This is a genomic window from Rhizobium sp. LARHSG275 (assembly GCF_052871115.1).
Genome location: NZ_JBIXJN010000007.1, coordinates 224,513 through 331,760, shown reverse-complemented (window position 1 = coordinate 331,760; position 107,248 = coordinate 224,513). Strand labels below are relative to the sequence as shown.

Below are 107,248 nucleotides of genomic sequence, written 5' to 3'. Positions count from 1 at the left end.
GCAAACCGTCTCGCGCAGCACAATGCGACGGAGCAGCACCGCCCCCCTTTATCGAGACGACGATCTCCAAACCGGCCCAACGAAAAATCATGCCCTACATCCATCGGCGACGCTCCCAAATCAAAACGTCGCCAAAACAATCATACGGCCCGCAGTAAAGGAATCCGACCCCCGCAAACCGAGTCAATCCGTCGCACCGACTTATGTATATGCCCTAGCCGGCGCCGGGGGATGGATAGGAGGTCGCTGCCGCACATATCTTCTCACAGCAGGAGAGGCGCTGGCAGGCGAAGGGGTGAGCAGTGGAACTGCGAACGCTCGGAGCGTAAGCGAAGGGCAATGAAGGGCGTGCTGTGTGGCCGCTCATCCGACCCTCCACCGACAGGGAGGCTCGACCCGCCCCACGGGACTCCCGGAGAAGAAGCGAGCAAGCCTCCGCCTCCGACAATTGCCGCCACCACGCACACAATCGCGATCGAGGACTGTCGGAAACGCGTTCGAGGTCGCGGTTTTGCTGCCGTTGGTCATTCTGGCGGCATGAACACGACGTCAGAACATGATCGAGACCTGGCCGCCAAGCTCAGATCACTTTCGATCGAGCCTGCGCCCTTCAAGACAGAGCCGCCGGAGCCCCGTGTCCGGCGGCGTGTGATCCCCGGAGCAATGCTGGCCCTTGCCGCGACCGCATCGCTGGCGGTGGTTCTTTTCTATCGACCCGATACGCTGGAGCGCATCGAGACTGTGCTGGCGGGTTTCATAGGCAAGGACGAGGCCGCAATGTCGGTCGATGGAACCGACGTGCCCGCCGCCGATCCGATCCGGGCTCTGCCCTCCAATAACCCATCGGACAGGGCATTGCCGTCCCGGGAAGTCACCGGCTCCGGCTACGTCGTGGCACCCGATATCGCGACCGTCTTCTCCAAATATGAAGGTCGGATCGTTGCCGTCGAGATCGAGGCAGGCGACAGGATCGTCGCGGGCCAGGTGCTGGTGCGGCTCGATGATGCCGGTGCCCGCTTTGCGCTTCAGGGCGCCGAGATCGCCCGGCAATCGGCGGAGCTGGCGCTGACGGCGAAGACTATTGAATTGGCGCAGGCGCGGTCTTCCCTGACGCGCACAGAGCGGCTGGCCGGGCGCGATACGATGTCGGCGCAGACGCTGGAGGAGGCGAAGACGGCGTTCGACACTGCCGAAAATGCCGCCCTGCAGGCACGGCAGGACGTGGCCAAGGCCGATCTCGATATCGACAGGGCGCGCGAGCAGGTGGAAGCGCTGACCGTCCGGGCGCCGATATCAGGCACCGTCACGCGGCTGACCGCGCACGTCGGCGACACCGTGCTGTCGCGCGAGGACAGCGTGCGGGAGAATGAAAGCCTGCTTGCGATTGCCGACATGACCACCATGGTCATCGATGCCGATGTGGCCGAGGCGAATATCGCGTTGATGCGGCCAGGCTTGCGTGGCGAGGCGGTGCTCGACGGCTTTCCCGACCGGCCCTTTGCGGTGGAAGTATCGAAGATCGCGCCGATGATTTCGCGGGAAAAGGGGACGGTGACGCTTCGCCTGTCGCTCTCCTCGCCGCCGCCAGACGTGCGCCCCGCCATGGCCGCGCGCATCCGCCTTGTGGTGGGTAAGGCCGAGGATACCACAGACCATCAGCAAGGAGCAGAGCGATGACCGACACTCAAGAACCCTATATCGCGCTTCGCGGCGTCAGGAAGGCATTCAAGATCGGCACGGAGACGATCCCGATCTTTTCCGGACTCGACCTTTCGATAGCACGCGGCGATTTCGTCGCCGTCATGGGCCCTTCAGGCTCGGGGAAATCGACACTGCTCAACATGCTCGGCGGCATCGATAGCCCCGACGGAGGGGAGATCAGGATCGGCCGCAGCCATATCGAGCAGATGGGCGAAGGTGCCAGAGCCGCTTGGCGGGCACACAGCATGGGCATTATCTTCCAGTTCTACAATTTGCTGCCGATGCTGAATGCGGGCGAGAATATCGAGCTGCCGCTGCTGTTGAAGCCGCTCAAGCGGAAGGAGCGGCGGGCGCGAGTCGAGACAGTCATGGATCTGGTCGGACTCTCCGGGCGGCAGCGGCAGTTTCCATCCAGCATGTCCGGCGGGCAGCGGCAGCGCGTCGGTATAGCCCGCGCCATCGTCGGCGATCCCGAGCTTCTGCTCTGCGACGAACCGACCGGCGATCTCGACCGGAAATCCGCCAATGATATCCTCGAGATGCTGGGCTTTCTCAATCGCGAGCTTCAGAAGACCATCATCATGGTCACGCATGATCCCTAGGCTGCCTCCTTCGCCCGGCGCACGCTGCATCTCAACAAGGGCGAATTCGTCGAGCAGGAAAGGTTGGCCCAATGACCTTCTTCCGGCTGATGCGCCGCAATGCATGGCGCAAGCCGCTCAGGGCCACGCTTCTGATGTTCTCGGTCGGCGTCGCCTTCCTGATCTATGGCTTGACGGCGAGCTTCGTCAGCGGCAGCCAGGGGGCGGCCGGCGCCAGCGACAGTCTGCTCGGCGTCTTCAATAGATCGGGCCGGGGGCTGCCGCTGCCGCTTGCCTATCTCAACCGGATTGCCGCCGATAGCGATGTTGCCGCCGTCGCCTATATGACGCGCATGCGGGGCTTCGTCGATGTCGAGAAGAATGTCGTGATGACAAGCGCGGTCGATCCACGATTGATCGCCGCAGCCAATGGCGACGAGCTCGGGCTGACGCCGCAACTGATATCAGTGCTGGAAGAGGGCCGTGACCGGGTGCTGGTCGGCCGGGCGCTGGCGGAGGCGCAGGGCTGGTCGGTCGGCCAGCGCATCGGCGTCACCAGCCACCTGACAAGGGAAGACGGCAGCCGCAGCTGGAGTTTTGAGATCGCCGGCATCTTCGAAGGGGCCGACGCCAGCACCGACACCTATTTCATGATCGCCCGCTATGATGCCGTCAATGCGGCCCGCGCCCGCGGCAAGGATACAGTCGATGGCTTCGTGGTGCGACCGCGACCGGGCGTTTCATCCGGCGTGCTGGCGGCAAGGATCGACGCGCTGTTTGCCAATTCGGCGGCACCGACGCGCATTCAATCGGAAAAGCAGTTCCTCGAGGCTTTCTTGCGGCAGTTCGCCGATATCGGCCTGATCGTCAGCCTCGTCGTCGGCGCCGCCTTCGTGACCATCCTGATGATCGTGGTCAACACCATGCTCTTTGCCGTGAGGGAGCGCAGCTTCAAGATCGGCCTCATGAAGGTGCTCGGCTTTTCCAGGGGGCGGATCATTGCGTTGATCCTCGGCGAGACACTGTTCGTCTTCGCCGTCGGCGGGGCGGGCGGGCTCGTTCTCGCCAAGCTCGCGACGCTGTTCGTCGGGCCGGAATTCGGCCTCGCCTTCACTACGTCCGTGCTGCTAAAATCCGTCGCCATCATCGCCGGCCTCGGGCTCGCGACCGGGCTGCTTCCTGCCGCCAATGCCATGCGCCTGCCCATCGTCAACGCCTTCAGATCGAGATAGTCCAATGTCATCAGCGCTCAAGCAGATCTTTCTCATGATCAGAGTCAATCTCGGCAGCCTGCCGCGGCGGCTGTGGATCTCGCTGTCGATGGTGTTGTCGGTGGCCCTGGTGGTGGCGGTGCTTGCGGGTTTTCTCGCGATGGCCAGGGGCTTTGAAGCAGCCCTTTGGGGCACGGGGTCGCCAGGCATCGCCGTCATTCTCGGCGGCGGCACCAACCAGGAGACCGGCTCGGATGTGCCGGCCGAAGCGATCCGCAGCCTGACCGCCGCAATCGGCGAGATCGGCGTGGCGCGGGATGCCGCCGGCTTGGCGCCTGCCGGCGAACTGGCGCTGTCGCGCGAGATCGTCGTTCCCGTCGATGTCGTCAGAGCCAGCGACGGCGCTGAGCAGACACTGTCGCTGCGGGGCATGGATCTGGCCGGCCCCGGCTTGCGCGACCGCGCCACGCTCTCCCAAGGGCGGCTGTTTTCGCCGGGCGCGCGCGAAATCGTCGTCGGCGGCCGCATCGCCGATGAATTCTCCGGCTTCGCCGTCGGCGACAAGGTGCGACTCGGCGCAGTCGACTGGACGGTCGTCGGGCATTTCACGTCAGGCGGCAGCGCCTTCGAATCCGAGATCTGGGCGGATCTGGAGGCGGTGCAATCGGCCTTCGACCGGCAGGGACAGGTGCAGAGCCTGCGCGTACGGCTTGCGGGGGCAGGCGGATTGCCGGTGCTGCAGGAGCATATCTCCGCAATTCCCGGCGCGCCGCTCACCGCCGTCTCCGAGGCCGATCTCTATGCCGCGCAATCCGAGCGCACCGCGAGCCTCATCCGCCTGTTCGGCTGGCCGCTGGCGCTTTTGATGGCGGTCGGCGCCACCGCTGGCGCGCTGAATACGATGATGAGCTCGGTCTCCGACCGCACCGTCGAAATCTCAACGCTGCGCCTGCTCGGCTTCGGCCGCCTGTCGGCCTTTACTGCCACCTGGGTCGAGGCCGTGGCTCTCTCGGTCGTGGGGGCCGCCCTCGGCATCCTTGCCTCGTGGCTCGCCTTCAACGGCTGGCAGGCCAGCACGATGGGCGCCAACAACACCAAGATGGCCTTCCAGCTCGACGTCACCGCCGACGTCGCGCTCACCGCCGGGCTGCTGGGGCTTGCCATCGGCATCATCGGCGGAGCGTTGCCGGCGCTTGCCGCGACAAGGTTGCCGCTGACCTCGGCATTGCGGGCGAGGGGATAGAGGCTGGTTGTCTAAACCTTCCGGGCGGGTCACGTCATCGCGGCGACCGCCCTGATCGGCCCGAGGGAGACATCCGCTACAGGCGGAGCGCCGCCGCCTCATCTGTGCAGCCCGCGGAAACTATGGCATAACTAGGCCATGGCAATGAATGTCTTGGCGGTCCATCGCGACACGGTTGGGACGGAACAGGCGGCAGACAATTCGCTTGCTGCCGGCTATTCCGTGGGCATTCTCTGTTGGCTGCTGTCGGCCGGCGTCTATATCGCCGCGAAATGGGTTTCTTCGGAGATGCCGCCTTGGGCGCTCTGCTTCTGGCGCGTGCTGATCGCCTTCGCGATCCTGATGCCGATCGTGCGCCGGCATTTCGCCGACATGGTCGCGCTGGTGCGGGCTCGCGCCCTCGAACTGCTTGCGATTGGCGGCGTGGGACTGGCGATCTGCCAGGGCATGATTTTTGTCGGCCTCGAACATGCCGATGCCACCACTGCCGGCATCATCATTGCCCTGATCCCGATCATCACCATGATCCTTGCCCGCTTGATGTTGGCCGAGCCGATGGGACGCTGGCAGGTGATCGGATCGATCTTGGCCTTTCTCGGAATCGTGGTCATCATCATCAAGGGTAGTCCGGACGCGCTGATGCGGCTCGACTTCAACCCGGGTGAACTGTGGATCGTCGCCGGCGCGTTCTGTTTCAGTCTCTATACTGTCCTGCTCCGCCGCGCGAAATTCGATATGAATCGCCTTGCGCTCCTGGTGCTGCTGCTCGGTGCGGCGGTGCTGACGGCGCTGCCCTTCTACCTGTCCGAGCTATTCTCAGACGAACGCTCGACGCTCAACGGCAGCGGGCTTATCGCGCTCGCCTATGTTGCGATCCCTGGCGGGGCGGTCATGTACTACCTCTTCAATCGTAGCATCGAGACGCTGGGGGCGGCTCGGGCTGGCGTCCTCCTCTACATTCAGACCATCTTCATCGCTGTGCTCGCCTATCTGATCCTTGGCGAGCAGTTGCAGCGCTATCACCTCGAAGGCGCGGCACTCATCATCGCCGGCTTGCTTCTCATCAGCCTGCTGAAGCCGAAGATCAAGGCCGAAGCGGCTACTGCATAATTCCTTAAATCGGGATCGATTTAAGGATAAAATTATGCAGCAATTCAAAGTGCTACAGCGTCCTTTGCGCGTCTGAAAAGACGCGCGGCGCTGTAGGGCCTGAGGTCTCCCCATCGCTGCGACATGGTTCCCGCTGACCTCGGCTTTGAGGGCAGGGGGTAGGGTTTCACCTTGGAGTGCGCCTTCGCTTGCGCTCATGGCGTTCGTCGCTGGCGCTCCTCCCCCTGAGCGCAAGCGAAGGCACGAATCACATGACGCGCAGACAGAAGGCGACGTACACCCCGCGCAAACACGCAGCGATTTATTCATCTCTAAGTCGCCGATTTCTCGGCCAAAGTTGTAACGTTCGTCACACCAGGCCATTGCCTGTGGAATAAGGTCCGAGAGGCGCGCATTGCCCCATTGACAACATCTTATCGCCTTTTTGCCGTGGCCGGTTGCCCCCGCCGCATGCGATCGGCCGATCCTGGGCGGTCCCGGCGGCGACATTAGCGATCCGACGAACAGGGCAACATGGCGATATGACAGTCTACTATGTGAACTCAGCGACTGGTTCCGACCGCAACGGTGGAGCGGGCCAGAACTCGGCTTTTGCGACTTTGTCCAAAGTGGAATCCTTGAAACTGAAACCCGGCGACAGCGTGCTTCTTGCCAAGGGAAGCGTGTTCAACGAGCAGTTCGATATCAAATATTCCGGCAGCGAGAATGCGCCGATCAAGATCGGCAGTTACGGGACGGGCGCTGCGCCCGTCATCCACAGCAGCGGCGACGGCATCCACAGTCTCTATGCCTCAAACATCGTCATCGAGAACCTGAAGATATCGAATACAGCAGGTGCTGGCATCTATGGCGGCAGTGTCACGAACTGGACGGTCCGCGACGTCGAGATCGCCAAGACTGGATTGTCGGAAAACGCCGGTGCCGTGACCTTTCGGAGCAGCAAAAACATCACGGTCGAAGACAGCAAGATTTCGGACGTCAGAGGTGACGGCTTCTGGATCGAAAAGGTCAACGGCATCAAGCTTCTCAACAATACCGTGACCAACGCCCATGGGACGACGGCCGATGCCGTGCAGATGAACGACAGCAGCGACATTCTGATCAAGGGCAATCATCTCGACCAGACGCATGCCGATAGCCCGAAGGGCGTTATCGCTCTCGTCAGGCCGGTGAATGCCGTGGTCGAGGATAATGTGCTTACCGGCGGCGGCTTCGGCATCAGCGCGCAGGCTGGCAAGAATGTTGCCATCCGCGACAACGACATATCGGGTTTTCACGGCTACAGCTGGTCCTTTGCCGTCGGTCTCGGCGACAAGGGCGATACGAGAGACTACGATATCGCGGGCAACCACATCCATGACGGCGCCCGGGGCGTGGTCATCTCCGCTGCCGGCAGCCCGAGCTATGACCGCACGAATATCAAGGTCCACGACAATGTCTTCGACGACCTCTCACAGGCGGCGTTGAATGTCGACAGGCCCGCATCCGGCTCCTTTTCCAACAATACCATCGAGAGCGGCGTCAAGGCCACCAGCATATCGCCTGATATCGTCGGCGCGCACACCTTCTCCGTCAGCAACAACCATACGGTCGCCAATGTCGAGACGGCGCTGGCGAGCCCGGTTGCCAAGACCGCTGCAGCGACGGAGTCGGCTGCGGATCCGGCAGTCGTCGCTGTCCATGACAATTTGAAGATCCTGACCGATACGGGCGCTGCCCATCATGGCAATCTCCTCGAAAACGACAGCTCGGACAATGACACCCTGGTGCTTCGGCGCTTCGGGGACGAAACCGTCGGCAAGCACGGCCTGACGCTGACCGGGGAATACGGCGACATCCATGTGGACCGGGAAGGCAACTACGCCTACATGCTCGATGAAACGAAACTCCCTGACCATAGCGGACATGTAAGCGAGTCCTTCACCTATGGGATCAACGATGGAAGCTCGCATCATAGCGACGGGGATACGTTGACCGTCTTCATCCACCTGGATGGCTTGCTGAGCTGAGGTGAGCGTGCCGGGAGCGGCGCTACGCCCGGAGACCTTCCTTCCGGGGAGGCGTTGCTCTCGCCACCAAATGGCTTCGCAGCGTCCCTCATCCGGCTGTCGCCGGGTGAGGGTAAGGGGCTGCAAGCGGCCTCAACCTTTCCGGCTGGCGACTGACCTGAAACAGAACGTCTACACTCCTGCGACCATACGTCGCCAAGGAGGACGATTACCGTTTATTCACCTTTAGGTCGCTTTTTGGTAGATTTTTTCCGTATAAGTTGTCATTTTTAGGATACCGCCTCCGCCAGGCGTTCTCGGGACCAAGGCAGGCCCACAGGGTCTGCCGACCGTCGTGAAGGCAACTCGAAGGCCACGGCCTTTAGCCCCGACCGCATCCGATCCACGTGTCGCAGCCGATCCAGACGGCTGCGCGGCAATTCGAGAACAAGGCGATATGACGATCTATTATGTGAATCCGGCGATAGGCTCCAACGGCAACAGCGGAACGAGCGAGGACACGCCGTTTTCGTCGTTCTCGGCGGTGGAAAGCTTGAAGCTGCAGCCGGGCGACAGCGTGCTGCTTGCCGCCGGAAGCGTGTTCAATGACCAGCTCGATCTGAAATATTCCGGCACAGTGAGTGCCCCGATCACCATCGGCAGCTACGGGGTCGGCGATGCGCCAGTCATTCATAGCCCCGGCGATGGTATTCACAGCCTTTATGCATCGAACATCGTAATCGAGAATATCAAGATATCGGACACAGGCGGGGCAGCCATCTATGGCGGATATGTTTCGAACTGGACCGTGCGCAACGTCGAGGTCGATCATACCGGTTTGGCGGGCAAGTCAGGTTCCGTCACGTTCAGGACCGGCTCGAACATCACCATCGAAAACAGCACGATCAACGACGTCAACGGCGACGGCGTCTGGATCGAGAAGATCAACGGCGTCAATTTTCTCAACAACACCGTCACCAACGCTCACGGCACCGCCGCAGATGCCGTGCAGATGAACGACAGCAGCAACATCGTGATCAGCGGCAATTACCTCGACCAGACGGGTGCTGCGACGCCGAAAGGCGTCATCGCGCTCGTTCGGCCTGTCAATGTCCTAGTCGAGGACAACGCGATTATCGGTGGCGGCTTCGGGATCGGCGCACAAGCCGGCACCAACGTCGCTGTTCACGACAACGATATTTCAGGTTATGGCGGCTACAGCTGGTCCTACGCCATCGGCCTCGGCGACCAGGGCGACACGCGGGATTACGATATCTCGGGCAATTACATCCATGACGGCGTATGGGGCGTGGCGATCAGCGCTGTCGGCACCCCCACTTACGTTCGCGAAGATATCAATATCTACGGCAACGTTTTCGATGACCTGTCCTCAGCGGCGCTGAAGGTCGACAGGCCGGCATCCGGCTCGTTCCACGACAATGTCATCGCCAGCGATGTCACGCCCTACAGCATCTCCCCCACCATCATCGCAGCGAACACTTTTCCCGTCAGCAACAACACGACGCTCGACGAGGCCCAGGCGACGATGCTTGCGAGCAGCGATAGTCTCGCGGTCGGCGATGTGACGCACACGGACACGGCGCCTGCGCTTGTCGCAACCCATGACAGCCTGAAAATCGCCTCCGATCTGGACGCCGCCCATTACGGCAATCTCCTCGAAAACGACAGCTCGGCCAACGGAACCCTGCTGCTTCGCCGCTTCGAGGGCGAATTCGTCGACAAGGACGGCGTGACGCTGACCGGCAAATACGGCACCATTCATGTCGATAGTGACGGCGATTACACCTATACGGCCGACGCGGCGAAACTCGCCGGGCTCAGCGGAGACGTGAGCGACACCTTCCACTACAAGATCTCCGATGGGACTTCGCTGCATTTTGACACGGATACGCTGAGCGTCTCCATCCATGTGAATGACTTGCTGAGCTGATAGGGATTGCCGACAGCAAATGGCGTTGCATCATCGCGGCGGCAGTCCGCCCAGCACTTGCGAAGTCTCATTGATCGCCGAGCAGGATCCTGATGACGTCGACTTCGATTTCCGCGCAGATGATCTCGTATTCGGTGATGATTGCGGGATCGGCCGATCTATCCCGGCGCATGCGATCGAGGACGGCGCAGGCTTCGCCGTAGGCGCCGCATAATTCGTAAAAATGGGGCTGGCTCGCCGCGGCTGTTCTGATCGTCGCCCGCGTCGCAGGCAGCCTCATCATCAGCCTGGCCAGCCCCTGTTCCGCGACTTGCCGGGTGATATGGGCTACGCCTTCTTTCCTGACCATGCCGTCATCCCTCGCTGCCTGTCTTTTCCCATTCAGGGGGTACGCAAGACCCATCCCCTGAGTAGTACGCAGGAATGTTGCATCTGGTTTCATGCCGGATGAAGGATTAGCGTCTCAGTGCTGGGCGTCTTCGACCGAACTCGGCATTGCGGGACAATCGGCACAGCAATCCTACGGCCGGTGCTACCAGCGCAGGAGGCGAGGCCCAAAGAGGGCGCCGATTGCACCGGTCAAGAGGATGCCGAGCGAATACCAGAGGGTGACGAAGGGCAGGCCGTTTTCCGTACAAAACCAGGAATAGACCCAGGCGCCGGATGCGCCGGCGGCAATGCCGGCGATGAAGCCTGTAATGCCGAGGTTGCTCGGCGCGCCGCCACGGAGAACCCAGGTATTTGCAATCAGGATCGGCATGGCAAAGGCAAAGATCAGCAGCGGGCAATGCAGGGCGGAGGAGCCGAGCACCAGCACGGGGTAACTTGCGGCCGGGGACAAAGCGAGCTGGATGACCGCCATGACCGCGAGAGCGAGCATGATGGCCGCGGCAATTCCGAAAAAGCGGCCTTCCGAGCCATCCGGCCGGGACAGGCGGTAAACGGCCGCGAAGGCGGCGATTGCGAGCAGGGCATTGTAGGCGGACTTGATCCAAAAGACCGGCAGCATCAGAGCCTGAGCCACATCGGTGCGAAGGCCGACGACCATCAGCATCAGCAGCAGCGAGACTGCTAAGGCCGGCAGGATGGCGAGCGCGAAGCGGCGTTCGAGCGCATGTCTCGGTACCGGCTTCAGATCCCGGACAAGGCTGTCGATCACGTCCTCAGTTTCTCTCACATTCCACCTCGCAATCTTGCCGCCAGCGCCTTGATGCCCCTGTGAACGCCGACCTTGACCGCCGATTCCGACTGTCCGGTGCGGCTTGCCGTGTCGGCCACCGACTGCCCCTCGAGCTTGATCTGCCGGATCAACTCCTGCTGGTGCTGCGGCAGGCCGCTCAACAGCCGTTCGACATCCATGCGCGCTGCAATCGCATCCTCCCTGAAGTCGTCTTCGATCTCTTCGTCCAGTTCTATTTCCGCCTTGTACCGGCCGCCATGCTTTCGGTGGTGGTCGATCAGCTTGTAGCGGGCGATCGAGAAGAACCACGCGGTGAACGGCCGCTCCCTGTCATAGGTCGCCCGGCGCGAATGCAGCGCCAGCAATGTCTCCTGCACGAGATCTTCCGTGTCGGACTTCGCGGAAGTGCCGATCCGCCCGCCGTAATAACCGACGAGCAGGGTTCGCAATGTCACGAGCAGACGCCGATAGGCTATCTCGTCCCCATCGAGGGAAAGAAGCATCAGCATCTTCAGTGCTTGTTCCGAATGGGTGCTCGTCATGTCGTCTGCAATATCATTCGGGTGGATGACGTTTTGGTTACAGGCGGTTCAAAATCTTCCGGCGGCAATTCAAAGTGTACAGCGTCCTTTGCGCGTCTCCAAAAGACGCGCGGCGCTGTAGCGCTATCACATAAGCGTGAGGCTGTAACCGTCTTCGCAAGGAGATCGAATTCAGGACTGTGAGTCGTCGGCGGGTGCCGGCGGACATGTCAATCGATCCGAGGAGACCCTCATGACCAAGATCCTTTCCAGCCTTGCCGCCTGCAGCTTCGTCATCGGCTTGTCGCTTGCCGGCGCCGCCAGCGCCCAGAGCAGCGATGCCATGAAGAAAGACAGCATGAAGACCGACGCGATGTCGAAGGACGCCATGTCCAAGGATGCAATGTCGAAGGACGCAATGGCGACCGGCAGCACCAAGGCCGACTGCATGCACAATGCCGGCATGGAGAAGGACATGATGAAGAAGGACACGATGATGAAGGCCTGCGACGCGATGAAGTAAGTTTAGCCGCGGCCGCTGAAACTTTTTCGCCGGCGGCCGCGTCTTCTTTTGTCAGGCCTTTCATGTCGATTTGGAGGAACTATAATGGCCACGACCGATGCCGGCACGGCGAGCGGATCTACGCTCTTCTACCGCCATGGCCTGCTGGTGCGCCTGTCGCATTGGGTGAACGTGCTGTGCATGACGGTGCTGCTGTTCAGCGGCCTGCAGATATTCAATGCCCACCCGGCGCTCTATTGGGGGCAGTACGGCGCTGATGACGATCCATCCTTCATTTCCATGGAGGCGGAGCAGGAAGGCGATGCGCTGAAGGGGGTGACGCGCGTGGGTGGATTGAGCTTCGACACGACGGGCGTTCTCGGGGTTTCGAATGTCGACGGCGAGGCTGCAGTGCGCGGTTTTCCGAACTGGCTGACCTTGCCGAGCTATCAGGATCTGGCATCGGGCCGGCGCTGGCATTTCTTCTTTGCCTGGCTGTTCGTCATCAACGGCTTCATCTATCTTGCCTACGGTTTTGTCAGCCGGCATTTCCGACGCGATCTGCTGCCGGCGGTCGAAGAACTGAAGCCTTCGCATCTCGGCCATGAGATCGTCAGTCATGCCCGGCTGCGCTTTCCCAAGGGGGCCGAGGCACGCCATTATAATACGCTGCAGAAACTCGCCTATGTTGCCGTGATCTTCGTGCTGCTGCCACTGATGATCGGGACAGGCCTTACCATGTCGCCGGGCTTCAATGCGGTCGCGCCCTGGCTGCTCGATCTGTTCGGCGGCCGGCAATCGGCCCGCACGCTGCATTTCCTGACCGCTTTCTCGCTCGTCGCCTTCGTCGCAGTGCATGTGGCGATGGTGCTGGTCTCGGGCGTGTTCAACAATCTGCGTTCGATGTTCACAGGCTATTACGACATCGGCCAGGGAGGAAAGTCATGAGCCGCATCATTACAAGGCGTCGCTTCCTGATCGGCGCAACGATGACGGCATCGGCGCTGGGGCTTGCCGGCTGCGATGCCCTCGTCGAAAACGATCGAACGAAATCGGTGCTCAAGATCGCCGAAGGCTTCAGCATGAAGACGCAGCGCTTCCTGCTTGGCGACGACGCGCTCGCCCGCGAATTCACCGAAGCCAATATCTCGCCGACCTTCCGCGCCAATGGCACGAGCATGCCTGATAATGCCCGGTATATCGACTGGATGAACCAGCGGTTTTCGAGCTGGAAGCTCGAGGTTGGCGGGCTGGTCGACAGGCCGATGCAGCTGTCGCTGGCGGAGCTGAAAGCCCTGCCGGCCCGCACGCAGATCACCAGGCATGACTGCGTCGAGGGCTGGAGCGCGATCGGCAAATGGACCGGCGTGCCGCTCGGCGCGCTGCTGCAGGCGGCGGGCCTGAAACCCGAAGCCCGCTACATCGTCTTCCACTGCGCCGACGAATACGAAAAGACGCTCGACGGCAGCGGCTGGTATTACGAAAGCATCGATCTCGTCGATGCGTTCCACCCTCAAACGATCCTTGCCCACAGCATGAACGGCCGCGATCTCGAAGTCGCCCACGGCGCGCCGCTCAGGCTCCGGGTCGAGCGTCAGCTCGGCTACAAGCAGGCAAAATACCTGACCGGCATCGAAGCCGTCGCCGATCTCGGCCAGCTCTACGGCGGCAATGGCGGCTTCTGGGAGGATCGCGGTTACGAATGGTATGCGGGCATATAGTCCCCGACCGACATGCCGACCTTGACGCCTTCCGCATGTCGGGTTCCACCGCCGAAGAGGTAGTCGTGGTCGAGGGTGCGGGGCTCAGGCAGAGAGACCGATGGTGATGGTGGCGGACAGCACGCCGCCATCGAGCTTCTCGAAATCGAAGATGTGATCGGCGGCGTCTTCGGGGATGATGCCGTCTTCGTCGTTGCGCGTATCGCGGGCAGGGCGCCCGAGATAGTCAGGATGCTCGCCATAGATGATGTCGCTCAGCGCATCGTCGAAATAGATCTGACTGACGAGAAGCTCCTTGCCTTCGGCGAAGATACGGCAATGAACATGCGGCGTGCGGCCCTTGTACCATCCGGGATAGGCCGTCAAAAAGCTTGCCTGCCCCTTGGCATCCGTCAGCTGGCGGCCGCGGAAGGCGAGCCCGCTGATTGCCTCGACATCGCCGAAAGTGCACATCTCCGCAGCCTCACGGCCGGAATAGATGCCGCGGTGATCGGTATGCCAGATTTCGATATCCGCATTTTCGATCGGCCGGCAATCGGCGGCATGGACGATGCGGACGGCGAGCCGCAAAGGCAGCCCGGTCTTTCCTTCCGAGACGTCCTGTCGGGCCGGGATATTGTTGACATGGCAGGGGCCAAGGGTCTGGGCGACGGTGACGACGCAATTCGGACGGCTACGGAAGAGCGGCTCGGGCAGCTTTTCCAAGGTAACCGATTTCGTGCCGCCGCTTACGAAATCGGTTCCCTTCCAGTCGAATGTCTTGGCGGCAACAACGAGATGCCGCCGTGGCCAGATCGCCACCGCAGCCACGGATGATGCGACAATGGCCGCACCGCCAAGCACAAGGGTCCGCCTTTTCATCTGTCTTCCTTTGCCTCAAGACGCAGGATTTAAGGAGGATGCGCAGCAAACTCCAATTAAATCCAGGCAATGATCGATGGCAACGCGATCATCGGCGTCAGATGTCTGCCGAGACAGTAGGGCTGCGGTCCAGAAGCGGAGATTCCGTCCCGCGCATTGACGAGAAGGCGTATTCTTCCCATGCTGGCACACGGAAGAGTTGCTCTAAGCTGTGCACTGGGGTTCGTCGCGAAAATGCAGGGTAACGCTTTGAATTGTTATATAATTCTTTGAAACGACTCCAGATTTGAATTATGCAGAAGGTATCCGAAATTCGTTGCTGAGCCGGGGCAGGGGCACATGGAACCAACCCACTTATTCGAGCTCGTCATCGCGATGTTTCTGGCGATCATCGCGCTGCACTATGTTGCCCACCGGCTCGGACTGCCGCCGTCCGTCGCGCTGCTGACTGGGGGCGCCTTGCTGGCCTTTGTACCGGGGTTGCCGGCGATATCAGTCGATCCGGAGCTGGTGCTCGTCATCTTCCTGCCGCCGTTGTTGATGGACGGCGCCTGGTCCATTGCGGCGGCGCGGTTGCGGCGGCATGTGATCGGCATCGCCTCGCTTGCCGTCGGCGCGGTGTTCTTCACCTGCGCGGTCATCGCCGTCGTCGCCCATCTCATCTTTCCATCGATTCCCTGGGCAGCTTGCGCAGCCCTCGGCGCGATCGTTGCGCCGCCGGATGCAGTTGCGGCGCGTGCCGTGCTGCAGCGCGTCAGGCTGCCGCGGCGGCTTCAGATTCTGCTGGAAGGCGAGAGCCTGCTCAATGATGCGAGCGGCCTGGTGCTCTTCCGTTTTGCCGTTGCCGCTGCCGCAACCGGAGCCTTCAGCGCGACTGAGGCGGCCGGCAGTTTCCTCGTGCTGGCGCTCGGCGGCGCCGTCATCGGCATCGTGGTGGGAACGGCGTGGTTCAAGCTCGTCCGGCGTCTCGGCGACGAATATCTCGTCATCGCGGCCTCGGTGCTGCTTTGCTGGATTGCCTATCTCGCCGGAGAACAGCTGCATGTTTCCGGCGTCATCGCCACCGTGACCGCGGGCCTCATCATGAGCTGGCACCAGCACACCGTGCTATCAGCCGCAATGCGCGTGCGCGGCGTCTCGTTCTGGACGGTGATGATCTTCCTGATGGAAGCGGCGGTCTTCATCCTGATCGGGCTGTCGCTTCGCGATGTCGTCGAACGCGGCGGCGGCCTTACCACCGTCATCGCGACGATGGGGCTACCGATGCTGGCGATCCTCGTCGCACTCGTTCTGGCGCGGTTTGCCTGGGTCTTTGCCTGCGATTTCGTCGTCAGGTTCTGTGCTTCCCTGGGCTTCGCACGGGCCCAACCGCTTGGCTTTGGCGGCGCTGTCGTGCTCAGTTGGGCGGGCGTGCGCGGCGTGGTGACGCTCGCTTTGGCGCTGAGCTTGCCCGAGGAGTTCCCGGGCCGCGACTTCATCCTCGCCACCTCCTTCGCGGTCATTCTCGGCACCGTGCTCATCCAGGGTACGACATTGGGGCGGGTGATTGCCTGGGCGCGGCTGGTGGAGCCGGAGTCGGAACATGCGCGCCTGACGATGAGCCAGGCCGAAGCCGCCATGGCGCAGGCGCAGTTCGGCATCGTCCAGAGCCTGGCCTATGACGCGGAAGGAAAACTCATCCACCCGCAATTGCTGGAGCGCTACCAGCGCCGCGCCACGTCGATCATCGACTACGCCGAGAAAACCGAGCAATACATACCGGCGCTGCATGCGCATTTCGACGTCGTTCTCGAAGCGGTTGCCATCGGGCGTCGGGAACTCATACGCCTCCATCGCGCCGGCGAGATCGACGATGAGACGCTGCTGGAGCTGGAACGGGATCTCGATCTCGAGGAGCTGAGTGCGATCTCGGCCAAGGCGTGAGGTTCAGCGCCTCGCGCCTTCGAGATCATTTTCAACGCATTGCGATATCGAGGCTGACACGAGCGCGGTCCGGACGACGAGGCCGCGCGGCGTCCTGCCCTAAATGACGATCTGTTCGCCGAGTTCGACGACGCGGTTGGACGGCAGGTTGAAGTAATCGGAGGGATCGATCGCCAAGCCCTCCAGCGCCATGAATATGCGCTCCTGCCAGCCGGGCAGCCCGGTGTTCGGCGTCCTGACGAGGTTCCGGCGGCCGAGATAAAAAGAGGTTCTCATGATCTCGAACTTGAAGCCGCCCTCGCGGCAGAGAGCCAATGCCCTGGTGACATCGGGGTCGTCCATGAAGCCAAAGGTGATGTCGAGGCGCACAAAGCGCGGCGAGAGCTGGCTGATCTTGATGCGGCGGCTGTCGGAAACATAAGGTTCGTCCTCGGTCCAGACGGTCAGAATAACATTCTGTTCGTGGAGCACGTGGTTGTGCTTGAGATTGTGGAGCAGAACATTTGGCGTCCGGTCCGGAACGCTGGTCAGGAAGACAGCCGTTCCCGGAACGGTGACCGGCGAATGGTCCGACCTTCGCTCGATCGACCTGATGAAGGAATCGAGCGGGATCTCATTGTTGGCCCGCAGTCTCTTCAGATAGGCTTGGCCTCGGGTCCATGTCCACATCAGGATCATGATTGCCAGGGCAAGGGCGACCGGAACCCAGCCGCCATCGTGAATTTTCAACAGATTGGCCGCCAGGAATACCACTTCGATGACGAATAGCGGCAGCAGTGCGACTGCGGCAAGGACAAGGGAGTATCCCCAGGCGGCCCGAAGAAACTGGAAGGCCAGCATGGTCGTGATCACCATGGCGCCGGTCACCGAGATACCGTAGGCCGTCGCCAGCGACTCGGAATCGCCGAAGGAAAAGATCAGCATCAGCACGCCGATCAGAAGGAGAAGATTGACGCTCGGCACATAGATCTGGCCGGTGTTGGTCTCCGAGGTGAACTTGATCCTGAGCCTCGGCAGGAAGCCGAGGTGAACGGCCTGGCGGGCCAGCGAAAATGCGCCTGTTATCACAGCCTGGCTGGCGATCATCGTTGCGATCGTCGCCAGGAGAACTATCGGCAGCAAGGCCCAGTCAGGATACATCAGAAAGAACGGATTGATGGCGGCGTCCGGATGGGCGAGAACCAGTGCGCCCTGGCCGAGATAGTTCAAGAGCAGTGCCGGAAAGACCAGAACGAACCATGCCATCTGGATCGGGCGGCGCCCGAAGTGCCCGAGATCGGCATAGAGCGCCTCCGCACCCGTCACCGTCAGAAAGACGGCGCCGAGCACGATGAGGCCGACAAGGCCGGCATGAGTGAGGAACAGGAATGCATTGACCGGATTGAGCGCGCCCAGAATCCGCCAATCGTCACCGATATGGAGCAGGCCGCCCGCCGCCATGGCCAGAAACCACAACACCGTTATCGGCCCGAAAAACATTGAGACGGCGGCCGTTCCCCTCGATTGGACGGCAAAGAGAACGATCATGATCGCCGCCGACAGAGGCGGGACGTATCCGGCAAAGGCGGGCGTGATCAATTTCAGGCCTTCGAGCGCCGACATGACCGATAAAGCAGGCGTGATCATCGCATCGCCGATGAAGAGGGCGGCGCCGATCAGGCCGGCGAAGAAGAGCAGCGGCAGGTTTCGTCCCATTTTCTTCATCAGGAGGGCGAGAAGTGAAAGCGTGCCGCCTTCGCCGTCATTGTCTGCCCTGAGAAGGAAGAGCACATATTTGAAGGTCACGATGATCGTCAGCGTCCAGACCATCAGCGAAATCAGGCCGATGACCTCTGCCTCATGCACGCCATCGGCGGCAAAGGGCCTCAGCGCCTCGCGGAAGGCATAGAGCGGGCTGGTGCCGATATCGCCATAGACAACGCCGACCGCGCCGATGACCAGCCCGACAAAGCCCTTCCGGCCGACGCCATCCCCCGTCTTATCCATATGCGTCGACGTCATCGTACCCCGCTCATGCGACTTGCCTATGAGCACAAACATATGCCGCATTGCAGAACGGCAAGCAAATTGATGCGGGTTCGATTTTTTTGTGAGGGGCGGATGCGGGGATCGGAGGGCGTCGTTGCGATCCGTTCAGCGTCGTCAATTCATATCCCTTGTGATTGCGCTGTCGCATGGTAAATATGGATGCATGACCTGCACCCTGAACCTATCGAGCTTCTATTACACGCTGCTCCCATAGAGCGGCGCAAGGTCATATTCCTGACACTCGAGACGCCGCACGGTCGGCGGCACGTGTGTCAACGGATGGTCTCCGGCCTCATCGGCTCAAATGGAGACCCTCGTGACACCATCCTCTCAGCCCACCGGACCCCGATCCGACTTTCTTCGCACTCTGAGCGAGCGCGGCTTCCTGCATCAGTGCACAGCTTGGAAGCACTGGACAGCTGGCTTTGTTCAGGAGCCGGCACGGCCTATAACGGCTTCGATCTCACTGCCGACAGCTTGCATGTCGGCCATCTCATTCCAATCATGATGCTGCGGTGGTTCCAGAAGACTGGTAACAAGCCCATCGCTTTGCTCGGCGGTGCGACAAGCCGGCTGGGTGATCCGAGTTTCCGCGACACGTCGCGTCCTTTTCTCAGCCAAGGGCAGATCATGAAAAACTTGATCGGCATCCGGAAGGTCTTCGAGCGCTTCCTCGCGTTCGGGGACGGCCCGACCGATGCTGTCATGGTCAATAATGCCGACTGGTTGGGCGGGCTCAACTATCTCGATTTCCTGCGCGATATCGGACCGCATTTTTCAGTCAATCGGATGCTCACATCGGAGAGCGTGCGCCAACGGTTGGAACGAGAGCAATCGCTGTCATTGCTGGAATTCAACTACATGGTCATGCAGGCTTACGACTTCCATGTCCTCGCGGAAAGCCGCGGCTGCCTGCTTCAACTGGGTGGCTCCGACCAGTGGGGCAATATCGTCAGCGGCGTCGAATTTGGACGGCGGATTGGCGGGCGAGCGCTGTTTGGATTGACTGCCCCGCTGCTGACGACGTCGTCGGGTGCGAAGATGGGCAAGAGCGTTTCGGGCGCGGTTTGGCTGAACGCCGATCGGTTGTCGCCTTATGAGTTCTGGCAATTCTGGAGAAATGCGGCAGATGTCGACGTGGGTCGTTTTCTCAGGCTGTTCACTGAGTTGCCCTTAAGTGAAATTGCACGCCTCGAAGTGCTTCGGGATTCCGAGATCAACGAAGGGAAAAAGATCCTTGCCGACCAGATCACGAGCCTGTGCCACGGGGCAGATGCGGCAGCGCAAGCTTCCGAAACCTCCCGGCGCAGCTTCGAAGCAGGCGAGGTGCCGACGGGTCTTCCGACAATCAATCTCCCGGATAGCCTTCGCGGTGATTTTCCGTTGGTCGACGCTATGGTCGTTGCCGGGCTCGCCAGGTCGAAAAGCGAAGCACGTCGATTGATCGTCGGCGGCGGTGTGCGGGTGAACGGCGGCAGCGTGAAAGACGAGACAACGCGGCTTGGCGACTCCGACGTCCAGGACGGCGTGATCCGGCTCTCGGTCGGCAAGAAGCGACACATCCTCCTTCAGCCGGCCTAGCGTGGCGTGTTCAATTCGGGGAGCGGGCAAATTCGACCACCTGTCGCGCTCCCCATCGATACAAGTTTGATGTGGCAGCGTGTGCGGCAGCGCCCTCTTTCACCCGAACGACCACGAGCCGCCTGTTCAAGTCGCTCCAGGCCGTCTTGCCACTTCGTAGCGAGCCCGGCTCAGGCTGACCAGGCTCGCTATTGCCGCGCAGCCGCCTGCAGTGACGATCGCAAATTCGAGCGCGCTCGACAACGGCAATGTTGCGAAGATGATCGACATGCAGATCCCACCCAGGGTTTGGCCGAGAAGCCGCGCGGTGCCTTGCATGGCGCCGGCGGCGCCGCTTCTGGCTTTCGGCGCCGACAGAAGGAGAATTCGATTGTTCGGCGTTTGGAACAGTCCGAAACCGAGGCCGGCGATCACAGTGCCGACGAGAAACGCGATACCTCTCGGGTCGGGCGGGGTGAATCCGACCACCAGGAGGCCCAGGGCGAGCAGCGCGCCGCCGATGGCGCAAAGCCATGCCGTCTTGACGCGGTTTGCCAAACGTCCCGAAATGGGCGCGATGACCGCGGTCGCGGCAGGCCAGGGCATCATGTATAGACCGGCCAGAACCGGCGTCATGCGCAGCGTGTGTTGAAGGTAAAAGGGTAGCGCGATGTAGCTCAGCATCTGGCCGCAGAAGCAGGATACCGAGGCGATGACCGCCACGCGGAATGCCGGTTCCGCCAGCAGGTCCGTGGGAACGATTGGTGCGTCACTGTCCCGTTCAAGGCGCAGCAGGACGAAAAGGCAGGCCAGCGAGGCGGTAATGAGGACAGCACCGCTTATCGGCGCGATCGCTATCCGGTCGGCGCCGCAGAAGAAAAGGATGAACATCAGCGTGTTGGCCAGCATCGCCTTGGCGTTCAGCTTTCGCTTCGCGCCCTGAATTTGCCCGAGCAGACCGCCGCCGAGCAGAACGATGGCGCCGAGTGGTATATTGACTGCAAACAGCCAAGGCCAGGTGGTGACGGAAAGAATGGCGCCGGCAATGCCGGGGCCGGCAGCGGAAGAAATGGCGATGACCATGGCATTGATGCCGATGATCGGACCGAGCATATGTTGCGGCACGGCCGAGCGCAGGTTCATCATGGCAAGCGCCATGATCGCGCCACCTCCCAAGCCCTGCGCGAAACGAGCAAGGATCAGCAAGGGAAGGTCGCCCGCAAAGGCGCAGGCCGCGGAAGCCGCGGTGAACAGCGCGACGCCGATCAGGAAGACCCGCCGCGCGCCGTAGATTTCACCCAGCGCACCACATGGAAGAATGGCGATGAGCACGGCCAGCTGATAGGCCGAGACGACCCATACGGTGCTACCCGCCTTCGCCTGCAGCGAGACCGCGATCGAAGGTAAGGCGACATTGGCAATGGCTCCGTCCAAAACGACAAGAACAAGCGTAAGAAGCAACATGGCAATAGCCAGGTACCGTCGAGGCGACGTCAGGCCATCTTGAGAAACTGGTGCGGCGTAGGTGAGGGACATGAGAACTCCTCGCTGGTTGGTGGATGGTCGACTAGTTAGGCTTTGCTGATTGCCCGCGCCAGACGCAACAAAATCAATCGACTGTTGCGTACTGCGCCATACCTGAATAGAATTCAGCCATGTCTGATCTCGATCTCAATCTCTTGGTGGCACTGGATGCGCTGCTGCGCGAGCAAAGCGTATCGGCCGCCGCTCGTCGGCTTGGCCTCAGCACGTCCGCCATGAGCCGGACGCTGTCACGGTTGAGGACTGCGCTGGGTGATCCGATCCTTGTTCCGGCCGGGCGCGGCATGGTTGCGACGCCCCATGCCCTGGCGATTGGCGCCGAGGTACATTTGTTGAAAGAAGCTGTGCAAGCCGTGCTTAGTCCGCCGTCGACCGTGGAGATCCGGGAGGTGCGCCGCCATTTCACCATCCGTGCCAATGAGGCATTCGTGCTTCTCTACGCCGCGGGTCTCAGCGCCGCCGTGACGAGCGCTGCGCCGGGGATAAGGCTTCGCTTTGCGCCGAGATCGGACAAGGATGTTCAGGCATTGAGGGACGCAGCCATAGATTTGGACATCGGTGTCCTCCCGCGAGATAGCGGGGAGCTGCGTTGCCAAACCCTTTTCGAGGATCGGTATGTCGGTCTCGCAAGGCTAGGGCACCCGATCTTCGATGCAGATCGGATAACGGCGGAGCGTTATGCTGCCTGGGGCCACGTGCTCTTCTCGACGCAAGCGGATTTTGCCGGTCCGATCGACAGGGCGCTCGCCGAATTGGGCCATGTCCGTGATGTCAGACTGATCGTGCCAAGCTTTCCCGCGGTGATAGCCGTTGCGGCGGCATCCGATTTGATCGGCTCGATTCCGAAGTCTTATTGCAAGTCCGCCGCGATAAGCCATATCGAAACCTTTGACCTGCCCGTGCCCGTGTCGGGTTTCAACATCGTGCAGGCGTGGCACCCCCGCATGGACGCAGATCCCGTGCATCGCTGGCTGAGGGCGCTGATTTTTGAAACTTTCCACTCAATGAACTGAGTGTGTGGCGCGCCAAAACAAGCGCTTCGTTCCCATTCCGCAGATGTGTGATCAGCGATGTTGTTTCGCGCTCTCAGGCTTCGGCCTGATGGGTCTGCTCTTCGGTCTATCCGCTGGCCATCTCGGCTGCGGCCCGGCGCACAGATCGCCCCGCACCGGTTAATGTAGCGGCGCTGGCGCACACCACGTTTCTCGTGTTTTTCGCAGGGCCGCCGCTGCTCGGCCTTGTTGCCGAACATTTCGGCATCCGCTTTTCGTACTGGATGGTTGTCCCGGTTATCGGTGCCGCACTCCTGGTCACCAAGGCGCTTGCCGCTGCTTCCGCGCCGGTCACAGGGCATCCCGAACCGGTGCAACCGCAGGGTTGAGACGCTTGCGCCGCCCGTCGGCGATCCAAGGTCGTGCATGTTCGAAACCGGCAGAGCGCGACCACCGGCCTTTGCTGGTGAATGGAGCGAGGCGCAATGTATTTCCCATCGCGTCGAAGTATTACAAATGATCTCCTGAAATATAGCTCATATAGGTGACGAGCCAAGGTCATGCCCAACCGTCGACTCTGGACGAATGGTCTTGTCGTTCAAGTACTTGCGGGCGCGGTCGATCTCCTCGGAATGAAACTGGTTCGGATGGTGAAGTTCCAGCCTTTCGTGCTTGCAAAACATATGTTTGCGGGTTTTTCGATCGTCGCCTTCTGCCGCAAGGTGAGGCTCACAGGCGGCGTTCCTGCGCCTCGCTTCGGACAAATTTCTGCCGCCAAAATGCCAGTATCAGTTGTTTCTAATTCACGCCATAATTCGCATTTACGTTGCTCCGCCTGTTTTATTCTTCGCCACATTTCGGATTTTCAACATTATACAAACAATGGTGGGTAACTATGAAGGTTATTCTCGTCATCGTCCTCACGGCGCTTGCCGTGCCCTGTGAGGCGGACATGCTCGGCACGGCATCCCGATACAAAAGCATGCATGAACGCTCCATCTCCTTCCTTGGCATCAATCCGCGCCGGGTATCGTGGTGCGGCGCATTTCTAGCCTTTGTCGCCAAGCGATCTTCGCGACAGCCGCCACCCAACCCCAACATGGCGGCGTCCTGGAGGAAGTTCGGCCAACCGGTCGGCGTCCGCTCCGCCAGACGAGGGGATGTCGTCGTGATCCGCACCGGCAGGCGCTTTCATGTGAGCCTGTTCGATCACATCGACCCGGGCCGGCAGTACATCTACTTGTTCGGCGGCAACCAATCCAACCGGGTCCAGCTGTCCAGATACCGCGCCAGTTCGGTCGTCGCGGTGCGACGATGATGCCGTAAGGAACGTGAGCAGGCATCGCTTCCGAAAAAGGCGAAGTATCACTCCTTGAAAACCTCTTGTCAGAATCGTTGGCTGAGAGGTTTTAAAGGGGTAACTTTTATAAAAGAGGCAGGCAGTTTTTGCAGCTGATGTTTCGGGCTTTCCCGGACCAGTGGGTTTTCAGGCCTTGCGCGCCCTGACGTGGAGGAAGATCGGCGCGATGCGGGTATCGGCAACCATTGGCTCGGCGAGCGCCACCTCGACTGACGCCATGGGCTCGCCGAAAGCTTCGATCGTCAGTCCCGCTTCGACGATCATCGACACCCAGGTCGACAGCGTCCGGTGAAAACGCGGAATGGCAAACGGCGTCAGCGTCGCCCGTTCCGCTTGCGGTATGGAGGAGAAAATCCAGCGCTCAATCCGGCCGTCGCGCTCGTCGAAATAATCGGCGATCTCAACCGCGACAGGCTGGCCGGCTTCATTGTGAATATTGCGGCGCGTCGGCGGCACGAAACAGGGATGCAGGATCGAAAACTGCAGGAAGCCGCCCGGCTTCAGGACGCGGTGGATGCCCTTCAGCACTTGGCGCTGGTCGGCCATGTCCATCATCGACATGAAGGCGGTGACGAAGTCGAAGCTCGCTTCCGGGAAATCGATGCTCTGGCCGTCGCCGAGCACGTAGTCGATGCCGAGCGGCGCTTGCGTCTCGGTCTCGCGGGCATAGCGAATGAAGGTCGGGGCGATGTCGAGACCGGTCATGCGGGCGCCGAGGCGGGCGACGGCACGGGTATTGGAACCTTCGCCGCAACCAAGGTCGAGCCCAGCAAGGTCCGCCACCGGCGGCAGCATGTCAAGAAAGGCCGGGGTGTTCAGCGCGTCGCGATATTTGTCATAGCCGGCGCGGCTATAGATCGTCCAGGTCTCGGCATTACTCTCCCAATGGGCGGCGACATCATTGGCGTTCATGGCTTTCCTCCTTGCTCGATCGGGATGGGCGGGGAGCTATAACCGCAGCCTGTGGCAATGGGAAGACGGGCGAAAAGGAGGCAGGCAATGCTGCCTGCCTGGACATTCGGGAACGCTAATCGCCCGGTATAGAACATCGGATTGAGCATCCATTGCCGCGTCCGCGTCAAGGACGGAAGCGAGGCCTTTACACTTCGGAGCGCTCACGGCCGGCGAAGGCGGTGATGCGCCTCGACATAGCTCTTTTCCCAGGCGCGGAGTAATGCAAGTTTGAGCCACGTGGAGAAATGGAGGAAAGGATTGTGACTGCTCTTTCACATGAACAGCAGAGCGAATTGAAAGCTTTATGGCACAGTCGAGACTTCCGAGCCTGGTTCGCCCGGCTGCAAGAAATCGCGCCCGAAGAAGTGGAGAAACTGCCAAGTTTTATGCGCGACGCGTTTCTCAAGCTCAACGACAATCAAGACAACTGCTTCGCAATATATGTGCCGCCCGAATGCGCACCAGAAAAATTGGCCCATTATGAGGTTGCGCCCGACGAAGAACTTTTGGTCGATCTCCCGTATCGCGACAAAGCGTCCGGTGAAACGCGCTTTGAACAGGGAACTGCCGCGATGTTGCGGCAATTGGTTGAACTGGCAGAGCGTGATCCTAAGATCGTTTATCTTGTCATGGAATATTGGGAGGCACTTCAGAAAGGTGAAGAGCTGAAGCAAGAGGTGGGTAGTGACGAATTGTGGCTCTCTCTACTGGAAGCTTATGATCATTTACTTGCAGATGTATTTGGTCATGGCAATGGGCGGGGACGCGTCGGGGTGAAATTGCTGAATATCTCGATTCACATGATCAGAAGCCACGTTCTCTCTAATCGCGAGGCATGAGAAATCGATGATAAAGGGACGGGCTGTTTGATGAAGGCAGTCGGCACCACCTCAAAGCAGTGGTTTGCGGTAGTCGAAGTGGACGATTCGACCGACAATAGGTGCTCTGATGACTTTCTTCAGGGCATTTTGGCATCGCGTTCGGTTCCTGCCTTTCTGCCGGCATCTGCCGCTGATGGCAGAAATATAAGGTCATGGGCAGCGTAAACGGAAGGTTCGTTGCCGAAATTGGGAAGGACGTCGCCAAGATGACCCGGGATCGAGACCGTCGAACCTAGAGATGCCGAGGTACCTTCGCCTTCAACAGCCGAACGAGCGAAGGATCCATGAAATCGTAGTCATCAGGAATATGAAGGCAGATCAACCGCTTGTCCTTGAGAGCTGACCTGTACTTGCCCTGGACTTTCGCACGGTGTGCCTTCTCCATGACGAAGACGATATCAGCCCATTCGATCAGTTCTGTCGACAGCGGGTTTTCGCCATCCTTGTTGGTGCCTGCCGAGGAGACTTCGATATCAGGCCAGCTCGCGAAGACCTGTTCGGCCGTCGGACTGCGAAGCTTGTTCTGACTGCAGACGAACAGGACGTTTTTCACGTTTCGATCTCTCTTGGACCGGCGACGGAATCGAGCGCCCCCAGGAATGCCGTCGGGTCGATCCGGCCCAACACGTCGGTGGGCAGGCGCAGCACGCGATCATGCCCGAGGCCAACGAACTGAAGCGCGGAGAAGACGGTGGTGGGCGTCGTCGCCGATGAGCACGGTAATCTCAGGCGCACCGAACAGGCCCTTTGCATCGGCATCCCAGCCCACCTGGCGCAGCACCTCGCCGCGTGCGGCGGCAAGGCAGGTGAAGTTCGCCACCGTCGCTCCCGTGACGAAGCCGACCGACCTTTCCGCCGGCAGCTTCAGGAGATCGAGAAGCCATCTCGCCGCGACGGTCTCGACGGCGGCCGCGGCCGGGGCGACGACATGGTTTCCGGCATTCTGGCCCCAGGCGCTGGTGAGGAAATCGGCGGCGACGCCGACCGGATGGGAGCCGCCGATGACCCAGCGGAAAAAGCGCGGCCCTGTGGTTGCATGCAGCCCAGGTTCTGCGCCATCCGAGAGGCGCCTGATGACATCAAGCATTCGGAACCGGCCGCCGGCAGCGGCTCGTCGAAACAGGCAAGCGAGGCTGCGTAGTCATGGGTGGGCATATGGCGGGCGGGCGCTGCCTGCCGGAACGCGGCGGCAAGGCGGGCGGCTTCCTGAAACAGAGATGCGATTGCCGACATGCGAATCCCCCTGCCGCCGCCGATCCTAAAGGACCGCCCTCAAAAAGCAGGCTGCTGGCGCCATGCTAGCCCATATCGCCGACGCTGTCTTTGCCCCTGGCTGTTCCTCGTCCTTGCCCAGACCCTCAAGACAATTTGAGCATCGGGGAGAGGCTTGCTAACTATATACAATAATTACCTTATTCAGTGCTGTCCATTTTTCAAAATTTGGGGCCCTTGTTGAAAAATGATTGCCTTCGTCGCAAGTATCGTTCAATAATGCGGAAATATCATTTGCACCATTGTCAAGTTGGTGCTGCCAAACAGCGAGGGATATGCACTGAAATATTTCCTTCTCTACGCGCTGACATGCACGTTGGTCGGGATAGTTCTTGTCTTCACCATCGGCGAAGTTGTGCGGTTCAAGATCGACAAGCCGACCGATCAATCGGTGGCCGAACCAACTGATGAGCCAGTTGCCGCCGTCCAACCAGTCGATCCCTTGGTCGTCCGATCCACTGGCCAACCGGTCGACGGGCCAGCCCGTGAACCGGTGGTCGGGCCAACCGGCGAACCGGCTGCGAGGCCGACCGATCAATCGGTGGTCGGCCCGAGCAATGAACCGGTCGTCCGGAAGGGCGGCCGGCTCGGCAGTCCGGCGCAGTGATCGGCGCTTGAGATGATGGATTTCTATTCGATCTCATAACTCTAAGCATAGGCCGAAGGACGAGACTTGCTGACACCGGTTGACGGCTGCGGCCATCTGTATTGAGAGTACCTCTCATCTTGCAGGAGGTCCCGATGGATGGAAGCGGCACCACGATCAGACATATCCAGGCAGACGAAGTGGAGGCCTTCCGGCGTATCCGCCTGGAAGCGCTTCGCGCCGAACCGTCCCTCTTTGCAAGCCGCTACGAAGACTGGGCGGCTCTTTCTCTCGAGGAGTGGCGCAATCGCTTGACTGAGCCGGTTTTCATCGCCTTTCAGGATGGCGAACCCGTTGGCATAACGGGCCTGCTTCGGCAACGATCGAACAAAATGGCCCATCGCGCGACGATCATCATGGTTTACGTCAGAAGGAGCCTGCGCGGAACGGGCCTTGCGGGCAAGCTACTCAGCGCGGTGGCCGTTCATGCGCGCGATCTCGGCATCCTGCAGCTCGAACTCTTCGTCAGCGCGGAGAACCCGGCGGCAATACGCTTCTATCAGCGGCAAGGCTTCTCAGAGATCGGCCGGATTCCCGGCGGGGTTCTGGAAGAGGGCAGGGAGATCGACGACGTCATGATGGCTCGCCGTCTAGTCGGTTAACTCCCACCGAATATCAGCCCGTATCCGTTCGTCTGACCTATTGACCTCAAGCGGGGTTGGGATTGCAGCATGCCGGCATGGGCTGGAGGTTTGGCCGTGACGAAAATTCTGAAAGACGAGGATCTGGTCGGCAGCACGCTGATGGCGGTCGCGATCGATGCGCTCGAGACCGCTTTTCTCGCGAGAGCCGGCGATCGACTGATCTCTCCGCCCCGGCACCATGTCTCGTTTCCCGATCGAGGTGATCTCGTCTTCACCGTCGGCGGCATCCTCGGCGACAAACCGCTCGCGGGCTTCCGGGTCTATGAAACATTCGACGGGGCGGAGCATTCGCAGATCGTCGCGGTGTGGTCGGCCGACGACGCCAGGCTCAAGGGCATTATTCTCGGAGAGCGTCTCGGCAACCTCAGAACCGGCGCGATCGGCGGTCTCGCCATCCGGCATCTCAGCGCGCCTGATGCCAGGATCGTCGGGATCCTCGGAAGCGGAGCGCAAGCGCGAACCCAGCTTGCCGCAGCGGCCGCCGTTCGAAAACTGAACCGCGCCCGCGTCTATAGCCGCGACGAGAGGAATCGCGCCGCCTTTGCAACGGAGATGCAGCACGCGTTGGGTATTGAAGTGGAGCCTGCCGGCAGCGCCCCTGAAGCCGTCGATGATGCCGACATTGTCATCTGTGCGACGACGAGCCGAATGCCCGTCATTCATGCCAGGGATTTGAAGCCCGGCGTGCACGTCAGCACCGTCGGCCCGAAAACGCGTGAGGGATACGAACTCGGCCTGGATGTCGCCGATGTCGCAGCCGTGATCGCAACGGACTCTCCCGAACAGACGCGCGCGTATGCTTCGCCCTTTTTCCTGGCCGGCTCCGGCAATGAGCACCGCATGGCCGACCTTGCCGATATCATGGCCGGGAAAGCGGCGGGGCGAGGATCGCCTGGCGATACGACCTTGTTTTGCTCCGTCGGCCTAGCTGGAACCGAAGTCGTCGTCGCCTCGGCAATCCTCGATATGCTGTGAGCCTGTTTTCCTTATTCACGCCAGACCCAGCACGTCCCCCATGGCGTATTCGCCGGGCGCGCGCCCGGCGATCCAGCGGGCGGCGGCAAGCGCGCCGCGGGCGAACATGCCGCGATCGAGAGCCGAATGGGAGAGCGTCACGACCTCCTCGGCGGCGGCAAACAGGACGCTGTGTTCTCCGACCAGCCCGCCGGCCCGCAACACGGCAAAGCCGATTTCGCCGGGCGGCCGCTCGCCGGTGATGCCGTCACGCCCGCGCCGCTCGACGGATGCGAGCGAAACGCCGCGGCCCGCGGCGGCGGCTTCACCGAACATCAACGCCGTGCCGGACGGCGCGTCAATTTTCCTGTTGTGATGGGCTTCGAGGATCTCGATATCCCAGCCATGCGCGGGAAGGGCGCGCGCTGCCTGGGCGACGAGGCCGACCAGCATGTTGACGCCGATGGAGAAATTGCCGGAGCGCAGGATCGGAATTCTGCGGGCGGCCTCTGCGATCCGTTGGAGCTCATCCGGCTCGAAACCCGTCGCCCCGATCACCAGGGCCGGTCCGCCGGCCGAAGCGCACAAGCCGGCAAGTTCAGCGGCAGCACGTCCCGTCGTGAAATCCAGGATCACGTCGGCCACCTCAATCGCGGCCGAACGGTCGATCAGCCCGGCGTCAGTGGAGCCCTCACGGCCGATGCCTCCGACGAACGCGGAATCCGGATCGGCCGCCAGCAGCGGCAAGATGGCGCGCCCCATGCGGCCGTTCGCGCCGGCGATGGCTATTTTGATTGGTGAGGTCACGGACTTTCCTAACTCAGGAGGGCGAATGCGGCGCGAGGGAGGTTTGTCGCGTTAGACGCAGATAAAGCAGAATGACAGCATAAACGACGAGTACGATCGGTGTTTCTCCCAAGATTGGAAGCAGGATCATCCCGTCGCCAGGCCCAGCCTCTTCTCCTGGCGCCATCGTCGGCGTTGTCAATATGGCAAGCGTGAATGGCGAGAGGAACACCCATAGAAATGCGAATGTGTGTGGCAGCCATCTCCGTCGCTGGAGCATTCGGGGCAATGAAGATGGCCGAAACGGGTATCAGGATGTTCAAAACGAAGACAAGCGGAAGCGCGATCAGGTCAGGCAGAATTGTCGGGTAATCATATTCCATCAGGTTTTCTCAGAGGCTGCTATCGATGGGATGTCGGCCAGTCCCAGCGGCCACCTGAGGCTCACCAGTTACCGGGATCGGCGGTGTGATCGATGGTGGCGAATTTGTCGGCCTTTTCCCGGTCCAGCTTCACCTCTGTGGCAGCGTTCGTCTCGTCGACGACCCAGTAGCGGTCGGGGGGCGGTTCCGTTGATAGTTCCTGGTACATGAGCAAGGCGGCCTCCTCGGCGGTATCGGCCTCGATCTCTCGGGTGATTGATACGGTGAATTTGTGCATAGCTTCGGCCTTCTCGATCGGCGCACCGGCGTGTGTGCAGCTTGCACAGTCTGCCACGAGTTTTGTGTCGATGACACTAAAACTGCTCGCTTAGAATTTTAATCACTCGACGGCTTCAGGTCTTTGTTTTTATGAATGTCGTGGTGCCAAGCCGCCACGCCGTTTGGGCGAACTCAGCCGAGGAGATAGATCATGCGCCTGAACCAAGTAACCGTGACGATGCCTGACCTCGATGCGGGCTGGAAGTTCTACTGCGCTCTCGGTCTCAAGCCCGTCGTCGACGCCCGTCCTCGCTATGCGCGTTTCGTCTGCCCGAATGGGGACAGTACCTTCTCCCTGCATCAGGGCGAAGGCGGCGGTGGCGGAACTACGGTGTATTTCGAGTGCGAGAAGCTGGACGAGACGGTTGGCAGTCTCGGCGAAGCCGGTCTTTGTTTCGTCACCGGACCGGAGGACAAGAGTTGGCTTTGGCGCGAGGCCGAGCTGTTCGACCCCGGCGGCAACCGCATCATTCTTTATTTCGCCGGTTCGAACCGCCTCGATCCGCCGTGGCGGGTGGATCAAGGTCAGCCCGCTTGAAGTAGGTGCTCGGCAGCCGATCCCGGTCATTCCCCGAATTGACGAATCGCGGTCGCCTCGGCATCTTTGTGTCGGCGTGGCCTAGCGCCGAACCTCCCAGGACCTTCCCCAGCAGGGTCTTCAACCGGAGGCAAAGGGACTTTCGTCTCGGGTCGTGATCCTTGGTCCTGATGTTTCGGGCCTGTTGCTGGGGAACGATGTCCGGAACGTGAGAGGCCCTGAAATGACTGAGAATGGAAATTTCAAACGGCGGGTGCGTGCGCGCGCCGCCAAGACGGGTGAATCCTACACTGCCGCCCGCATGCATGTTCTTCCCAGGTCGGCGAACGATGCACTGCCTGAGGCAAGACGCTTGCGTCTCGCCGTGGCCCAGACCACCCATGCAGACGATCCACGCGATGCCGACAAGCTTCGCCAGAGCGGACAGGAGATGCGCCTGCTGATGCGGCGGGCGCGAGAGGCGGGGGCACGGCTCATCCACTTTCCCGAAGGGACGACATCATCGCCGAACAAGCGCATCATGTCGGAAATCGGGCCGAGGGAGATCGGGCCCTCCGATTGGCGGCGGTTCGAATGGGCCGTGTTGCGTGAGGAGCTGGATGCAACGCGCAAGCTGGCGCGCGAACTCGGCCTCTGGACGATCATCGGCTCGGTGCATCCGCTGACGGCGCCGCACCGGCCGCACAACAGCCTGTATGTCGTCTCAGATCGCGGCGAACTGGTGACGCGTTACGATGAGCGCCTGCTGTCGAACACCAAGATCTCCTTCATGTACACGCCGGGTTCGATCCCCGTGACCTTCGAGGTCGACGGCATCCGTTTCGGCTGTGCGCTTGGCATGGAATGCCACTATCCGGAGATTTTCAGCGAATATGAGCGGCTCGACGTCCACTGTGTGCTGTTCTCGACGACAGGCGGCTCGCCGGCCAACGAGCCGTCCTTTGCTGCCGAGGCACAAGGGCATGCGGCAAGCAACAGCTACTGGGTCAGCTTCTCGATCCTTGCCCATCCCGGTCAGGCTGATCCGGCGTCTTCCGGGATCGTCGCGCCCGGCGGCCGATGGGCAGCGCAATGCCCTGCGGATGGAACGGCGGCGATATCGATTGCCGATATCGACGACAATCCCGGCGATCTTTCTCGGCGGTGGCGGCGCAAGGCGCGGAGCGGCCTCTACGAACCGCATCGGGTTGACGGCGACCCTCGCAGCGACGGGCGGGATAGGTTTTAGAGCTGCGTAGCGTTCGCGGTATGCCCTGCAAAGTGAATGCAGGTGACGCTATATGCACTTGCGGAACCGCACCAGCGGTTCCGCAATCGCCTCATACGCGCTTGTCCCGAAGTCCACGCATTGAATCCGAACAGTGGCAAAGGTCACCCCGGGACCCCGATCATTTAGCAGCGCTCGACAATCGTCCGCGTGAAATCGCTTCCATGGGCTGGAGAAAGACGGTTTGCTTCTTATTTCACCGGGAAATGCGAAACGAAGTGCGAAAGGACCGCGCAATGGCAAAGAACACGATCTGCGTATGGTACGACAAAGACGCTGAGGCCGCCGCCCGCTTCTATGCCTCGACTTTTCCCGACAGCGCCGTGCGTGCTGTCATTCGTGCACCGGGAGATTATCCTGAGGGCAAGCAGGGAGACGTCCTGGTTGTTGAATTCACCGTTGCGGGTATTCCCTGCATCGGCCTGAACGGCGGTCCCGCGATCAAACATAACGAAGCCTTCTCCTTTCAGATCGCAACGGACACTCAGGAGGAAACCGATCGCTATTGGAACGCGATCGTCGGCAATGGTGGCCAGGAAAGCGAGTGCGGCTGGTGCAAGGACAAGTGGGGCGTGTCCTGGCAGATTACGCCGCGCGTCCTCTCCGAAGCCCTTTCGGCAGGCGGTGGCCAGGCAAAGCGTGCTTTTGACGCGATGATGACCATGAGGAAGATCGACATTGCGGCGATCGAGGCGGCCCGGCGCGGCTGAGGTGGCCTTGCGCAGAACGTTCTTTTAACAGACTCCCATCTGGCCCCGGGGCGTTATTCGCAATCGGCTCAGAACCAGAGATCGCGCACGCAGCGCCCCTTGGACGGAAGGTCTTCAAACGTGTCCAGGCCGTCGAAATGATCGATAGGCAGGTCCTGAACGAGATCCGGCGGCGCAAGCCGCATGTTGACGGCCATGGCCGGCGGCCATCCTTTCCAAGCCGCAGGCCGCGCCAGCTCAAGACACAGGCGCAGGATGGGCAGAACAAGATTTCGAGAGACGGTTCGCCTTTGTCGGCGCGGGTGTAAGAGGCGGTCTCACCGGCGAGTGCGATGCGCTCTCCTTCGTAGTCATAAGCCCACAGCGTGCCGTAGCGGCGGCAAAGCGTGCAGTTGCAGGCGGTGATCGAGCCCGGATCACCTTCGAATGTCCAGCTTGCCTTGCCGCAATGACATGAGCCCGTCAGCATGAGCGTCGATTCAATCCTGTTCCCCCTTCAAGTCCGGCATCCTGCCCCACTCGCGCGATGACCGCAATTGGCGCTTTCCGGCTCCGCTTGCTTCTCTGGCTTCCTAACCGGCGTTCGCGATACGTCAGGCTTGTAAGGCTTTTTGAAATTTCTAATTGAGATTGCGGCGTGAAGATGGTTTTCTGCGACCCAGCGTAGCTGAGTCCGCGCCTCCTCCCGATTTTGATCCGAGTGGCCCATGTCGATTTCAGATGCGATTTACCGTCCCTTCGAAACCTTGATCCGGCCGCTCGACATCCCCTACCGGCCGATGCCCACCAAGGGACCTGTCGCGGTTCTTTTGCACTTCATCGCGATGTTTCGGGGCGTCATCATTACCATGGCGCTGACCTCGATGGCCATCGAAGTCATCAACCTTACGATCATCTGGGGTCTTTCGGTGATTGTCGACGGAGTGACGACACAAGGCGTGGAGCTCTTCGTCGACAGTAAATTCCGGCTGCTGGCAGTCCTCGCCTTTCTGCTTTTTCCCGTGATGCCCGTTCTTTTCTACATCACCAATATTCTCAACTCGCATACGATCGGCATCAGCCTGCCCGTTGCGATTCAATGGCAGGGGCACAAGGCGGTCGAGCGGCAGGACCTCGCCTTCTTCCATGATCTTTTCGCCGGCCAGGTCGCATCCCGGCTCGGCCAGGTCGCCAGTGCCGTTCAGCAACAGATCCTGATCGCGTTCCAGACGGCACCCGCTTCCTGCTTCAGATCATCGGCTCCATTGTTCTTCTGCTCGCGCTCTCCTGGCAGCTTGCGCTGCCGGTCATCGTCTGGGTTGCCTTCAACGTGCTCTTTACGATCAAGGTCGTTCCTGATTTCACCGAGCGTGCCCGCCGCTCGGCAAAGCAGAACAGCCTCATCTCCGGTGCCCTGACGGACATCTACGGCAACATCCAGATGGTCAAGCAGTTCGCCGCAGAAGATAGCGAGGCGGGTGCGCTGAGAAAGATCATGTCCAAGGGGGTCGATACGCTTCATCACGAGCAGCGGATCTACCGGACAACCGAACTCGTCGTCATCAGCCTCAACATGGTGCTCTGGCTCGTCATGCTCGGCATTAGCTTCTGGGGGCTGTTTGACCGATTCCTGACCGTGGGCGATTTCGCCGCAACCGTTTACATCCTTCAACGCCTCTCGGCAGGGTCCTTCACATTCCTGCAGATGGGACAGCAGGTCTTCCGCGCGCTCGGGACGATCAAGGATGCGATGCCGGTCATGACAACGCCGCCTAGCATCACAGACCGGCCGGATGCTACTGAACTGACGGTCAGCCGCGGGGAGATCCGTTTCGAGAACCTCCGCTTCGCCTACAAGTCGGGCAAGCCTGTCATCGATGACCTGTCGCTGACCGTTCGGCCCGGCGAAAAGGTGGGGCTCGTCGGCCTCTCCGGTGCCGGCAAGACGACGCTGGTGAGTCTGCTGCTGCGTTTTTACGACATAGAGGATGGTGCGATCCTGATCGATGGGCAGGACATCCGCGAGATCACGCAGGCAAGTCTTCGCCGCGCCATTGGGGTCATCGCGCAGGACGTCGCGCTGCTGCACCGTTCGGTCGGCGATAATATCCGCTACGGCCGGCCGGAAGCGACGAAGGACGAGATCGAAGCGGTAGCGAAGATGGCAAGCGCCGATGCCTTCATCGCCGATCTTTCCGACGGCGAAGGCCGCAGGGGCTATGACGCCTTCGTCGGCGACCGCGGCATCAAGCTCTCCGGCGGCCAGCGTCAGCGCGTGGCCATTGCCCGCGTTCTCCTGAAGGACGCGCCGATCCTGGTGCTCGACGAAGCGACCTCCGCCCTCGACAGCGAATCCGAAGCCGCCATCCAGGAAAGGCTGAACCTCGTCATGGAGGGAAAGACGGTGATCGCCATTGCACATCGCCTGTCGACCATCGCCAGGATGGACCGGATCGTCGTACTCGATCGCGGGCGCATCGTGGAAGAGGGCAGGCCGGATGAGCTGGTCGAACGCGACGGCTTGTTCGCGCGCTTGTGGAAACGCCAGACCGGCGGTTTCATTCCCGAAGACATCGATGAGCCCTTGCCGGCCTCGCCGGCGACCTGACCATCTGACTGAAAGAATGTGTCGGTGATGTCGGAACGCGGGTCGTTCGTCCGTCCTTTTTCCGTGAAACAAAAAATGGAGATGCCGGATGGGCGACCTTACCCTCACCACCTTCGACTGGGTCCCCGAGCCTCCCAGGGGTTATGTGCGTGACCTGCGTGTGCGTTGGGCGCTGGAAGAGAGCGGCCTGCCTTATCGTGTCGAGAGCGTGCCGTTTCGCGGTCGCAAGCCCGAGCATTTCGCGCACCAGCCCTTCGGCCAGGTGCCGTGGTTGACCGATGGCGACATCTCGATTTTCGAGGGCGGCGCCATCCTGCTCCATCTCGGCAATCGCAGCGACGCGCTGATGCCCGCCGATCCGCGCGGTCGCGCCGAAGTTTTGGAATGGCTGTTTGCGGCGCTGAATTCCGTCGAGGCGGCAAGCCTGCCCTGGTCGATACTGATCTTCTCCGGCATCACGGGTGATGCGCCGGCATATGGGCTCATGGACTCGTTTCTCAAGGACCACCGGCTGAAGCACATGGAGCCGGTCCTGGCAGGGCGCGAATGGCTGGCGGGCACCTTCTCCGTCGCCGATATCCTCATGGCCGATGTGCTGCGGCTCATCAACCGGTTCGACGGGTTGGCGGAATATCCCGCCTGCCGTGATTATGTCGCGCGCGCCACGGCCCGCCCATCTTTCGCAAAGGCGCATGCCGACCAGATCGCCCATTTTGCAGCGGCAGACTGAGCAGGCCGGCGCCCAAAGCGTAGGAGACCGGGACCTTCTCCGTCGCCGCACCCCTTGACGGCCACGGCGGCCGTCCTGCCTATTGCCCGCAAGGGAACCGGGGCAGGGTAGTCATGATCAATTCGTCGAGCAGGTCGGGTGGGCGCGACCCCGATGTCACCATCCGTCGCATTCTGAAGGTCAACCATGCAGGCGAGTTCGGCGCTATCAGGATCTATGGCGCCCAGATCCTGGTGGCCCGGCGGCTGTTTCCCGACATCGTGCCGACGCTTGAAGAGATGCGTCGGGACGAGATCGACCATTGCCGCCTGTTTCGCGAGGCGATGCCTGCAAGGAGCGCCAAACCCTGCCGTGTCATAGCATTCTGGAGCCTCGGCGGTTCTGTGCTCGGCTTCCTGACGGCGCTTGCCGGGCGCAACATGATCTGGATTTGCACCGAGGCAGTCGAAAGCACGGTCCATTGCCATCTCGAAGACCAGTTGGCTTTCCTTGCAAAGCGCGATCCCGAGCTTCACGCCCTCATCGCGTCGATCCAGGAACAGGAACTGGCGCATCTCAGGACGGCCGAAAGCAGCCAGAAAGGGCGGGGCCTCAGCCACGCCCTGCTCCTGCCCGTCGTCGGCGCCCTGACCGACCTGATGATCTGGCTCTCCACCTGGGGAGATTCGAGTTGGATGCGCGCCGAAATGGCGCGTGCGGGGAGGGGCTAGTCTTGCTGTGAAGACGACGGCTTGCCGCTGTCGGGGGCAGCCCTTGGATGTAGCGCTTTGAATTGCTGGATAATTTTATCCTTCAATCGATTCCGATTTCAAGAATTATGCAGTGGAGGGAACATATGCGCCTTCCGCTGCTTTGACTCGCATTCCAAGTGAGCAGGTCCAAAGCCATGCACGTGCGGGTGATCACGTTCAAATGTCTGGAATGTCGAGGGCGACAGCCGGCGGCATCGGATTATCAATCAGGAGCTTCGCCGTCTGAAGCCCGATCTTCTGGCATTGCAGGAGGTCATTCAAACGCGCGAGAAGGCGAGCCTCGATACCATCGTCGACGGGCTCGAGATGCACATTACGCACCAACAGGACGTGCAGGCTTTCCAGCCGGCTTATTCCGACAGATATGGCGGCACGGCGATCGCGACCCGCTGGCCGCATAGGGTTGTCGAGGTGCTCGATCCAAGAATGCCACAGGCGCCTGATGTGCCCTGGGCGACCCTTGCCGCTGTCGTGAATCTTGGGGATGTTGGCAGCCTGCTCTTCATTGCGACGACTGCGGCCTGGCGCCCGGCTGCCGAGGTTGCGCGCGAGCGTCATGCAGTTGCGATCAGCGATCTCGACGCTAGGCATCGGCAGGTCCTGCCGACCTTGATTGCCGGCGACCTCAATGCAGAACCGGATGCCGCATCTATACGGTTCCTGACCGGGCGACAGTCACTCGAGGGAAGAAGCGTCTGCTATTACGATGCCTGGGAAATAGCCGGTATCGGGACCGGCAAGACCTGGACCGGCGTCAACCCGAACGCCATGGCTGGCGCCGAACGGATCATCGGACAGAGAAACTATCATCGACGATTTGACTACGTGCTGGTCGGATCGTGGGATGCGCATCCCAAGGGTCGGGCAGAGATCCAGTCGGCCGAATGCGTCCTCGATCGGCCGGTGGATGGAATATGGCCAAGCGATCACTACGGGGTCATGGTCGATATCGACGTCCGGCCAAATGCAAAGGCCGGCTGACGGGATCGTGGGCACCTGCCCCGGTGCGCTACTCGACAAGCCCGAAAATGGGGCCGTAGCCGCCGTGCCAGGATCGGTCGTTGCGGCCTATTGCCGGATTGTAAAGTCCGACACCGCGTCCGCCATCGAGAAACAAGGCATCGGGGCATTTCAGGTGGTCGCGGAAGAGCCGTGCGAAATCGTGGAAATTCACGCCGTCTTCGCTGATCGCGAAACGAACCGTGCCATTCTCGCAGACGCCGACACCGCTGCGGCGGGTTCGGTCCGTCGAGCCGACGATGAAGATCGGGTTCAGCTTGTTGGCGATGACAAGCATCGGGCCGGATTGCGTGGCGAACCGCACCTTGGGCCGACGCTTCAGAAATTCATCGCTCGGGAGTATCCCGGCACCTGCCTCACCCAGAAAGAACACGCCGTTCGGCTTCTTGTAGAAATTCGGCACCTGACCGGCGGAGCTTTCGGCCTTTGTCGTATTGGCGGGCTGCAATTCCCTGCCGTTCTCGACATAAAGTCCCATCGGCGAAAAATCGGCCCGGTACATCCCGGCGTTGACGGCCAAGGCCAGCGTTCGCCCCTCGGCGCGAACGGCTTGGGCAAGGCTTGAAAAAGTGCGGTACGGCGCGCCTTCGGCGTTTTTCCAGAACAATCGTAGGTCGGCTTTGCCCGGCTCCAACGTGCAGACGACGTATTTCGCTTCTTCGAAGCCTTCCTGCTCGCATGGTTGCGCATGCGCCTGATGCAGGGATGTCATCGTTGCTGCCAGCATGATGGCCGCGGCGAATATGCCGTGTTTGAGATGGATCATGGTGTCACGTCCTCGAGCTGCCTACCATGTGCCTGACAAAGCCGTGCAGGCGAGCAACACCCCGCTCAGGATATTCGCCAGGAACAGGCGATAGTTCACCTCCGGGCGGGCAAGATCGATCCGCCAGGTCTGCCAGGCAAGATGGACGGCGATCACCAGCATTCCGATCGTATAAGGCGGCGACATTTCCAACAGCCAGCCTCCGAGCGACCACGCGCCGACCGCCGAGAGAGAAGATCGCCAATGCGTGAGTCCGGGAGACCGTGCGATGCCTGGATCAGGGCGGCGCAGCACGGGAAGAGCGTCAGCCCTATTCCGACCGGGCGATCCAGCCGCGCCAATCGCGCATATGGCCGCCATGCGATGGGCAGCCGGCGATCCACCCAGTCGCCACGGTGGATGTCGCTGAAATCGGGGCGGCTCAGAGTCGTCATGATGTGATCCAAATTTCCTCTCGCAAATAGCCATGAAGCCTCAGGTTTTTGTCGCCAGCGGCGCTGCCCAGAATAGGAATTTTTGCAGACACGGCAATAACCGTCCGTTGCGATTGGTCGCTGACCTTCTGCGGAAAATGCGGCCAACTGTTCTTGTTGCGTTCGCATGCTTGCGGTATGAATTCTTCCGATCTTGGAGCAGCAAAAGGGAAGATCATGAGCGTCTACGCAACCGTCGGTGCACTCGATTCTGTCAAATCGAATGGTTTTTATGATGCGACCCTGGCAACGATCGGTTGGAGCAAACATCGGGAATTTCCCGGATGGAGCGCCTATTCCGAAGGCGGGAAGGGTGACGGTTTCGTTCTATGGGTTTGCGAACCGTTCAACGGCGAACCGGCGAGCGCCGGAAATGGCTCGATGGTCGCATTCATGGCCAAGTCCCGCGCCGAGGTGGATGCGTTTTACGATGCTGCCATGACGAACGGCGGAACGGACGAGGGCGCACCTGGTTTACGTCCGCACTACGGGCCGAACTGGTATTCCGCCTACGTGCGCGACCCCACCGGAAACAAGATTGCTGTCGTCTACGATAGCTGAGGCCAGCTCGATTGCCGCAACTCGACGTCTCGGGGATTTCCCTATGTGCCGGCGAATATGACGTGGGGACCGGCGCCGCGATCCGGCGTATCCCGGGGCAGGCCGAAGAAGCGTCTTGCCATTTCGGTCGGGCCGATATCCTCCAGGGACGTGAAGCTCAGGCTCAGCAATCGGTTCGCAAGATCCTCGGGATCGAAGTGCGTCAGCCACGGCTCGCCGGCTGCGGCTGTGCGCGCGCCCATTTCCGCGGCGCGGGCGCGGCGTTCGGGCGAATAGTTTTCGAGGGGTTCGCTGTAGTCGAAGACGATGGATGTGCTCGGCAGGCCGGCGACGAAGCGTAGCAAGGCAAAGACCGACGCCTCCGTGAGATATGGCACGACGCCAAGCCAGATGAAGAAGGACGGGGTCTCCGGCTCGAAGCCGGAATCGACGAGACGCGTTTTCAAATCCTCATGTTCGAAATCGACAGGAACGAATGTCGGCAGGCTTTGCGTCAGTCCGGTCTCGCTGAGCCGCATCTGCTTCCAGCTTTGCGTGGCGGGATGATCGACTTCGAAGACTTTCAGGCCGGCATGGGGATTGCGCAGTGCAAAGGTGTCGAGCCCGGCGCCGAGGATGACGGCTTGCCTGACGCCCCTTGCGACGGAGAGGCCAAGGCAGTCTTCGGCATATCGGCTTCGCGCCGCCATGAACAGGCGAAAGGATCGCGTGGCGGGGTCCTGGGCTTTCAAATCTGCCTCGGCGCAGCCCGCCTCGCCGAGGATGCGGCGGGCATAGGGGTCCAAGAAGATGGCGCCGCCATCCGCGCTCTGATGTGCTGCTCGGTAGGCTGCCGCACCCATCGCGGTGCGGCTTGGTTCGGATGCTCGCATGAAGGCCTCTTTCTCTGTAAATCTGCTGCTGGCGCCGGCGGGAAGCTTGCCGGCACCCGAACCGCGGCGGATACCTTGTCATTACGGGAAGACTAGAGCATGATTTTAACACTGTAAAGATTAGATCGAGATATGGCCACACACGACGGATCGCCCCGCTATCATCACGGCAATTTGCGCCCCACACTGCTGTCCGTGGCGAGGGCGCTGCTGGAGGAGCGAGGCCCGGCGGCGCTGAGCATGCGGGAGATCGGCCGCCGCGCCGGCGTCTCGGCTCCGGCGGCATACCATTATTTCAACAGCTTGGACGCCATCGCGGCGGCACTCGCCGAACAAGGGTTTGCCGAGCTGAGCGAAGGCATCGATGCGGCGCTAGCCGGTCCTCGGCGTCATCTGCTCGCCGGCGGCATCGCCTATGTCGCCTTTGCTCGCGCCAATCCCGGTCTCTACCGGCTGATGTTCGGAGAGGGCTTTCAGGCCTATTCCAAAGGAAACGAGGCGATACGCGCCCTGCGGATCCAGGTCTATCGGCAGATGAAGGACGACCTCGAAAAGCGGCTGACGCCAGAGGAGGTGCCGAACGCCGCGCTCTTTCTCTGGTCGCTGACGCATGGCCTTGCCTTGCTGATGATCGACGGTCAGGTCGAACTCGGTGCCGACCCCGACGCGAAGGTCGAGGATATCCTGAAGCTCGTGGGCATGGGGCTGCCTGCCGCGAGATAACACGCGCCGGCTTTATCCATCTCGCATAGGCGATCCAGCCAGGATCACTTGGATCCTATTGTGGACGGCGATGCCGGGACGTTCAATTCCTACCAGGCGGTACGGGCGGTGCCGAGTGCGGTCGTATGAGAAGATGAGACCTGGGCAACGTGCGCCTTGAGCGACACGACGCAGTTTCCCGGAACGCTGAGATTGTGCGACGTCAAGTGTTTCAGCAATGTCTCGGCGTCGCGCTTCTCGGTTAGCGGAAATGTCACAGTCATGCGAGTTCTCCAACGAATAAACTGAGCATCCGCACAAATTAATGTCTAAATTCTTTTGCGCTGCAACAAGAAAAATTTAACGATAAAATTAAAATCGATTAGCTTTCGGAGCGGCTATTTTAAAATCGTTTGAAATTGGATCCGGGGCGTCTCCGTGGATGCCTTGACCGCTTCGGCCCGCGTAGCGGGGCATGATCCCTATCCGAGAGAAGAGGCGCTCCGGCTCCTTGCCAGCCAGACGAGGCCAGTGACGAGGAGCAGGATCATCACGGCATGGGTGATGTAATCGAGCGTGGTTTGCGGGCCGACGCCGACGGCGATGGTGAAGGCGCCGATGAGAGTGCCGAGGAGGGCGAAGGACTGGGCCGAGATCGCAGCCGTTCGGCTCCACGATCGGTCAAGGCCCAGCGAGATCAGGCCGAGAAGGAGGGCAGCTGCTATCAGCGCTTCGGCAATCATCGCCTGCCGGTGTTCGTGGCCTTCGAGGACGAACCCGGCATGGGTGAGCGAGGCAATGGCATAAAGACAGGTTTCGATTAGGAAGAGGATCGCGACGGCTGAACGCATGGCATGGCTCCTTGGCAAGGTGGACGCCCAATGGGCCTTCCGGGGGAAATCGCCAATAAGGTTTGATCGATACGATAATTTGAGTAATAAAACTATTTTTCAAGTGTGTTGCGAGGATATTTGATGCCTTCTGCCTCCGACCGCCATGCCAAAGCCGCCGCCTCGGCGTGGCGGATGATGTTCGATCTCTTGATGAAATCGGCGCCACAGCGGCTGGAAAGCCTTCAGGCGAGGGGGCTGACGCCAAACGATTCCAGGGCTCTGTTCACCTTGCACGACGAGGGGGAGCCGATCAGCGCGCTCGCCCGTCAATGGGGATGCGACGCCTCGACTGCGACGTGGCTGGTCGATCGGCTGGAGCGAGCGGGCCTTGCCGAACGCGTGACGCCGGAACACGACCGCCGCGTCAAGCTGGTACAACTGACCGGCAAGGGCGCAGCCACCAAGGATGAGCTTTTGGCGGAGCATTATCGCCCGCCGGTGGAACTCCGGCACCTTTCGGCCGGAGAGCTCGAAGAACTGGCCAGGCTGCTTGCCAAGACCGAAGGCGGGCACTGACGGGCGAGGGATCGTATCGTCGTCGCGGAGGCTAGATCATTCCTAGTTTCTCCGTGGCACGGAGGTGGTCTAACTTTTTGTTTTTGCGCGATTGCGGACGCGCTGTGTCAGACGATTCCGTATTCTTTCAAGAGCGCTTGCTCGTCGCCAGAAACCCAACCAAATATCTTCGGCTCTCCATTCAGCTTTTGAACGAGATAATGGACATCGAAATCTATCGAGATATCCGGCGCATCCCGTCGAGCGTAGATCCCCGTCCAGGCAACGTGAGCCACGCAATGGCACTCATCGATCGGGGAGAGCCTGAGATCGCGTATCCGCATCTCTTTCGTTCCTGTCGCTCGGTACCGCTCATAGCCCTGCTCCATGAGCCGTCCGAGTTGATCGTCGTTTTTTCCGGCCATGACCCCGGCGGGCGAGGCTGCGATGAACGCGGAAGCGTAGAACGACGCGCTCGCATCCAAGTCCACATCACCATTCAGCGCGCGATTGAAGAACCGCTGATATCGCGCGAACAGGTTCCTGACCGCAGTCTCCATCGATCACCCTCACTTTCAATGGGGCATCCCGGGTAGCAGTATGCTTGTGCGTCTTGCAATTGCCAATGCCAGCCAAGAGTTCAAAGAGACTAAAGCGCGCCGCGCTTTAGTCTCTCTGTGATGCATATCGCGATCCCAAAACCGCCGCACACTTTGGGCGAGATGCATTAGCCGGCATAGGCTGTCAGGGATGTCGATCCGAAGAGCGGCCTGACCTTCGACTCTGCTAGCTTCGCCTCGAATCCGCAGTACAGGGAGAAGGCGTGGTTTTGGGGCGCACGATGCTGGTCGCCGCCGCGCGCGATCCGCCAACGCAAGGTGAAGGCATTTCGCGATTGGCTCCTTGCCGAAATCAGTCATTCTTGAGATCTAGGGTGCCACAGCGCCTCGGCCGAATGGAGTCCACGATGAAAAGGATAAAGCTTGACCAGCTGTTTGGCCGCGAAGCGTTTGGCGATGATCCTGCCAATTATCACCGCGCGCGACCGGCTTATCCGCAAGCGACCTGGACGGCCCTGCGCGAGCGCGCCGGTCTCAGGGCCGGCATCGATATATTGGAGATCGGCGCCGGTTCGGGGCTGGCGACGATGGCGCTGCTCGGTCACCGGCCGCGCAGCCTCGTTGCCGTCGAGCCCGATGGCCGGCTTGCGGATTACCTTCGCGTCTCGATCGACAATCCCTGTCTCGATATCGTGGAGGCTGCCTTCGAGGCCGTTGATCTCAAGCCGGCCTCCTTCGATCTGGTCGCTGCCGCGACGATGTTTCACTGGCTTGACGCGACAGCTTCGCTAGAGAAGATCCATGGTCTGCTTCGGCCGGGCGGAGCCGTCGCCCTGTGGTGGAACGTCTTCGGCGATGCGGGCCGGCCGGATGCCTTCCACGACGAAACGGTGCATCTGTTCGCGAGTCATCCGTCGAGCCTGTCGAGCGGCGATGCGGAGCGATTGCCTCACGGGCTGGACGCTAACGCGCGTGTCGGGGAACTGGCCGCCACCGGCTTCATTGCCGACGAGCCGCAATTTCTCTCGTGGACGCTGACGCTCGATCCGGCAGCCGTCCGCCGGCTCTACGCAACCTATTCCAACGTGACCATACTGCCGCCGTCCGACCGCTTCGCGCTGCTCGATGCCCTGGAAGCCATTGCCGCATCCCGTTTTCGCGGACGCGTCGAACGCAACATGACGACGGCGATCTATATCGCACGGCGACGCTCCTTAGAGGCAGACCATTAGTCGACCTGGATGTGAATATGGTCGTCGTGGCGGGCGGCGCGGCAGCCTTGAAAGCGGATATGGCTGTCGGTGATGCCGAGCGCGTTCTTCAGATGCGGCTCGATGAAGATCTTCTGCAGGCCGAAGCGCGTCACACCTTCGCTCGTCAGCCAGCCGATTGCCGCCGATGTGCGCTGTTCCTCGATCCGATAGGCCGGAAACAGAGGCTGCAGCGCATCGAAGTTCCAGCGGGTGGTGAGCCAGTCATTGCGCCCTTCGCATGGCAGTTCGTCGCCGCGGGCGGGTTGCTCAAAGGCGAAATAGCCGACGGGGGAGCGGGTGGCGCCATTCAGGAAGGCACCGTCCACATCCTTGTAATAGTAGGCGAAGTCGAGCTTCTTCCCATCCGCATGCGACAGATGAGGGAGCAGCGGAAAGCCGTTCACGAAGGGGAAATTCGCATCCAGCGCGACGGTGACGGTTCCGGGGAATTCCCTGTCCATGTGGACGGCAAGCGCCTTTGCCAGATCGTGCACTTCTGGGGTGACGTAGTTGCGGTTTAGCAGGCAATAGATCGGGGAGCGGACCACGAGACGGTCCGTCGCGCCGGCGATGCAGGAAAGGGGAACTCGCCCGAAGATCGGCGCGGCGAAGCTCGCCGCAAAAGTGGCGCTGGCATAACAAAGCAGGAAGATCGCAAGCTTTGCCAGAAGCCGCCGCAAGCCCCAGGCGTGGGAGGCGGCCAGCGCCACGACATAGGCAATGCCGCCGATCTGCGTCAGCAGCGTCAGGATGAGGGCGATCAGGAGGTGAAGGGTAAAACGGAACACGGGAAGGCCTTGCGGACGTTGTCGTTCCCATAGGCGAGGCGATGGTGGCGCGCAAGGCGGATGGCGGGGTGCGCGGCTCATTTGCGCGTCCTCTGGAGTGCTTTGAATTGACAGGATCAATTATCTGACTAAAGTCAGACAATATGACCTACGATCCTGTCTCTCGTGTCCGACTCTTCAACCGTGCCGTCACCTCCGAAGTCGGCGCTCTCGATACGTCTTTCCTCGGACGCGGCCGTCCGCTGGGCGCTGCCCGTGTCCTCAATTCGATCGGCCGGGGACAAACGGATGTTGCGGTGATCCGCGATTCTCTCGGTCTCGACTCCGGCTTGATGAGCCGTCTGCTGCGCAGTCTGGAAGAGGAAGGTCTCATCGAGACGCTACCGAACCCTCAGGACGCGCGCCGCCGCGTTGCCCGATTGACCGAAACCGGCCATTGCGAGTTTCAGGCCTATGAAGAGCTTTCCGATGCGCAGGCGAAATCGTTTCTGGCGCGCCATCGCCGCCCGGACGAACTGCTGCGCGCCATGGATATCGTCGCTTCTTCGCTGAGGCGTGAGCAGATCGTGCTCGAGGAGAAAGACCCACGGCACGAGGACGCCAGCTATTGTCTGCGCGAATACTACGGCGAACTTGCACGCCGCTTCGAGAAGGGTTTCGATGTATCGCTTTCTCGCGATCCCGACGCCAAAGATATGGTCCGCCCGCGCGGTGCGTTCCTGGTGGCCATGTCGGATGGCCTGCCGATCGGCTGTGTCGGGCTGAAGGGCAATGGCGGCGAGGTCGCGGAGATCAAAAGGCTCTGGGTCGCCCCGTCTGCGCGTGGCCTTGGGCTCGCAACGCGCCTTATGACGGCCGCCGAGAACATCGCCCGCGAGCTATCCATCAAGCTTCTGCGCCTGGATACGAATAGCGCGCTGCCCGAGGCGACGCAGCTTTATCGCGGGACCGGCTGGCGTGAGATCGAGCGTTTCAATGACGACCCGTACCCGGACACGTTTTTTGAAAAGCGCCTTTAAGTGACGCTCGCTTTTGAGCTGCTCACCTCTCCTCCGTCATTCCTGTGCCCGTCACAGGAATCCAGCCACGGCGCGTCGGCGCCGTGAATGACTCTCAGAAGGAGTTGCTCTCCCGCGCCCAAAGACTTGGGCGCACTGGATTCCTGTGACAAACACAGGAACGAGGGAGGGCGAGGCGCCGCTGTCCGGCCCTTCGCATCGCTCAGGGCGTTCGTCCCTGCGATCGATTCACTGGATCGATCGCTCCTGCTTTTGCAGGACCGGGCCTCACCCCCTGCCGGTCAGGCGGCGAAGCGCTCCGCTATCGGGCGGCGGCGCAGGTTCGGCTGCATTACCGCAGGCGGATTATAGGCCGCCTCCAACGGGCCGGTGTCGGTGCCGGGCGGGACGATCGCGTCGATCCGGTCGAGGATTTCGTCCGTCAAGCTCACCCCGGCGCCGGCAAGCAGATCGTCGAAGTGCTCCATCGTGCGTGGGCCGATGATCGCCGAGGTAACAGCCGGATGGGCGATTGTGAAGGCCATCGCCATGTGCGCCAGCGAGAGCCCTGCCTGCTGGGCGAGCGGGATGAGCCGTTCGACCGCGTCCAGCCGGCGCTCGTCATTCATCTGCCTGGGGAAGCGTTTGGCGCGGGCGCTGTCGGGTTGCGGCTCGCCCTTGCGGTATTTGCCGGTGAGCATGCCCATCGCCAGCGGGCTCCAAACCATCGCGCCCATTCCGTAACGCTCGCAGGCGGGCAGAACCTCGCGTTCGATACTGCGATTGAGGATCGAATAGGGCGGCTGCTCGGCGCGGAAACGTGCCAGCCCGCGGCGCTCGGAAACCCATTGCGCCTCGATAATTTCCGATACGGGGAAGGTCGACGATCCCACGGCACGCACCTTGCCCGCCCGTATCAGGTCGGTGAGGGCCGATAGTGTTTCCTCGATGTCGGTATCGGGTGCCGGCCGGTGGATCAGGTAGAAATCGATATGGTCGGTCTGCAGGCGGCGGAGCGAATCCTCGACCGCCCGCGTCAACCAGCGGCGCGAATTGCCCTGCCGGTTTGGGTCGTCGCCCATCGGCAGATGCGCCTTGGTGGCAAGCACGACGTCGTCGCGCCGGCCCTTGAGTGCCTTGCCGACGATCTCCTCGGATTCGCCGCGGCTGTAGATATCGGCGGTGTCGATGAAGTTGATGCCGGCATCGAGAGCCTTGTGGATGATCCGGATCGAATCCTCGTGGTCGGGATTGCCGGCAGCGCCAAACATCATGGCGCCGAGGCAATAGGGGCTGACCTTGATGCCGGTTCTTCCAAGCGTGCGGTATTGCATGGTCTGTTCCTTCTATTGGGGAGGCGGACTTCGTGCGCATCGGTGTGGCCAACACCGTCGCGCTGTGTTAATTTGCATAAACGGAACCGTATTCCGTTTTTATACGGAACAATGTTCCGTTTTGCAAGCGAGTGAATAATGAGCGACGAGAGAAAAGAGCAGGAGGACCGCCTGAAGCCGGGGGAAAGGGCGGACAGGCGCGTGCGCGCCGATGCCAAGCGCAATCTCGACGGGCTGCTTCAGGCTGCATTGACCGTGTTTGCGACCTCCGGCGTCGATGCCCCGGTGCGTGAGATCGCGGAGAAGGCCGGTGTCGGAATCGGCACCGTTTACCGGCATTTTCCCGAGCGTTCCGACCTCGTCGTCGCCGTCTTCCGCCGCGAAATCGATGCCTGCGCTGACGCTGCGCCCGTCCTTGCCGCCGAACATGCGCCGGGCGAGGCGCTGGCCAGATGGATGCAGCGTTTCGTGGATTTCATCGCGGCCAAGCGCGGGCTTGCGGCGGCCCTGCATTCCGGCAACCCAGCCTTCGATGCGTTGCCCGCCTACTTCCAGCAGCGTCTGCAGCCCGCCCTTCGCTCGCTTCTCGACGCCGCCGCTGCCGCCGGCGAGGTCCGCACCGATATCGCCGCCGAGGATCTTTTGAATGCGGCCGCAAGCCTCAGCATGCATGCCTACGCGCAAGGGTCCGAACATGCCCGGCGTATGGTTTCCCTGCTGGTCGACGGGCTGCGCTACGGCGCTGTACAGCGATGAAGGTGTGCCGATGAAATGGGCCGTTGCCCGGCCAGCAAACGCGCTCGGCCGGGCAACGGTCTGGCGTCATCAGGTCCGCATCGACAGTTCGATATCCTCTTCGAATGGTGTCGAGAGGTAGCCGGCCGCGGGCGAGCGTACGCGGGCGAGATAGTCCGGGCAGAGGTCGGCATTGTCGGCGACGATGAGAGCGCCAGGCCTCAGGCGGTCTTCCACCAGTTCCAGGATATCGCGATAGAGCGCCTTGGCGCCATCTAGGAACAGCAGGTCGATCGTTTCGGGGAGATCCGTGCTCAGGGTCTCAAGGGCATCGCCTTCGCGGATCTCGACGAGATCGATGAGGCCGCCGGCCACCAGGTTGGCGCGGGCGCGGGCCAGCTTCGACGGCTCGAACTCGCTGGTGATCAGCCGGCCGCCGCCATTGTCGCGCAGCGCGGCGGCGAGATGGAGGGTCGATATGCCGAAGGATGTGCCGAATTCGACGATCGTTCGTGCGCGGCTGCTTCGCGCCAGCATGTAGAGCAGCACGCCGGCCTCCCTGGAGACGGGAAGCCAAAGATCTCTAAGGCGCCCGTAAAGCTCGAGATATTCGGTCTTGCTGCCGATCAGGCGCATTCGCTCATCGCCTGACAGGCCCGACATTGCAGGGCTCGTTGCCGCGGCTGCCTCCTCGAATAGGCCGTCGAGCAGGGGTGCCAGCGGGGCGGTGGTCAGTGTCGTCATGTAAAATCTCCTTGATGACAGGTTCTTGTGTAGGACGAAAAATACGAGTAATTCGTCGCGTCTGCTATTCGCATTGCGGAGCGCTGCCATGACCGATCGTCCAAGAGCCCGGATTTCCTCACGAAAACAGCCCAAGCAGGCCCGATCGAGCGAGCTCTTGGCGGCGATCCTGGATGCCGCTGCTCAGGTTTTGGCGCGGGAAGGCGCCCAGCGCTTCACCACGGCGCGGGTGGCCGAAAGGGCCGGCGTCAGCATCGGATCGCTCTACCAATATTTCCCCAACAAGGCGGCGATTCTCTTCCGGCTGCAGAGCGACGAATGGCGGCAGACGACGGACATGCTCGGCGGCATCCTTGCCGATGCGCAGAGGCCGCCGCTTGAACGGCTGCGCCGCCTCGTCCATGCCTTCCTCCGCTCGGAGTGCGAGGAGGCGGCGATGCGCGTGGCGCTCCATGACGCAGCACCCCTTTATCGCGATGCACCGGAGGCGCAGGCGGCGAGGGCATCGGGAGACCGCATCGTCGAACTGTTCATGCAGGAAGTGCTGCCTTCTGCGCCGGAGGCGACCCGGGCGCTTGCCGGCGAGCTGATCAGCACGACGCTCGGCACGGTGGGCAAGCAGTTCTCGGAGGCTCCGCGGAGCCTTGCCGAGATCGACGCCTATGCCAACGCCATGGCCGACATGTTTTGCGCCTACCTCGAACGGCTTGGGTTCGGCCGGGACCGGGCATAACGTTCCCGGCGGCACACCCGCCTCGTCCTACATTTTGGAACTGCCCGTCCTGGTTCGACAATGGCGATCTCGTATGCCTGTGGCTGCCGCAGGTATCCTGCGGCATGCGCTGGCGTGAAGGAATCCCGATCGGGGCTCGTTTATTTCGCCAGCACGATATGCGTGGCGTGTTCCGTTGCGACGTGCTCGGCGACGCGGAAGCCGAGGGCCGGGAGATCGATGCCTGCAAACATCGCCTCGCCCTTGCCGAGCACGACCGGCGAGATGGCGAAATGCAGTTCGTCGATCAGACCGGCCTGCAGATACTGACGGACGGTGCTGACACCGCCGCCGATTTTCACATCCTTGTCGCCGGCCGCGGCCCTCGCCTTGTCAAGCGCTTCTTCGATGCCGCCGGTGATGAAGTGAAACGTCGTGCCGCCCTCCATGGCGATCGGTTTGCGGGGATAATGCGTCAGGATATAGGTCGGCGCGTGATAGGGCGGGTTCGGTCCCCACCAGCCTTTCCAGGCGTCATCCGGCCAATTGCCGCGGATGGGGCCGAACATGTTGCGCCCGAGAATGAAGGCGCCGAAATTGGCCATGCCGCGGGCCGCATAATCCTCGTCAACGCCCTCAGAACCGCCGTCCTTTCCGGTCATCGTGCGGAAGGTGCGGGTACGGAAAAACCATTCGAACATCTCCGTTCCCCGCTTGCCCAGCGGATCGTTCATGCTTTGCTCCAGCCCGGCGCCGAAACCATCCACGGAAAGGGAAAATGCTGCGACGCGCACCTTGGACATGCTGCTCTCCTCCATCTGATTGCGAATTGAAACTAGTTGCCTTGTTGCATAAGTGATCTTATATTGCAACCAGTTTTCGAAGGAGAATATCGTGGATATCGAACTGCGGTCGGGTTGCCCGATCAACCTGACGATGGAAGTGTTGGGCGACCGGTGGAGCCTCATCATCATCCGGGACATCATGTTTGGTAACCGCCGCCATTTCCGCGATCTTCTGACCCGTTCGGAGGAGGGGATCGCCTCCAACATTCTGGCCGCCAGGCTGAAGCGCCTGCTCTCGCTTGGGTTCATCAGCAAGCGGGACGATCCGAGCCACAGCCAGAAAGCGATCTACAGCCTGGCGGAGCCGGCGATCCAGCTCGTGCCCGTCTTCGCCATGATCGGTGCCTGGGGGCGGCGACATATGCCTGTGAGCGAGGAGCTGAGCATTCGCGCGCAGCTTCTCGAAGAAGGCGGGCCGCCGCTGTGGGACGCATTCATGGAGGATCTCCGGCAGATCCACATCGTCGATCCGATCGGCGGCGCCAATGGTACATGCACCTCACCGGTACTGGCTAAGCTGACGGCGGCGTTCCTCGAGGTCCGCGCGAGAGCGCAGGCATCCTGATATCGAGGGAGGTCGGCCCGATCAGCCGCCGGCGCCCTGGTACTTGCCGGTCGCATACCGCCAGTGGGCGATTGCGATCAACACCCAGATCGGGCCGGCCACCAGAGCCACGGGCCCGGCCCAGTCCCCGAGGATCGGGATGGGCTTGCCGAGCAGGGCGCCGACGGGGACCGAACTGGTGAGGGCCAACGGGACCGCGGTGATGAGGATGGTCTGGATGCCGCCGGGAAAAATATTGAGCGGGTAGCGCGTCAATTCCCAAAAGCCGAAGAAGATCGAGAACAGATGGTTGGACCGCACCCAGATCAATGCCGTGGCGCCGATCATGGTGATGAGTGCACCCGTCAGCAGCGTCGCGCTGATAAGCGCAGCAATGAAGAATGATGCGGACCAGACCGACCAGGCGAAGTCGACGGACAGAACGGCCCAAGCCATCAGCGCCACTGCGAGGATGACGTGGCCGGCATAGCCGATATTAAGGCCGGAAAAGACCAGATAGGCCCAAGGGCTGAAAGGCTTGACCAACAGCGTGTCGTAAGTGCCGAGCCGCACCAGTTCTTCGAGCTCGCGCAATTGCACGAAGCTCATCGCGGCACCCAGCGAATAAGCGAGCAGCTGAAAGCTGAACAGCAGCGCAAGCTCCGGCCAGGTCCAGCCGCCGAGGGTGTCGAAGCGGGCAAGCAGGATTCCGATGGTGGCGAAGACGCTGCCATAGGAAAGGATCTGCGCAAGACGGTCGAGCCAGAAAGCGCCGCGATATTCCATTTTGGAGCGGACATGCATCCGGACCAGCAGTGGAAGGACGCGCAGGTGGTGCATGAGCATGATCAACCTCCCTGCACGGTGATGCGGGTGGAGGCGCGGCGCCACAGCCAGAGGACTCCGGCCAGGAACAACGCGGCCCAGGCAAGGCCCAGGCCGAGATGGAGCCAGACTTCGGCCGTGGAAAGCCTGCCGAGATAGACGGCATTGGGGTAATAGACCACCCAGGCGAAGGGCAGGTGGCGGGCAATCATGGCCAGAGGTTCGGGAAAGAACCAGAAGGGCACCAGCAGGCCCGAGAACAATTGCAGCAGGGCGCCCAGGATCCAGTCCAGCGAGAAGCTCGTCATCAGCCAGAAGGCGACGAGGCCGAAGAGCGCCGACATCAGGAACAGCAACGTAAAGGACAGCGCCCAGAAGGCGCCGAACATCAGGCCATCGAACAGGCTCGCCGGCGGCAGCATGCCGTAAAACAACGCGGTGAAGGCGACGGTCGGAATGACCTGGGTCATCAGGCGATAACCGAAGCTGCCGCATTCGTTGGCGAAGAGATAGAGCGGATAGGACAAGGGCTTGAGCAGCCAGATCGCGATATCGCCTGTCTTGAGTGACCGGCCGATCTCGCCGATGATCCTTTCGGGGCGGGTCGCGCCCATCACCGCGCCGCCGAGCAGGGCATAGGTCACCATCTGCTGCAGGGAAACGCCTTCGACCACGATGCCGCCGATGCCGGCATAGGCCGCCTGCCAGATGGCGACACGCGCGAAGACCTGTACGAGTTTGCCGAAGATATTGGCCCATACTTCGTTGCGGTAGGCGAGCTGCGAATGAAAGGAACTGCGCGCGAAGGCGAAATAGGCGCTCATGATGCCCGGGCCTTGGCATTGCTATGCTGGTCGGCGTTGCGGCGCTGGTAGAAGGTGCGGATGACCTCTTCGATGTCGGGCTCGTGCAGCGCCACGTCCTTAAGGTCGCGCCCGCTGCCGACCTCCGACAGAATTGCTACCAGCGAGATGTCTTCACGCTCGATGAGATAGTTCTTGCGCAGGCCCTCGTCGCTGACGAGAGCCGCGGTGCGCAATGGCAGCGGTCCAGGGTCACTGGCAAATTCGAGTGTCAGCCGCCGGGCCGAGCCCAATGCCGCGCGCAGGCTCTTCAATTCGCCGTCGAAGATGAGCCTGCTATGGTCGACCATGATCAGCCGCGGGCAGATGGTCTCGATGTCCTGCAGGTCATGAGTGGTGAGGATGATGGTGACGCCGCGCTCGCGGTTGATCTCGGCGAGAAAGCGCCGCACCGCATCCTTGGCGACCACATCAAGTCCGATGGTCGGCTCGTCGAGAAAGAGGATCTTGGGATCGTGCAGCAGTGACATCACGATCTCGGCGCGCATGCGCTGGCCGAGGCTGAGCTGGCGCACCGCGCGGTCGAGAAAGGGCGTCAAGTCGAGCAACTCGCTGAAGCGCCGGAGATTATCCGCATGACGCGCGACTGATATGTCGTAGATGCGCTGGTGCAGGGTAAAACTGTCGATCAGCGGCAGGTCCCACCATAGCTGGCTGCGCTGGCCGAAAACGACACCGATCTCGCGGGCATTGTCCATCCGCTTCAGATGCGGCGTTCGGCCGAGCACCGAGAGCATGCCGGCGCTCGGCACCAGGATGCCGGTCATCATCTTGATCATCGTCGATTTGCCGGCGCCATTGGGGCCGAGATAGCCCACGGCTTCGCCCGCCGCGATGTCGAAACCAATGTCGGAAACGGCCAGAACTTCCGTATATTCGTTGGTCACCAGTGTCTTCAGCGCGCCCAGCAGGCCCGGAAATCTCTTGTGCTGCCGAAAGCGTTTGCTGACGCCCCGCGCCTCGATCAAAGCCGTCATATGTATTTCCTCGAGGGTGATTCCAGCCGATTCGGCAGCAGCAACCAGGCTAACGCGGGGTTCGGCCAGTTCAAGCAAAAGTCGCTTTTTTGGCGTTACTCAATCGAACCTAGCCTTTTGCGTTGACAGCCATGATCAATCGATTCCTGTTAGGATCATGAAGATCCTCGCAATATCCGGCAGCGCCCGGCGCAATTCCACCAATACCGCCATGCTGCAGGCTGTCCGCGCCGTTGCGCCAAGCGATATCGAGATTTCGATCTTCGACGGCGTGGGGCGGTTGCCGGTATTCTCGCCTGATCTCGAGGGGGAGAATCTACCGGAGGCGGTGCGGGATTTCATCGATTTGATCGCTCAGAGCGACGGGGTGATCATTGCCAGCCCGGAATATGTCCGATCCATCCCCGGCGGCCTCAAGAATGCGATCGACTGGCTCGTATCCGGAGATGAGATCGTCCATAAACCGATCGCCCTGCTGCACGCATCGCATCGCGGTGATGACATGCTGGCAGGCCTTCGCACTATCCTTGCGACAGTCACCGACCGGTTTGCGTGCAATATTTTCCTCAGGCTTCCTCTCATGAAGCTGGAGCCGGCCGAGGTGTTCAAGGCCGTCGGGGCAGCGGAGAACCGTTCCAGAGTGCAGGCCTATCTTCAGGCATTCTCGGCCTATTGCATGGCAGACAGCAAGATCGCCTGAGGTCCGCCGCTGCATCATCGAACCTCCATCAGCAGGCCGTTCTCGAACGCCGTCTTTTCGTGAAGCGTGTGCAGAATGACGAGCGGGGCTGCGAGCAGTACGGCGAGGATAAAAGCGGAGAGGACGTGTCTCGTCAGGAAACGGAGGATAGGTCGGATCATCTTGATCTCCAGCTACCGAGAATATTCCTTGTGCTGGACCTCGACGATTGCGGCAGCATGACCGGCTGCCTTGCGAGCTCCGCAATGCTGCCGCAACCCTTGTGGCGGACAGAGGGGAGAACGAGACAATGGACAGGCGATGCGGATACTGTTGATAGAGGATGAGAGGGAGTTGGCCGAGGCGCTGTCGTCCGCACTCGGCAAACATGGGATCGTCACCGACCACACGGTGCATCTGGCCGACGCCGTCGAGCTGACGCGGCAGAACCTCTACGATGCGATCCTGCTCGACCGGCGCCTGCCCGATGGGGAGGGGCTGAGCTTCATTCCCGAGCTCAGGCGGACGGGGAAGGATACGCCGATCATCGTGCTGACGGCGCTGAACGAACCGAAGGAGCGGATCGAGGGCCTCGACCTCGGGGCCGACGACTATCTCGGAAAGCCGTTCCTGGTCGAGGAGCTGATGGCGCGGCTCAGGGCCGTGCTGCGGCGATCGCCTGAATTGGCCGAACTCAAGATCACCGCCGGGCGGATGGTGATCGACCCGCTGCATCTCAGCGTCACCGTCGATGCCGTGCCGCTCGATCTCCCCCGGCGCGAACTTCTGGTGCTGGCGGCACTCGCAAGGCGCAAAGACAAGACCGTGCTGCGCTCGACACTGGAGGCGGCGGTTTATAACTACGAAGAGGAAATCCAGTCGAATGCGCTCGACGCGCATATTTCGCGGCTGCGCAAGCGGCTGATCGATGCCGGCGCCGGCGTCGCGATCCACAATATCCGCGGTGTCGGCTATCTCATGAAGGAGGAGTGATGCGCCAAGCGACCAGGTCGAACCTTTCACTCTGGTGGACGCTCAGCTGGCAGCTCAGTATCGTTTTCGTGGCTGTTGTTGCGACGGTGATCATCGGTCTTTGCATTTACGCCACCAGCATCCTCTCGCCCAATGAAGGAATGCAGGTTCAGCTGACTGCAGCCCTCGAGGAAGCTCTTACGCGTGACTCGCAGGGTAGGATCGCTATCGCGGATAGCCCGCGTCTCAGGTCGTTCAAGGCTGAGAACAACAGGCTCTGGTTTTTCGTCGCCACACCCAGTGGAGAAACGGCCTCCTACGGCGTAATACCGGCGCCCTATGCGGACCTAGCCCGGTACGTCTACCTCATCAAAGACGCCGACATACGAGGGGCGTCCGGTACGACCGAGGTCGCCTCCATCGACCGTGTCGACACGGCAGAAGGCGAATACAGAGTGATGTACGGCGGAAACGCCAGCAGAAGCTCCGCATTTCTGGCAATACTCGGCAAAACCTACCTCATTTACACACCACTTTTGGCCATCGCTTTGCCCGGGGTTTTTCTAACGATCCCCCGCGTCGTAGCGCGCGCTTTGGCCGGCGTGAAGGATATAGCGAGCAAGGCATCGGAAATCGAACCCCGCCGGCAAGGAGCCCGATTGCCGGTGGATGGTATCCCCACGGAAATCGCACCATTGGTGATTGCTTTTAACGGAACGCTTGAGCGGCTTGAGATCGAGTTTAAGAAACGCCAGCGTTTCCTGATCGATGCGGCGCATGAGCTGCGGACGCCGATCGCTATCATGCAGACGCGCATCGACGGCATGCCCGATGGGCGCGAGCGGCAGCGGCTGCTTGACGACGTGGCGCGGCTGGCCGAGGCAGCGGAACAATTGCTCGATTTCGAGCGGAACCACCAGGCGGCCGATCTCGACGAAACGGTCGATCTCGTCGAGATCGGCCGGACGGTGGTCGCCGATCTTGCGCCGCTGGCCATTGCCGGCGGCTACCAGATATGTTTTCAAAGCGAGACGGAGAGCATTGAACGCCGCGGCAGCCCTTCCGCCCTGCCGCGGGCGGTCAGCAATTTGGTGCGCAACGCCATCGATCACGGCGGCAATAGGGGCATGATCACGGTCTCGGTATCGCGTCTGGGCTCCGCCGGCAGCAAGGTCAGCGTCGCCGACGAGGGACCGGGCATTCCGGCCGAGCATCGGGAGCTGGTGTTCGAGCCCTTCTATCGCGTCACCCCGAAGAGCAAGGGCGCCGGTCTCGGCCTCAGCCTGGTCAAGCAGGTCGCCGCAAATCATGGCGGCGAGGTCAGCATCGAAAGCAGTGCAGCCGGAACAAGGGTAACGATCGAACTCGTATAGGCCCGGCCGACTTGGGTCGCATTCGCCGGTCGGCAACGAACTGTAATGTTGCGGCAATTCTCCACCGCCACTTTCGCCCGATGCTAGGGCGCCAAGGACGCTCCAGCTCTTTAAACCTGCGCATAATCCCTTCCGAAATTCGATTTCGATTTTCCGGGTTATGCGCTATCGGCGACGGAGGCCAGACAGCGTGCGCAGCAATCCATTCCTATTTTCCTTCCCACGGGCGTCGAGAGGTTTGTCGCTCGCTCTGCCGGTGGCGCTCGCTATGGCCGCGGCCGGGTGCAGTTCGGTGCCGCTGAAGGAGGCCGGCACGCTTTCTTCCTACAGCAATCTCGGCGCGCCGAAGGGCAAGCTGTCGAAATCGCGTGTCTATGTCGATGGGGCGCGCCTTAGCCCGGCAAAGACGGTGAGCATCGTGCCGACGACCTTCGCTTTCAACGCTGCGACCCGCGTCAAATCGGACGCGGACCGGGTGATGGTGGCGAACGCTCTGGACCGGGCGCTCTGCATTTCGCTCAGCGACAAATATCAGCTGGTCTCTGCCGGCCAACCGGCGGATCTGACAATTCGCTCCGTCGTCACCGACATCGTGCCGACCAACAAGGCGATGGCGGGTGTTTCGACCGTCGTGACCGTCGGCACCGGTTTCGTACTGCCGGTCGGCGTGCCGCGGCTGCCGGCCGGCCTTGGCGGGCTGGCAGTCGAGGCGGAAGCCGTCGATAGCGGTGGCGTGCAGCGGGCGGCGATCGTCTGGTCGCGCGGGGCGAACTCGCTGCAGAATAACCCCCGCGTGTCCGAAGTCGGCGACGCCTATAGCCTGGCTTCGAAATTCAGCAGCGAGTTTTCGCGCATGCTGATCAAAGGCAAGGAGCCGAAGGGATTGGATATCTCGCTGCCCTCCGGGCAGCGGATGAAATCCTGGCTCGGCGGCAAACCGAAATACGCCGCCTGCGACGCTTTCGGCCGCCCGCCCGGACTGATGGGCGCTGTGGCCGCCAAATACGGCGCGCCGCCGCAATGGACCGAGAAGAAGCCGAAACCAGCGGCAACCAATTGAGAGAATCCGGCGCCGGCGCCCAAGCCGCCGCGATCAGCATTCAGCCCGCCCCAGGCTGACGGGACGGACGGAGTAAAGGCGGGCAAGGCTTGTGCTCCGTCCGTCTGCAACCCTTCGCGCAGCCACGTCAGACGACGACGCCAGGCCGCAGCCAGAAATACAGCTTGATCTGATCAGGTCTGTCGGAGGGATGCGGGCCGCGCATGAACAATTCGCCATCCCAGATCCAGAACAGACGGGTGGAGAGAGGCGGCGATCCGGATCCGGCGCGCCACTTGCCATCAGGAATGAAATCGTCGAGAAACCGCGATCTGTCCTGGCGCAGCCGCTGAAGCCCACCGTGAACATAGGCTTCGTCGCCCGCGCGGCGCGGATCGGGAGACCAGCCGGCGGCGAGCGCCGCTTCGAGGCCCGACAGGTTTTCCAGATCAGGGGGAAGCAGGACGATGCGGGTGCCGCGCTTTGCTGTCTCTGCAGATATCATCGATCACCCGCGCTCTGTCAGGCGACGGGGCGATTCGACAGGTTCGACCCGCGCGGCTGGAGCGGAAGACAAGCACGGCTGAGGGCCGTTGAAAAGCAGGCGGGGTTGTTTTGGGACACATCGGCATCAAAAAGCCCCGCATCTTCATGCGAGGCTTGCTCTGATGGATGGGCCGGATTACTGGCACTGGCGGCGCGGGCCGTAATTCGGCTGGTAGGTATTGTCATAGGCGCGGTAGGACCGATAGCGGCTGTAGCAATAGTCCGCATGCGAACCATAGGCACGTGCGCGCGGCTGCGAAGCGATGATACCGCCGATGAGCGCGCCGGCCGCCAAGCCGCCTATTATGGCGCCAGTGTTGTCATGATGGCGATACCGGCGATCGTAGCGCCGATCCCAGCCATAGCGGTCGTCGCGGTAGTAGTCCCGGTCGCGGTAGTAGTCCCGGTCGCGATAGTGGTGGCGGTTGCGATACCAAATGCGATTATCGCCGAACTGACCCGGGCAGTTGGTGAAGTTATTGCAGCCAACGGTCATGATGCGGGCATCGCTGCTTTGAGGCGCCGGCTGCACCGATTGCACCGGGCTTGGCACGAACGCCGGGCCTGCCGAGGCCGGCATTCCGGAGAAGGCCGTCGCTATCGACAGGGCAATGATGGCGATTCTGTTCATTTCACTCACCTTGGGTAAACGGATCTGTCGATGGGATAACGCCGGGGAAGGGAATAGGTTTCATTTTGGGATGGAAAGAGGCGGCATATGTACGCCTTCGCTAACATAAGAGGGCTACGCACCGCCGCCGGACGGTAGGAACCGCCCGGTCCTAAAGCGCTTCAAGAGCGCGATCCGAGCGATCGCATGAAGCCGTTCCCATCCGCGCTGACAAGATGTGGTCGATCGGGCGCTGGCGTGAAGCCTCAGAATAATACGCCGGATATTTTCAAGCATTGATCCGAATCCGGCTCGCGCTCTATCAGGCTCACCTTCCGCCGGCCAGCAATCGGAGCTGGCTTTCGTCGTGCACACCCTGGCGGTAAAGCTCGATGATGAGGGCGCCCAGACGGTCGGCCTCCTTGCTTGATCTGCCGATCTTTAGCCCGCTACAGAGAGCTTCGTGAACACGCCTGCACACATCGAGGTCCTCGGAGGCAAGCGGTTCGTCACGTGTGCTAAACAGCTTGTCTGACATCGCAATCTGCCCTTTTTTGGATGCCGTGAATCGCTATCGTGGGAAAAAAGATAATTTCGCGATCTTTGCTCTGCAAGATGGGCGAAGGTCCGAAATTCAAAAACATTCGGGGCAGGCACGGGAAGACGCGGGCGAGGGCTTCAGGGATGGATGTGAAACCGATCCGTGTGTCGGCCTGATGGATAGCGTGCGCGTGCTACTTGATTGCGGGGTTCTTGGCGCCTTGCTGCGACAGGCGCAGCTCTTTCAGCCGCTTGGTTTTTTCCCGGCGGGCCCGCTGCTCCGCCTCGATGGTTTCCTTGGCAGCTCGTTCGGTGTTTTCGAAACGATCCTGCCGATAAGCCTTTGATGAGGGTTCACGTTCTCTTTTCATGGCCGCTAAACGCAAATCGGCGAAAACGGTTTCATGGGAAAATGCGTACTGGCTGTCAATCGAACGACATGGCCCGGCGGCCCGGGTGGGGACGGCAAACAGCCAGTCACCATTTATAATTCACTCTGCCGGTCGTATCCGTCACGTGCGTGCGCACCTTTGCCTGCCGCAGCTTGCTGGTTTGGTCGATCGACCTCTGCTGCACCGATTTGGCCGGGCATTTGACGGCGTGGCCGGCTGCGTTGCTGCAGGGGGCGGCGGAGGCGGAGTTGGCGGAGATCATGGCGGTGGCGATTGCCGCAAGCAGGTTGATACGGAGCATCGAATTCATCCAATTTAGCCGCGTGGAGATTTAATTTGGTCATGCCGATGGCAAGCCGTTCATGGCAACCGGGCGCCTCGTCGGCGCCCGGCAACATCACGGATCAGCCTTTGATGAAGGCGAGGATGTCGGGATTTATGATGTCGGCATGGGTGGTGCACATGCCGTGCGGGAATTTCTCGTAGACCTTCAGCGTGGCATTTTGCAGGAGTTTGGACGAGAGCATGGCGGAGTCGGCGATCGGCACGATCTGGTCGTCGTCGCCGTGCATGACGAAGGTCGGCACTGTGATGCTCTTGAGGTCTTCGGTGAAGTCGGTTTCCGAAAAGGCCTTGATGCCGTCGTAATGCGCCTTGGCGCCGCCGATCATGCCTTGGCGCCACCAATTGTTGATGACCGGTTCCAGGACCTTCGCGCCCGGCCGGTTGAAGCTGTAGAACGGACCGCTCGGCAGGTCGTGATAGAATTGTGCGCGATTGTCGGCGAGCTGCTTGCGCAGGCCATCGAAGACTTCGATCGGCAGGCCACCGGGATTGGCTTCCGTCTTCACCATGATCGGCGGTACGGCGCCGATGATGACGAGTTTGGCGACACGGCCCTGCGGCTGGCCGTGGCGGGCGACATAGTGGGTCGCTTCGCCGCCGCCGGTGGAGTGGCCGACATGGACGGTGTTCCTGAGATCGAGATGCTCGACGACGGCTGCGGCATCGGCGGCGTAATGGTCCATATCATGACCGTCACCCACCTGGGTCGAGCGGCCATGGCCGCGCCGGTCATGGGCGACGACCCTGTAGCCCTTCTCAAGGAAGAACAGCATCTGGGCATCCCAGTCGTCGGAGCATAACGGCCAGCCGTGATGGAACATGATCGGCTGGGCAGTCTTCGGCCCCCAATCCTTGTAGAAGATCTCGACGCCGTCCTTGGTGGTAACCGTGCTCATCTTTTGGCTCCATTGGTTGGGGTTGGTTGGATTGATGTGGTGAGAAGTTTGCGCCGTTGCCGGCAGAATTGACAAGGCCACGAGCGCCGTTGGGCCGGAGGCTAGGGGCAAAGAAGGTCGCGCCTGATCAACCCGAATATGTTGATGTGCTTGTAGAATGCCTCTTTCTATTCTATTGATATGACAGAAGTTTGTATGTTTCCGCGAGGATGGGTGGAAACGCGCCCATTTCGCATGGCTGCTCTGGTTTAAGGGCAACGTCTGTAATGAGCCATTTTTTTAATATTCGTTCAATATATCCGTCCGGGTAGTTCAATATATCTGTCCGGGGTAGGTGGGCTCCCGTTCTGCCGTGCATGCAGCTGCCGGCGCTCACTTGAACGCGGTTCATCGCCCAACCATCTAATCCTCATACAACAGCGTCATGGCGGACCGTCGCAACCGCGACGGCTTTGCCGTCGGCGGGACGGCCGTTATTGCCGCCTGAGGATCAAATCATGGGTTACATGGATAAAAACATCGCGCCTCAGAACGACGGGGCGCTGATCGATGCCTATTCGCAATCGATCGCAGCAGCAATCGACATCGTCGGGCCGGCGGTCAGCCGGATCGAGAGGGCGGCCGGCCGGCAGGGGCACGGTTCGGGTTTCGCCGTCTCGCCTGACGGCCTGATCATCACCAACAACCATGTCGTTGATGACGCCAAGGTCGTTCGCATCACCACGCCTGACGGCTTCGTTACCGAGGGCCGCGTGCTCGGCCGGGATGTGGATACCGACATCGCCCTCATTCGCGCCAATACAAGCACCGGCGCCTGGGCGAAGCTCGGAGATTCCCAGCGCCTGCGCAGGGGCCATATCGCGATCGCGATCGGAAATCCGCTCGGCTTCGAGTGGACTGTTACCGCCGGCATCGTCTCGGCGCTCGGCCGGTCGATGCGGGCGGCCAGCGGCCGGCTGATGGAGGATGTGATCCAGACCGATGCGGCGCTCAATCCCGGCAACTCGGGCGGGCCGCTGGTGTCTTCGGGCGGGGAGGTCATCGGCGTCAACACTGCCGTCATCCAGGGCGCGCAGAGCATCGCCTTTGCCGTGGCGTCGAATACGGCCAATTTCGTGGTTTCGGAGATTCTCCGCTATGGCCAGGTCAGGCGCGCCTTCATCGGCATAGCAGGCGATACGATCGTGCTGCCGCGCCGGGTGGCCCTTGCGGCGGGCACGGTACAAACGACCTCCGTTCGCATCCGCCGCGTCGAGCCGGAGGGGCCGGCGGCGAAGGGAGGGCTGCAGGAGGGCGATTATATCCTCGCCATCGACGGCAGTCCTGTCGGCGGCGTCGACGATATCGTCCGATTGATGGATGGCAGCAGGATCGGCAGGGATACGGAGATCCAGGTGTTCTCGGTGGCGGGCCGGATCGAGAAGAAGGTCTTGTTGCCGATGGCGCGGTCCTGACGCCGCACTTCGGCGCCATGACGAGACGTCACCTACGTCAGGCGCTGACCGCCTCCTGCTCCGTTCCCGAAAAATCCACCGCCGCAAAGGCTGCCGCCAGCACCTCCGGCCCGGCGCCGGTTTTCGCGGCATCGGTCGAGAGGATCTGGCGATAGCGCCTTGCGCCGGGCAGGCCGGTGAAGAGGCCGACCATGTGACGGGCCACGTGCTGCAGCCGGCCGCCGCTGGCGATGTGGCGTTCGGCATAGGCCATCATCCGGTTACAGAGCCCTTCCCAATCCGGTTCGGCCGCAGGCGCACCAAAGAAGCGCTGGTCGATGTCGGCTAGGATCGCCGCATTCTGATAGGCGGCCCGGCCGAGCATGACGCCATCGACATGGGCGAGGTGGCTTGCCGCCTCGTCGAGCGTGCGGATGCCGCCGTTGATACCGATGAAGACATCGGGCCAGCGCTGCTTCATCCGATAGACGATCTCGTAGTCGAGCGGCGGGATCTCGCGGTTTTCCTTGGGGCTCAGGCCCTTCAGCCAAGCCTTGCGCGCATGGATCCAGATCGCATCGGCGCCGGCATCGAGAACGCGGGTGATCAGCTCGGGCAGCGCCTGTTCCGGCTCCTGCTCGTCGACGCCGATCCGGCATTTCACCGTCACGGGCACGGTCGCCACCGCCTTCATCGCCGCGACGCATGCGGCCACCGTTTCCGGCGTCAGCATCAGGCAGGCGCCGAAGGTGCCAGACTGCACGCGGTCGGAGGGGCAGCCGACATTGAGGTTGATCTCGTCATAGAAGTAGGGTTCGGCAATCTTCACTGCCTCGGCAAGCTTTGCTGGGTCCGATCCGCCGAGCTGTAGTGCCAGCGGATGCTCGGCAGCGTCATGACCGAGCAGCCGGTCGCGCGGGCCGTGGATGATCGCATCCGCCACCACCATCTCGGTGTAGAGCAGCGCCTCGCGGCTGATCTGTCGGTGGAAATAGCGGCAATGCCGATCCGTCCAGTCGATCATCGGGGCGACCGCAATAATCGGCCTCTTCTGCGTCATCAACGTTCCATTGTTCCTTATTCCCAGGTGCCGCAGCGCGGCGCGGTCACCGCCGTGTGGGGCGGGCATCCATAAAGCGCGCATATAACACTTGCCGGTGCGATCGACAAATGATGGCAGCGCCGCAAACAGAAACGGCGCCCCTTGCGGAGCGCCGTTCATGCCGCGTGAGCGGAAGTCTGACTTACGAAGCCGAGATGTTGACGGCCTTCGGGCCCTTGCCCATGCGATCCGGCTCGGTGTCGAAAGTAACCTGCTGGCCTTCGCGCAGCGACTGGATGCCAGAAGCCTGCAGCGCAGAGATATGGACGAAAACGTCCTTTGCGCCGCCGTCCGGCGTGATGAAACCAAAACCCTTGTCCTGGTTGAAGAATTTTACGGTGCCCTTGGTGGCCATTGGGATCGTCCTTTTCCCTTAGTCTGTGTAGTATCCGCGCCCCCGAGAGGAAGCGGACGGCTTTAGCTTTCGCCCCGATCGATTGGGGCGAAGGGTCAGTCGGAGAAGTCACGTACGGGGAAAGAACGTCTACGTAGGCGGGTAGTCCCGCGCCGCCTTCCAAACGGAAGGGATTACCACATCAGTCCAGTCACCGGCATGCAAATGCCCGAGTAAGTCAATTCGTGCCAGCATTTCGGGCAAAAAGCAAGCGGGATTATTGTGGCATGCCCGCATCGATGTCGGGAAATGCCGAAGATTCAGATACTTGACGATGGGTTAGCGGATTCTTGCACGCCTGTGCCATAGCGGGATTCCGTGCCGAAACGGGATGACGGACGGATTCGATAGCCGGGCAGGGATTTCGTGGGCGGACGGGGCGGCGGGCACGCTGATCAGTCTTCATGGTAAGGCGGATCGCAGAGTCTGCTCTCTAGTGATCCTCGCGCCGTCTTTGCTCCGCCCTCATCCTTGTACGTTGCCCACAGGGCGAAGCCTCGAAGGACGGGGGCGGCCACCGGCGCCGTTGCCTTCGATTCTGCATAGGGGCTTTGTGGAATGCGGGTGGGAGGAGCTTCCACGCCCGCCCTCGTGGTTCGAGACGGCCCCTGGGCCTCCTCACCATGAGGGCTCTCTTTGGCGCCTGCGGCTTTTATTCTACAGCCAGTGCAATTGTCCACTCCATCCTCGTCGTAGGCTAGGCCCCAACGGCCGCCCACCTACTGCGCATCCCCCAGCAACCCGCTCAGGCTCCAGGGATTATCACCTTTCTGGTTGGCGATGTCATCGACCTTCCAGCCGCCGTGTTCCCGGACCAGGGTATAGAAGAGCGTCACCTCGTCGCCGTTCTCGAACTCCACCTCCACCTCGGCCTTGTCATCCAGCAGGATCGGTTGGCCTATCCTGACGTCGCTGGCCGCGCCATCCTGACCCGCGATCACGGGATCGAAGTCGATCGCGCCGACATCACCCTCCGGTGTGTTGTCGAGATCGGTCTGAAGGAGCTTGTTCAGGTGGTCGGAGAAGAAAGTCGAATAGGGCGAGGGCGCCTCGGCGTCGCTGTTGTCGGTGTCGTAGCTGTAGAGCGCCTTGAGCAGCGCCTTCGGCGTCTTGTAGGTCGCCGCTGATGCGGGCAAGGCTGCGAGCGCCGACAGGGCGAGGGCGAGGATGAATGTGGGCAGGCGCATGCGAACTCTCCTCGGATGAGCGGTGAATCATAGCGGAATCGGGCGCGGAGGTGGAGCGGCATTTTTGGCGGTGGTTACCAGGGTTTGGCGCGGCCATCGCTGTTGATGAATGGCCCCGCGCTTGTTGGGGTTTGGGCGCGTACGCCAGCCTACCCACCTCGCCAATTCCTGTGCTCGTCATAACCAGTGCGCCCAGGTCTCTGGGCGCAGGAGAGTTTCTATCTTGCCACAGAGTCATTCACGGCGCGGGCGCGCCGTGGCTGGATTCTTGTGACAGGCAGAGGAATGAGTGAGGAAAGGTGGACCGATCTACCCTCGGCAACGTATCCATAGACGATCAGAACGCCAATCAACTTTGTATAGGGGGCTTGCATAACCGCAAGCCCCACCTCTGTGTTTAAGTCCATCACGATGCAACTCTGCATCGCATGCAATCCGGTCGCGGCTAAATCAACGCCTCATGCGGCAAGCTCGAAACCAACGGCTCGAAGACGTCCTTCACAGCCAGCGTGAAATCGTGGCTGGTGACGTTTCCGGCCGCGTCATAAGCTTCGGCGGTGAAGGTCAGGCTATGGGTGCTTTCGAAATCGATCGCCGCCTTCGTCTGGATCTTGTTGCCGACGAGCTTGAAGATGCCGTCGGCATCGTCCGTCAGCCGCCATTTCACCGTGTCACCTTCCGGATCGACGGCGGAGAGAAGGCCGACCGAGGTGCCGATCGCGATATTCTCGGAGACCGAGCTGCGCGAGAAGGCGAGATTAACAGGCGCCTTGTTGACCGGCGTCTCGTTGACGTCGAGGACGTTGATCGTGATGTCCTTTTCGACCGTGACCTTGCCGTCGGAAACAGCGACCTTGATCGTGTGCGACTTGTCCGTCTCGTAGTCCAGCGCCTTCGAGGTGACGATGCGATTGCCGTTGAGCCGGAAGTGGTCGTCCGCCCCGTTGATCAGCGTATAGGTCAGCGTGTCGCCGTCGGCGTCCTTGGCGCTGAGCAGGCCGACCGTGGTCCAGATCGGGGTACTTTCCAATAGGGAGGTTTTCGAAAGCTGGATATCGGTGGGCGCGCTGTTGCTGCCGTCGGACGTGAACTTTCCCTTGGCAAAATCGTAGACGCCGTCGGCAAAACGGGCGAATTCAATATCGGTCAGCGTATCCTTGCCCTCCAGGACGCTCGTCAGGATATGGCTGCCATTGTTCAACGCGAAGGAGTAGTTGGCGAAATTGCCTGAGAAGATCGCCGTATCAATGCCCGCACCGCCCAAAAGCACGTCATTGCCGGCGCCGCCTTCGAATCTGTCATTGCCGCCGGTTCCGAAGAAATAGTCGTCGCCGCCGCCCGTCTTGACGTCGATGCCGAAGGCGGTGCCGAAAATGTCGACGTGGCGGTTGGCCAGCTCGTCGGAGAGATCGGCATGGGCGCTGTCCGTCAAAGTCAGTGCGAGGACATCATTCTCGTAGCCCGGCTTGTCGTATTTGACGATCTTGTCGAAGCTTTCGAACTGGGCGGCCGAAGCGAGAACCTCGGCTCCTGCTGTTGCAAGAATTTCGACATTCTTGATCGTCAGGCCGGCAAGCCCGATATATTCCATGCCGGGACCCAAGGTCGGCTGGATGACTTGTAGCGTGTCAATGCCGGCGGCGCCGTCGATCATTCCGGAAATCGCGGAAGAATGTGTCTGCAGGTTGATGGCATCGTTGCCATCGCCCGCATCAATATTGAAGGTCTCGGGGGCGGCGGAAATATTATCGCCGTCAGTGATCTTGTCGTCGCCGGTTCCGCCCCGGATAATGTCATTTCCAGCGCCGCCGAAGATCTGGTCGTTGCCTGCGCCGCCGGTCAACGTGTCATTGCCGGCATAGCCGTTGATCACGTCGTTGCCTGCGCTACCATCGAAAGTATCGTTGCCGGCGGTTCCCTCCAAGTGGTCGTTGCCGCCGCCCGTCGTCACGTCGATACCGGAGGCGCTGCCGGTGATGTAGGACCCACGGCTTGCCAGTTCGTCGGAAAGATCGACATGGGCGCTGTCCGTCAACATCAGACCGAGGCCAGAGTTCTGGTCGCTGGGGCTGTTCGAGAAGACGATCTTGTCGAAGCTTTCGAACTGCGCGGACGAACCGGCAACCATCGATCCCGCCGTTTCAAGGATTTCGATGTTCTTGATCGTCAGGCCCTGCAGCCAGGGGGCTCGCAGAATATCAATTCCAGAACCGCCATCGATTGTTCCGGAAAGTAGATGAGCGTTGGTCTGCACGGTTATGGTATCTGCGCCGTCGCCCGCATCTATGTCGAAGGTTTCAGGGGAGGATCCGAAGAGCTTACCATCGGTGATCGTGTCGTTGCCCGTGCCGCTCCTTATGATGTCATTTCCATCATTGCCATAGATGATGTCGACGCCGGCGCCGGTGTCGATGACGTCGTTGCCGGCGGTCCCGGTGAAGTAGTCTCGCGTGCTTCCAGTCGTGACGTTGATACCGGAAGTGTTAAGGGCGCCAGAGATGAAGACCCGATCGGCCATCAGCTCTTCGGAGAGGTCGACATGGCCACTGTCCGCCAAATGCAAGTAGAGGCCAAGTTGGGAGGTAGTAGTGATCTTGTCGAAGCTTTCGAACTGCGCGGACGATCCGGTAACACCGTTTGACCCTGTTCCGAGAATCTCGAAGTTCTTGATCATCAGGCCCGTCATATCCTCGGCCTGCAGCGTGTCGGTGCCGGCGCCGCCGTCGACTGTTCCGGATATCTGGACGAAGGGGCCCTTTTCCAAAATCACGGTGTCGTTGCCAATGCCCGCATCAATATCGAAGACTTCAGCGACGTCGGCGAAATAATCACCATCGCCAATCGTGTCATCGCCCGAGCCCCCCTTGATCACGTCATTGCCGGTCCCACCGAAGAGTCGGTCATTGCCGTCACCACCATTCAGCGTGTCTGAGCCCCCACCGCCCAATATGGTATCGTTGCCTGCGCCTGTCGTGATGACATTGGCGCTGCTCGATCCTGTCACCTCGGCGGAAACCGATCCCAGCTCATCGGCCAGGTTTGCCACGCCGGAACCTGAGACGGCGAGGGTGACAGCGGCGAGGGGAGTGGCTTCAGAGTCGCGGATGACATCGTAAGCTTCGAACTCAGCGCCGGTCTTGGTAACTGTGGCGCCGTTCGTGTCCAGAATATTCAAGGCCATATTATATATCTTTCCCCAAAGATGCGTTGTACTCGGCAATATGAGACATCCGCGAAAGAACTGTTTTATTGCTCGGCGGACGACAACCCCTCGGGGATCTATGCCAATCCCTGATTAAGTTTTCAATGCAAAATTGTATCTTTTCATTGCTAATTAATGAAAAACTAAGGATGAAATACTGGGAAGCGAATTTTAATTCGAGAACTCAAAGTCACGCTTTGGTTTCGTAAATAGTATTATCTTTCGTTTTCGGATGGGATGCTCTCGCGAAAATTGTGTTTTCAGCGAGTTCTTCGGTAATGCTGCGCCGCGCGACGGTCGCGCCACTATCGTAGGTTGGTGTTGGCTTCGACCTGTTCAGGCCTCACACGAGCTTGATGAGTCCCGCCTCAGTCGAAGTAAATCCGCAAGCGTGGTAGAAGCCGGTCAGGTGCGGCTCGAAATCGACATGCAGCCACTCGGCGCCGCGGTCTCGCGCAACCCTCGTCGCTTCCCGGACCAGCCGCGTCGCAATCCCCTGCCGCCGCATGTCGGGATGGACCGATGTATCGAGGATGAAGGCATGGATGCCGCCATCCCAGGCGACGTTGACGAAGCCGACGAGCCGGTCGTCCTGATAGGCGCCGATATGAGCGAGGCTGCGGGAGAGGATAGGGGTGAAATCGCGGTCGTGCGGGCTGCCCCAGGCGGCGGAAAAGAGCGCGTTCAGTTCGGCGGCGGACGGGAAAGGGTCGATGCGAATTTCTGGCATGGGGAATTCCGTCCGTGGACACGCAGCAAGCCAGAAAGGCTGATCCATAAAATCGCCCATGGTGTCTCCAAAGCGATTGCCTAGACACGCACCCATGGTGTTAGCATCCGAGATTCGTCAACCGCGCCGATTACGAAAGGCGCGGCTGACCCAGCGACACACAAAACTATCTTAAACCAGGCCGCCTGGTTGGTCGGTTTGTCGTTATCGTCCCGGCCGCCCAGTCTTCCCCTTCGTCCGGCTCTTGCGCTTCTGCTCGCCCGGATCCTCATAGCTCCCCACGCCCGTCTTCCCGCGCACGACCGGTCGCACGTCATTGCGTTCCGGCTGGCCCTCCAGCAGCGGTGAAAACCGCTTCGTGCTCTTGGCGGCTTCGGGCTTTTCCGGCAGCGCGCCGGTGACCGGCTTTTCCGTTCGGCCGACGGTCATTTCGTCGAGGTCGTTTTTGCGGAAGAGGGTCTTCTTTGTGGGCTCGGCGATGTCGCGGCCCATCTCATCCAGAGCGGGTTTGCGGAAGAGGGGAGTAGTGGTGTCGGTGCCTGGGCCCATGTCGTCGAGGCTGGGTCTGGAGAAGTAGGAGGGGGTGGCCCCCTCATCCGCCCTGCCGGGCACCTTCTCCCCGGCGGGGAGAAGGGATTCGCGGGTCGCTTTGGCGTTCCGTCTGACGCCTTCCATCGCCTTTGACTCTTCTCTAGCCATGGGATCGTCCATAACCGCCAGCTCGGCAGCCTTGAGGCGTTTGATTTCGTCGCGAAGGCGGGCGGCTTTTTCGAAGTCGAGGTCGGCGGCGGCGTCGCGCATGCTCTTCTCGAGCGCGTTGAGATGGGTCTGCAGGTTGTTGCCGACGAGGTTGCCGCCATCGGCGAAGCCCTTGCCCGAGACGCCCGAGATATCGGCGCGGACGTGGTCGCGTTCGTAGACGCTGTCGAGGATGTCGGAAATCCTGGCCTTGACCGATTCCGGGGTGATGCCGTGTTCCTGGTTATAGATCATCTGCTTTTCGCGGCGGCGGCTGGTTTCCTCCATCGCCCGCTTCATCGAGCCGGTGACCTGATCGGCATAGAGGATGACCTTGCCGTCGACGTTGCGGGCGGCACGGCCGATCGTCTGGATCAGCGAGGTCTCGGAGCGTAGGAAACCTTCCTTGTCGGCGTCGAGAATGGCGACGAAGCCGCATTCGGGGATGTCGAGGCCTTCGCGCAAGAGGTTGATGCCGACGAGCACGTCGAAGGCGCCGAGGCGAAGATCGCGGAGGATCTCGATGCGTTCAAGCGTGTCGATGTCGGAGTGCATGTAGCGGACGCGGATGCCCTGCTCATGCAGATATTCGGTCAGGTCCTCGGCCATGCGCTTGGTCAGCACGGTGCAGAGGGTGCGGTAGCCCTTGGCCGATGTCTCGCGGATCTCGCCGAGCACATCGTCAACCTGGCTGCGGGCCGAGCGGACCTCGACCGGCGGGTCGATCAGGCCGGTTGGGCGGATCACCTGTTCGGCGAAGACGCCGCCGGATTGCTCCATTTCCCAGGCGCCGGGGGTGGCCGAAACGGCGATGGTGTCGGGGCGCATGGCGTCCCATTCCTCGAAGCGCAGCGGCCGGTTGTCCATGCAAGAGGGCAGGCGGAAGCCGTATTCGGCCAGCGTCGCCTTGCGCCTGAAGTCGCCCCGGTACATGCCACCGATCTGCGGCACGGTGACATGGCTTTCGTCGATGAAGACGAGGGCGTTGTCGGGGATGTATTCGAACAGCGTCGGGGGCGGATCGCCGGGGTCGCGGCCGGTGAGATAACGCGAATAGTTCTCGATGCCCTGGCAGGAGCCGGTGGCTTCGAGCATTTCGATATCGTAGCGGGTGCGCTGCTCCAGGCGCTGGGCCTCGAGCAGGCGGCCGGCCTTCTCAAGCTCGGCGAGGCGAAGCCTCAGTTCCTCCTTGATCGACTTGATGGCGCCGTTCAGCGTCGGGCGCGGGGTGACATAGTGCGAATTGGCGTAGATCTTCACCGATTTCAGGTCGCCGACCTTCTGGCCGGTGAGCGGGTCGAATTCGGTGATGGCGTCGATCTCGTCGCCGAACATCGAGATGCGCCAGGCGGCATCTTCCAAGTGGGCGGGGAAGAGCTCGATCGTGTCGCCGCGAACCCGGAAGCTGCCGCGGGTGAAATCCATATCGCGGCGCTTGTATTGCTGGGCGACGAGGTCGGCCAGCAGCTGGCGCTGGTCGAGCCGGTCGCCGACCGACATCTGGAAGGTCATCGCCGTATAGGTCTCGACCGAGCCGATACCGTAGATGCAGGAGACCGAGGCGACGATGATGCAATCGTCGCGTTCGAGCAGCGAGCGCGTTGCCGAGTGGCGCATGCGGTCGATCTGCTCGTTGATCGAGGATTCCTTCTCGATATAGGTGTCGGAGCGCGGCACATAGGCTTCCGGCTGGTAATAATCGTAGTAGGAAACGAAATATTCCACCGCATTGTCGGGGAAGAAATTCTTGAATTCGGAATAGAGCTGGGCGGCCAGCGTCTTATTCGGCGCCAGGATGACGGCCGGGCGCTGCGTCGCCTCGATCACCTTGGCCATTGTGAAGGTCTTGCCGGAGCCGGTGACGCCGAGCAGCACCTGGCTGCGGTCGCCATTCTCCAGCCCCTCGACGAGATCGCGGATGGCTGTGGGCTGGTCGCCGGCCGGCTCGTAGTCCGACTGCATGCGGATGGCGATGCCGCCTTCTGACTTGTCGGGGCGGGCAGGGCGGTGCGGCGTCCAGATCTTGCCGTTCTTGTGCAGCGGATTGCCGCTCTCGATCAGCGCCGACAGCGCCTCGACCGTGGCGGTGACGGCGGTGCCGGCCTGCAACGACGAGGCCTCCTCCAGCGTCGTATCCATGCCGGAGACGGGATTGAGGCCGGCGGCCGCGCGCGTCTTCGGGTCGGTCGAGCCGCCCATGGAGGTGCCGCGCGCACTCTTTGAAGCGCTCACGCTGTCGGCGCTTTGCGCCTTCGCTCCGCGAGGGCCTCGCAACGGCTCGGACGCCCGTTCGGGCTTGCGGCCTTCGGCCGATTTGGCGGCGATTTCCACCTTCTTGCGATGTTTGCCGGCCTTGGAGGCGATCTGGCGCTGGGTCTCGACGCCCGAGGCTTCGGCATCGGCCTCCAGCTGCTTCACCCAATCGGCAACCGAGCCTGAGAGCGGGGCTCCCTCAAAAGACGATTGGGGAGCTTCCTCGAAGCCATTCGGGGCGGGGGATTTCTTCGGAGATCTGGCCATGGCGGGAATATGGAGGGAGTCAGGGCGAAAGTGAAGAGGGAAAGAGTACAAAAGGGAAACGAATGAATCGTTCGGATTTTTGAATAGTCTCACGCTCGCGTGATACTAAAAGACCCCGCCCCAAACCCCATCCGGTAGGATGCCGGGGTCGAGCCACGGGTCTCGACCCATCCTTCGGACCCCCACAAGGGGGAGGGGCTTAACTTGCGGCACCCGCTTTTCCAAATCTTCAGCGTTTCGGAAGAAGCGAGGGTAGTGCCGCCGGATTAGCCCCTCCCACCTGTGGGGAGGGGTTGGGGAGGGGTCTTTTTCGACGGTACAAACCGGGCTGATCCCCCATCAAGCCGAACGCTGGTCCGCCGGCCCCTCCAGGGGCGCGAGGTTCAACGCACTGTTGATCAACCCGACGTGGCTGAAGGCCTGCGGGAAGTTGCCGAGCATGCGGCGGGCGGCGGGATCATATTCTTCCGCCAGAAGCCCGACATCGTTGCAGATATAAAGCAGCCGCTCGAACAGGCGCAGCGCATCGTCGCGGCGGCCGATCATGCCGAGGGCGTCGACGAGCCAGAAGCTGCAGGCGAGGAACGCGCCTTCGCCTGGCGGCAGGCCGTCGTCCACCTCCTGCGTCTCGTAGCGCAGCAGCAGGCCATCGCGCAGCAGCTTGCGCTCAATCGCCTCGACTGTCGCGACATAGCGCGGATCATCAGGCGGGATGAAGCCGACCATGCCCAGATGAAGCAGGCTGGCATCAAGCGCCTTGGAGCCGTAGGCCTGTACGAAATAGCCGAGTTCGGGATCGAAAGCCTTCTCGCAAACCTCGGCATGGATGTGATCTGCGAGCGTGCGCCAACGTGCGGCGGCCTCGGGCTCGCCGTCCACCTTGGCAATCTGGACGGCGCGGTCGAAGGCCACCCAGGCCATGACCTTCGAATAGGTGAAATGCTGGCGCTGGCCGCGCACCTCCCAGATGCCTTCATCGGGCTCCACCCAGATTTTTTCGAGAAAGGGCAGAATGGCCGCCGCCAGTTCGCGTTCGCGGTGATGCGGCGGAAGCCCGCCCTTGCGGGCCTGCAGCATGGCGTCGGCCACCTCGCCATAGACATCGAGCTGCATCTGTTCGGCAGCGGCATTGCCGATGCGTACAGGTGTCGAGCCCTCGTAGCCACTCAGCCAGGAAACCTGCCATTCCAGCAGATTGCGCTCGCCGGCGACGCCATACATGATCTGCATCTGCGCCGGGACGCCGGCGACCGCGCGCAGCAACCAGTTGCGCCAGGCACTGGCTTCCTCGTAATAGCCGATTTTCATCAGGGCGAGCAGGGTCAGCGTCGCGTCGCGCAGCCAGCAATAGCGGTAGTCCCAGTTGCGCGGCCCGCCGATCTTTTCCGGCAGGGAGGTCGTCGCCGCGGCGACGATGCCGCCCGTCGGCATGTAGGTCAGTGCCTTGAGCGTGATGAGCGAGCGTTTGACCTGTTCCGTCCACCGGCCCACTTTCGGGCAGGCAGCGGCAAAGGATTGCCAGAATTCCTCCGTGTCCGGCAGCGCATATTCCACCTGCCGCTGAACCGGCTGCGGTATATGCGAGGGGGACCAGGTCAGGATGAAGATCTGGCTCTCGCCAGCGGCAACCTGGAAGGAGCCGACCGTGCTCAGGCCGCGGCCTTCGAGCGGGACGGCGCAATTCAGGGTTAGCCTGTCCGGGCCGGCAATGGCGATGATGCCGCCATCCTCCCCGTGCGTGACCCAGGGAACGGTTCGACCGTAATCGAAGCGAAGGTTGAGTTCCATATCGAAGGCGACAGTGCCGCTCTTGCCCTCGACGATGCGCATCAGATCGCTCGTGCTATCGCGAAGCGGCATGAAGTCGATGAGAACGGCGGTGCCGGTCTCTGTCTGAAACTCGGTTTCGAGAATGAGCGTATCGTTGCGGTAGCGGCGCGTGACGCGGACATTTTCACCTGACGGTGACAACGACCAGAAGCCGTTATCCTCGCCGCCGAGCAGGGCGGCAAAACAGGCGGGGGAATCGAAGCGCGGAAAACAGAGCCAGTCGATCGAGCCGTTCTTCGAGACGAGTGCGGCGGTTTCGCAATCGCCGATGAGCGCGTAGTCCTCAATGGGTACCGACACCGCAGCCTCCTTTGCATAGCAGTCTGGCTTTTAGGTAGAGGCCGTGCGCGGAGGTCAAGCGCGGAAACTAACGGGCGGTCGGCGGGCGGCTATCATGTAAACTCCGGATATCAATGGGGCATGTCAGCAATGCCAATCCGGAACGGGAGTGTCCCGATAAAAAAAGTCTGTGGTTGAAGGCTCTGCCGGCTCCCGCATTGCGCGCGGCGATGTTACAGCTGCTGCGGGAATTGGGGACCATTCATGAACAAGATCATCATTGCATTCGCGGCGGCCGCGGCAGTGGCCGGCTGCGCCAAACGTCCTGACGCCATCGTCCAGGTCGATATTCCGATGGCGGCCTATACGAACCTCAGTTGCGAGGCGCTCGCAGTGGAACACAAGAAAGAGAAGGCCAAGCTCGACGACCTGTCCAAGCAGCAGATCAGCGCAGCGAACGGTGATGCTTTCGGTGTCTTCCTGGTCGGCGTCCCCATCGGCAGCGTCGCCGGGGGAGACAAGGAAGGCGAAATTGCCGCGTCCAAAGGTAAGGTTTCGGCCATGCAATCCGCTGGACTGAGCAAGGGCTGCAAGCTGCCCGGCTGACAGCCGGGGCGGCAACCATCGAAATCGCCCCGGCCAAAAGTGGGCATTGGCCGGGGCGACCCTGCTTTCAATATCCATTCGCCACCCGTTGCCCTCGTATCGGAACCGAAATCGGCCTTCCGCAGTTAGTTTCCTGTGACTTCAGCTTCAGGTGCAACTGCCATTAGCGACCATTCCGCCTTCTGGAAAAAGACGATCTCGATCGACCTCGACACCGGCGAACGCCTGGTTCTCCGCTCACCGCAGGATGCGCTTTATGCACTTGTCTCGGACTGGCCGGTCAATGGCGGCGTCCATCAGCAGAGGGCGATCGATTTCTGCCGCGCCTGGCTTGCCGGGCGCATGCCGGCCGAGACGGTGCGGCAGGCCTTCATCCTGGCCGCGTTGGAAGCCGGCGTTACGATCAATGATGATGAAGACGGCGCAGAAGCCTCCGCCTTGAACCCTGCGGTATAGGTGGAGTGACGCTGCTAGATCTGCGCGTCCCGCAGCGCCAACAATGTTTCCTTTCATGTATTGCAAATATTATTCCCGCTGTGTTTGTAGGAAATACGGAGCGTCGCCGCGTTCCGATTCTTTGGGGATTCAACTGAATGAGAATGAAAGTCCTTGCTTGTGCCGCACTGCTGATACTGGCCGGCTGCAACGCCCCGGTGTCGCAATCCATTGCGGATTCCCAGCGTCCTCCCTCGAATGACGTCCGGCAGAACTTCATCAATATCGTGTTCAAGAGAAGTTATCGGCACGAAGCAGGAGAAGTCGTATGGGCCCGCATTTCCAGCGTGGTGGTGCTTGAACCTGAGAAAAAGATCTATGCTTACTGCGTGCGTTTGGTGCCCAAGCGCGGCTGGGGAGACTGGGCCTACCTCGGCGTCTCCTTCACAGATGGCAAAATATTAGGCGCAACGGTGAATGACGATCGCTGCCGCGACAAGCGGCTGCGCTATTACCCGTTTCCTGAACTGACCGGCATGAAGACCTGACGCAGGGGCGAGGGCTCCGACCGCGCCGCCGCTCAAGGCTTTGTTGATCGGTGCGCGACAGGCATTTGGTGTCGTTGAGGCGCGGCATCCTGCGACCATCCTGATGCTGAGGTGCGCAGCCCGCAGGGCGGAGCGTCGAACTACAGGCTGCGACATTGCTGCTTTCAGCCATAGCCTCCGGGAAAGCCGGTCCAACAACTTTGATAGAGGGAGATCCAACAGAATGAAAATCAAAATCCTTGTTTGCGCTGTCCCGCTGGCACTGTCTGGCTGCCAGACTCCGGCGCCGCAGTCCGTTGTCGATTCCCAGCGGCCGCCTTCCAACGCGGTTCGACGCGAATACGTCGACGCTTTGCGTGGAACCATCAAACCGGGGAACTTCGTAAAGGCTGAGATTTCAAGCGTGGTTCTGCTTAATCCGGAAAAGCAGATTTATGCTTATTGCACGCGCACGACGGAACGTGCCAACCCGAACTGGTCCTATATCGGCCTGGGCTTGCAAGACGACATGATATTGTACCTGAAAAAGAACGACCATCGCTGCCACGACGAACGGCTGCGTTACTATGATTTTCCCGAATTGCGGAATATGAAGTACTGACAAAAGAGGCGAGGCTTCGGAAGCGTTACCTTTCGGCCCTGGGAGAAGATACCGGACTGCGGCCATGCGATGTTGTTTTCAGAAACGCACCGGTGAAACAGCCTCCGGCGGCGTGCTAAGCGGTGCCGCGCACAGCAAAGGCAACGCTCTCGAATCCGCGAGGGCCATCCTCGCTCCCGCCGCCAAGATAGACCGCTCGCATCGCTTCCAACAGACGATCGCGCCTTGCCCTCGGCAAGGCATCGAAATAGGCCGCGAAGGTTCCCTGACCATAGACCTTTGGAAGCCAAAAGTCGTCGAAGCCAGCGTAACGCATTGTGATCGTCAACGTCGTCTCGGCAACATCGGCGAAGCCCGCGTTTTCGAACACCTGACGCAACTCGTCTTCCGCCGTCAGCGGCCGCCTTCCCGTGGGGATGCCCTTGCCTGAGGCTTCGGGCTCGATGGCGCGGACCGTGTCCCAGAACAGGCGCCAGCTCGGCATGCCATCATAAGACCAGACGGCAGCGGCAGCGATGGCGCCCGGTTTCGAGACGCGGCGCATTTCCTGCACGGCCCGGTCGGCATCGGAGACGAAATGCAGCACCAGCAGGGAATAGACGGCGTCGAAAGTCTGGTCTTCATAGGGCAGGGCGCAGACGTCGCCTTGTTGGGCATTGATCCGGGCATCGTCAGTGCGCATGCGCAGGGTGGCCGCGAAGTCTTCCTCGAAATCGATGGCTTCGATGGCTTCCAATTCGGGGTAAGCGGAGAGGGAGAGTGTCAGGCTGCCGGTGCCGCAGCCTGCGTCAAGGACGCGACCACAAGATGGCACGCCTGCGAAATCAAGGAAGGGTGCTGCCAGCCGCTGGCTCCAGCGCCCCATGCCGGCCTCATAAGCCTTGGCACCCTTGGCGACGAAAGTGGATGGCATGGGCTTTCCGACACCTCCCGGTCAGTTGACGAAGCAATGCCGTGAGAAAAGGCCTGCAGCGTTGGCAGTCGTTCAGCGCTTGATCAGAACGCTGGCCTGCACCGGCTGCTCGATGCCCTTGAGCACAAGCATGCGGGTTTCGGCGCCTGCGGCGAGATCGGCGGCCTTCGCGGCTGTTTCGGCCGAGATCAGGATCTCCCCGGCTGCGGCGTGGGATTCCAGCCTTGCGGCCTGATTGACGACGCCGCCGATGGCGGTGAAATCGCTGCGGAAGCTCGAGAATTCGCCGATCTGGACCTTGCCGGAATGGATGCCGACGCCGACGCCGAGAGTGCGGCCGGGCAATGCCTCGAGCGCCAGGCCGTTCAGGGCGGCGGCGCAGTTTTGCTGGATCTCCTGTGCGGCCAGGATCGCAGCGCCGGCGTGATCCTTTCTGACGATCGGGAAATTGAAGATCGCCATCAGGCCGTCGCCCATCTGCTTGTTGACGATGCCGTCATGCGCCCAGATTGCCTGCGCGCAGCGATCCTGGAATAGGCTGACGATCCCGCTCAGTTGCACCGCATCGATGCGCTCCGACAGATCCGTGAAGCCCCGGATATCGGCAAACAGGATGGTGGCGTCGACGGTGATCTGGCGCTGCTTCTTGACATATTGGAAGGAGCGTTCGCAGATCGTGCAGATATCCGGATTCATCTTGCTGCGGGTGATGCCGAAGGCGCGGAAGGGCAAGGCGAGGGGGCCGCCGATCGGAATCGGCATATGCATTTGGTCCCAGCAGCCGCGGCAGATCCTGGCGCTGCCGTGCCTGGCTGGCTCCCTTGATGAGGCCGTCGTCATGTCTCGCAATCCATCGCTTGATAGCTAAACACAAGCTTCCGACATTCGCTTGCTTTTGGCAACTCTGCTGATGGTCTGGAGTGACGATGGATTGAAGTATTTCGCCCGGCCCCATCCTTATCGGACACGTCGCCACTAAGTTGAATATCGCCCGGCCAGACGATAGCATCGCCGTGGAACCTCCTGTAGGATATTGTTAACAATACATTCGCTCTCCAGGAAAGATCGGGGATGGAGCGCCGTCTTGCCGCAATCCTGATCGCTGATGTCGGTTACAGTCGATTGAGGCAGATCGACGAAGAGGGCACCCGTGCACGTTTTCAGGCGGACCAGAACGATGTCTTCGAGCCGGCGATCGAACGTCATCACCGCCGGCTGGCCAAGACCATGGGCGATGGTCTGCTGGCCGAATTTCAGAGTGTCGTCGATGCCTTGCGCTGCGCGGTGGAGATTCAGCAGCTGAAAGCCTCGCAGAATGGCGCGGCGTTCCCGGAGCACCGGCTGGAGTTCCGGATCGGCATCAATCTCGGCGATATCATTGTCAACGGCATGCGCCGTTTTGTCGCGTTTTAGCACGTGTGCAATGCGTAAATAAGGTCGCGCCAATGAACGCGCCCCGGCCAACACCATTCGCGCGCCAAGGCTGCGACCGACGGTTCCAGGGAATACGGTCACACTTGTTACTCCCACTGTTCGATTTCCGATGCGAAACTATCTCAGACCAATGCGCGATGAACCGGGCGTCCAAGCCTGGAAAATCGCCCCAATGAGGAGATTGAAAGCCATGACTGCTTCAGCCGAGAATGCCAAAAGCGGACAAGCCATGCACAAACCACCCGTCGTGTCGCCGCAGGCCTGGGAGGCGGCCCGCGCGAAACTGCTCGTGAAGGAAAAGGCTGAGACCCGCGCCCGCGACGCGCTGGCCGCCGAGCGCCGGCGCATGCCGTGGATGGCGGTGGAGAAGGCCTATGCGTTCGAAGGTCCTCAGGGCAAGGTCAGCCTGCTCGACCTGTTCGAAGGCAGACACCAGCTCATCCTCTACCGCGCCTTCTACGAGCCCGGCGTGTTCGGCTGGCCCGAGCATGCCTGCCGCGGCTGCTCGATGGTGGCCGATCAGGTCGCCCATGTCGCCCATCTCAACGCCCGCGACACGACGCTGGTCTTCGCCTCGCGCGCGCCGCAGGCCGACATTGCACGGCTGAAGGCGCGGATGGGCTGGACGATGCCGTGGGTGACGATCACCGACAGCTTCGACAAGGACTTCGGCGTCGACGAGTGGCACGGCACCAATGTGTTCTACCGCGACGGCGAGCGCATCTTCCGCACCTATTTCATCAACAACCGCGGCGACGAGCAGATGGGCGGCACCTGGAACTATCTCGACATCACGCCGCTCGGCCGCCAGGAAGTCTGGGAGGATTCGCCCGAAGGCTATCCGCAGACCCCGACCTATAAGTGGTGGAACTGGCACGACAGCTATATGCCGGACGCCGAGCCCGACAAGAAATGGGTCGAGGTCTCCGACGCCGGCGAGGCGGCGTTTCGGGCCGAGAGTGCAAACGAGAAACCGTAGGGTCGGTCCGGCCGTATCCTCCGTCCCGTCCAGGCAGGAGGGTACGGCGGTCCGTCTGAAAGTCTGCTCAACCGCAAATCTCCCTTCATGACGACGCATCAGCAGGGCAGTTCGTGGCGCCGCTGATGCTTGCTCCGTGCCGTCGCCTCCCGCAGCTTCTGCGCGCAAAATTTCACCGACATATCTCCTTACTGTCACGGAACCATGCTAGATTTCGCCCGATTTCCAGGGGAGGCGGGCATGGATACGGATTTTCGTGTGACCGGCAGGAATGCCGCTTCGCTTTTTGCGCTGACCATCCATCGCGGCGACGGCATGATGCTGCTCGGCATGGACTGGAAGAATGGCCGGCCGCCGATCGATTTCGTCGGTTTCGCCATCCAGTATCGTGAGCCGGATACAGACTTCTTCAAGACCGTGCACAACCGCATCGGCTTTCCCGGCCAGCCGGTTCCCGAAGACGGCATCCGCACCACCGAGGCGCCGATCCAGAAGTTCCGCTGGGTGCATTTTCCCTTCAATGCCGATCTGCCCGGCAAGTTCACCTATCGCGTTACGCCAAAGTTTATGGGTGCCGCGGGCGCGCTGACCTCGGGCGAGGCGCAAGAGGCGGAACTGGCGCTGATGCGCGAGACCATTCCCGGCAAGCTCAACGTCGCTTTCACGCGCGGCTTAGTCTCGTCGCAGGCCTTCGTGCGCAATTTTGCCGCCGATGAGCCGACGATCATCACCCTAGTGCCGCCGGATGGCGACCAGGGGCTGGACTTTGTGCCGACCCATGCCGATGCCGAGCGGGCGCTGGCCTGGATGGGCTTCGAGGCGCGGGCCGAAACGCTTGCGCTGCTGGATAGAGCGCGCGAGTCTGGCGCCGAGGTGCGCGCTATCGCCTATGACCTGAACCTGCCCGAGGTGGTCACCCGGCTGGAGGCGCTGGGGGACAAGCTCAAGATCATCATCGACGACAGCGACCGCACCGAGGGCCACGGGCGTCCGAATTCGCCGGAGACGAGGGCGGCGGAGCGGCTGATCGCCTCGGCGGGTGCTGCCAACGTCAAGCGCCAGCATATGGCCAACCTGCAGCATCAGAAATCGATCGCGGTCCGCGGCGGCATCTCGACCGTGCTCTACGGTTCGACCAATCTCAGCTGGCGCGGGCTCTATGTACAGTCGAACAACTGCCTCGCCGTCCACAGCGACAAGGCGATCGAGGACTATTTCACCGCCTTCGAGAGCTATTTCACTGCCAAACGCGCCGAGGATTTCCGCGATTCGCCAAGTTCCGCCGGCTGGATTGATCTCGGCCTCGACGGCGTCGACGCCAAGGTCGCTTTCTCCCCGCACAGCGATGCCAATGGCCGGCTCGACGAGATCGCCGCCGATATCGATACCGCAGAGTCCAGCGTGTTCTTCTCGCTCGCCTTTCTCGGCCAGATGACCAAGGGGGCGATCGGCCCGGCATTGGGGCGCGCCTTGGAGCGCCCCAATATGCATGTGATGGGCATTGCCGATGCCGAGGTGCGGGCCGGCAATCTGGGCTTGGCCGTGCTCACTCCCGACAACCGTCGGCGGGTGGTGCGGGCATCGGCCCTGACCGGCAACGTGCCGCCGCCGTTTCTGACCGAGCCCTCGGGTCTTGCCGGTGTCGACGGCAACCAGCGCGGCACGCGCATGCACCACAAATTCGTCGTGCTCGACTTCGACAAGCCGACGGCGCGGGTCTATCTCGGCTCCTACAATTTCTCCGAACCCGCCGATGATGAGAACGGCGAGAACCTCGTCCTCGTCCGTGACCGGACGGTGGCGACCAGCTACATGATCGAGGCGCTCAGGATGTACGATCACTACATCTTCCGCGTCGCCTCCGAAGCAAATGACGGCGCCGCCCGCCCGCTGGAGCTCAAACGCCCGCCGCAGCCCGGCGGCACACCCTGGTTCGAGCGCGACTGGACCGACCCCATTCGCGCCCGCGACCGGGCGTTGTTTTCGCGGGCGGAGTAATGTTGCCGGTCACGACGGCCCTTGAACCTCAAGTGGCTGCCGCATGGCCGAAGCGCCGGGCCTGACGTCCAAAAGTCAAATTAATACCTCGCCGGTTGCCCAACATATTCTTCTCAGGTGGAAACATTCAGGGCACGGTTGCGTTGTACCCGCTACCGGTAGTGCGCCTGACCGCCCGTCTATGAGGAGGCTTATTCATGAAGGTCATGATCGTCGAAGATGAGAATCTTATCGCTCTGGAACTCGAGCGCATTGCGCAAGAAGCCGGACACCAGACCATCGGACCGGTATCGACGGTGGAGCAGGCTCTCGCCCACGCTCAAAGAAGCGATGTCGCGCTCGTCGATCTCAGTCTCTCCGATGGGCTGAGCGGCGCCCTGCTGGCGCGTCGGCTGATCGACCGCCATGGGGTTGACGTCATCTTCGTGACCGGGAGTCCCGAGAATGTCGGTCACGGTATCGAAGGCGCGCTCGATGTGATCTCCAAGCCCTTCACCGACGAGCGGATCGCCAGCGCGCTCTCGCGGGTGGAGGAGCGACGTAAAAACTTCGACAGCAGCAAAGCTGCTTTGTGAACAGCAGCAGCGCTGCGTGTTATAAGAAGGAAATCGACGTCGTCAGGCCGCTGCTGCCTGCCTGAGGAGATAGTCCGGATGAAACACGCGCTCATTGCCGTTCTCTTCGCTCTCTCGGCCTGCGCCAGCGCAGGGGGGCCGCAGCCTCTTCCAGGCAGCCTCACCTATGGCGGAAAGGTCCTGCGTTCGCCCTATCGTCCGGGAACGGTGGTCAAGAATACCTTCCTTGGCGATTTCGGTTACCGTGTGTTCGAGACCTATGTCGTCCAGCCGGACGGGACGCTCAAGCTCACATCCCAGAGCACGGGGCCGGACTTCCTCTGGCAGTGAGGGGCTCCGCAATCCGCCTGGGCGCAAGGTGCGTGCGCTCCGATTATCTCAAGGCGTTGCGTATCTGCTTGCGCTTTTTCGTCCCTTCGCAATTGAATATTGCGCTGCAGTAAAGATCCCGTCTATACCGCAGGCATTCACCACGGACCCGGTGAGATCCCGGGTGGCTCTTCTGGCCGCCGATCCGCCAGACAACGCAAAACCCGCATGCCATCACGCGACCGCTCGACAGAGTGGGTCCGGCCATGCTTTGCGAGTATCCTTCCTATGCTGCTTTCCTCCATCCGTCGTGATTGGTCCGCCAATCCCATGCGCGAAATGCTTGCCGGAGCGGTGGCGACCTTCGCCCTCATCCCCGAGGTGATTGCCTTTTCTTTTGCGGCGGGGGTTGACCCCGAGGTCGGCCTGTTCGCCTCTTTCGTCATCAGCATCGTCATTGCGTTTACCGGCGGACGCCCGGCGATGATCTCGGCCGCTGCCGGATCGGTGGCGCTGGTGGCGGCACCGCTGGTGCATGCTCACGGCTTGCCCTATCTCTTCGCGGCCGGGCTGCTGGCGGGGCTGCTGCAGATCGTGTTCGGCCTGCTGCGGCTTGGCGTGCTGATGCGCTTCGTGTCGAAATCCGTCCGCACCGGCTTCGTCAATGCACTCGCCATCCTGATTTTTGCGGCGCAGATGCCACATATTATCGGTGCCGGCTGGATGGAATATGCCATGCTGATAGCCGGGCTCGTCATCATTTACCTGACGCCGCGGATCACCACCGCGATTCCGTCGCCGCTGATCTGCATCCTGATCCTGACCGTCGCCTCGATAGCGTTCGGGCTCCCCGTTCTCACCGTTGCCGACCTCGGCAAACTGCCGGATTCGCTGCCCGTCTTTGCCTGGCCGGCGGTGCCGCTGACGCTGGAAACGCTTCGGATCATTGCAGGACCTGCGCTTGCCATTGCGATGGTCGGACTGCTGGAATCGATGATGACGGCGAGCGTCGTCGACGATCTCACGGATACGCCGAGCTCGAAGAACCGCGAATGCACCGGTCTCGGCCTCGCCAACGCGGCCGCCAGCCTGTTCGGCGGCATCGCCGGCTGCGGCATGATCGGCCAGACGGTGAGCAATGTGAAATATGGCGGGCGCGGCCGGCTCTCCACTTTGTTTGCCGGCGCGTTTTTGCTGATCCTGATGGTGCTCCTGAAGCCGTGGGTCTCCGAGGTTCCCGTCGCTGCGCTGGTGGCGATCATGGTCATGGTGTCGATCGATACGTTCGACTGGTCGTCACTGAGAGCGGTTGTCGTCCATCCCCGGATGTCGAGCGCCGTCATGGTGGCAACCGTCCTCGTCACCGTCTTCACCGCCAACCTGGCGCTTGGTGTAACGGTCGGCGTGCTGCTCAGCGGCGTGTTCTTCACCTTCAAGGTCGCCAGCCTGCTGCGCGTCGACGTGGCGCCCGATCAAGCCGCCGGGCGGCTGATCTATCGCGTGTCCGGCCAGGTGTTCTTTGCCTCCGCTGACGTCTTCGTCGAAGCCTTCGACGTTCAGGATGCACTCGGTAAGGCCGTATTGATCGACGTGTCCGAGGCGCATTTCTGGGACATCACCGCCGTAGCCGCGCTCGACAAGGTCGTGCAGCGGTTCGCGGCGCACGGCATCGCCGTGGAGGTCGCGGGCCTCAACAAGGCGAGCGCGACCTTGATCGGAAGCCTCGACGGCAAGGTAGTGCTGAAGGAGGTGTGACGGCGCGAGGGCTACCGGAGACGATCACGTAATCGTCGCTGTTGCCGGTTATCGCGTTCAGCCGTCTAACGGCCAGTTCGATGAACGCCTTGACCAAAGGCGGCAAGTGCCGGCTGCTGGGATAGACGCCATGCAGGCCGCCGGTCAGGGTGCTGGCGTCGGCGACGTGATCGATGTCGCCGACCAGTGATATTTGATGGAGGCGGATCGCCGGCGCTCGCCTCATAGCCGCGTTGGAAAAGAGGCAGCAATAGCCAACCTCCCGGGATCATTGGCCTCGAGCCGAGGATCCACCCCATGGTATCCCGCTTGTATAGTCGCCGGCGAACGCTATTGTTTGATCGAAGACCTGTGTCCTTGAGGGGGAGGCTTTAATGCCATCAAGTTTCAATGTCGAAAGTGCAGATGGTTACGAACGGCTGATGGGGCGCTGGAGCCGGAAGCTGGCGCCGATGCTGGTCGATTTCGCTGGTCTCTCGGATGGCGAGCGCGTGCTTGATGTCGGCTGCGGCACCGGCAGCCTGGCGTTTACGCTGGCGGAAACGCCGGGCCTGCAGGAGATCGCCGCCGTCGACTATTCGCCGGTTTTCGTCGAGGCCGCAACGCGACGCAACACCGATCTGCGCGTCACGATCCGGCAGGCCGATGCCTGTGCGCTTCCCTTCGAGGATAACCGCTTCGACCGGGCGATGTCGCTGCTCGTGCTGCATTTCGTGCCGGAGGCGGGAAAGGCAGTATACGAAATGCGTCGTGTGGTGCGCCCGGGTGGCGTGGTCGCGGCCGCCGTCTGGGACCATTATGGCGGCATGTCCGGCATGCGGATGATGTGGGATACGGTGGCGATGCTCGACGAGAACGCGCTGGCGATGCGCCGCAGATATTGTTTCCAGCCGATGATGCGGCCGGGGGAAATGAAGGAGAGCTTCATCGCGCAGGGCCTAGCCGAAGTCGAGGAGACCTCGCTGCTGATCCGGATGGAATATCTTTCCTTCGAGGATTATTGGGATCCGATCGCCGCCGGCGAGGGACCGCTCGGCAAATATGTTGCCGGTCTGGACCCGGCGAGGCGAAATGCCGTCGATGCCGCCATCAGGGCCGCTTACGAGGCTGGCGAGCCGAATGGGCCGCGATCGTTCGCATCGGTGGCGTGGGCGTGCCGGGGCAGGGTGCCCGGATAGATTAGCGGGAGCGCCACCTCCTCTAAAACGAGAATCGTGCTGCTTGCTCCCTCTTCTCCCCAGCGGGGAGAAGGTGGCCCGAAGGGTCGGATGAGGGGCGGCACGGTCCTACGTCATTGATTGCTCTTCGCTTTCTCGCGATCCATTGATTGCCCTTCGCTTGCGCTCCGTACATTCCGCGGCTTAGCCGCTCACCCCCTCATCGCTGCCGGCACCGACCGGGGTCGAGCCACGGGTCTCGACCCATCCTTCGGACCTCCGCTGGGGAGAAAAGGCAGGCAGCGGACCGCATGCGCCAACGTGAAAGGCAGGGTGCTGGAAGGTGTACGCCTTCCAATACGGCGCTGGAGGTGCCACCCGATCACGGCAATCGTGATGGAACACGGGCAGCATTGCTGACGTTATTGCCCGCTGTCTGCGACTGCAAACGCAGCCGCAACAGCATCACCGCCCGGTTCGGGCACCCCTTCCGACGGCATCCGGAATTGCCCGCCTCGCCGCCGCTTTCGGACGGAGGAATATCAAATGTCCGCTTTGGAAAGCCTGCGCCGACTGGCGCCGCAGCAGCGCAATGCCGTCATCGCCAGCTATCTCGGCTGGACGCTCGACGCCTTCGATTTCTTCATTCTCGTCTTCGTACTCAAATATATCGCCGAGGAATTCCACACCGACGTTCCCGCCGTCTCGGTGGCGATCTTCCTGACGCTTGCCATGCGGGCGCTCGGCGCGCTGGTCTTTGGGCTTGCGGCCGACCGTTACGGACGGCGCATCACGCTGATGGCGGACGTGCTGCTCTATTCGATATTCGAATTCCTGACCGGCTTTTCCACCGGGCTCACCATGTTCCTCATCTTCCGCGCGCTCTACGGCATCGCCATGGGCGGCGAGTGGGGTGTGGGCGCTTCGCTTGTCATGGAGACGGTGCCGGAGGAGAGCCGCGGCATCGTCTCGGGCATTCTGCAGGCGGGCTATCCCTCGGGCTATCTCATCGCCTCGATCGTGTTCTTCCTGCTCTTTCCTGTGATCGGCTGGCGCGGCATGTTTTTCGTCGGCGCGCTGCCGGCGCTGCTGGTGCTCTATATCAGGCGCAATGTCGAGGAGAGCCCGGCCTTCCTGAAACGGCAGGCTACGGGGCGCCGGCCGTTCCTGACGGTGCTGCGCGAAAATATCCCGCTGTTCATCTGGTCGGTGCTGCTGATGACGGCGTTCAACTTCTTCAGCCACGGCACGCAGGATATCTACCCGACCTTCCTCGAGACGCAGCGCAACTATTCGAGCTATACGGTCGGCGCCATCGCCATCGTCTACAATATCGGGGCGATCTGCGGCGGGCTGTTTTTCGGGTCGCTGTCGCAGCGGATCGGCCGCAGACGGGCGATCGTCATCGCCGCCATGATCGCCGTGCCCGTCGCGCCGCTCTGGGCCTATGCGCCCGGGCCGGTGCTGCTCGCCATCGGCGCTTTCCTGATGCAGTTCTTCGTCCAGGGCGCCTGGGGCATCGTGCCGGTGCATCTGAACGAGTTGTCGCCGGATGAAGTGCGCGGCACCTTCCCCGGCTTTGCCTATCAGCTCGGCAACCTGCTGGCGTCGGGCAATGCGACGCTGCAGGCGGGGCTCGCCGCCCGCTGGGACGGCGACTATGCCTATGCGCTTTTGATCGTCGCAGCCGTGGTGGCGCTCGTCGTCGCGGCCCTCGCCGGCTTCGGCTACGAGAAGAAGGATGTCCGCTTCGGCACGGAGGAGGCTAGGGAAGCGCATGGCGCTATGCGAATCTAGCGCTGCCTGCAGGCCTGCGGCTGATGTCGCCGGCCTTTCCTTGTGCCCTGCCGCCCGATCCCAGATGCCTTTCAGGCACTTACTACCTTGCAGGCGCAGATGCGATCGTAAAATGTCTGCCCCTTCCAGACGATGAAGGGCCAGCCCCACCAAGCCATCACCGCTATCGTCCAGATAAAGTACGATATAGCGGTGCCATTGTCCTCAGGCGTGTATCCGTTCCGGAACATTCCAAGCAACGCATCGAAGTCTTCCGTCGGATAGACCGGAAACAGAGAGATTGTGAAGACGACAAGGCTGAGAAGGAGATTCGGGCTGAATTTCAGGATCTCGCGTTTAAACGCGGTGCCGAAGTTGGGATCTTTACCGTCGACGGACCTGACTCTCAGGAAGAAAACCGCCTTTCCGAAGGTGCGACGGCCTTTCGCGGAAAAGCAGGCGAAAGCCAGCGCGATGAGCGCGGTGTTGGCTATGCTTGACATCAAGCTAGTGTATCCAGGTATGGTTTTGGTCACGGGATTGTTGTCTGCGTCCACAGGGATGGTTAGCACCTGCGCTGGCGTCACGTAATCCCATGGCTCGATGGCAACATCTATTTCCAAGTATCTCTGCTTTCCCGAACCAATTCGACTTACTTCGCAAATCTCACTGGTGCGAGTTTCTGTGGTTCGCAATGGCCATTCCGCGTCAATTCGTTGTGCAAGCTGATCGGGCACCGCCTCGCTGCATTGCATGGACGTCCGGCCGTTTAATAGGAAGTCCAGGGGGGAAATCGTTGAAAAGTAGTAGACGGCTATGAGGATGGCAGCCTGAAAGATGATGATGTCGACGGTATAGGCCGCGAAGCGTCGCCAGAAGTGGGACGGCAAAGTGACGTTTTGCGGCATCTGCAGTGTGGTGTCCATGTCGCCCCCTATGTGCACACTACCTGATCCAGCACGATTCGTTTCAGCATCTTGCGAGTCCAGCCCAGCTGCAGTGCAATTTCTGCCCCGGAGGGCGAGCACGGCGCGACCTGCCGGCCATCCTCATCGCCTCGGTGGCGTGACGATATGCCGATCTCTGGCATCGCGGACCTGCCGTCGAACGCCGTCATGCTAGGTAGAGGCTCCGGCATCGATCCCTTGCTGCCGGATAGACCGTTCCTTCCGCAGCCCCGAGTTACCCACGCTATTTTCTCCCGCCGCCGTCTGGCCCGTCGTCATGCTGTTTGCCTCCAACATCTTCATGACCTTTGGCTAGTGCGGGCATTTCAAGCATAAGAGCAGCGCCATCTTCCTCGCCATTATCGTCAGCTGGGACATCGCCTTCTTATTGCTTGGCGGCGCCGGCGAACCGCATCGGGTCGGCGGTCGATACGACGGCGCAGCTGAGGACGATGCAGGAGGTGATCACGCTGATCTTATCCGGCTTCTCGATTTTCTGGCTCGGCGACAACCTGACTTGGAACCATGCGATCGGCTTTGCCCTGATTGCAATTGGAGCATCCTTCATCTTTCGTGCATAAACTTTAGCCTTTTCAATAGATTACAATTTGTCCATGTCTAGATATCGCCACATTTCCTACAGATTGGCGTCGCAATCGGCTGGCAGCCTGTCACCTCAAGCATTTCTGTTTTCTCCGAGTCAATGAAATGCTCTGACTTTTTGTTTGCGCAATTCCGGACGCAAAACCGCGACGCACTTTTGCTGGAATTGGTTAGCAGTGATCAGGAGGTGATCTGCCATGAGCCTGTCTTTCCCGACTATGGCGGCGATCCGGTTCGGCTATGGCTTCCGGCCGGGCGAGGCGCCGCCGGACAGCAAGGACGAGCTCATCGGCCAGCTGCGCAAGGGGGCGGCAGCAACGCCGGACTTTCCCCTCGGCGGCCCCGACACGCGCCACCAGGCGATTCTCAGCCTGCAGGCGCAGTTGCAGCAGATCCGCCCGGATGCCAAGACGGTAACCGACGATGCAACGCAGCGCGAGATGCGCAAGGGGGTGCAGCGGCAAGTGCAGCAGCAGTTCCAGCACGATGCGAACCTGCGGCTGATACAGGCGGTGCTCTCGCCGTACGGGTTCTATGAGAGGCTTTCGACCTTCTGGACCGATCATTTCTCCACCAGCGCCAACAAGAGCCTGCCGATGCGCCTCATCGTGCCGCTCTACGAGGCCGAGGCGATCCGGCCATTCATATCAGGCAAGTTCGGCGATCTCCTGCGCAGCGCCACCGCCCATCCGGCCATGCTGATCTATCTCGACCAGGCGGATTCGCTCGGTCCGGATTCAGCCGGCGGCATCAAGCGCAACAAGGGGCTGAACGAAAATCTCGGCCGGGAACTGCTGGAACTGCACACACTCGGCGCCGGCAGCGGCTATACCCAGGCGGATGTGACCGCAGCAGCCATGGTGCTGACAGGCCTCACCATCGACCGCAAGGAGATGGACATCGCCTTCCGGCCGAATATATCGGAGCCCGGCGCGCATGAGGTGCTCGGCGTCAGCTATGGCGGGCGGAGGCGCTCGCGCGACGATTATCTCGACCTGCTCGACGATCTGGCGCTGCATCCGAAGACGGCGGCGCATATCAGCCGGAAGCTCGCGGTGCATTTCATCGCCGACCAGCCCGACGAGGGGATGGTGTCCGATATGGCCGAAGCCTGGAAGAAGACGGATGGCGACCTGACCGCCGTCTACACTGCGATGCTCGACCATCCCGCCGCCTGGCGCGACGAGGGCGCCAAGGCGCGCCAGCCTTTCGACTATGTCGTCGCCGGCCTGAGGGCTTTGAATGCGGGACCGGTCAACGGCGTCGTCGGCAGTTTCCTGGCGGCCAACCAGCAGGGTACGGACGCGGGCGACATGGCGGCGAACACGCCTGGCATGGCAGGATCGCCGATGCCGACGGACCCCGCCGGCGAGGCGAGAGAGAAGCGCCTCAAAGCCTTCCGGACGGCGCGTGCGCTGGGGCAGGACGCACTCAGGCGCATGGGGCAACCGACCTGGCTGCCGCCGAGCCCGGCCGGTTTCGAGGAAGGCTTCTCCGCCTGGATCACCGGCAGCCAGCTCGCCGAGCGGCTGGCCTGGGCGAGGCGGGCCGCAGCACAGTTCGGCCGGGACGAAGATCCGCGCGAATTCCTGAAATCGACGCTTGCCGATGCGGCCCGCGACGAGACGATCCGCGTGGTATCGCAGGCGCCGAACAAGATCAGCGGGCTGACGCTGGTGCTGGCATCGCCCGAATTCAATCGCCGCTAACCAGACATTCGTTGGCAAGCCAATGCTTCGTCTGCTTAGCTCCTTTATTTTATCGCAGGTTTGGCCGGAAAACCATTGACCACTTTTCCGAACCTGCTTAGGAGGCCCGCCCATGACGCTGCCCACGAACCGGATTTCGCTGTCCCGCCGCGGCTTTCTGGCCTCTGCCTGCTGTCTTGCCGCCGCCCCCGTCTTCACGCCGGTCACTTTCGCAGCAATGCCGGGTGACAACCGTTTCGTCACCATCGTGCTGCGCGGCGCGATGGACGGGCTGGATCTGGTGCAGCCCTATGGCGATGCCGGTTTTGCGGCGCTCAGGCCGACCCTGGCGCTGACGCCCGAGACCGGGCTTCTCGATCTCGACGGGCATTTCGGCCTCAATCCGGCGGCGGCCGAGCTGATGCCGCTGTGGAAGAACCGGGAACTCGCCTTCGTGTATGCGGTGTCGACGCCCTACCGCGACCAGCGCAGCCATTTCGACGGGCAGGACATGCTGGAATCCGGCGGCGAGCATGTCGCCGAGGAAAAGACCGGCTGGCTGAACCGGGCGCTCGCCGTCATCCCGCGCTCGGAAGGGCGCAAGGCGATCGACATCAACACCTCGACGGAACTGATCCTCTCCGGGCCGAACAATGTCGACGTCTGGGCGTCGGATTCCAATCTGACGCCGGCGCGCGACGAGATGCAGTTCCTGGCCCGGCTCTATGCCGACGATCCGCCGTTCGCCGAAGCGCTTGCCGAGGCGACGCGGGCCGACACCGCCTCGATGGTGGTCGAGCCGGAGGGCCAGCACGGCGCAAAGATCGCCGACGTGGCAGCGCTCGCCGGTAACATGCTGAAAGGCGATTATCGCATCGCCAGCTTCTCGATATCAGGCTGGGATACGCATATCGGCCAGGCCGGCCAGTTCAAGCGGCCAGTGCAGGACCTCGCCCAGGCGATCAATACGCTGAAGGCGACACTCGGGCCCGAGATCTGGTCGAAGACCGTGGTGCTTGCCATGACCGAATTCGGCCGCACCGTGCGCCAGAACGGCTCAGCCGGCACCGACCACGGCACCGGCGGCTGCGCGCTGCTTGCCGGCGGAGCCATAAACGGCGGTCGCATCCTCGGCCATTGGCCGGGCATTGGCGACGGCCAGCTGCTCGACGACCGCGATCTGATGCCGACGGCAGATGTGCGGGAACTGGCGGCGGCAATGCTCTACCGGCAGTTCGATGTCAGCGCCGATGATTTGACGGGGAAGATCTTCCCGGGGCTGGGATTCGACAAAGGCTCGCAGTTTTTGAAGGCGTGAGGGGTGGCTCGACGCCGCGAAGCGTGAGTGATCGGAGCGGTGAATCGATTGCTCGGGCTGCGCCCGACCGCAACTCACCCCAAAACATCATAAAGCCTGAAGATGAAGCTGACCTGGTAGATCAGGTTGGCGATGACGAAGGCGGTGTGGAAGCGGCGGTTGGGGGTCCAGGCGGCGATGGCGCAGAGGATGATGTAGATGATGTTGCGCGCGGGATATTCCCAGCCGAGCGCGAGGATACGCTCATGGCCCTTGATCGCCGTGTCGAGAATATCGACGGCGTAGGTCAGGCCGAGGATGCCGAAGAACCATTTGCGCCGCGAGATGAAATATTCCTCGTACCCGCCATATTCGTCGAGCGAGGCGGGGAAGAGCAGGGCGCAAAGCAGGAAAAACAGGCTGCAGAAGCAGATCAGGAAGAGATAGATGCCAAAGCCGATCGCAGGCACGGCCTGCAGGCGATATTCCCACCACCAGATATGGATGATGAAGAGGAACATCGACAGCGCCCAGCCGAGATGGATGCCATAGACTTTCGCCTTGGCGGGATGCTGGACGATGCCGGCAAGGCCGGTGAGCACCCTGGCGAGCGAAAGGCTGATGACCATGCCCATCACCACCTTGATGTGAAGGAAGACCTCCGGCGAGCTGACCGTTTCCATGCTTTCGATCCTTGGCCTGTCACTCCTCGGGGACTTGCTTCGGTTTGCCCTCTTCGTCGAGCGCCACCATGATGAAGGTGCCAGCTGTGACCTTTTCCATCTTGGCGTAACGTGCGCGGTGCGCCCAGGCTTCGACGCAGAGCGTGATCGAGGTGCGGCCGACGCGGTCGATATCGGTATAGACCGACAACGTGTCGCCGATCTTGACCGGCAGTTCGAAGGCCATCTCCTTGACCGCGGCGGTGACGACACGACCCTTAGCGCGTTCGGCCGCACGGATGCCTGAGGCAAGGTCCATCTGCGCCATGACCCAGCCGCCGAAGATATCGCCAGCCGGATTGGCATCGCCGGGCATGGCAAGCGTCCTGAGCGTCAGTTCGCCTCTCGGCTTGGCGGCATCGGTCATCAAGTCTTCTCCATCTGATGCGGGCCATGGGCCGGCGATTCACTGGGGAGCACCCTAGTGCAAAGGCCGTGGGCTGTAAAAGATGGCAAGGCGGAGCGCTGAAGGTAGCGGACGGGAAAAATGTTGCAGCCGTTGTGGATTGAAATTTCGTTTGATTTCAAACGGTTGATTTCTGCCGCTTTGGTCTGACCTTACGTTATTTAATAATCTTCTAATTAAGCTTTACGCTCCAGTAATTCCGGCAATTCAGAATGGGATTGATCTCACTTACAAGAATCGCTGGGAACCTCATGCGCAACGTCAAGATTTCCACCCGTCTTTACTGCCTCGTCGGATTCACGCTTGCCGTGCTCGCGGCTACGATGGTCTTCTTTCTGAACTATTCCTATTCCGAGCTGGAAGCGGAGCGGAAGGCGGGGCTGGCGCAAATGGATGCCACGGCGCTCGGCATCTTCGACAAATATTACGAGATGGAGCAGGCGGGTACGATGACCCGCGAACAGGCGCAGGCCGCCGCCAAGGACGTGATCGGCGCGATGCGCTACGGCGCCGACGGTTATTTCTGGATCAACGACATGCGTCCCACGATGGTGATGCACCCGATCAAGCCGCAGCTTGATGGTACCGATATCTCCCAGATGAAGGATCCGACTGGCAAGTTCCTGTTCGTCGAGTTTGTCAACAAGGTGAAGAAGGACGGCAAGGGCTTCGTCGATTATCTTTGGCCGAAGCCGGGCGCCGACCAGCCAGTGCTGAAATATTCCTATGTCGCCGGTTTCGAGCCCTGGGGCTGGATCGTCGGCACCGGTGTCTATGCGGATGACCTTGCCGCGCTCTATCGCCAGAACGCGATCTGGGCCGCACTGCTCTGCCTGCTTGGCGCCGCCGCGACAATCGCCATCGCCTATGCCATCGTGCGCAGCGTGACAGTGCCGATCGCGCGGCTGAAGGCGGCAATGAACGCGATTGCGGCCGAAGAAGCATCTGTGGAGATCGCCGGCAGCGACCGCCGCGACGAGATCGGCCAGATGGCCAAGGCGCTGCTGGTGCTGCGCGATTCCGTCGACGAGCGCAGGGCGCTGCGAGGGCGGGAAGACGAAAGGCAGCGCCAGATCGAAGAAGAGCGCCGCGGCAACGAGGCAAGTCTGCGTTCGGCCTCCGAGCGGCAAACCCAAGCGATGCAGGCGCTCGGCGTCGGGCTGGAGAAGCTTGCGGGCGGCGACCTGACGGTTGCGATCGGCGATATCGGCGAGGATTACGCCAAGCTGAGGGGCGATTTCAACGCCGCCGTCGACGCGCTGAACGGCGTGATCCATGCGATCGCCGAATCGAGTCATGTCGTCAACGAAAGTGCTTCCGACATCAGCGAGGCGACCGGCAATCTGTCGAAGCGTACGGAACAGCAGGCGGCCGCACTCGAAGAGACGGCGGCAGCGCTCGACGAGATCACCGCGACCGTCAAGACCGCATCCGAGCGCGCGAACGAGGCGCGCGAGATGGTGACTGAGACCAAGGCGAGCGCCGGAAAATCCGGCGAGATCGTCCGCAATGCGGTCACCGCGATGGGCCGGATCGAGGAATCCTCCAACCGCATCAGCCAGATCATCTCGGTCATCGACGAAATCGCCTTCCAGACCAACCTGCTGGCGCTGAATGCCGGCGTCGAGGCCGCCCGTGCCGGCGAGGCGGGCCGCGGCTTTGCCGTCGTCGCCCAGGAAGTGCGCGAACTTGCCCAGCGTTCCGCCAATGCAGCCAAGGAGATCAAGGCGCTTATCAGCCGCTCGGCGGCCGAAGTCGAGGGCGGCGTGGCGCTGGTGCGCTCGACCGGTGATGCGCTGCTGGAGATCGAGGCGCTGGTCAATCGGGTCAACGATCACGTCGCGTCGATCGCCACGGCGGCGCGCGAGCAGTCGACCGGGCTGAACGAGATCAATAGCTCCGTCAACCATATGGACCAGATGACACAGCAGAACGCCGCGATGGTCGAGGAAACGACGGCGGCAAGCCGGACGCTTGCCGACGAAAGCACCCAGCTGAAAACGCTACTCGCGAATTTCCGCCTGCGCGGCGGCGAACCTCAGGCCCAGCGTTACACGCGGGCTGCGTGAGACGTACTGACGGCCTGTCGGCGATGTCGAACGGCCCGCACTTCCAAATTAAACCGCATAGGAAAAGAGCCGTCGCGACGGCTCTTTTTCGTTGAGCCGGTTACTCCTCTTTCGTCATGCTCGGGCTTGTCCCGAGCATCTGTCAGCTATGTATCAAGGCCGTACAACAAAGGCCGAGGACGACGGAGGAGAGATAGGCGGACTTTGTCAGCATTCATAGTCGTTGCAGCTCTCCTCTATACTCGCTCCCGACTATTGACGATCGACCTTGGCCGCAATTCCAAGCTTTTCAGAGAACTATACGTTGCGGAAGTTCTTGGTAAAAAAGAAGCATATTCAATCAGTAAGCGAATGTCGTTGCAATTATTCTGCTGACATGCTTCATTCAGGTTGTACTTGAGGGACGAGGGCATTTCGAAGCTAGCGATAGCTACCGTAACGGAAGCCAACACAATTCTCCAATTTCTCTAAATATCCGAGACCACAGTTCCGGCGGCTTTGGCATGGCCGCTGCCTGTTCCCCTGCATTGGGGATCGATGAAACCGACCTTTTGCCGCCTGCAGTCGTCCGCATCGATGCCGCTGCCCTCAATCACTCCGCTGCCGGAAACCTCCAGGGTTTTTCCGTAATCGCATTCCAGCTTTGCAAACCGAGGGAGGCCCGAAATGGCTCAGAGCAAGCATGGTTCGCCTGTGAGAGGTATGGATAACGTCGCGCAATCGAGCGTTCGCGATCAGAGGTTCGGGAGGATGTTCCGCAACCTGCCGTCCGCCGCATTTACCGAAGCGGCGCTCGTCGATCTCGCGAAAACGATGTTCCAGGGGGAGTTCGCGGAGAAGATCAAGGATCACGAGCCCGTCGATGTTGCGCTCAACGAGAGGGAGCCTGAAGACGAAAATCCGGCGATCCCTGCCGGTTTCACCTATTTCGGGCAGTTTCTCGATCATGATATCACCTTCGATCCGGCCTCGTCGCTCGATCGCTTCAACGATCCCGATGCCCTGCAGGACTTCCGCACGCCGCGTCTCGATCTGGATTCGGTCTATGGCTCGGGGCCATCGGACCAGCCTTTCCTTTATGAGGACGACGAGCTTCACATGCTGCTCGGGACGGACAAGGATTTCGACAAGGCGCGAAACAACCGCCCCGATCTGCCGAGGAACAGTGCCCCGATCCGCCGCGCGCTGCTCGGCGACAAGCGCAATGACGAAAACCTGATCGTCTCGCAGCTCCACACCACCTTCCTCAGATTTCACAACAAGGTGGTGGATACGCTCGGCACCAGCGATTTCGAGCTCTGTCAGCAGACGGTCCGCTGGCATTACCAGTGGATCGTCCTGCATGATTTCCTGCCCCGCATCGTCGGCAAGGAGACCTATGAGCACGTCATCGTCGGCAGGGGCGAAAAACCGAATATTCGTTTCTACAATCCGCAGGGCCGCTATGCCTTCATCCCGGTCGAATTCTCGGTCGCGGCTTACCGATATGGCCATACGATGGTGAGGCCGAGCTACTCTCTAAACAGGATCGTGACGAAGGCGAGACCCTCCGAGCAGGATTTCAACGGGAAGACGGCGACGTTCCATCGCATTCCGGTCTTTTCCCTGACCAATGTGGCGAAGGAACCGCTGGCGAATTTGAATGGCTTCCGCGAGCTGCCCGACCGCTGGGCAATTGATTGGGCCTTCTTCTTCGACGGGCTCGCTCCGGAAGGAGAGCCGCCTCCAGGCGCCGTTCTGCCGCAGCCCTCCTACAAGCTCGATACGCTGCTGGTCGATCCGCTGACCAGCCTGCCGGATCATCAGAAGGAGCCGATCAAGGCCCACAGGGCGCTCGCCGCCTTGAACCTTTTGCGCGGCTGGCGCCTCGGACTGCCTTCCGGCCAAGCAGTCGCCCGCCACATGGAAATGGAGGCGCTGTCGGACGAACAACTGTTCGACAGCGAGGATGCCGAGAGGAAGGAGGCGCGTGGCAAATTGCTGATCGATCATCCCGGCATCTTCAATGGCAACGCGCCGCTGTGGTTCTACATCCTGCGCGAGGCGGAGATAGCAGGGAATAGCCAGCATCTCGGACCGGTCGGCGGCACGATCATTGCCGAGGTCCTCGCCGGCCTCATCCGCGAGGATCGCCACTCGTTCCTGGCGCAATGGCCGAAGTGGCGGCCGACATTGCCGAGCGCTGTGGCGGGTCATTTCACCATGGCCGATCTGATCAATTTCACGAACAGGTAGCCGATCTCGCGCAGCGCGAAACTGCGCTGGGCCTCGTGACTCAACCTTGAAAAGGCCGCGAGAGCGGCCTTTTCGCGTTCATCGCCTTCAGATTGCGCGGGTAAGCTTTCGTTCACCGTTTTTTATTAAATTTGGAGTGAGTTTTTTCGGTCACTGCCCAGCCAGCCTGCGGAAGCGATAAGAGTATGGCGTTTGTTTCCTTTCCTCGGCGAACCCTTTTGCCCGTTATCCTCTCGGCGGCGCTGACGACCTGTTCGATCAGCGACGGACTGGTGCCGCCGGCCAATGTCGACAATGGCACTAGGGTCAGCTCGATCTCGCCGTCGGGGGGGGCAGCGCGCATGGCACCTGCCGTGCGCATGGCGCCGGTGGAGAGCCAGGCCTCCTATCCGGTTTCCAGCGCGCCCGTCGGCAATAGCCAGGGCTCGGTCGATTATCTCGATACGCCAAACCTTGCCGGCACCGGCCATGCCGCCCAAGCCGCACCACAGGCGCGGCGGGGCAAGCTGCCGATGATCGACAGCGACGAGGCCTTAGCGCAGCAGAACCAGAACTGGGGCGGCACGCAGGCGCTTGCGATCCCGTCCGGCGGCGTCAACATGGATGACGATCTCGGGGCCGAGCCGGTTGTCGGGCTGGCGCAGGAACAACAGCAGCAGATCGCCGAGGGCAACGCCACCGAGCCGGTTGTCGACGGCATCGGCACCGATAGTCCAACGCAGCTCAACCAGCCCATGCGCCAGCCCCCGCAGCAGGCAATGCCGCAGCCCGCGGCCGAGGCACAGATGAGCCGGGCGCCTGCCTGGAACGACGGCAGCCCTGTGGTGGCGCCGACCCGTGTTCCCGAAGAGGACGAGAGCGAAGAGGTCGCGATGCTGCGGCCGAACAATCCGATGATGAGTGAGCCGGCAGCGCCCGTCGATCCCAGCGTCATGCCGTCCTCCGAGCTTGCCTGCCGGCGCGAGCTGAAGCGCATGGGCGTCCTCTTCGACGACAAGCCGCCGATTTCGAACGGGCCGGCCTGCCAGGTGCCTTATCCGGTGTCGCTGAAGGGGCTTTCCGGCAATATCGGCGTGCGCCCGGCCGTGACGCTGAACTGCCAGGTGACGCTCGCTTTCGCCAAATGGGTGAAGAACGAGCTGGCACCGTCCGCCCGCTATCGCTACTGGAGCGGCATCAAGACGATCCAGCCGCTCGGCGGCTATTCCTGCCGGCGCATGAACAACAGCCGGCAGAAATACAATCCCATGTCGGAACACGCCCGCGGCAACGCCATCGACGTCGGCAAGTTCGTGCTGAAGAACGGCCACGAGATCGACGTGCGCAAGAAGGGGCTGTTCTCGCTGCGCGAGGGGCGGCTCCTGAAGGCGGTGCGTAGCGACAGCTGCCGCTATTTCAACACCGTACTCGGGCCGGGCAGCAATCCGGAGCACTGGAACCACTTCCACTTCGATCTTCGCTCCCGCAAGAGCGGCAAGGCCTATTGCGACTGATGCATGCCACCTCAAAGCGTGCGGCATGGGTGCGGCTGGTGCCGCAGCAATCAGGGCCCGGCTGCGAGAAAACGGTTCATCCCCGCCGCAGGGCACGCTATAGATCGGCCAAGCGGATTGCCGTTTCGAGAGTTTGATCTATGAGCTATGATTTCCATGTCGGCCAGAAGGTCGTCTGCATCAATGATACCTTCAAGCATGTCAGCATCGACCAGCTCATCCGCAAAGGCGAGATCTATACGATCCGCTGGGTGGGCGAATATACCCATTATATCGACGGCACCTTCATCGGGGTGAAGCTCGCGGAGATCGACCGCGGCAATGATGACGGGCCGGAAGGTTATGGGGCGGCCGACATGCCCTATCGCGCCACGCGTTTCCGGCCACTGGTGAAGGACAAGATCTCGTCACTGCGCAAGCTGTTGGCGCCGACGCCCGATGCACCGGTAGAACCGAAAGAAAAAATCAGGAAAAAAGAAAAGGTCTGAGTGCCGGCGCGCCGAGATCTCCTGGTGATCCGTATTGCAGACCGATACATCCGTAGCAGCGGCTGCACGGTGGCTTCGGCACAACCCGTCTTGGCCTGCGCGAGGACGTGCTGGCGCGTTTCAGCGATTGGCATCCCTCGCTCGTGGACCTCATCGCTAGAAGCGAGGCGCCGTTGATCGCAAAGCCGCTTTATGCCTTGCAGTCGGCCACCGCTGCGGGCGCAGGCCAGGCCTCACGCTGATCGGCGATGCCGCGCATCTGATGTCGCCCTTTGCCGGCGAAGGAGCCAATCTGGCGATGCTCGACGGCGCGGAACTGGCGCAGGCGATCATTGCTGACGGGACGATATCGAGGCAGCACTCGTCTCCTACGAAGCGGCATGCTTCCCCGCAGCGAAGATGCAGCCGCACAATCGGCCACCGGCCTCGACATGTGCTTCAACGACCAGGCGCCGCGGCCGCTCGTTGACTTCTTCCAGAGCATGCGTTCGGGCGTGGAGGCGTGAACGGATAGTGGCGGTTAGTTAACTGCAGGTTGGCCGACATGATGTGATTGTGCCGTCGCATTGCCTGTGCAACAGTCCGCGTGGGACATGTTGAGGAGGGGCCATGAGACCGATTTCGAAAATCCTGGCGCTCTGCGCCGCCATCATCTTCATGATCTCGGCCACGGGAACGGCGGCGGCCGATCCGCTGGTTTTCACCTATCACGGATGGGAGGTCGATCTCACCAACGCCAAGGGCGCGGAGCCCGATCGGGAGATGGCCGCGGCCGTCAAGCGGCAGCTCGATATCGTCGAGCATGTCAATCTGAAACCCGATGTCCTCACCTTCATGCGCACGATCAGGATCTGGGCCAACCCCGCCGCCGCAAAAGCGGGGCCCGGCCACTACAGCAGCAAGACCGGCATCGACCTGCGTGTCAAAAGTCTTGCACCCGACAAGCCGATCATCCTGCACGAACTTCTGCATGCCTATCACGACCGGATGCTTCCGGGCGGATTCGGCAATACCGATGTCGCGCAATTCTTCGATATCGGCAAGCGGGTTTGGCCGGGCGATTCCTACATGATGAGCAATGGTCACGAATTCTTCGCGGTCACGGCCAGCGTATACCTGTTCGGCGACATCGATCGGCCACCTTATTCGCGCAACCAGATGCGGGAGAAGCAGCCACGATACTACCAGTGGCTTGCCGCGCTGTTCGACGACGGCCGGCCGCGGTCGTAAGGGCGCAGCAGACACCGCGATACGGATCAGGCCGCCTTTCTGCTCAGAAACAGCGCGGTCTCCCTGCGGACCTCAAGCACGCCGTTGCATCGCCTGAACGCATCGGCAATGGCTTGACGAAAGATGACGAGTTGAGTTTCGCAGGCGCCATCGCCGGGCGGATAGGAGGTGAGCGCCAGGAATACATCCTCGGGCTCAGTGATCCGCAGGCTTGCCGGATGCTGCGACATGGTCACGTTTCCAAACTGCGACCGCATCAATCGTTCGGCAGCGTCATATCCGAAGGCTTCGGCAGCCGGATCGGATGGGGCACTGCCGAATACGGTCGTCAGCGCGTAGATCTCGCGCATATTGCCGGCGCCGTTGGTTGTGACCGCGAGTAAGCCACCCGGCTTCAGCACTCTTGACATGTCAGCGATGCCCGCGGCCGGCTCGGGCAGGTGATAGAGCATATGCATCGCGACCACCGCATCGAAGCGCCATCTTCGAAGGGGAGCGCGGTGGCATCGGCCTGGCAGCCCCGAACCGACCCGAACGGCAGTGCGCTGCAACGCGCCACCGCCTCGTCGACCATGCCTTGCGAAAGGTCGGCAAGCGTCAGGTCAAGATTCTCCGGCAGCAGACCTGCCGTTGCTGCCCAGAACCAGGCCGGTCCGCAGCCGACGTCGAGGACACGATCGCCCGGCTTCAGGGGCAACTGCGCCGCAACCCATGGAAACCAGGCCGTCTCGGCGATGGTGTATTGGCTATGCAGTCGAGCCCTTGCGGCGAGCTTCCGGCTGTCGCCATACTGTCCCGCATTGTCTGCTGTTATGGAGGACATGGCATCTCTCCGGGCTCTTTTATCGGCGCCACTTCGCGCTTGCCGGCAGAGCCTATAGAGGGCTCTGTTCCCGGGCAAGACGTGACTTTGCGCAGCGTGTCGGCCTGCTCGCACAGCTGCTGTTGAGGATTACCTTGATGCGATGAGTTTGGGCCGGAGAAATAAATCGCATCCGATTAAATCGGAATAGTGTTGACATTGGTTTTGGTGTGACATATTCGGGCGTATCCGATTTAATAGGATGCGTTGTAAATCGAACCAAAAGGATATCACCATGACCGAGAAGCTTCTCTTTACCGGCAAGACCCACATCTCCGGCGGCCGCAACGGCTCTGCACGCAGCAGCGACGGCATGATCGACATCAAGCTGCCGCAACCGCATCCGGCTGCCGAAAACCTGTTCGGCATCGCCTGGTCGGCCTGCTATATCGGCGCCATCGAACTTGCCGCTTCGCAGCGGAAGATCACGCTGCCCGCCAGCCCCGAGGTCGATGCGGAGATCACTCTCAACGCCGACAACGGCTCCTTCTTCCTCAGGGCGCGCCTCAATGTCAGCCTGCCCGGCATCGATCACGACGTTGCGCAGCAATTGATCGAGGCAGCCCATGGCATCTGCCCTTATTCCAAGGCGACACACGGCAATATCGACGTCGAGACCACACTTGCCTGAGCGGGGAAGGGTGGACCTCACCGCCAGAGGATTTGATGCGGAGGCCTGCCGATCGGCCGGCAGAAACTTCCTGAGGTAGCAGGCACCGGAACCTTGCCGATCTGGAGAACATGCCATGATCAATAGCCACGCCCAGCCACACCAAGCCTATGACGAGTTTTCGCTCGTGCTCGACCCAGCCGTTTATGAGCCGCTGCCCGAGGATTGGCTGATCGGCATCACCGACGTCGTCAGTTCGACGCCGGCGATCAAGTCGGGACGCTATGAAGATGTCAACTTCGCAGGCGCATCTGTTATCGCCGCTCTCGGTAATGCCTGGGGTTCGTTCGATTTCCCCTTCGTGTTTCGTGGAGACGGGCGGCGTTCGCCTTGCCGCCGCGCGGCATCATGGCCGCGACCTCGGCGTTGCGGCAGGTCGCGAGCTTTGCAAGAAGCGATCTCGATCTCACCCTTCGTATCGGGCTGCTCACCGTGCGCGAAATCCGCAATAGTGGACGCGACGTAAGAGTTGCGCGCGATGCGGCTTCGGAAAACGCGACCTATGCAAATGTTTGCAGGGGGAGGGCTCAAATGGGCAGAGCAGCAGATCAAGAGCGGCCGGTATCTGGTCAAGCCGGGACGCTACGCGACGAAGCCGGATCTGACCGGACTGAGCTGCGACTGGACGCCGTTCCCGAGCCAGCGGGGCGAGATCCTGTCGCTGCTGATCGAGCCGAATGACGATACGAGCCCGGAGGTTTTTGCAGCACTGGCAAAGCGCCTGCTTGCTGTCTTCGATGCGCCGTCGCACCGGTGTCATCCGGTTCCCGTGGATATGGCTATCGCCAGGGATATTGCCCTGCCGAAAGGCAGCGGCAAGCGTGTCGATCCGAAACGCTGGTCGGAGGTCACCGCCAATTCGGATTTCCGCAAATTCGATGACGGTTTGCGCCTGACGCTGGACTGCACGCCCGAACAGATCGACAGGGTCGAAGCCATGCTTCTTCTGGCGAAGGCACGCGGCGAGGTGAACTTCGGACTGCATCGCCAGTCCCATGCGCTGATGACCTGTGTCCTTCCCGAGAGAAGGGTGACAGTTCATACCGGAGACATGGGTTACACTTTTGGCCTTTGCGAGGAGAGCGAAGGTGCCTTGGCAGGAGTGTAACCTTATGGACGAGCGTCTCAAATTCGTTGCGCGGGTTCTGGATGGCGAGAAGATAGCGGCGCTGTGCCGCGAGTTCGGCATCTCCCGCAAGACCGGCCACAAGATCATCAGCCGCTATAATGCCTGCGGACTGGAAGGACTGACGGATCGCTCGCGACGTCCTTACCGGCACGCCAATCAGCTTCCTTTCCAAATCGAGAAGCTGATTGTGCGTGCCAAGCAGGAGAAGCCGAGCTGGGGCGCACCGAAGATCAGAGAACGACTGGCGCGGCTTTACCCGGACGTGCAAACGCCGGCGATCTCGACCGTGCATGCGGTGCTCGACCGCAACGGCTTGGTCCAGCACCGCAAACGACGGCGCAACAGGGCGCAGGGAACACCACTCTCCCAACCTCGCCAACCCAACGACCTGTGGTGCGCCGATTACAAGGGCGAGTTCATGCTCGCCGACAAGCGCTACTGCTATCCATTGACGATCACTGATTTCGCCAGCCGCTATCTCCTGGCTTGCGAAGCGCTGCACACGACGAAGGAAGCCTACGCCTTCACCGTGTTCGAGAGCGTCTTCAAGGAGTTCGGCCTGCCGAGGGCGATCAGAACCGACAATGGCGTACCCTTCGCCAGCCCCAACGGATTGTTCAATCTGTCGCGGTTGGCGGTCTGGTGGCTCAGGCTCGGCATCGACATCGAGCGCATCAAGCCAGGCAATCCGCAGCAGAACGGCCGCCATGAACGCATGCATCTCACACTCAAGCTGGAGACCACCAAGCCGGCCGGCGCCAATTTCCTGCAGCAGCAGGCCCGCTTCGACGACTTCATCGAGGAGTTCAACACCGAGCGGCCCCACCAGGCGCTTGACATGGCTTGCCCGGCAGAGCGCTACAACGCCTCACCACGATCCTATCGCGGCCTGCCGGAGCTCGACTATCCGTTCCACGACCAGACCGTTACCGTCACAACATGCGGCCGCATCTGCTACAAGCGAAAGAAGATCAATCTCAGCCTGGTCTTTGCCGGCCAGGCCGTCGGCATCAAACAGGTCGAAGACCATATCTGGCTCGCAAGCTTCATGGATTACGACTTGGGATACTTCGATGACGAGACATGCAGGCTCGAACCGCTGCCGAACCCTTTCGGCGCGAAAGTGTTACCTATGTCTCAGGAATAAACCGTAACCCATGTGTCCAGAATGGACCATGCCTCGTACCATCAGGCAGCCCGGATTCGCACCTGCATTTCCTTGACGGAATGGGCGGCGGTTATGCCAAGGCCGCCGAGATGATGGAGGCCGGTGCGCTTGGCGACGTCCAGCATCATGTTCTCTGGGGTTCAGCCGGCGAGATCGCCTTGACCCCCAAGGGACCTAAGTGGGCGTGCCTGTTTCCCGCATGGCGAGATTTGCCAGAATTTCAGTGAGCTGAGGCGGCGCTAATTTGGCTTCTTTTTCTATCGCGATGGCGGTGAACCACCTGAGCGCGGTGTGTTCGTCACCGATCAGTCGCGGCCGCCCGTGCCATTTAATGACGTGATAGACATGGAATGTCGCGGATGCTTCGGGCGGGTCTTCCGAGGTGAACCGTCCTGCAAACTGCCAGAGCTCCGGCGTCACGCCTATTTCTTCGATCAATTCCCGGCACATTGCCGTCTCGGCGTCTTCGCCCTCTTCGACATGGCCGCCCGGGAGGCTCCAGCGATCCGGGTGCACCTTGCGCTCGGAACTGCGCCTGGCCAGAAGAACGGTTCCGTTCCGGCTCAAGACGCCCGTCGCGATGTCGGGCATGCATTCTCCTCTGCCTCCTCGGTCTCGCGCCGATGCTGCCCGCAACCACGGCTTTTTGCAATGACCAGTCGTCCATCGAGACAGTCGAGGCATAGCCTGACCGGGTAGGTTGACCCCCGACATTGCCCGGGAGCATAGTCCCCGGACAGACGCGAATGACCTGCTGATGCGAACGAGGTCGGTCAGTCGATCTTCGTCCGTTTCCGAACAGATCAAACGGAGAGGAGAGCGTCATGCCACCCACATCCCTATCAACGCCCACACGGCGCGAGCTGCTTGCCGCCACGGCCGCCGCCGGAGCCATGAGCATGCTTGCCGGCACGCGTAGCGCTCAGGCAAACGGCGACGGCGTTAGCCCCTTCAGCGTCAATTTCCCCGAGGATCAGCTTGACGATCTGCGCCGGCGCGTCGCGGCCACCCGTTGGCCTGACAAGGAGACCGTCGCGGATGATACGCAGGGCGTGCAACTCGCAACGATCCAGAAACTCGCGAAGCATTGGGCGACGGATTACGACTGGCGCAAGGTGGAGGCGCGGCTCAATGCGCTGCCGCAGTTCATCACCGAGATCGACGGGCTGGATATTCACTTCATTCACGTGCGCTCCCAGCATAAAAATGCGCTGCCGCTGATCGTCACGCATGGATGGCCTGGCTCCATCATCGAGCAGTTGAAGATCATCGAACCGCTCACCGATCCGACAGCGCATGGCGGGAGCGAAGAGGACGCATTTGACGTGGTGATCCCGTCTTTGCCGGGCTACGGCTTTTCCGGGAAACCGACGGGGTCGGGGAACTGGAACCCGCCGCGCATCGCGCACGCCTGGGTGACGCTGATGCAACGTCTCGGCTACACGAAGTTCGTGGCGCAGGGCGGCGACTGGGGCAACGCGGTGACCGAATTGATGGCGGTGCAGGAGCCGCCGGGATTGCTCGGCATCCATACGAACATGGCGGCCACGGTTCCGGCTGACATCGCCAAGGCTCTTGCCGCCGGCGCCATGCCGCCCGCCGACCTTTCGCCCGACGAAAGGCGCGCCTTCGATCAGCTCGACGACTTCTACAAGAATGGGCTGGGTTATGCGATCGAGATGAACAACCGACCGCAGACGCTCTACGGGATCGTCGACTCGCCGGTCGGGCTTGCATCGTGGATGCTCGATCACGACATCCGCAGTTACCGGATGATCGCCCGCGTTTTCGACGGAGAGCCCGAGGGGCTGACCAAGGACGATATCCTCGACAACGTCACGCTCTATTGGCTGACGAACACCGCAATCTCCTCGGCACGCCTCTATTGGGACAATGCACACCATCCGTCGGGTGGGTTCTTCGACCCCAGGGGCATCATGATCCCGGTGGCGGTCAGTGCTTTTCCGGATGAGATCTACCAGGCGCCGCAG

101 protein-coding genes, 13 pseudogenes and 1 other annotated feature (1 of these 115 only partly in view) are annotated in these 107,248 nt (G+C 61.3%); of the genes and pseudogenes, 66 read left to right on the top strand and 48 right to left on the bottom strand.

Annotated elements, in window-relative coordinates:
* Window positions 1-537 precede the first annotated feature (537 nt).
* The 7 genes and pseudogenes from ACIPSK_RS12085 (at window position 538) to ACIPSK_RS12055 (ending at window position 9,785) form a co-directional block, all read left to right on the top strand.
* A complete protein-coding gene (locus tag ACIPSK_RS12085) occupies window positions 538-1,677 on the top strand; it encodes an efflux RND transporter periplasmic adaptor subunit (RefSeq protein ID WP_168724814.1) in 1,140 nt (379 codons plus the stop codon).
* Window positions 1,674-2,378: pseudogene (locus ACIPSK_RS12080) on the top strand (ABC transporter ATP-binding protein). The gene ACIPSK_RS12085 and the pseudogene ACIPSK_RS12080 overlap by 4 nt, the downstream one beginning before the upstream one ends.
* Window positions 2,375-3,514, top strand: a complete 1,140-nt coding sequence (locus ACIPSK_RS12075; protein WP_162117411.1) for an ABC transporter permease — start codon at window positions 2,375-2,377, stop codon at window positions 3,512-3,514. The pseudogene ACIPSK_RS12080 and the gene ACIPSK_RS12075 overlap by 4 nt, the downstream one beginning before the upstream one ends.
* A 4-nt stretch (window positions 3,515-3,518) precedes the next feature.
* Complete coding sequence (locus ACIPSK_RS12070; protein WP_162117410.1) at window positions 3,519-4,736, top strand: ABC transporter permease; 1,218 nt, start codon at window positions 3,519-3,521, stop codon at window positions 4,734-4,736.
* 138 nt (window positions 4,737-4,874) lie between these two features.
* The gene (locus ACIPSK_RS12065; RefSeq protein WP_162117409.1) at window positions 4,875-5,846 is read left to right on the top strand and encodes a DMT family transporter; all 972 of its coding nucleotides are present in this window, start codon (window positions 4,875-4,877) and stop codon (window positions 5,844-5,846) included.
* Window positions 5,847-6,367: 521 nt separating this feature from the next.
* Window positions 6,368-7,855, top strand: coding sequence for a right-handed parallel beta-helix repeat-containing protein (locus ACIPSK_RS12060; protein WP_162117408.1), 1,488 nt, complete (start codon window positions 6,368-6,370; stop codon window positions 7,853-7,855).
* 436 nt (window positions 7,856-8,291) lie between these two features.
* Window positions 8,292-9,785, top strand: a complete 1,494-nt coding sequence (locus ACIPSK_RS12055) for a right-handed parallel beta-helix repeat-containing protein (RefSeq protein ID WP_162117407.1) — start codon at window positions 8,292-8,294, stop codon at window positions 9,783-9,785.
* A 67-nt stretch (window positions 9,786-9,852) separates the two neighbouring features.
* On the opposite strand, the gene ACIPSK_RS12050 is transcribed toward ACIPSK_RS12055, so the two are convergent.
* From ACIPSK_RS12050 to ACIPSK_RS12040, 3 genes are all read right to left on the bottom strand, one after another.
* The gene (locus ACIPSK_RS12050) at window positions 9,853-10,134 is read right to left on the bottom strand and encodes a hypothetical protein (RefSeq protein WP_026154210.1); all 282 of its coding nucleotides are present in this window, start codon (window positions 10,132-10,134) and stop codon (window positions 9,853-9,855) included.
* 183 nt (window positions 10,135-10,317) lie between these two features.
* Window positions 10,318-10,962, bottom strand: coding sequence for an NrsF family protein (locus tag ACIPSK_RS12045; RefSeq protein WP_162117406.1), 645 nt, complete (start codon window positions 10,960-10,962; stop codon window positions 10,318-10,320).
* Window positions 10,959-11,507, bottom strand: coding sequence for a sigma-70 family RNA polymerase sigma factor (locus ACIPSK_RS12040; RefSeq protein WP_162117405.1), 549 nt, complete (start codon window positions 11,505-11,507; stop codon window positions 10,959-10,961). The genes ACIPSK_RS12045 and ACIPSK_RS12040 overlap by 4 nt, the downstream gene beginning before the upstream one ends.
* 232 nt (window positions 11,508-11,739) lie before the next feature.
* On the opposite strand from ACIPSK_RS12040, the gene ACIPSK_RS12035 reads away from it, so the two are divergent.
* The 3 genes from ACIPSK_RS12035 to ACIPSK_RS12025 all read left to right on the top strand — a co-directional run bounded on the left by ACIPSK_RS12035 (window position 11,740) and on the right by ACIPSK_RS12025 (window position 13,709).
* A complete protein-coding gene (locus tag ACIPSK_RS12035) occupies window positions 11,740-12,009 on the top strand; it encodes a pentapeptide MXKDX repeat protein (protein WP_017964840.1) in 270 nt (89 codons plus the stop codon).
* Between the two features lie 84 nt (window positions 12,010-12,093).
* Window positions 12,094-12,936, top strand: a complete 843-nt coding sequence (locus ACIPSK_RS12030) for a cytochrome b/b6 domain-containing protein (protein ID WP_162117404.1) — start codon at window positions 12,094-12,096, stop codon at window positions 12,934-12,936.
* Window positions 12,933-13,709, top strand: coding sequence for a molybdopterin-binding protein (locus ACIPSK_RS12025; protein ID WP_162117403.1), 777 nt, complete (start codon window positions 12,933-12,935; stop codon window positions 13,707-13,709). Before ACIPSK_RS12030 ends, ACIPSK_RS12025 begins: the two co-directional genes overlap by 4 nt.
* An 84-nt stretch (window positions 13,710-13,793) precedes the next feature.
* Here ACIPSK_RS12025 and ACIPSK_RS12020 read toward each other — a convergent pair whose 3' ends face one another.
* Window positions 13,794-14,570, bottom strand: a complete 777-nt coding sequence (locus ACIPSK_RS12020) for a dioxygenase family protein (RefSeq protein ID WP_162117402.1) — start codon at window positions 14,568-14,570, stop codon at window positions 13,794-13,796.
* Between the two features lie 339 nt (window positions 14,571-14,909).
* Here ACIPSK_RS12020 and ACIPSK_RS12015 point away from each other — a divergent pair, with 339 nt between their 5' ends.
* Window positions 14,910-16,493: a Na+/H+ antiporter gene (locus ACIPSK_RS12015; RefSeq protein ID WP_162117401.1), complete on the top strand. Its 1,584-nt coding sequence runs from the start codon at window positions 14,910-14,912 to the stop codon at window positions 16,491-16,493.
* Between the two features lie 99 nt (window positions 16,494-16,592).
* Here the strand turns inward: ACIPSK_RS12015 and ACIPSK_RS12010 are convergent, their stop codons facing one another.
* Window positions 16,593-18,494, bottom strand: coding sequence for a potassium transporter Kup (locus tag ACIPSK_RS12010; RefSeq protein WP_446532930.1), 1,902 nt, complete (start codon window positions 18,492-18,494; stop codon window positions 16,593-16,595).
* Between the two features lie 331 nt (window positions 18,495-18,825).
* Here ACIPSK_RS12010 and tyrS point away from each other — a divergent pair.
* Window positions 18,826-20,102: pseudogene (tyrS, locus tag ACIPSK_RS12005) on the top strand (tyrosine--tRNA ligase).
* A gap of 126 nt (window positions 20,103-20,228) precedes the next feature.
* On the opposite strand, the gene ACIPSK_RS12000 reads toward tyrS, so the two are convergent.
* A complete protein-coding gene (locus ACIPSK_RS12000; RefSeq protein ID WP_162117399.1) occupies window positions 20,229-21,545 on the bottom strand; it encodes an MFS transporter in 1,317 nt (438 codons plus the stop codon).
* 191 nt (window positions 21,546-21,736) lie between these two features.
* On the opposite strand from ACIPSK_RS12000, the gene ACIPSK_RS11995 reads away from it, so the two are divergent.
* The 4 genes and pseudogenes from ACIPSK_RS11995 to ACIPSK_RS11980 all read left to right on the top strand — a co-directional run bounded on the left by ACIPSK_RS11995 (window position 21,737) and on the right by ACIPSK_RS11980 (window position 23,933).
* Window positions 21,737-22,636, top strand: coding sequence for a LysR family transcriptional regulator (locus ACIPSK_RS11995; RefSeq protein WP_017964831.1), 900 nt, complete (start codon window positions 21,737-21,739; stop codon window positions 22,634-22,636).
* A 67-nt stretch (window positions 22,637-22,703) separates the two neighbouring features.
* A pseudogene (locus tag ACIPSK_RS11990) lies at window positions 22,704-23,004 on the top strand (MFS transporter); the annotation flags it as partial.
* Between the two features lie 171 nt (window positions 23,005-23,175).
* Entirely contained in the window at window positions 23,176-23,508 is a 333-nt protein-coding gene (locus ACIPSK_RS11985; RefSeq protein ID WP_246709758.1) for a hypothetical protein, read from the top strand.
* 2 nt (window positions 23,509-23,510) lie between these two features.
* Complete coding sequence (locus tag ACIPSK_RS11980) at window positions 23,511-23,933, top strand: TIGR02594 family protein (RefSeq protein ID WP_162117398.1); 423 nt, start codon at window positions 23,511-23,513, stop codon at window positions 23,931-23,933.
* Between the two features lie 168 nt (window positions 23,934-24,101).
* Here ACIPSK_RS11980 and ACIPSK_RS11975 read toward each other — a convergent pair whose 3' ends face one another.
* Window positions 24,102-24,887 (bottom strand): class I SAM-dependent methyltransferase, encoded by a 786-nt coding sequence (locus ACIPSK_RS11975; RefSeq protein ID WP_162117397.1) that lies wholly within the window; start codon window positions 24,885-24,887, stop codon window positions 24,102-24,104.
* A 302-nt stretch (window positions 24,888-25,189) separates the two neighbouring features.
* On the opposite strand from ACIPSK_RS11975, the gene ACIPSK_RS11970 reads away from it, so the two are divergent.
* The gene (locus ACIPSK_RS11970) at window positions 25,190-25,768 is read left to right on the top strand and encodes a hypothetical protein (RefSeq protein ID WP_348642912.1); all 579 of its coding nucleotides are present in this window, start codon (window positions 25,190-25,192) and stop codon (window positions 25,766-25,768) included.
* Between the two features lie 274 nt (window positions 25,769-26,042).
* Here ACIPSK_RS11970 and ACIPSK_RS11965 read toward each other — a convergent pair whose 3' ends face one another.
* Together ACIPSK_RS11965 and ACIPSK_RS11960 are read right to left on the bottom strand one after the other, a co-directional pair.
* The gene (locus tag ACIPSK_RS11965; RefSeq protein ID WP_162117395.1) at window positions 26,043-26,363 is read right to left on the bottom strand and encodes an arsenate reductase/protein-tyrosine-phosphatase family protein; all 321 of its coding nucleotides are present in this window, start codon (window positions 26,361-26,363) and stop codon (window positions 26,043-26,045) included.
* A 14-nt stretch (window positions 26,364-26,377) separates the two neighbouring features.
* Window positions 26,378-27,043 (bottom strand): annotated as a pseudogene (locus ACIPSK_RS11960) (pyridoxal-dependent decarboxylase); the annotation flags it as partial.
* A 289-nt stretch (window positions 27,044-27,332) separates the two neighbouring features.
* On the opposite strand from ACIPSK_RS11960, the gene ACIPSK_RS11955 reads away from it, so the two are divergent.
* The 3 genes from ACIPSK_RS11955 to ACIPSK_RS11945 all read left to right on the top strand — a co-directional run bounded on the left by ACIPSK_RS11955 (window position 27,333) and on the right by ACIPSK_RS11945 (window position 29,347).
* On the top strand, window positions 27,333-27,689 hold the full coding sequence (locus ACIPSK_RS11955) for a hypothetical protein (protein WP_170262363.1): 357 nt from the start codon (window positions 27,333-27,335) through the stop codon (window positions 27,687-27,689).
* A 134-nt stretch (window positions 27,690-27,823) separates the two neighbouring features.
* Window positions 27,824-28,330 carry a GNAT family N-acetyltransferase gene (locus ACIPSK_RS11950; protein ID WP_162117393.1) on the top strand — a complete coding sequence of 169 codons (507 nt, stop codon included), beginning with the start codon at window positions 27,824-27,826 and terminating at the stop codon, window positions 28,328-28,330.
* 96 nt (window positions 28,331-28,426) lie between these two features.
* Complete coding sequence (locus tag ACIPSK_RS11945; protein ID WP_162117392.1) at window positions 28,427-29,347, top strand: ornithine cyclodeaminase family protein; 921 nt, start codon at window positions 28,427-28,429, stop codon at window positions 29,345-29,347.
* A 15-nt stretch (window positions 29,348-29,362) separates the two neighbouring features.
* On the opposite strand, the gene dapB is transcribed toward ACIPSK_RS11945, so the two are convergent.
* Both dapB and ACIPSK_RS11935 read right to left on the bottom strand, forming a co-directional pair.
* Window positions 29,363-30,133, bottom strand: a complete 771-nt coding sequence (gene dapB / locus ACIPSK_RS11940) for a 4-hydroxy-tetrahydrodipicolinate reductase (RefSeq protein WP_162117391.1) — start codon at window positions 30,131-30,133, stop codon at window positions 29,363-29,365.
* 423 nt (window positions 30,134-30,556) lie between these two features.
* A complete protein-coding gene (locus tag ACIPSK_RS11935) occupies window positions 30,557-30,772 on the bottom strand; it encodes a hypothetical protein (protein ID WP_162117390.1) in 216 nt (71 codons plus the stop codon).
* Between the two features lie 192 nt (window positions 30,773-30,964).
* On the opposite strand from ACIPSK_RS11935, the gene ACIPSK_RS11930 reads away from it, so the two are divergent.
* The 3 genes from ACIPSK_RS11930 to ACIPSK_RS11920 all read left to right on the top strand — a co-directional run bounded on the left by ACIPSK_RS11930 (window position 30,965) and on the right by ACIPSK_RS11920 (window position 33,328).
* Window positions 30,965-31,351, top strand: coding sequence for a VOC family protein (locus ACIPSK_RS11930; protein WP_017964821.1), 387 nt, complete (start codon window positions 30,965-30,967; stop codon window positions 31,349-31,351).
* A gap of 223 nt (window positions 31,352-31,574) precedes the next feature.
* Complete coding sequence (locus ACIPSK_RS11925) at window positions 31,575-32,579, top strand: carbon-nitrogen hydrolase family protein (protein ID WP_162117389.1); 1,005 nt, start codon at window positions 31,575-31,577, stop codon at window positions 32,577-32,579.
* 275 nt (window positions 32,580-32,854) lie between these two features.
* On the top strand, window positions 32,855-33,328 hold the full coding sequence (locus ACIPSK_RS11920; protein WP_162117388.1) for a VOC family protein: 474 nt from the start codon (window positions 32,855-32,857) through the stop codon (window positions 33,326-33,328).
* Between the two features lie 68 nt (window positions 33,329-33,396).
* On the opposite strand, the pseudogene ACIPSK_RS11915 reads toward ACIPSK_RS11920, so the two are convergent.
* Window positions 33,397-33,797 (bottom strand): annotated as a pseudogene (locus ACIPSK_RS11915) (GFA family protein).
* Between the two features lie 238 nt (window positions 33,798-34,035).
* Here ACIPSK_RS11915 and ACIPSK_RS11910 point away from each other — a divergent pair.
* From ACIPSK_RS11910 to ACIPSK_RS11895, 4 genes and pseudogenes are all read left to right on the top strand, one after another.
* Window positions 34,036-35,915 (top strand): annotated as a pseudogene (locus ACIPSK_RS11910) (ABC transporter ATP-binding protein).
* An 88-nt stretch (window positions 35,916-36,003) separates the two neighbouring features.
* Window positions 36,004-36,645: a glutathione S-transferase family protein gene (locus ACIPSK_RS11905; RefSeq protein WP_162117387.1), complete on the top strand. Its 642-nt coding sequence runs from the start codon at window positions 36,004-36,006 to the stop codon at window positions 36,643-36,645.
* A 113-nt stretch (window positions 36,646-36,758) separates the two neighbouring features.
* The gene (locus ACIPSK_RS11900) at window positions 36,759-37,355 is read left to right on the top strand and encodes a demethoxyubiquinone hydroxylase family protein (protein WP_162117386.1); all 597 of its coding nucleotides are present in this window, start codon (window positions 36,759-36,761) and stop codon (window positions 37,353-37,355) included.
* Between the two features lie 240 nt (window positions 37,356-37,595).
* Complete coding sequence (locus ACIPSK_RS11895; RefSeq protein ID WP_348642913.1) at window positions 37,596-38,378, top strand: endonuclease/exonuclease/phosphatase family protein; 783 nt, start codon at window positions 37,596-37,598, stop codon at window positions 38,376-38,378.
* A gap of 28 nt (window positions 38,379-38,406) precedes the next feature.
* Here the strand turns inward: ACIPSK_RS11895 and ACIPSK_RS11890 are convergent, their stop codons facing one another.
* The 3 genes and pseudogenes from ACIPSK_RS11890 to ACIPSK_RS11880 form a co-directional block, all read right to left on the bottom strand.
* Complete coding sequence (locus ACIPSK_RS11890) at window positions 38,407-39,183, bottom strand: phosphodiester glycosidase family protein (protein ID WP_162117385.1); 777 nt, start codon at window positions 39,181-39,183, stop codon at window positions 38,407-38,409.
* Window positions 39,184-39,204: 21 nt separating this feature from the next.
* Window positions 39,205-39,617 (bottom strand): annotated as a pseudogene (locus ACIPSK_RS11885) (hypothetical protein).
* Complete coding sequence (locus tag ACIPSK_RS11880; RefSeq protein ID WP_162117384.1) at window positions 39,614-39,835, bottom strand: hypothetical protein; 222 nt, start codon at window positions 39,833-39,835, stop codon at window positions 39,614-39,616. The pseudogene ACIPSK_RS11885 and the gene ACIPSK_RS11880 overlap by 4 nt, the downstream one beginning before the upstream one ends.
* On the opposite strand from ACIPSK_RS11880, the gene ACIPSK_RS11875 reads away from it, so the two are divergent.
* Window positions 39,834-40,217: a VOC family protein gene (locus ACIPSK_RS11875; protein ID WP_162117383.1), complete on the top strand. Its 384-nt coding sequence runs from the start codon at window positions 39,834-39,836 to the stop codon at window positions 40,215-40,217. The two genes, ACIPSK_RS11880 and ACIPSK_RS11875, sit on opposite strands and share 2 nt — an antisense overlap.
* A gap of 41 nt (window positions 40,218-40,258) precedes the next feature.
* On the opposite strand, the gene ACIPSK_RS11870 is transcribed toward ACIPSK_RS11875, so the two are convergent.
* Window positions 40,259-41,089 (bottom strand): class I SAM-dependent methyltransferase, encoded by an 831-nt coding sequence (locus ACIPSK_RS11870; protein WP_162117382.1) that lies wholly within the window; start codon window positions 41,087-41,089, stop codon window positions 40,259-40,261.
* Window positions 41,090-41,221: 132 nt separating this feature from the next.
* Here ACIPSK_RS11870 and ACIPSK_RS11865 point away from each other — a divergent pair, with 132 nt between their 5' ends.
* Entirely contained in the window at window positions 41,222-41,812 is a 591-nt protein-coding gene (locus ACIPSK_RS11865; RefSeq protein ID WP_162117381.1) for a TetR/AcrR family transcriptional regulator, read from the top strand.
* An 89-nt stretch (window positions 41,813-41,901) separates the two neighbouring features.
* Here the strand turns inward: ACIPSK_RS11865 and ACIPSK_RS11860 are convergent, their stop codons facing one another.
* Both ACIPSK_RS11860 and ACIPSK_RS11855 read right to left on the bottom strand, forming a co-directional pair.
* Window positions 41,902-42,075, bottom strand: coding sequence for a hypothetical protein (locus tag ACIPSK_RS11860; protein ID WP_003540843.1), 174 nt, complete (start codon window positions 42,073-42,075; stop codon window positions 41,902-41,904).
* 198 nt (window positions 42,076-42,273) lie between these two features.
* Window positions 42,274-42,642: a hypothetical protein gene (locus ACIPSK_RS11855; RefSeq protein WP_162117380.1), complete on the bottom strand. Its 369-nt coding sequence runs from the start codon at window positions 42,640-42,642 to the stop codon at window positions 42,274-42,276.
* Between the two features lie 123 nt (window positions 42,643-42,765).
* Between ACIPSK_RS11855 and ACIPSK_RS11850 the strand changes: the two genes are divergently transcribed.
* Window positions 42,766-43,200, top strand: coding sequence for a MarR family winged helix-turn-helix transcriptional regulator (locus ACIPSK_RS11850; protein WP_162117379.1), 435 nt, complete (start codon window positions 42,766-42,768; stop codon window positions 43,198-43,200).
* 107 nt (window positions 43,201-43,307) lie between these two features.
* Here ACIPSK_RS11850 and ACIPSK_RS11845 read toward each other — a convergent pair whose 3' ends face one another.
* Window positions 43,308-43,739, bottom strand: a complete 432-nt coding sequence (locus tag ACIPSK_RS11845; RefSeq protein ID WP_162117378.1) for a nuclear transport factor 2 family protein — start codon at window positions 43,737-43,739, stop codon at window positions 43,308-43,310.
* A 395-nt stretch (window positions 43,740-44,134) separates the two neighbouring features.
* Between ACIPSK_RS11845 and ACIPSK_RS11840 the strand changes: the two genes are divergently transcribed.
* Complete coding sequence (locus tag ACIPSK_RS11840) at window positions 44,135-44,971, top strand: class I SAM-dependent methyltransferase (RefSeq protein ID WP_162117377.1); 837 nt, start codon at window positions 44,135-44,137, stop codon at window positions 44,969-44,971.
* On the opposite strand, the gene ACIPSK_RS11835 is transcribed toward ACIPSK_RS11840, so the two are convergent.
* A complete protein-coding gene (locus ACIPSK_RS11835) occupies window positions 44,968-45,861 on the bottom strand; it encodes a hypothetical protein (protein WP_162117376.1) in 894 nt (297 codons plus the stop codon). The two genes, ACIPSK_RS11840 and ACIPSK_RS11835, sit on opposite strands and share 4 nt — an antisense overlap.
* A gap of 62 nt (window positions 45,862-45,923) precedes the next feature.
* Between ACIPSK_RS11835 and ACIPSK_RS11830 the strand changes: the two genes are divergently transcribed.
* Complete coding sequence (locus ACIPSK_RS11830; protein WP_446532929.1) at window positions 45,924-46,799, top strand: bifunctional helix-turn-helix transcriptional regulator/GNAT family N-acetyltransferase; 876 nt, start codon at window positions 45,924-45,926, stop codon at window positions 46,797-46,799.
* A 281-nt stretch (window positions 46,800-47,080) separates the two neighbouring features.
* On the opposite strand, the gene ACIPSK_RS11825 is transcribed toward ACIPSK_RS11830, so the two are convergent.
* Window positions 47,081-48,112: an aldo/keto reductase gene (locus ACIPSK_RS11825; RefSeq protein WP_162117375.1), complete on the bottom strand. Its 1,032-nt coding sequence runs from the start codon at window positions 48,110-48,112 to the stop codon at window positions 47,081-47,083.
* 138 nt (window positions 48,113-48,250) lie between these two features.
* Here ACIPSK_RS11825 and ACIPSK_RS11820 point away from each other — a divergent pair, with 138 nt between their 5' ends.
* Window positions 48,251-48,868 (top strand): TetR/AcrR family transcriptional regulator, encoded by a 618-nt coding sequence (locus ACIPSK_RS11820; RefSeq protein ID WP_162117374.1) that lies wholly within the window; start codon window positions 48,251-48,253, stop codon window positions 48,866-48,868.
* A gap of 69 nt (window positions 48,869-48,937) precedes the next feature.
* Here the strand turns inward: ACIPSK_RS11820 and ACIPSK_RS11815 are convergent, their stop codons facing one another.
* A complete protein-coding gene (locus tag ACIPSK_RS11815; protein ID WP_162117373.1) occupies window positions 48,938-49,591 on the bottom strand; it encodes an O-methyltransferase in 654 nt (217 codons plus the stop codon).
* Between the two features lie 88 nt (window positions 49,592-49,679).
* On the opposite strand from ACIPSK_RS11815, the gene ACIPSK_RS11810 reads away from it, so the two are divergent.
* Window positions 49,680-50,324 (top strand): TetR family transcriptional regulator, encoded by a 645-nt coding sequence (locus ACIPSK_RS11810; RefSeq protein ID WP_162117372.1) that lies wholly within the window; start codon window positions 49,680-49,682, stop codon window positions 50,322-50,324.
* A gap of 140 nt (window positions 50,325-50,464) precedes the next feature.
* On the opposite strand, the gene ACIPSK_RS11805 is transcribed toward ACIPSK_RS11810, so the two are convergent.
* The gene (locus ACIPSK_RS11805; protein ID WP_162117371.1) at window positions 50,465-51,106 is read right to left on the bottom strand and encodes a dihydrofolate reductase family protein; all 642 of its coding nucleotides are present in this window, start codon (window positions 51,104-51,106) and stop codon (window positions 50,465-50,467) included.
* 91 nt (window positions 51,107-51,197) lie between these two features.
* Between ACIPSK_RS11805 and ACIPSK_RS11800 the strand changes: the two genes are divergently transcribed.
* The gene (locus ACIPSK_RS11800; protein WP_162117370.1) at window positions 51,198-51,713 is read left to right on the top strand and encodes a winged helix-turn-helix transcriptional regulator; all 516 of its coding nucleotides are present in this window, start codon (window positions 51,198-51,200) and stop codon (window positions 51,711-51,713) included.
* Window positions 51,714-51,734: 21 nt separating this feature from the next.
* Here ACIPSK_RS11800 and ACIPSK_RS11795 read toward each other — a convergent pair whose 3' ends face one another.
* From ACIPSK_RS11795 to ACIPSK_RS11785, 3 genes are read right to left on the bottom strand one after another with little or no spacing between them, the layout of a single operon-like run.
* The gene (locus tag ACIPSK_RS11795; RefSeq protein WP_162117369.1) at window positions 51,735-52,538 is read right to left on the bottom strand and encodes an ABC transporter permease; all 804 of its coding nucleotides are present in this window, start codon (window positions 52,536-52,538) and stop codon (window positions 51,735-51,737) included.
* Window positions 52,539-52,540: 2 nt separating this feature from the next.
* A complete protein-coding gene (locus ACIPSK_RS11790; RefSeq protein ID WP_162117368.1) occupies window positions 52,541-53,341 on the bottom strand; it encodes an ABC transporter permease in 801 nt (266 codons plus the stop codon).
* Window positions 53,338-54,357, bottom strand: coding sequence for an ABC transporter ATP-binding protein (locus ACIPSK_RS11785; RefSeq protein WP_162117367.1), 1,020 nt, complete (start codon window positions 54,355-54,357; stop codon window positions 53,338-53,340). The genes ACIPSK_RS11790 and ACIPSK_RS11785 overlap by 4 nt, the downstream gene beginning before the upstream one ends.
* Window positions 54,358-54,514: 157 nt before the next feature.
* Here ACIPSK_RS11785 and ACIPSK_RS11780 point away from each other — a divergent pair, with 157 nt between their 5' ends.
* Window positions 54,515-55,057: an NADPH-dependent FMN reductase gene (locus ACIPSK_RS11780; RefSeq protein ID WP_162117366.1), complete on the top strand. Its 543-nt coding sequence runs from the start codon at window positions 54,515-54,517 to the stop codon at window positions 55,055-55,057.
* 14 nt (window positions 55,058-55,071) lie between these two features.
* Here the strand turns inward: ACIPSK_RS11780 and ACIPSK_RS11775 are convergent, their stop codons facing one another.
* Window positions 55,072-55,218 carry a hypothetical protein gene (locus ACIPSK_RS11775; RefSeq protein WP_168724812.1) on the bottom strand — a complete coding sequence of 49 codons (147 nt, stop codon included), beginning with the start codon at window positions 55,216-55,218 and terminating at the stop codon, window positions 55,072-55,074.
* 139 nt (window positions 55,219-55,357) lie between these two features.
* On the opposite strand from ACIPSK_RS11775, the gene ACIPSK_RS11770 reads away from it, so the two are divergent.
* From ACIPSK_RS11770 to ACIPSK_RS11760, 3 genes are all read left to right on the top strand, one after another.
* On the top strand, window positions 55,358-56,029 hold the full coding sequence (locus ACIPSK_RS11770) for a response regulator transcription factor (protein ID WP_017964789.1): 672 nt from the start codon (window positions 55,358-55,360) through the stop codon (window positions 56,027-56,029).
* Window positions 56,029-57,381, top strand: a complete 1,353-nt coding sequence (locus ACIPSK_RS11765) for a sensor histidine kinase (RefSeq protein WP_162117365.1) — start codon at window positions 56,029-56,031, stop codon at window positions 57,379-57,381. The genes ACIPSK_RS11770 and ACIPSK_RS11765 overlap by 1 nt, the downstream gene beginning before the upstream one ends.
* A gap of 160 nt (window positions 57,382-57,541) precedes the next feature.
* Window positions 57,542-58,441 carry a DUF3313 domain-containing protein gene (locus tag ACIPSK_RS11760; RefSeq protein WP_162117364.1) on the top strand — a complete coding sequence of 300 codons (900 nt, stop codon included), beginning with the start codon at window positions 57,542-57,544 and terminating at the stop codon, window positions 58,439-58,441.
* A 127-nt stretch (window positions 58,442-58,568) separates the two neighbouring features.
* Here the strand turns inward: ACIPSK_RS11760 and ACIPSK_RS11755 are convergent, their stop codons facing one another.
* The 6 genes from ACIPSK_RS11755 to ACIPSK_RS11730 form a co-directional block, all read right to left on the bottom strand.
* A complete protein-coding gene (locus ACIPSK_RS11755; RefSeq protein WP_162117363.1) occupies window positions 58,569-58,925 on the bottom strand; it encodes a hypothetical protein in 357 nt (118 codons plus the stop codon).
* A gap of 177 nt (window positions 58,926-59,102) precedes the next feature.
* Window positions 59,103-59,597: a BA14K family protein gene (locus tag ACIPSK_RS11750; protein ID WP_162117362.1), complete on the bottom strand. Its 495-nt coding sequence runs from the start codon at window positions 59,595-59,597 to the stop codon at window positions 59,103-59,105.
* A gap of 307 nt (window positions 59,598-59,904) precedes the next feature.
* Window positions 59,905-60,114, bottom strand: coding sequence for a hypothetical protein (locus ACIPSK_RS11745; RefSeq protein ID WP_017964784.1), 210 nt, complete (start codon window positions 60,112-60,114; stop codon window positions 59,905-59,907).
* 196 nt (window positions 60,115-60,310) lie between these two features.
* Window positions 60,311-60,547 (bottom strand): hypothetical protein, encoded by a 237-nt coding sequence (locus ACIPSK_RS11740; protein WP_260058948.1) that lies wholly within the window; start codon window positions 60,545-60,547, stop codon window positions 60,311-60,313.
* A 46-nt stretch (window positions 60,548-60,593) separates the two neighbouring features.
* Window positions 60,594-60,809 carry a hypothetical protein gene (locus ACIPSK_RS11735; protein WP_162117360.1) on the bottom strand — a complete coding sequence of 72 codons (216 nt, stop codon included), beginning with the start codon at window positions 60,807-60,809 and terminating at the stop codon, window positions 60,594-60,596.
* A 103-nt stretch (window positions 60,810-60,912) separates the two neighbouring features.
* Window positions 60,913-61,749 (bottom strand): alpha/beta fold hydrolase, encoded by an 837-nt coding sequence (locus tag ACIPSK_RS11730; RefSeq protein WP_162117359.1) that lies wholly within the window; start codon window positions 61,747-61,749, stop codon window positions 60,913-60,915.
* 497 nt (window positions 61,750-62,246) lie between these two features.
* Between ACIPSK_RS11730 and ACIPSK_RS11725 the strand changes: the two genes are divergently transcribed.
* Window positions 62,247-63,203, top strand: coding sequence for a S1C family serine protease (locus ACIPSK_RS11725; protein ID WP_162117358.1), 957 nt, complete (start codon window positions 62,247-62,249; stop codon window positions 63,201-63,203).
* Window positions 63,204-63,240: 37 nt separating this feature from the next.
* Here the strand turns inward: ACIPSK_RS11725 and dusA are convergent, their stop codons facing one another.
* The 7 genes from dusA to ACIPSK_RS11690 all read right to left on the bottom strand — a co-directional run bounded on the left by dusA (window position 63,241) and on the right by ACIPSK_RS11690 (window position 75,185).
* Window positions 63,241-64,242, bottom strand: coding sequence for a tRNA dihydrouridine(20/20a) synthase DusA (dusA, locus tag ACIPSK_RS11720; RefSeq protein ID WP_162117357.1), 1,002 nt, complete (start codon window positions 64,240-64,242; stop codon window positions 63,241-63,243).
* Between the two features lie 184 nt (window positions 64,243-64,426).
* Window positions 64,427-64,639: a cold-shock protein gene (locus ACIPSK_RS11715; protein WP_003540801.1), complete on the bottom strand. Its 213-nt coding sequence runs from the start codon at window positions 64,637-64,639 to the stop codon at window positions 64,427-64,429.
* A 758-nt stretch (window positions 64,640-65,397) separates the two neighbouring features.
* Window positions 65,398-65,865 carry a DUF3828 domain-containing protein gene (locus ACIPSK_RS11710; protein ID WP_162117356.1) on the bottom strand — a complete coding sequence of 156 codons (468 nt, stop codon included), beginning with the start codon at window positions 65,863-65,865 and terminating at the stop codon, window positions 65,398-65,400.
* Window positions 65,866-66,310: 445 nt separating this feature from the next.
* Window positions 66,311-69,046 carry a metal-binding protein gene (locus tag ACIPSK_RS11705; protein WP_162117355.1) on the bottom strand — a complete coding sequence of 912 codons (2,736 nt, stop codon included), beginning with the start codon at window positions 69,044-69,046 and terminating at the stop codon, window positions 66,311-66,313.
* A 364-nt stretch (window positions 69,047-69,410) separates the two neighbouring features.
* Complete coding sequence (locus ACIPSK_RS11700) at window positions 69,411-69,797, bottom strand: GNAT family N-acetyltransferase (protein ID WP_026154198.1); 387 nt, start codon at window positions 69,795-69,797, stop codon at window positions 69,411-69,413.
* Window positions 69,798-70,001: 204 nt separating this feature from the next.
* On the bottom strand, window positions 70,002-73,055 hold the full coding sequence (uvrB, locus tag ACIPSK_RS11695; RefSeq protein ID WP_017964774.1) for an excinuclease ABC subunit UvrB: 3,054 nt from the start codon (window positions 73,053-73,055) through the stop codon (window positions 70,002-70,004).
* A gap of 339 nt (window positions 73,056-73,394) precedes the next feature.
* Window positions 73,395-75,185 (bottom strand): glycoside hydrolase family 15 protein, encoded by a 1,791-nt coding sequence (locus tag ACIPSK_RS11690; RefSeq protein ID WP_017964773.1) that lies wholly within the window; start codon window positions 75,183-75,185, stop codon window positions 73,395-73,397.
* Window positions 75,186-75,428: 243 nt separating this feature from the next.
* Between ACIPSK_RS11690 and ACIPSK_RS11685 the strand changes: the two genes are divergently transcribed.
* From ACIPSK_RS11685 to ACIPSK_RS11670, 4 genes are all read left to right on the top strand, one after another.
* Window positions 75,429-75,770 carry a hypothetical protein gene (locus tag ACIPSK_RS11685; protein ID WP_017964772.1) on the top strand — a complete coding sequence of 114 codons (342 nt, stop codon included), beginning with the start codon at window positions 75,429-75,431 and terminating at the stop codon, window positions 75,768-75,770.
* 135 nt (window positions 75,771-75,905) lie between these two features.
* Entirely contained in the window at window positions 75,906-76,226 is a 321-nt protein-coding gene (locus ACIPSK_RS11680; protein WP_170255185.1) for a DUF982 domain-containing protein, read from the top strand.
* A 137-nt stretch (window positions 76,227-76,363) separates the two neighbouring features.
* Window positions 76,364-76,753 (top strand): hypothetical protein, encoded by a 390-nt coding sequence (locus ACIPSK_RS11675; protein WP_026154197.1) that lies wholly within the window; start codon window positions 76,364-76,366, stop codon window positions 76,751-76,753.
* A gap of 223 nt (window positions 76,754-76,976) precedes the next feature.
* Complete coding sequence (locus ACIPSK_RS11670) at window positions 76,977-77,354, top strand: hypothetical protein (protein WP_162117354.1); 378 nt, start codon at window positions 76,977-76,979, stop codon at window positions 77,352-77,354.
* A 115-nt stretch (window positions 77,355-77,469) separates the two neighbouring features.
* On the opposite strand, the gene ACIPSK_RS11665 is transcribed toward ACIPSK_RS11670, so the two are convergent.
* Together ACIPSK_RS11665 and ACIPSK_RS11660 are read right to left on the bottom strand one after the other, a co-directional pair.
* Window positions 77,470-78,267 (bottom strand): class I SAM-dependent methyltransferase, encoded by a 798-nt coding sequence (locus ACIPSK_RS11665; protein ID WP_162117353.1) that lies wholly within the window; start codon window positions 78,265-78,267, stop codon window positions 77,470-77,472.
* A gap of 72 nt (window positions 78,268-78,339) precedes the next feature.
* Window positions 78,340-79,107 (bottom strand): adenylate/guanylate cyclase domain-containing protein, encoded by a 768-nt coding sequence (locus tag ACIPSK_RS11660; RefSeq protein WP_162117352.1) that lies wholly within the window; start codon window positions 79,105-79,107, stop codon window positions 78,340-78,342.
* Window positions 79,108-79,338: 231 nt separating this feature from the next.
* Between ACIPSK_RS11660 and ACIPSK_RS11655 the strand changes: the two are divergent.
* From ACIPSK_RS11655 to ACIPSK_RS11630, 6 genes and pseudogenes are all read left to right on the top strand, one after another.
* Window positions 79,339-79,656: pseudogene (locus tag ACIPSK_RS11655) on the top strand (adenylate/guanylate cyclase domain-containing protein); the annotation flags it as partial.
* A gap of 235 nt (window positions 79,657-79,891) precedes the next feature.
* A complete protein-coding gene (locus ACIPSK_RS11650; protein WP_162117351.1) occupies window positions 79,892-80,680 on the top strand; it encodes a DUF899 domain-containing protein in 789 nt (262 codons plus the stop codon).
* Window positions 80,681-80,920: 240 nt separating this feature from the next.
* Entirely contained in the window at window positions 80,921-82,678 is a 1,758-nt protein-coding gene (locus ACIPSK_RS11645) for a phospholipase D-like domain-containing protein (RefSeq protein ID WP_162117350.1), read from the top strand.
* Window positions 82,679-82,875: 197 nt separating this feature from the next.
* Entirely contained in the window at window positions 82,876-83,253 is a 378-nt protein-coding gene (locus ACIPSK_RS11640) for a response regulator (protein WP_017964764.1), read from the top strand.
* Between the two features lie 78 nt (window positions 83,254-83,331).
* Window positions 83,332-83,583, top strand: coding sequence for a hypothetical protein (locus ACIPSK_RS11635; RefSeq protein ID WP_017964763.1), 252 nt, complete (start codon window positions 83,332-83,334; stop codon window positions 83,581-83,583).
* A 141-nt stretch (window positions 83,584-83,724) separates the two neighbouring features.
* Window positions 83,725-83,780: a sequence feature (sul1 is cis-regulatory element that is thought to sense ions involved in sulfur or methionine metabolism; They are found in Alphaproteobacteria), on the top strand.
* Between the two features lie 70 nt (window positions 83,781-83,850).
* Window positions 83,851-85,317, top strand: a complete 1,467-nt coding sequence (locus ACIPSK_RS11630; RefSeq protein WP_162117349.1) for a SulP family inorganic anion transporter — start codon at window positions 83,851-83,853, stop codon at window positions 85,315-85,317.
* Window positions 85,318-85,333: 16 nt separating this feature from the next.
* Here the strand turns inward: ACIPSK_RS11630 and ACIPSK_RS11625 are convergent.
* Window positions 85,334-85,468, bottom strand: a pseudogene (locus tag ACIPSK_RS11625) (LysR family transcriptional regulator); the annotation flags it as partial.
* Between the two features lie 223 nt (window positions 85,469-85,691).
* Here ACIPSK_RS11625 and ACIPSK_RS11620 point away from each other — a divergent pair.
* Both ACIPSK_RS11620 and ACIPSK_RS11615 read left to right on the top strand, forming a co-directional pair.
* Window positions 85,692-86,495: a class I SAM-dependent methyltransferase gene (locus ACIPSK_RS11620; protein WP_162117348.1), complete on the top strand. Its 804-nt coding sequence runs from the start codon at window positions 85,692-85,694 to the stop codon at window positions 86,493-86,495.
* A gap of 525 nt (window positions 86,496-87,020) precedes the next feature.
* A complete protein-coding gene (locus ACIPSK_RS11615) occupies window positions 87,021-88,271 on the top strand; it encodes an MFS transporter (RefSeq protein WP_162117347.1) in 1,251 nt (416 codons plus the stop codon).
* Window positions 88,272-88,342: 71 nt separating this feature from the next.
* Here ACIPSK_RS11615 and ACIPSK_RS11610 read toward each other — a convergent pair whose 3' ends face one another.
* Window positions 88,343-89,176 (bottom strand): RDD family protein, encoded by an 834-nt coding sequence (locus tag ACIPSK_RS11610; RefSeq protein WP_162117346.1) that lies wholly within the window; start codon window positions 89,174-89,176, stop codon window positions 88,343-88,345.
* Between the two features lie 298 nt (window positions 89,177-89,474).
* Here ACIPSK_RS11610 and ACIPSK_RS11605 point away from each other — a divergent pair.
* The 3 genes and pseudogenes from ACIPSK_RS11605 to ACIPSK_RS11595 all read left to right on the top strand — a co-directional run bounded on the left by ACIPSK_RS11605 (window position 89,475) and on the right by ACIPSK_RS11595 (window position 92,806).
* Window positions 89,475-89,778, top strand: a pseudogene (locus ACIPSK_RS11605) (DMT family protein).
* 219 nt (window positions 89,779-89,997) lie between these two features.
* Complete coding sequence (locus tag ACIPSK_RS11600; RefSeq protein WP_162117345.1) at window positions 89,998-91,509, top strand: DUF1800 domain-containing protein; 1,512 nt, start codon at window positions 89,998-90,000, stop codon at window positions 91,507-91,509.
* A gap of 112 nt (window positions 91,510-91,621) precedes the next feature.
* The gene (locus ACIPSK_RS11595; protein ID WP_162117344.1) at window positions 91,622-92,806 is read left to right on the top strand and encodes a DUF1501 domain-containing protein; all 1,185 of its coding nucleotides are present in this window, start codon (window positions 91,622-91,624) and stop codon (window positions 92,804-92,806) included.
* A 74-nt stretch (window positions 92,807-92,880) separates the two neighbouring features.
* Here ACIPSK_RS11595 and ACIPSK_RS11590 read toward each other — a convergent pair whose 3' ends face one another.
* Window positions 92,881-93,468 (bottom strand): hypothetical protein, encoded by a 588-nt coding sequence (locus tag ACIPSK_RS11590; protein ID WP_162117343.1) that lies wholly within the window; start codon window positions 93,466-93,468, stop codon window positions 92,881-92,883.
* Window positions 93,469-93,487: 19 nt separating this feature from the next.
* Window positions 93,488-93,874, bottom strand: coding sequence for an acyl-CoA thioesterase (locus tag ACIPSK_RS11585; protein WP_003540707.1), 387 nt, complete (start codon window positions 93,872-93,874; stop codon window positions 93,488-93,490).
* A gap of 290 nt (window positions 93,875-94,164) precedes the next feature.
* Between ACIPSK_RS11585 and ACIPSK_RS11580 the strand changes: the two genes are divergently transcribed.
* The 6 genes from ACIPSK_RS11580 to ACIPSK_RS11555 all read left to right on the top strand — a co-directional run bounded on the left by ACIPSK_RS11580 (window position 94,165) and on the right by ACIPSK_RS11555 (window position 101,428).
* On the top strand, window positions 94,165-95,982 hold the full coding sequence (locus ACIPSK_RS11580) for a methyl-accepting chemotaxis protein (protein WP_162117342.1): 1,818 nt from the start codon (window positions 94,165-94,167) through the stop codon (window positions 95,980-95,982).
* Between the two features lie 666 nt (window positions 95,983-96,648).
* Entirely contained in the window at window positions 96,649-98,217 is a 1,569-nt protein-coding gene (locus tag ACIPSK_RS11575) for a peroxidase family protein (protein ID WP_246709757.1), read from the top strand.
* A 185-nt stretch (window positions 98,218-98,402) separates the two neighbouring features.
* Window positions 98,403-99,710 carry an extensin-like domain-containing protein gene (locus ACIPSK_RS11570; protein ID WP_162117341.1) on the top strand — a complete coding sequence of 436 codons (1,308 nt, stop codon included), beginning with the start codon at window positions 98,403-98,405 and terminating at the stop codon, window positions 99,708-99,710.
* 140 nt (window positions 99,711-99,850) lie between these two features.
* Entirely contained in the window at window positions 99,851-100,198 is a 348-nt protein-coding gene (locus ACIPSK_RS11565; RefSeq protein WP_017964752.1) for a hypothetical protein, read from the top strand.
* 380 nt (window positions 100,199-100,578) lie between these two features.
* Window positions 100,579-100,704 carry a hypothetical protein gene (locus tag ACIPSK_RS11560; RefSeq protein WP_261321615.1) on the top strand — a complete coding sequence of 42 codons (126 nt, stop codon included), beginning with the start codon at window positions 100,579-100,581 and terminating at the stop codon, window positions 100,702-100,704.
* A gap of 103 nt (window positions 100,705-100,807) precedes the next feature.
* Window positions 100,808-101,428 carry a hypothetical protein gene (locus ACIPSK_RS11555; protein WP_162117340.1) on the top strand — a complete coding sequence of 207 codons (621 nt, stop codon included), beginning with the start codon at window positions 100,808-100,810 and terminating at the stop codon, window positions 101,426-101,428.
* 26 nt (window positions 101,429-101,454) lie between these two features.
* Here the strand turns inward: ACIPSK_RS11555 and ACIPSK_RS11550 are convergent.
* A pseudogene (locus tag ACIPSK_RS11550) lies at window positions 101,455-102,125 on the bottom strand (class I SAM-dependent methyltransferase).
* 400 nt (window positions 102,126-102,525) lie between these two features.
* Here ACIPSK_RS11550 and ACIPSK_RS11545 point away from each other — a divergent pair.
* The 4 genes and pseudogenes from ACIPSK_RS11545 to ACIPSK_RS11530 form a co-directional block, all read left to right on the top strand.
* Window positions 102,526-102,921 (top strand): Ohr family peroxiredoxin, encoded by a 396-nt coding sequence (locus tag ACIPSK_RS11545; protein WP_162117339.1) that lies wholly within the window; start codon window positions 102,526-102,528, stop codon window positions 102,919-102,921.
* Window positions 102,922-103,036: 115 nt separating this feature from the next.
* Window positions 103,037-104,068: pseudogene (locus ACIPSK_RS11540) on the top strand (DUF3095 family protein).
* Window positions 104,049-105,236 carry an IS481 family transposase gene (locus ACIPSK_RS11535; RefSeq protein ID WP_432443475.1) on the top strand — a complete coding sequence of 396 codons (1,188 nt, stop codon included), beginning with the start codon at window positions 104,049-104,051 and terminating at the stop codon, window positions 105,234-105,236. The pseudogene ACIPSK_RS11540 and the gene ACIPSK_RS11535 overlap by 20 nt, the downstream one beginning before the upstream one ends.
* A 29-nt stretch (window positions 105,237-105,265) precedes the next feature.
* Window positions 105,266-105,385 (top strand): annotated as a pseudogene (locus tag ACIPSK_RS11530) (DUF3095 family protein); the annotation flags it as partial.
* A gap of 46 nt (window positions 105,386-105,431) precedes the next feature.
* On the opposite strand, the gene ACIPSK_RS11525 reads toward ACIPSK_RS11530, so the two are convergent.
* Window positions 105,432-105,848, bottom strand: a complete 417-nt coding sequence (locus ACIPSK_RS11525) for an NUDIX hydrolase (protein WP_162117337.1) — start codon at window positions 105,846-105,848, stop codon at window positions 105,432-105,434.
* A gap of 233 nt (window positions 105,849-106,081) precedes the next feature.
* Between ACIPSK_RS11525 and ACIPSK_RS11520 the strand changes: the two genes are divergently transcribed.
* On the top strand, window positions 106,082-107,248 hold the 5' portion of the coding sequence (locus tag ACIPSK_RS11520; RefSeq protein WP_162117336.1) for an epoxide hydrolase. It continues 135 nt past the right edge of the window; the window shows 1,167 of its 1,302 coding nt (coding positions 1-1,167); the start codon lies at window positions 106,082-106,084; its stop codon lies off the right edge, out of view.

Excerpts from the sequence above, each read along its gene's own strand:
- ACIPSK_RS11640 (WP_017964764.1), top strand. The coding sequence starts at position 82,876 with ATGAAGGTCATGATCGTCGAAGATGAGAATCTTATCGCTCTGGAACTC.
- ACIPSK_RS11735 (WP_162117360.1), bottom strand. The coding sequence starts at position 60,809 with ATGCTCCGTATCAACCTGCTTGCGGCAATCGCCACCGCCATGATCTCC.
- ACIPSK_RS11560 (WP_261321615.1), top strand. The coding sequence starts at position 100,579 with ATGCTTCCCCGCAGCGAAGATGCAGCCGCACAATCGGCCACCGGCCTC.
- ACIPSK_RS11590 (WP_162117343.1), bottom strand. The coding sequence starts at position 93,468 with ATGGAAACGGTCAGCTCGCCGGAGGTCTTCCTTCACATCAAGGTGGTG.
- ACIPSK_RS11870 (WP_162117382.1), bottom strand. The coding sequence starts at position 41,089 with ATGCGAGCATCCGAACCAAGCCGCACCGCGATGGGTGCGGCAGCCTAC.
- ACIPSK_RS11700 (WP_026154198.1), bottom strand. The coding sequence starts at position 69,797 with ATGCCAGAAATTCGCATCGACCCTTTCCCGTCCGCCGCCGAACTGAAC.
- ACIPSK_RS11865 (WP_162117381.1), top strand. The coding sequence starts at position 41,222 with ATGGCCACACACGACGGATCGCCCCGCTATCATCACGGCAATTTGCGC.
- ACIPSK_RS11645 (WP_162117350.1), top strand. The coding sequence starts at position 80,921 with ATGGATACGGATTTTCGTGTGACCGGCAGGAATGCCGCTTCGCTTTTT.
- ACIPSK_RS11710 (WP_162117356.1), bottom strand. The coding sequence starts at position 65,865 with ATGCGCCTGCCCACATTCATCCTCGCCCTCGCCCTGTCGGCGCTCGCA.
- ACIPSK_RS11705 (WP_162117355.1), bottom strand. The coding sequence starts at position 69,046 with ATGGCCTTGAATATTCTGGACACGAACGGCGCCACAGTTACCAAGACC.
- ACIPSK_RS11755 (WP_162117363.1), bottom strand. The coding sequence starts at position 58,925 with ATGATATCTGCAGAGACAGCAAAGCGCGGCACCCGCATCGTCCTGCTT.
- ACIPSK_RS11850 (WP_162117379.1), top strand. The coding sequence starts at position 42,766 with ATGCCTTCTGCCTCCGACCGCCATGCCAAAGCCGCCGCCTCGGCGTGG.
- ACIPSK_RS12060 (WP_162117408.1), top strand. The coding sequence starts at position 6,368 with ATGACAGTCTACTATGTGAACTCAGCGACTGGTTCCGACCGCAACGGT.
- ACIPSK_RS11890 (WP_162117385.1), bottom strand. The coding sequence starts at position 39,183 with ATGATCCATCTCAAACACGGCATATTCGCCGCGGCCATCATGCTGGCA.
- ACIPSK_RS11675 (WP_026154197.1), top strand. The coding sequence starts at position 76,364 with ATGAGAATGAAAGTCCTTGCTTGTGCCGCACTGCTGATACTGGCCGGC.
- ACIPSK_RS11795 (WP_162117369.1), bottom strand. The coding sequence starts at position 52,538 with ATGCTCATGCACCACCTGCGCGTCCTTCCACTGCTGGTCCGGATGCAT.
- ACIPSK_RS11760 (WP_162117364.1), top strand. The coding sequence starts at position 57,542 with ATGCGCTATCGGCGACGGAGGCCAGACAGCGTGCGCAGCAATCCATTC.
- ACIPSK_RS12085 (WP_168724814.1), top strand. The coding sequence starts at position 538 with ATGAACACGACGTCAGAACATGATCGAGACCTGGCCGCCAAGCTCAGA.
- ACIPSK_RS11575 (WP_246709757.1), top strand. The coding sequence starts at position 96,649 with ATGGCTCAGAGCAAGCATGGTTCGCCTGTGAGAGGTATGGATAACGTC.
- ACIPSK_RS11835 (WP_162117376.1), bottom strand. The coding sequence starts at position 45,861 with ATGAGCCGCGCACCCCGCCATCCGCCTTGCGCGCCACCATCGCCTCGC.
- ACIPSK_RS11855 (WP_162117380.1), bottom strand. The coding sequence starts at position 42,642 with ATGCGTTCAGCCGTCGCGATCCTCTTCCTAATCGAAACCTGTCTTTAT.
- ACIPSK_RS11980 (WP_162117398.1), top strand. The coding sequence starts at position 23,511 with ATGAAGGTTATTCTCGTCATCGTCCTCACGGCGCTTGCCGTGCCCTGT.
- ACIPSK_RS12010 (WP_446532930.1), bottom strand. The coding sequence starts at position 18,494 with ATGACGTCGACGCATATGGATAAGACGGGGGATGGCGTCGGCCGGAAG.
- dusA (WP_162117357.1), bottom strand. The coding sequence starts at position 64,242 with ATGACGCAGAAGAGGCCGATTATTGCGGTCGCCCCGATGATCGACTGG.
- ACIPSK_RS11840 (WP_162117377.1), top strand. The coding sequence starts at position 44,135 with ATGGAGTCCACGATGAAAAGGATAAAGCTTGACCAGCTGTTTGGCCGC.
- ACIPSK_RS11525 (WP_162117337.1), bottom strand. The coding sequence starts at position 105,848 with ATGCCCGACATCGCGACGGGCGTCTTGAGCCGGAACGGAACCGTTCTT.
- ACIPSK_RS11670 (WP_162117354.1), top strand. The coding sequence starts at position 76,977 with ATGAAAATCAAAATCCTTGTTTGCGCTGTCCCGCTGGCACTGTCTGGC.
- ACIPSK_RS11565 (WP_017964752.1), top strand. The coding sequence starts at position 99,851 with ATGAGCTATGATTTCCATGTCGGCCAGAAGGTCGTCTGCATCAATGAT.
- ACIPSK_RS11650 (WP_162117351.1), top strand. The coding sequence starts at position 79,892 with ATGACTGCTTCAGCCGAGAATGCCAAAAGCGGACAAGCCATGCACAAA.
- ACIPSK_RS11875 (WP_162117383.1), top strand. The coding sequence starts at position 39,834 with ATGAGCGTCTACGCAACCGTCGGTGCACTCGATTCTGTCAAATCGAAT.
- ACIPSK_RS12035 (WP_017964840.1), top strand. The coding sequence starts at position 11,740 with ATGACCAAGATCCTTTCCAGCCTTGCCGCCTGCAGCTTCGTCATCGGC.
- ACIPSK_RS12055 (WP_162117407.1), top strand. The coding sequence starts at position 8,292 with ATGACGATCTATTATGTGAATCCGGCGATAGGCTCCAACGGCAACAGC.
- ACIPSK_RS11750 (WP_162117362.1), bottom strand. The coding sequence starts at position 59,597 with ATGAACAGAATCGCCATCATTGCCCTGTCGATAGCGACGGCCTTCTCC.
- ACIPSK_RS11580 (WP_162117342.1), top strand. The coding sequence starts at position 94,165 with ATGCGCAACGTCAAGATTTCCACCCGTCTTTACTGCCTCGTCGGATTC.
- ACIPSK_RS11610 (WP_162117346.1), bottom strand. The coding sequence starts at position 89,176 with ATGGACACCACACTGCAGATGCCGCAAAACGTCACTTTGCCGTCCCAC.
- uvrB (WP_017964774.1), bottom strand. The coding sequence starts at position 73,055 with ATGGCCAGATCTCCGAAGAAATCCCCCGCCCCGAATGGCTTCGAGGAA.
- ACIPSK_RS11725 (WP_162117358.1), top strand. The coding sequence starts at position 62,247 with ATGGGTTACATGGATAAAAACATCGCGCCTCAGAACGACGGGGCGCTG.
- ACIPSK_RS11820 (WP_162117374.1), top strand. The coding sequence starts at position 48,251 with ATGAGCGACGAGAGAAAAGAGCAGGAGGACCGCCTGAAGCCGGGGGAA.
- ACIPSK_RS11775 (WP_168724812.1), bottom strand. The coding sequence starts at position 55,218 with ATGATCCGACCTATCCTCCGTTTCCTGACGAGACACGTCCTCTCCGCT.
- ACIPSK_RS11920 (WP_162117388.1), top strand. The coding sequence starts at position 32,855 with ATGGCAAAGAACACGATCTGCGTATGGTACGACAAAGACGCTGAGGCC.
- ACIPSK_RS11805 (WP_162117371.1), bottom strand. The coding sequence starts at position 51,106 with ATGTCCAAGGTGCGCGTCGCAGCATTTTCCCTTTCCGTGGATGGTTTC.
- ACIPSK_RS11630 (WP_162117349.1), top strand. The coding sequence starts at position 83,851 with ATGCTGCTTTCCTCCATCCGTCGTGATTGGTCCGCCAATCCCATGCGC.
- ACIPSK_RS11615 (WP_162117347.1), top strand. The coding sequence starts at position 87,021 with ATGTCCGCTTTGGAAAGCCTGCGCCGACTGGCGCCGCAGCAGCGCAAT.
- ACIPSK_RS11935 (WP_162117390.1), bottom strand. The coding sequence starts at position 30,772 with ATGCACAAATTCACCGTATCAATCACCCGAGAGATCGAGGCCGATACC.
- ACIPSK_RS11665 (WP_162117353.1), bottom strand. The coding sequence starts at position 78,267 with ATGCCATCCACTTTCGTCGCCAAGGGTGCCAAGGCTTATGAGGCCGGC.
- ACIPSK_RS11745 (WP_017964784.1), bottom strand. The coding sequence starts at position 60,114 with ATGTCAGACAAGCTGTTTAGCACACGTGACGAACCGCTTGCCTCCGAG.
- ACIPSK_RS11860 (WP_003540843.1), bottom strand. The coding sequence starts at position 42,075 with ATGACTGTGACATTTCCGCTAACCGAGAAGCGCGACGCCGAGACATTG.
- ACIPSK_RS11685 (WP_017964772.1), top strand. The coding sequence starts at position 75,429 with ATGAACAAGATCATCATTGCATTCGCGGCGGCCGCGGCAGTGGCCGGC.
- ACIPSK_RS11810 (WP_162117372.1), top strand. The coding sequence starts at position 49,680 with ATGACCGATCGTCCAAGAGCCCGGATTTCCTCACGAAAACAGCCCAAG.
- ACIPSK_RS12015 (WP_162117401.1), top strand. The coding sequence starts at position 14,910 with ATGGAACCAACCCACTTATTCGAGCTCGTCATCGCGATGTTTCTGGCG.
- ACIPSK_RS11715 (WP_003540801.1), bottom strand. The coding sequence starts at position 64,639 with ATGGCCACCAAGGGCACCGTAAAATTCTTCAACCAGGACAAGGGTTTT.
- ACIPSK_RS11635 (WP_017964763.1), top strand. The coding sequence starts at position 83,332 with ATGAAACACGCGCTCATTGCCGTTCTCTTCGCTCTCTCGGCCTGCGCC.
- ACIPSK_RS12070 (WP_162117410.1), top strand. The coding sequence starts at position 3,519 with ATGTCATCAGCGCTCAAGCAGATCTTTCTCATGATCAGAGTCAATCTC.
- ACIPSK_RS11555 (WP_162117340.1), top strand. The coding sequence starts at position 100,808 with ATGAGACCGATTTCGAAAATCCTGGCGCTCTGCGCCGCCATCATCTTC.
- ACIPSK_RS11930 (WP_017964821.1), top strand. The coding sequence starts at position 30,965 with ATGCGCCTGAACCAAGTAACCGTGACGATGCCTGACCTCGATGCGGGC.
- ACIPSK_RS11830 (WP_446532929.1), top strand. The coding sequence starts at position 45,924 with ATGACCTACGATCCTGTCTCTCGTGTCCGACTCTTCAACCGTGCCGTC.
- ACIPSK_RS11975 (WP_162117397.1), bottom strand. The coding sequence starts at position 24,887 with ATGAACGCCAATGATGTCGCCGCCCATTGGGAGAGTAATGCCGAGACC.
- ACIPSK_RS11880 (WP_162117384.1), bottom strand. The coding sequence starts at position 39,835 with ATGATCTTCCCTTTTGCTGCTCCAAGATCGGAAGAATTCATACCGCAA.
- ACIPSK_RS11770 (WP_017964789.1), top strand. The coding sequence starts at position 55,358 with ATGCGGATACTGTTGATAGAGGATGAGAGGGAGTTGGCCGAGGCGCTG.
- ACIPSK_RS12025 (WP_162117403.1), top strand. The coding sequence starts at position 12,933 with ATGAGCCGCATCATTACAAGGCGTCGCTTCCTGATCGGCGCAACGATG.
- ACIPSK_RS11825 (WP_162117375.1), bottom strand. The coding sequence starts at position 48,112 with ATGCAATACCGCACGCTTGGAAGAACCGGCATCAAGGTCAGCCCCTAT.
- ACIPSK_RS12030 (WP_162117404.1), top strand. The coding sequence starts at position 12,094 with ATGGCCACGACCGATGCCGGCACGGCGAGCGGATCTACGCTCTTCTAC.
- ACIPSK_RS11585 (WP_003540707.1), bottom strand. The coding sequence starts at position 93,874 with ATGACCGATGCCGCCAAGCCGAGAGGCGAACTGACGCTCAGGACGCTT.
- ACIPSK_RS11950 (WP_162117393.1), top strand. The coding sequence starts at position 27,824 with ATGGATGGAAGCGGCACCACGATCAGACATATCCAGGCAGACGAAGTG.
- ACIPSK_RS11985 (WP_246709758.1), top strand. The coding sequence starts at position 23,176 with ATGCCCAACCGTCGACTCTGGACGAATGGTCTTGTCGTTCAAGTACTT.
- ACIPSK_RS11925 (WP_162117389.1), top strand. The coding sequence starts at position 31,575 with ATGACTGAGAATGGAAATTTCAAACGGCGGGTGCGTGCGCGCGCCGCC.
- ACIPSK_RS11545 (WP_162117339.1), top strand. The coding sequence starts at position 102,526 with ATGACCGAGAAGCTTCTCTTTACCGGCAAGACCCACATCTCCGGCGGC.
- ACIPSK_RS11790 (WP_162117368.1), bottom strand. The coding sequence starts at position 53,341 with ATGAGCGCCTATTTCGCCTTCGCGCGCAGTTCCTTTCATTCGCAGCTC.
- ACIPSK_RS11595 (WP_162117344.1), top strand. The coding sequence starts at position 91,622 with ATGACGCTGCCCACGAACCGGATTTCGCTGTCCCGCCGCGGCTTTCTG.
- ACIPSK_RS12075 (WP_162117411.1), top strand. The coding sequence starts at position 2,375 with ATGACCTTCTTCCGGCTGATGCGCCGCAATGCATGGCGCAAGCCGCTC.
- ACIPSK_RS12020 (WP_162117402.1), bottom strand. The coding sequence starts at position 14,570 with ATGAAAAGGCGGACCCTTGTGCTTGGCGGTGCGGCCATTGTCGCATCA.
- ACIPSK_RS11815 (WP_162117373.1), bottom strand. The coding sequence starts at position 49,591 with ATGACGACACTGACCACCGCCCCGCTGGCACCCCTGCTCGACGGCCTA.
- ACIPSK_RS11785 (WP_162117367.1), bottom strand. The coding sequence starts at position 54,357 with ATGACGGCTTTGATCGAGGCGCGGGGCGTCAGCAAACGCTTTCGGCAG.
- ACIPSK_RS12040 (WP_162117405.1), bottom strand. The coding sequence starts at position 11,507 with ATGACGAGCACCCATTCGGAACAAGCACTGAAGATGCTGATGCTTCTT.
- ACIPSK_RS11780 (WP_162117366.1), top strand. The coding sequence starts at position 54,515 with ATGAAGATCCTCGCAATATCCGGCAGCGCCCGGCGCAATTCCACCAAT.
- ACIPSK_RS12050 (WP_026154210.1), bottom strand. The coding sequence starts at position 10,134 with ATGGTCAGGAAAGAAGGCGTAGCCCATATCACCCGGCAAGTCGCGGAA.
- ACIPSK_RS11620 (WP_162117348.1), top strand. The coding sequence starts at position 85,692 with ATGCCATCAAGTTTCAATGTCGAAAGTGCAGATGGTTACGAACGGCTG.
- ACIPSK_RS11900 (WP_162117386.1), top strand. The coding sequence starts at position 36,759 with ATGATCAATTCGTCGAGCAGGTCGGGTGGGCGCGACCCCGATGTCACC.
- ACIPSK_RS11660 (WP_162117352.1), bottom strand. The coding sequence starts at position 79,107 with ATGACGACGGCCTCATCAAGGGAGCCAGCCAGGCACGGCAGCGCCAGG.
- ACIPSK_RS11730 (WP_162117359.1), bottom strand. The coding sequence starts at position 61,749 with ATGAGCACGGTTACCACCAAGGACGGCGTCGAGATCTTCTACAAGGAT.
- ACIPSK_RS11905 (WP_162117387.1), top strand. The coding sequence starts at position 36,004 with ATGGGCGACCTTACCCTCACCACCTTCGACTGGGTCCCCGAGCCTCCC.
- ACIPSK_RS11570 (WP_162117341.1), top strand. The coding sequence starts at position 98,403 with ATGGCGTTTGTTTCCTTTCCTCGGCGAACCCTTTTGCCCGTTATCCTC.
- ACIPSK_RS11765 (WP_162117365.1), top strand. The coding sequence starts at position 56,029 with ATGCGCCAAGCGACCAGGTCGAACCTTTCACTCTGGTGGACGCTCAGC.
- ACIPSK_RS12065 (WP_162117409.1), top strand. The coding sequence starts at position 4,875 with ATGGCAATGAATGTCTTGGCGGTCCATCGCGACACGGTTGGGACGGAA.
- ACIPSK_RS11600 (WP_162117345.1), top strand. The coding sequence starts at position 89,998 with ATGAGCCTGTCTTTCCCGACTATGGCGGCGATCCGGTTCGGCTATGGC.
- ACIPSK_RS11845 (WP_162117378.1), bottom strand. The coding sequence starts at position 43,739 with ATGGAGACTGCGGTCAGGAACCTGTTCGCGCGATATCAGCGGTTCTTC.
- ACIPSK_RS12000 (WP_162117399.1), bottom strand. The coding sequence starts at position 21,545 with ATGTTGCTTCTTACGCTTGTTCTTGTCGTTTTGGACGGAGCCATTGCC.
- ACIPSK_RS11995 (WP_017964831.1), top strand. The coding sequence starts at position 21,737 with ATGTCTGATCTCGATCTCAATCTCTTGGTGGCACTGGATGCGCTGCTG.